Origin of the sequence: Tenacibaculum pacificus, from assembly GCF_027941775.1 — a bacterium.
GTDB classification, from domain to species: domain Bacteria; phylum Bacteroidota; class Bacteroidia; order Flavobacteriales; family Flavobacteriaceae; genus Polaribacter; species Polaribacter pacificus_A.
In genome coordinates, this window is sequence record NZ_CP115917.1 from 1,083,187 (window position 1) to 1,180,000 (window position 96,814).

The following is a 96,814-nucleotide window of genomic DNA, read 5'->3' on the forward strand; positions in this document are numbered from 1 at the left end:
CTTATTACATTGGGGCTTTCAATTAAATCGGTAGGATTGTCTTTTCTGTAATCTTCAAAAATTAAATAATCAAAAAAACTACGTAAGCCCGAAATTAAACGTGCTTTGCTTCTCGGATCTATTTCTTTACTGATTTCATATATAAATTGTTGAACGGTATCCGAAGTAATATTTATAGGAGTATCATTTTTTTTGAGTGTATCAATAAATAAAATTAGTTTTTTTACATCCCTTGTATAGCTGTCAATAGAGTTTTTAGCAAGACCTCTTTCTATTTTTAAGTAGCTTGTGTAGTCCGATATTCCTTGTTTCCAATTCATTATAATAAAAACTTTTATTTGTTTATTTATTTAGTAAAAATAGGGATAATAATGGTTGAAAAATAGGTTAAAAAAAACTTGTGTAAAATAAAAATAAGCCTAATTTCGCACTCTCAAACTAATGAAAAATAGATATTATGAAAAAAGTATTATTAACAATTGCTATAATTGCTGCGGGTTTTACTGCAAACGCACAAGATAAAAACGAAGCTAAAGGAGGTTTTGCTCAAGAAGATATTTATGTTTCTGGTACAGTAGGTTTTGCAACTTATAAACAAGGTGATTCTGATTCAAATGGATATAATTTTTCTCCATCTGTAGGGTATTTTATTGCTGAAAATATTGCATTAGAATTAGGTTTAGGTATTGGTGGAACTACTAATATTGATGATTCTAAAAGTAGTTCTTTTGGTGTTAATGCAGGGGCTAAGTACTTTTTTACACCTCAAAATGATTTTTCTTTCGTTGTTGGAGCAGGTTTAGATTACTCTGTTCAAGGTAATGAAAGTGCAGCAGGTGTTAAAGGAAATGATACAAATACTTTTGCTATTGCTGTAGCACCAGGAGTTAACTATTTTGTATCTGAATCTGTAGCTTTAAGAGCTTCTGTAGGTGCATTATCTTATGAAAGTAAAAAAGAAGATGCTGATCGGGCTGAAGCTAGAAATACATTTGGTTTAAATTTAAACTTATCTGCTATCCAATTCGGATTAACTTATAAGTTTTAATTAGCAAATTAAATATAAAGAAAAGGGAAGCAATTATGCTTCCCTTTTTTTATGCTTAAAAGTTAAAATAGTATTTTTACAAGAAAATATTAAAGATAAATATACGAGATGAAAAAAGTTATAATAATAAACGGACCAAACTTAAATTTATTAGGAAAACGTGAGCCAGAAATTTATGGTTCAAATTCTTTTGAAGATTTTTTTAACGAATTAAAAGAAACCTATAAAACAATTGAATTAAGTTATTTTCAATCAAATATTGAAGGTGAAATAATTAATAAATTACACGAAATAGGTTTTGAATATGATGGTGTTGTGTTAAATGCTGCTGCTTACACACATACATCTGTTGCTATTGCCGATGCTGTAAAAGGAATAGAAACGCCTGTTGTTGAGGTGCATATTTCAAATGTACATGCTCGTGAAGCGTTTCGTCATAAAAGTTACCTTGCAGCCAATGCAAAAGGTGTGATTTCTGGTTTTGGATTGAAAAGTTATAATTTAGCGATTCAAAGTTTTTTGTAAAAACCAATATCTTACTGCAAATAAAATCAACAAAGGAATTAACGTAATTGAAAGTAATTGCGTTTTTGTTATCCAAATAATAGCTAATATCACTAAAAAGGCTAGTAAAAGTATCATATATTTTGAAATCCATTTTGGTGATTTTTTTTGTGTCAAAAAGAAAGAAACAATTAAATTAGGAGCAAATGCCCATAAAAAGTTAAAGTTATTTGGTGCTGTTGAATGATTCGTGAAAAACCATAAATAGACAATTAAAACGCCTGTTATTCCTGATGTAAAAAATAATACAAAGTCTAACCATTTGCTTCTTTTAGAGTTTTTGTAATCTTTATGAGTGATAAATAAACCGAATAAAGAAAGTGTTAATATTACTGAAAAAGGGCTAATAGGATCTTTTTTTGATTCTTTTTCTTTAAAATCTAATAAAATGTTGGTTTTTGATATTAGATTATCTTCTTTTCCATCTTTTAAAATTTTAGAATAATTTAAAGCTTCAAAAACATAATCAGGTAAATATAAATATTCGCTTGCTGTTGCAATTTTATCTAATCGACTTCCTAAAGCGATATTAATTCCAAAACTACCCCAAGTATTTTGATGAATTTCTTTATTCATTAATTGACGTAAAGAGGTGTTTTTAGTTACAAAATCATCTTTAAAAATTAATTTATCACCTAAAACTTTTTTGATAATATCACGAGGTTTGGTAGCACAATTATCAAAATATGGGTCGTATAAATAACTAGCATTTTCGGGTGCTGAGTTTATTTCTAAAATATTGAAAAAGGTGTTTTTTTGAGTTTCTGTTAGGTTTAAAATTTGTTCTTTTACCCAGCGTTCATCTTGCTGAGCACTTTTTAATGATAAATAAAATGGATATTTTGCTAATTTATATTTCATGTATCCTTTAGTGAAATCAGTATAAAAACTAGGTCCACTAAAATCGAAAATTCCGTAATTATAAATTAAATCTAATTGTAAAACAGGGTCTTTTATGCGAATTGCTGTATGTCCGAATTTTTCATATAAAGCCTCTCCAGGACCAGAAGTAATGACACTTATTTTAGAATAATCAGATAATTTTAATGTATTGTTTACTTGTGATAAAAGTGTATTTAAACAACATAAAAACAAGAAAATAGTAGTGATTTTTTTTATCATAATTGAATTCTGAAAAGTGTGATTTTACAATACAAATATCTTAATTAAGATTAAAATAAGTGTATTTTTTACAATGTATTATTTTAAGAGTCTATTTAAATTTTAACTAAAGTTTTTTTCAATATTTAAACGTCACGCTGAATTTATTTCAGCATCGCATAAAGCGAAGAACTACGGCAAATCAGGATGCGAAACTGAAATAAAATCCCTTTGATGGATTCGATTTTTCAGCTATAAAACATTTTTAAATGAAATTTAAACAGGTTCTAAGCGTTAAATATTATTTTATCTTCAATAAAACAGATAATACTTTCTTCGAGCCATCTATTTTCAATAAGATTGAAAGATGTTATGAAGCCAACATGTCCGCCATATTTTGGCGTTAGTAAATAAAAATTATCCATATTTTTGGCTTCTTTATAAGGAAAACATTCTTCGGATAAAAAAGAATCATCAAGTGAGTTTATAAGTAAAGTAGGAGTTTTAATATTTTTGATATAAGGTTTTGAACTTGCTTTTATCCAATAATCTTGAGGACTTTCAAAATTAAATATAGGAACTGTATATTGTGCTTCTAAATGCGGAAATTTAGTTGCTTTTAGTAATAATTCTTTATCTAATTTGAAATCAGGAAACTTAGTCGATTTTGCTAGAATTTTTATTTTTAGCGTTCGTAAAAAATCATTTAAATACACTTTGTTTTTTAGTTTAGCTAATTCAGCTTGTGAACTTGTTAAATCGATAGGTACAGAAACAGTAATTGCGCCTTTTATTTTTGATGAAATATTTTCATATTCGCCCAAATATTTTAGAGTTAAATTTCCTCCTAAGCTAAAACCAACGATTATAATATTTTCATAATTATAGTTATTTGCAAGATGTTCGGCTATAAAATGAACATCATCTGTTTTTCCGCTATGATAGGTTTCTAAAAGTAAATTATCTTCACCGCTACAACTTCTTAAATTCACGCAAACAGTATCGTAACTAGCATTATTTAAGCTGTTAGCGGTTGTAATCATATAATTAGATTTTGAACTTCCTTCTAAACCATGAATTAAAAGTACTAATGTTTTAGTGCTATTTTTTGTTTTTGAAAAATCTAAATCGATAAAATCAGCATCCCAAGTTGTAATTCTTTTACGTTCATATTTAATAGTATCTTTCATAAATAAAGGGCGATACATTGTATTAAAATGTGCACTTTTAAAAGGAAGTGTAGGATTGAAATCTGAAGTAAGAATCGGCAATGTTTTGGGTTTATAGTAATAGTCGGCAAATATGATAAAAAACCAGTAAAATATAAGTAAAATGTTAAATTGATATAATGATTTATTATTTTCGCTACAAAAATATAGATAATGAATATAAAAAGACATATCCCAAATTTATTAACTTTAGGGAATTTATTATGTGGTACAATAGCGACCATTTTTGCAATTAAAGGTGATTTTATTGGAGTAGCTGTTTTGGTTGTTTTAGGAATTATTTTTGATTTTTTTGATGGATTTGTAGCCAGAATGTTAGGTGTTCAAGGAGAATTAGGAAAACAATTAGATAGTTTGGCTGATATGGTAACTAGTGGAGTAGTACCAGGTATGGTAATGTTACAACTTTTAGTAAATGCTTTAGATGTTGATGCTGCTGGTTATTTTGGTATTGATACTTACGGAGCAACAGGAAGTAGTTTGCCGTATATTGGTTTATTATTAACTTTAGGAGCTTGTTACAGATTAGCTAATTTTAATATTGATACTCGACAATCAGATTCATTTATTGGGCTTCCAACACCTGCAATGGCTTTATTTGTGATTTCTTTGCCTTTAATCGCAGAGTTTGGAAAACAACAATTTTTTATTGATTTAATTATGAATCAATATTTTTTATTCGCCGTTACTGCAGTTTTAACTTTTTTAATGAATGCTGAAATTCCGTTGTTTGCTTTAAAATTTAAAAGCTTCGGATTTAAAGAAAATGCTTTAAAATATATTTTCTTATTACTTTGTGTTTTGTTATTAATTGTATTAAAATTTGTAGCAATTCCTTTAATAATATTGATATATGTTGTTTTTTCAATAGTTAATAATTTGAAGAAAGCGTAAAATAATATTGTTTTAAAACAAGAAAAAGGAGCTTTTTAGCTCCTTTTTTGTATTCTGATATTTAAGTTTATTTTTTTTAAAATTTCTTTTTTTGTAGTATAAAATCTTTTCCTAAATAAACTCTACGTACGGTTTCATCATCGGCTAATTCTTCAGGAGTTCCTTCTTTTAAAATACCTCCGTTATACATTAGGTAAGTTCTATCAGTAATTGCAAGTGTTGCTTGAACATCATGATCGGTAATTAAAATACCAATATTTTTATCTTTTAGTTTAGCAACAATTCCTTGAATATCTTCTACGGCAATAGGGTCTACACCTGCAAAAGGTTCATCTAGTAAAATAAATTTAGGGTCAGAGGCAAGGCAACGCGCTATTTCTGTTCTTCGACGTTCACCTCCTGAAAGTAAATCACCACGATTTTTACGAACATGATCTAAACTAAATTCATCAATTAATTCTTCTAAACGTTTTTTTCTTTCAGATTTAGATCTGTTAGTAAATTCTAAAACTGACATAATATTATCTTCAACAGATAATTTTCTAAAAATAGAAGCTTCCTGTGCTAAATATCCAATTCCTTTTTGAGCACGTTTATACATGGCATCTTTGGTTATTTCTTCATCATCTAAAAAAATACTACCAAAATTTGGTTTTACCATACCAACAATCATATAAAAAGAGGTTGTTTTTCCTGCTCCGTTAGGTCCTAGTAATCCAATGATTTCTCCTTGTTCTACTTCTAACGAAATTCCTTTTACAACTTTCCTGCTACCGTAAAGTTTTTGTATATTATCTGCTCTTAATTTCATTGATACTTAGTTACTTCTTTTTAATATTATAGTCTATTAAAACTATGAATTTATAAGATTGTCTATTAATTATTTTCTTCTAATTCATCCCAAAACTCAACAGCACGACGCAAATGTGGAATTAATATAGTCCCACCAACTAAAGTAGCGATACCCATTGTTTCCATCATTTCTTCTTTGGTTACGCCATTTTTATGCGCTGTTTCTAAATGATAAGCGATACAATCATCGCAACGTAAAACAGCAGAAGCGACTAAACCCAATAATTCTTTTGTTTTTTCAGGTAAATGACCTTCTTTAAAAGCGTTGGTATCTAAATTAAAAATTCGTTTTATTATTTTATTATCGCCCGCTAAAATTTTATCATTCATTTTAGCTCGGTAGTCGTTAAACTCTTGGACTTTTTGAGACATTCTTTTGTTGTTTTTTTAATATAAATTGCGATACATAGATACTTACTTCATAAAGCATCATAATCGGTACTGAAACTATTATTTGACTAGCAATGTCTGGAGGTGTTATAATTGCTGATAAAACCAAAACAACTACTAGTGCGTGTTTACGATATTTTCGTAAAAATTGAGGTGTAATTAATCCTATTTTGGTTAGGAAAAATATAATAATAGGTAATTCAAAAAGTAGCGCAACACCTAGTAATGTGTTTGTAATTAATCCGATATACGCCTCTAGTTTAAAATTATTTTGAATTGAGTCAGAAATTTCATAATTATAAAAGAAATAAACAGACATAGGTAAAATAACATAATAACTAAAAAGTATTCCTAAAAAGAATAATAAAGAAGCTATAAAAATAAATCCTCTTGATTTTTTTCTTTCAGAACTATGTAATCCAGGAGCTACAAAACGCCAAATTTCCCATAATATATAAGGAAAAGAAACTAGAAACCCCAAAATTAAAGAAGACCAAATACTCGTCATTAATTGTTGAGTAGGATCTAATGCTTGTAATGTTTGTTCTAGGGTAACATTACAAAAACTACTATCAATTCCTATTGAGGTAAATACTTTACAGAAAAATTGATAGGTTGCAAAATCAGGCTTTAAATGCGCTAATAAAATTTCATCAAATACAAAATTAACATTTGCAAAAATAATAATTCCAACAATAAAAATTGCTGAAAAACTTCGAACCAAATGCCATCTCAATTCTTCAAGATGGTCTAAAAAAGACATTTCTTTTACAGCCATCTTAAAATATACCTTCTTTAATTAAATCATGTAAATGAACAACACCAACATAGTCGTTATTGTCATCTGTTACTAAAATTTGTGTGATGCTATTGTTTTCTAAAGCCTCTAAAGCTTCAACTGCCATAGCATTTACATTTATTGTTTTAGGATTTTTACTCATAATATCGTTGGCAGTTAGTACATCAATTTTAGTTGTTTTACTAAGCATTCGACGGATATCACCATCAGTAATAATTCCAGATATTTTATTTTTATCTTCAATAACAGCTGTTACACCGAGTCTTTTTTCTGATATTTCAACAATTACATTTGCTACTGTATCAGTGTTTGATACTTTAGGTAATTGATTATTTTTGATTAAATCAGAAACACGTAAATATAAACGTTTTCCTAAAGCTCCACCTGGATGATATTTAGCAAAATCGCTACTTGTAAAACCACGTAAATCTAATAAGCAAACAGCTAAAGCATCGCCTAAAACTAATTGAGCAGTGGTACTTGTAGTTGGTGCTAAATTATTAGGACAGGCTTCTTTTTGAACATAAGAGTTTAATAAGAAATCTGCATTTGTAGCTAAAAAAGATTCAGGGTTTCCTGTAATCGCAATAATTTTATTATTTGCGCTTTTTATCAAAGGAACTAAAACCTTAATTTCAGGCGTATTTCCACTTTTTGATAGACAAATAACAACATCGTCTTTTTGTACACTACCTAAATCGCCATGAATGGCATCAGCAGCATGCATAAAAGCGGCAGGAGTACCTGTAGAGTTAAAGGTAGCAACCATTTTGTTGGCAATGTTAGCGCTTTTACCGATTCCGGTAACAATAACACGACCTTTTGAATTGAATATAAAATTTACGGCATCAACAAACGAACTATCTAATAATTTTGCTAAATTAGCAATAGCATTACTTTCTAAAAGTATGGTTTCTTTTGCTGTTGAGAGAATTGCATTTGCGTCTTTCAAGTTAAAAAAGTTTTAAGTAATTTTTAAAATGTAAAAATAGGGATATTTAAGAAGAAAACTTTTTAATAAAAATAAAATTTACAATAGTTTGTATAATTTTTTTTTGTAAATTGGTTTATGTTTTTAATTTTTTGATATTAGAAGATGAATATAGAGGAGACGGAGTTATACGGATCATTAAAGAAAATATTTGGTTTTAACCAATTTAAAGGTTTACAAGAGGTCGTTGTAAAAAGTATTTTAAACAACGAAAATACATTTGTAATAATGCCAACTGGTGGAGGTAAATCTCTTTGTTATCAGTTACCTGCATTAATGAAAGAAGGTACAGCTATTGTTGTATCGCCATTAATAGCTTTGATGAAAAATCAAGTAGATGCTATTAGAGGTATTTCTGAGCAACATGGTATTGCACATGTATTAAATTCTTCTTTAAATAAAGCTGAAATTGCTCAAGTAAAATCAGATATTGAAGCAGGAATTACTAAGTTATTATATGTAGCTCCTGAATCATTAGTAAAAGAAGAATATGCCGAGTTTTTAAGAGGGCAAAATATTTCTTTTGTAGCTATTGATGAAGCGCATTGTATTTCTGAGTGGGGACATGATTTTAGACCTGAGTACAGAAATTTACGTAACATTATTAAGCAAATTGATAATGTACCTATTATTGGTTTAACAGCAACAGCAACAGAAAAAGTACAGGAAGATATTCTGAAAACTTTAGGAATGAGTGATGCTAATGTTTTTAAAGCATCATTTAATAGACCTAACTTGTTTTATGAAGTATGCCCTAAAACAAAAGATATAGAAAAAGATATCATTCGTTTTATAAAACAACGAATGGGAAAAACAGGTATTATATACTGTTTGAGCCGTAAAAAAGTAGAAGAAATTGCTCAAGTTTTACAAGTAAATGGTATTAATGCACTTCCGTATCATGCAGGGTTAGATGCTAAAAAACGAGCAAAACATCAAGATATGTTTTTGATGGAAGATTGTGATGTTATTGTTGCAACAATTGCTTTTGGTATGGGAATCGATAAACCAGATGTTCGTTATGTAATTCATCATGATATTCCTAAAAGTTTAGAAAGTTATTATCAAGAAACTGGTAGAGCTGGTCGTGATGGAGGAGAAGGTTATTGTTTAACTTTTTACTCATATAAAGATATCGAAAAACTTGAAAAGTTCATGGCTAATAAACCTGTTGCAGAACAGGAAGTAGGACATGCGCTTTTACAAGAAGTAGTAGGTTATGCAGAAACATCAATGAATAGACGTAAATATATTCTTCATTATTTTGGAGAAGAATTTGACGCTATAAATGGTGAAGGAGCTGAGTTGGATGACAACATGAAAAATCCTAAAAAGAAAAATGAAGCTCAAGAACAGGTGAAAATATTATTGTCGGTTATTAGAGATACCAACGAAATGTATAAGCCTAAAGAGATTGTTAATACTATTATTGGTGCAGAAAATGCATTATTAAAATCTCATAAAACAACAACACAACCTTTTTTCGGGATAGGAAAAGATAAAATAAATCATTATTGGATGGCGTTAATTCGTCAAATACTGGTTGTCGATCTTATCAAAAAAGAAATTGAACAATATGGTGTTTTAAAATTAACAGAAAAAGGAAAGCAGTTTCTAGAAAATCCGACATCATTTATGATGACAGAAAATCATGTATATGCAACAGATGATGCTGGAATAATAATTTCAACAACAAGTCCAGTAGCAGGTGCAGTAGATGTTAAATTGGTTAAAATGCTAAAAGATTTACGTAAAAGTGTAGGAAAGCGTTTAGGCGTACCTCCTTATGCAGTCTTTCAAGATCCTTCATTAGAAGATATGGCATTGAAATATCCAATGAATTTAGAAGAGTTATCTAAAGTTCATGGTGTAGGAGAAGGTAAATCTAGAAAATTTGGTAAAGATTTTGTTAAGATTATAACAAGCTATGTTGAAGAAAATAAAATTATGCGTCCTGACGATTTAATCGTTAAAAGTACTGGTGTAAATTCAGGATTAAAATTATTTATCATTCAAAATACTGATAGAAAATTACCTTTAGAAGATATTTCAAAATCGAAAGGTTTGGCAATGAACGAGCTGATTAAAGAAATGGAGGCGATTGTTTTTTCGGGAACAAAATTAAATATTGATTATGCTGTTGAAGATTTGTTAGATGAAGATCAACAAGAAGAAATACATGATTATTTTATGGAATCTGAATCAGATAAAATTCAAGAAGCTTTAGATGAATTTGATGGTGATTATGATGAAGATGAATTGCGATTAATGCGTATCAAATTTACGAGTGAAATAGCAAATTAAAAAAGAAATCATATGAAAACAAATAGTTACTTACATTTTAACGGAAATTGTAAAGAAGCAATGAGCTTTTATGCAGATATTTTAGGAGGAGATATTACAATGCTAATACAGTTTAATGAAGCTCCTGAGTCTAAAAATTTCCCTAAAGAAATATCAGATTTAACAATGCATTCTACTTTAGAAATTGGTGATATGGCAATTCAAGCATCTGATTTTTTTAGTACTACAGAAAGTTTTAATGCAGGTACTAATTTTGCAATTAGTTTAAATTTTGAAGATGAAGATGAGGTGGTAACTATTTTTAATGGATTATCTGAAGGTGGAGCGATAATAAAACCTTTAGAAGAATCTTTTTGGGGAGGTAAGTCAGGAGTACTACAAGATCAATTTGGTATTCGATGGATGTTATCTTTAGAAGAATAAAAATATTGATTTATTATTACAAATAAAAAGAACGCAAGATTTAAATCTTGCGTTCTTTTTATTTGTAAAATATCTTTATAAAAAACTAGTTTATTATAATTTTATCAATAGTAGTTGTCGATTTACATCTGGTAACATGTAAGTCAATATTCTTTAAACTGTCTTTACCGCTAATAAAATATTCAGGGCAAGGTTTTAAACGCGCTTTACTTTTTCCAAAATCAACATCGCCATTTTTTAAAATTGTAGCAATTGTAGTACTATCAATATTTGTAGTTGCTAAAACTTGTTTAGCATTCGTTGAAAATAAGCGTTCTCTAACTCTAATTGTTTTTAAGGTGCGAGCATCCATTCCATAATCAAAAGAAACATCTTTACCTTTCCAAATAAAAAATACGACTAAAGAACCGAAACCTAATCCTATTGCGTAATATCCAAAACGTTTTAATAATTGCATAGTAAATTTTTGTGATGGCAAAAGTACGTAAAATCAGCTTATAAAATTAATAAATTAATATCTCTATAAGGTATGTCAAACCAATCAGCTACCGTTCTGTTTGTTAAAATTCCATGATATAAATACATACCATTTCGTAAACTTTTATCAAAACGAGCAGCATTTTCAAATCCGCCTTCTTCAGCAATATTTAATAAATAAGGAGTAAAAATATTACTAATTGAAACTGAAGCAGTACGAGCATATCTTGATGGAATATTTGGTACACAGTAATGAATAACACCACGTTGTGTAAAAGTAGGTTTGCTGTGTGTTGTAATTTTTGAAGTTTCAAAACATCCACCACGGTCAATACTAACATCAACAATAACAGCACCATCTTTCATTTGCTCTATCATTTGTTCTGTAACTATTACAGGAGAACGATCTTTTCCTCTAAGTCCACTAATAACAACATCACACCTCATTAATGCTTTGAGTAATGTTTTGGGTTGAATAGTAGAGGTATAAATAGGTGATTGTACACTATGTTGTAGTTTTCTTAGCTTTGTAATTGAATTATCAAATACTTTAACACGGGCACCTAATCCGATTGCTGCTCTAGCAGCAAACTCTCCAACGCTACCTGCGCCTAAAATAACAACATCGGTAGGAGGCACGCCGCTAATATTACCAAATAAAAGTCCATTACCACCATTTGACGTAGTCATTAATTCAGCGGCAATATGTATTGAAGCAATTCCTGCAATTTCACTTAACGATTTTACAATAGGAAAAATACCGTGTTCATCTTCTATATAATCAAAAGCAACTGCGGTAATTCGTTTTTTAGCTAAGGCTTTAAAATATTTTTTATCGCGTGTTTTCAGTTGTAATGCTGATATTAAAATTGCTTGCTGATTTAACATGTTAATTTCATCTAAAGATGGCGGTGCTACTTTTAACACAATAGTACAAGCAAAAGCTTCTTTAATATTGTATGCTATTTTTGCACCTGCTTCAGAATATTCACTATCACTATAATTAGCACCTTCTCCTGCACCTGTTTCAACAACAACCCGATGACCATGAGCTACTAAAGCAGAAACAGCATCGGGAGATAAACTAATTCGTTTTTCTTCAAAATGAGTTTCTTTAGGTAAACCGATAAATAATTCCCCTTTTTGCCTTTTTATTTCAAGCATTTCAGGTTGTGGCATTAACTGTTCTTTGGTAAAGGGGGAGATATTACTCATTATAGTTTATTAGTTTTTAATTGAATATTACGTTGATCATTTTCTAATAGAATAATGTTTATAGCAACAGCATCTAAAGGTAATAAATTTTTAACATTTTCTGACCATTCAATTAAGCACCAATTATTACTATAAAAATACTCTTCAATTCCCATATCGTATGCTTCTTCTTCATCTTCGATTCGGTAGAAATCAAAATGATACACAATATCATTATTTTTTGTCTGATATTCGTTTACTAACGAAAAAGTAGGAGAGTGTGCAACGTCTTCAATACCTAATTTTTTACAGATTTCTTTTATTAAGGTAGTTTTACCAACGCCCATTTCTCCATTAAAAAGTAGCACTTTATGTTGTACATTTTTTATAATTTCTTCTGCTATTTGAGGCAATTCGTTTAAAGAATAATTTTTGTTCATATTGCAAAAATAAAAAACTGTTAAATAGTATTGTTATTAAGTTTTAAAATTTGTAGAAAAATAATTAGAAGCAATTTCCCGCTTTCCGCACTCGCTTTTTTTGTTTTTTCGAAAAGAAAAACAAAAAAGAGCTCAAACAAATGCTTCAATCGGGGCTAGGCATTTTTACTAAATTTCTGCAAACTTATTTTTTTAAATAAAATCAGTTTTAATAAATTATTTAGGACTGTAAATTGCACAGGGAATAATTACTTCTTCTAAAGAGATTCCACCACGTTGATAGGTGTTTTTAAAATACTTAACAAAATGATTATAATTATTAGGATAAGCAAAAAATAAATCTTCTTTTGCAAAAATAAACGGGCTATTTATGGCTACGCTTGGTAAAAAAATGTCTTTAGGATTTTCAACAGCAAACACATCTTTTTTCTCGTAGCTTAAACTTTTACCTGTTTTATATCGCAAATTAGAACTGATATTTTTATCACCAATAACTTTCGTAGGGTTTTTAGAATTAATAGTTCCGTGATCGGTAGTAATAATTAGTTTTTGTCCTATTTTTTGAGCCTTCTGAATAATTTCATATAAAGGAGAGTTTTTAAACCAACTAACTGTTAACGATCTATATGCTTTATCATCACCAGCAAGCTCTTTTATTACTTCCATTTCTGTTTTCGCACGCGACAACATATCTACAAAATTATAGACAACAACTGTTAAATCATTTCCTTTTGTACCGTTATAATTGTCAGCTAATTCTTTTCCGCTTTTAAGCGATACAATTTTATAATATTCGTGTTTAATATTTAAATTTAATCTTTTTATTTGAGCATCTAAAAAATCAGGTTCGTACAAATTTTTACCACCTTCATCAGTATCATTTTTCCATAAATTAGGATGTTTTTTTTCCATTTCTAAGGGCATTAATCCTGAGAAAATAGCATTTCGAGCATATTGTGTAGCAGTAGGTAAAATACTATAATAAGAATGTTCTTCTTCTTTTTTATAATAATTATTGATAAAAGGTTCTAAAACTCGATACTGGTCATATCTAAGGTTATCTAAAACAACAAGTAATACGCCTTTATCTTTTGAAAGTTCAGGAACTACAAAATCTTTAAATAAAGTATGAGAAAAAGTAGGCTTATCATAAGAAGTAAGCCAATCCTGATATTTTTTTGATAAATTTAAAAAAATGCGAATTTGCTTCTGATTTTTGAGATTCTAATATTTCTAACATTCCTGTGTCATTAATATTTTCTAACTCTAATTCCCAATGAACTAATTTTTTATATAAATTAACCCATTCTTCATGCGAATTTACCATGGCTAAATCCATAGAAATTTTTCTAAATTCTTGTTGATAACTAGAGGTTGTTTTTTCTGAAATTAATCGAGAATGATCTAAGTTCTTTTTTAAACTTAACAATATTTGATTCGGATTTACAGGTTTTATTAAATAATCGGCAATTTTAGATCCAATTGCTTCTTCCATAATATATTCTTCTTCGCTTTTGGTAATCATAACCACAGGAAGATTTGCATCTTTTTGTTTGATTAAAGCTAAGGTTTCTAATCCTGTTATTCCAGGCATATTTTCATCTAAAAAAACAATATCAAAATTGTGTTCTTCTACTAAATCAATAGCATCTGCACCATTTGTCGACTTAGTTACCGAGTAATTTTTTTTCTAAAAATAAAATATGCGGTTTTAATAAATCGATTTCATCATCTACCCAAAGTATCTCTATGTTTTTCATATAATTTTATATTTTACTTTAAAAATAACGTTTAAAAACGCATTTGTTGTATTTATAATAGCTAAAAATAAGTTAATAAAGCCTTTGTTTATTTGGTTTTGTTGATAAATAATGATTATTTTGTTAGAAATTGAACTATTTATAGATTTTGAAAAATAGAAAAACAAATAAATTAAAGATTATAAACGATCCTATTTACGGATTTATAACCATTCCAAATTCTTTAATATTTGATATAATTGAGCATCCTTATTTTCAAAGATTACGACGAGTTACTCAAATGGGATTATCTAATATGGTATATCCTGGAGCAAATCATACTCGTTTTCATCATGCAATTGGCTGTATGCATTTAATGCAAAAAGCGGTACAAGTATTAAGAAACAAGGATATTAATATTTCAGATGAAGAAGCAAATGCCTTATATGTTGCTATTTTATTACATGATATTGGTCATGGTGCTTTTTCACATGCTTTAGAACATAGTATTGTAAGTGGTGTTTCTCATGAGGAAATTTCATTGAAATTTATGCACGCTTTAAATAAAGAGTTTAATGGTCAATTAAGTTTAGCTATTGAAATATTTGAAGGAAAATATCATCGAAAATTTTTATATCAATTAATATCAAGCCAATTAGATATTGATCGTTTAGATTACTTGAAAAGAGATAGTTTTTATACAGGAGTTACTGAAGGAAATATTTCTTCGGATCGTTTAATAGCGATGATGAATGTTGTTAAAGATCAATTAGTAATTGAAGAAAAAGGAATTTATTCTGTTGAACAATTTATTATTGCTCGTCGTTTAATGTATTGGCAAGTATATTTACATAAAACTGGTTTGGTTGCCGAAAATACTTTAGTAAATGTTTTAAAAAGAGCAAAAGAACTAGCAATAAAAGGTGTTGAATTGCCAGCAGGAAAAGCATTAAAATATTTTTTATATAATCCTATTTCTGAAGATAACTTTACAGATACGATTTTAAAAATATTTGCTGAATTAGATGATTATGATGTGATGTCGGCAATAAAAGAATGGGTACATCATGACGATTTTGTGCTTTCATCTTTAGCAAAAATGATTATTCATCGAAATTTATTTAAAATTGAAATTCAGAACGAACCTTTTGAAGAAACTTATATCAATAAAATTTATAAAAAAGTTACAGAAAATAGCATCATAAAAACTGCTGATTTAAGTTATTTCGTTTTATCAAATAAAATTAAACATCAGGCATATAACACTAATGAACCGATTAAAATTTACACCAAAAAAGGAAAATTAAAAGACATCGCTAAGGCGTCAGATCAATTAAATTTAAGAGCTTTAACAAAGCCTGTCATTAAATATTACTTATGTTATCCTAAAAAAACACAATTAGTTTAATTGTTAAACAGGTCTGATAAGATGTAATTAAACAAAAATAATTACTTTTGCAAGCAATGAAATTTACAGCAAAACAAATAGCAGAAATTTTAGAAGGAGAAATTGTTGGTAATCCCGACGTTGAGGTTTCTAAATTATCTAAAATAGAAGAAGGAACAAAAGGGTCATTAACTTTTTTATCTAATCCGAAATATAATAATTATATATATTCAACAGCAGCTTCTGTAGCTATTGTGAATACTACTTTTCAATTAGAAAAAGAAACGGAAACAACTTTAATTAAAGTTGCAGATGCCTATGGTGCTTTTTCTAAATTATTAGAATTTTACAACGAAGTTAAAAATAATAAACAAGGACGTGAAAATCCGCACTTTATTGCTGAATCTGCTTCTATAGGAGAAAAAGAGTATATTGGTGCTTTCGCGTATATTGGAGAGAATGTTGTGTTGGGTAAAAATGTGAAAATTTATCCAAACTCATACATAGGTGATAATACGAAAATAGGCGATAATACAACTATTTTTGCAGGTGTTAAAATTTATTCAGAAACTGAGATAGGGATGAATTGTAAAATTCATTCAGGTTGTGTTATTGGTTCAGATGGTTTTGGATTTGCACCAACAGAAGATGGGGATTACAAAACGATACCTCAAATTGGAAATGTTATTATAGAAGATAATGTAGATATCGGTGCTAATTCAACTATTGATAGAGCGACTTTAGGGGCAACAATTATTAGAAAAGGAGTAAAGTTAGATAACCAAATTCAAGTTGCTCATAATGTAGAAATCGGTGAAAATACCGTAATTGCTTCTCAAACAGGTATTGCAGGTTCTGCAAAAATCGGTAAAAACTGTATGATTGGTGGTCAGGTTGGTATTGTGGGACATATTACTATTGGTAATAATGTAAGAATACAAGCAAAATCTGGTATTGGTAAGAGTTTAAAAGATAAAGATATTGTACAAGGAGCGCCAGCTTTTGGATATTCTGATTATAGTAAATCGTACGTTTACTTTAAGAATTTACCAAAGTTAGCATCTAAAATAGATAAAATAGAAAAAGAGTTAAATGCTCAAAAAATAAAAAATGAGTAAGCAACAAAGAACAATACAGAATGAAATTACATTAACTGGTGTAGGATTACATACAGGTAATGACGTAACAATGGTATTTAAACCAGCTCCGGCAAATCATGGGTTTGCTTTTACAAGAGTTGACTTAGAAGGAGCGCCAACAATTCAGGCCAAAGCAGAATATGTAACTAATACGCAAAGAGGTACAAACTTTGAGCATAAAGGTGTGCAAATTCAAACATCAGAGCACGTTTTAGCGGCAGCTGTTGGTCTAGATATTGATAATTTAATAATTGAAATAAATGCTTCTGAGCCTCCTATTATGGATGGTTCTTCAAAGTTTTTTATCAAAGCATTAGAAGAAGCTGGAATCGTAGAGCAAGACGCTGACATTGATGAGTATGTGGTAAAAGAAATTATATCATATAAAGATGAAGAGACAGGAAGTGAAATTATTTTAATGCCTTCTGATGAATATCAAATAACTACCATGGTAGATTTTGGTACTCAAGTTCTAGGTACTCAAAATGCTACTTTAAATACCATTTCTGATTTTAAAGAAGAAATTTCGGAAGCAAGAACTTTTAGTTTCTTACATGAAATTGAAATGTTATTAGATAACGATTTAATTAAAGGTGGAGATTTAAATAATGCTATTGTATATGTTGATAAAGAATTATCAGAAAGTACTACGGAAAAATTAAAGAAAGCTTTTAATAAAACTGATATAAAAATACAATCTAATGGGATTTTAGATAATCTAGAATTACATTGGGCTAATGAAGCTGCTCGTCATAAATTATTAGATGTAATTGGTGATTTAGCATTAGTTGGTACTCGTATAAGAGGTAAAATTATAGCTAATAAACCAGGGCATTCAATTAATACAGCTTTTGCTAAGAAATTAGCAAAAATGATAAAGTTAGAGAAGCGTAATTATGTTCCTCAGTATGACTTGAATAAGAAGCCATTAATGGATATTCATCAAATAATGGACATCTTACCTCATAGACCACCATTTTTATTGATAGATCGTATTTTAGAGCTATCGGATACGCATGTTGTAGGTATGAAAAATGTTACAATGAATGAACCTTTTTTTACAGGTCATTTTCCAGGAGCACCCGTAATGCCAGGAGTTTTACAAGTAGAAGCAATGGCACAATGTGGTGGTGTTTTAGTATTAAACACCGTACCAGATCCTGAAAATTATTTAACTTATTTCAATGAAAATGGATAATGTTAAATTTAAACAAAAAGTGCTTCCAGGAGATACTTTAACTTTTAAATGTGAATTAATAACTCCTATCAGAAGAGGTATTTGTCATATGAAAGCTTTTGGATATGCAAATAACAAAGTGGTTGTAGAGGCCGAATTAATGGCTCAAATAGCCAAAAAACAGTAAAATATGAATCAACCACTAGCATACGTACATCCGCAAGCAAAAATTGCTAGAAATGTAGTAATAGAACCATTTACAACTATACATTCAAATGTAGAAATTGGTTCAGGAACTTGGATAGGTTCTAATGTTACTATTATGGAAGGTGCACGTATAGGTAAAAATTGTAGAATTTTTCCAGGTTCAGTAATTTCAGCAATTCCTCAAGATTTAAAATTTAACGATGAAGAAACAACTGTTGTTATTGGAGATAATGTTACCATAAGAGAATGTGTTACCATAAACAGAGGTACTTCTGATAGAATGAAAACTGTTATTGGAGACAATTGTTTAATAATGGCATACTGTCACGTTGCTCATGACTGTTTAGTTGGAAAAAATTGTATTTTTTCTAATAATACTACTTTAGCAGGGCATGTTACTGTGGGTGATAATGTTGTATTAGCAGGTATGGTTGCTGTACATCAATTTGTATCAGTAGGTAATCATGCATTTGTAACAGGTGGTTCTTTAGTTCGTAAAGATGTGCCTCCTTATGTAAAAGCAGCACGTGAACCTTTATCATATGTAGGTATAAACTCTGTAGGTTTACGAAGAAGAGGATATACTATTGATAAAATAAGAGAAATTCAAGATATATTTAGAATTTTATTCCAACAAAACTATAATAATACTCAAGCAATAGATATTATTGAAGCCGAAATGGAAGCAACATCAGAACGAGATGAAATTATTCAGTTCATAAAAAACTCTAATAGAGGAATTATGAAAGGATATTTTAAATCAAATTAATAAATAACTATTTTAAACTGTTTATATTAAGTTATAAAAAGTATTAAAAATTAAATTTAAATAAATGGCAACTACATCAGATATTAAAAATGGATTATGCATGAAATATAACAACGATATATATAAAGTTGTTGAATTTTTACATGTAAAACCAGGAAAAGGACCAGCATTTGTAAGAACAAAATTAAAAAGTGTAACTAATGGTAAAGTAGTTGATAATACTTTTCCTTCAGGAAGAAAAATTGACGATGTTAGAGTAGAAACTCATAAGTTTCAATACCTATATAAAGAAGGAGAAACTTTTCATTTTATGAATCAAGAAGATTATTCTCAAATTACTTTAGAAAAAAGTGCTTTAGATGCACCTGAATTAATGAAGGAAGGAGAGGTAGTTACAATCATTATCAATTCTGAAGATGATATGCCTTTATCTGTAGACACGCCAGCAAGTGTAATTTTAGAAGTTACGCATACTGAACCAGGTATAAAAGGAAATACAGCTACAAACGCAACAAAACCAGCAACTGTTGAATCTGGAGCAATTGTAAATGTGCCATTATTTATCAATGAAGGTGATAAAATTAAGGTAGAAACTACCAAAGGAACGTATCAAGAACGTGTTAAAGAATAAATATATTCCCGCTTTGGCGGGAATTTCTTTTTATAATGAAATTTAAAAATACACAAACCTTAGTACAAATAGCTACCTTATTAGAGGTAGAATTTGTTGGTGATGAAAATTTTCCTGTAAAAGGAATTAATGAAATTCATGTAGTCGAAGATGGAGATATTGTTTTTGTTGACCATCCTAAATATTATGATAAAGCATTAAATTCTAAGGCAACAACAGTTTTAATCAATAAAAAAGTTGATTGTCCTGAAGGAAAAACATTATTGATTTCTGATGATCCATTTAGAGACTTTAATAAAGTCACTAAACATTTTAATCCATTTATAGCATCTAAAGAAAGTATTTCTGAAAGTGCTATTATAGGAGAAGGAACTGTTATTCAACCAAATGTTTTTATTGGTGATGATGTTCTTATCGGTAAAAATTGCTTGATTCATCCTAATGTTACTATTTATAGTAATACTATTATTGGTAATAATGTTACAATTCATGCAAATACTGTTTTAGGAGCTGATGCTTTTTATTATAAAAATAGAGTTGAAGGCTTTGATAAGTTATTATCAGGAGGAAAAGTTGTTTTAGAAGATAATGTCGATTTAGGAGCTTCTTGTACCATAGATAAAGGTGTTACAGGAAATACGACTATTGGAGCAGGAACAAAAATAGACAATCAAGTACATGTTGGGCATGATACTGTTATTGGTAAAAAATGTTTAATCGCATCTCAAACAGGTATTGCAGGTTGTGTTATTATTGAAGATGAGGTAACTATTTGGGGGCAAGTAGGTACAAACAGCGGAATTACAATAGGTAAAGGTGCTATAATACTTGGTCAAACAGGTGTTACGAAATCAGTAGAAGGCGGTAAATCGTATTTTGGAACACCTGTTTCAGAATCGAGAAGTAAGCTAAAAGAATTAGCAGAAATAAAACGCTTTTTAAAAGAACAAAAAAAGAAATAAAAGTTTCACAAATCAATTACAAAAAACTATTTTTGTAAAGCTTAATAAATAAAAATATACCAATGAGTGTTTTAGTAAATAAAGATTCAAAAATTATAGTTCAAGGTTTTACAGGAAGTGAAGGTACTTTTCACGCTGGTCAAATGATCGATTACGGAACAAACGTCGTAGGAGGTGTAACACCAGGTAAAGGAGGACAAGAGCACATAGGTAAACCAGTTTTTAATACAGTTGACGAAGCTGTACAAAAAGTAGGAGCAGATACTTCTATTATTTTTGTACCACCAGCATTTGCTGCTGATGCTATTATGGAATCTGCTGAAGCAGGAATTAAAGTAATCATTTGTATTACTGAAGGAATTCCTACAGCTGATATGGTAAAAGTAAAGTCTTATATCGATCAATTAGAAGGATGTACTTTAGTAGGTCCTAACTGTCCAGGAGTAATTACTCCAGATGAGGCTAAAGTTGGTATTATGCCAGGTTTTATCTTCAAAAAAGGAAAAATTGGAATCGTTTCTAAGTCAGGTACTTTAACTTATGAAGCTGCTGATCAGGTTGTAAAACAAGGATATGGTATAACTACTGCAATAGGTATTGGTGGAGATCCAATTATTGGAACGACAACAAAAGAAGCTGTTGAGTTATTAATGAACGATGATGAAACAGAAGCAATCGTTATGATTGGTGAAATCGGTGGTAACTTAGAAGCTGAAGCTGCTCGTTGGATTAAAGCAGATGGTAACCGTAAGCCAGTTATTGGTTTTATCGCAGGTCAAACTGCACCAGCTGGTAGAACAATGGGGCATGCAGGTGCAATTGTAGGTGGTGATGATGATACTGCACAAGCAAAAATGAAAATTTTAGCTGAAAATGGAGTACACGTTGTAGATTCTCCAGCTAAAATTGGTGAAATGGTTGCAAAAGTATTAAAAAATGTTTTAGCATAGTTTTTTAAAACTAAGTAAACAATATATCTAAAAAATCCGTTGAATTTTAAATTCAACGGATTTTTTTGTTTTTTAACAGCTTCTTTAATTTTTAAAGAAAGTATTTTTTAAAACAGATAAAGGTTAATAAACGTCATGCTGAGTTTATTTTAACATCGCATCAACAGGAGAACGACGTTAAATAAGGCTGAGAACTTGAACTAAATTCAGGTTGACGAATTATTGTTTTCTACTATTTTTAAAAACAATTTACTCTGTTATAGCATCTGATTTTTTATAAATTTCTTTTAATTCTTCTATCGTTTCTTCGGATGGATTTTCCCATAAACCTCTTTGAATTGCTTCCAACATACGTTCCGACATATCTTTTAAAGCCCAAGGATTATGTTCTTCGATAAAAGCTTTATTATCATCATCAAACAAATACTTTTCTGTAATTTGCTGATACATAAAATCTTCAATTAAGTTAGTTGTAGCATCATAAGCAAATAAATAATCCATAGTAGCAGCCATTTCAAAAGCGCCTTTATATCCGTGTTCTTGCACGCCTTGCATCCATTTCGGGTTTACAACTCGAGATCGAAATACTTTTAATAATTCTTCTTTTAAAGATTTTACCTTCGGATTATCAGGGCGAGAATGATCACCAAAATAAGTTTCAGGTTGTGCTCCTTTTATAGTATTTACAGCAGCCGTCATTCCTCCTTGAAATTGATAATAATCATCAGAATCTAAAATATCATGTTCTCTATTATCTTGATTTTGCATGACAACTTCAATATTCGCTAATCGTTTTTTAAAGGTTTCATGTGCCGATTTTCCGCTGTTATTTTTCCCATGATATGCGTAACCACTCCAATTAATATAAGCATTTGCTAAATCATCCGAAGTAGTCCAGTTTTTACCATCAATTAAACCTTGTAAACCTGCACCATAAGCTCCTGGTTTCGAACCAAAAACTCGATATAAAGCTCTTTCATTGGCTTGTTTTTCATCTAAACCTTCTTGTTTCCATTCTTGTTTTTCTTCATCAAAACGTTTTTTTATAGGATTTTGTTCCGCAGTTTCATCCAAAGAAGCTACTTTTTCGATAGCAGCATTAAACAGTGAAATTAAATCAGGAAAAGCATCTCTAAAAAAACCAGAAATACGCAACATTACATCAACTCGAGGTCTTTTAAGTTCTAAAGTAGAAAGCACTTTAAAATCTTTAACCCTTCTGTTGCTTCCTTGCCAAACGGGTTTTACGCCAATTAAAGCCAAGGCTTGCGCAATATCATCGCCACTAGTTCGTACGGTAGAAGTTCCCCAAACCGATAAACCGATAGAAGTAGGATATTCTCCATTTTCTTGTAAATAGCGATCAATAATATTTTGCGCACTTTTTTGCCCTATTTGATACGCAGTTTCAGACGGAACAGTTCGCACATCAACAGAATAAAAATTTCTTCCCGTAGGTAAAATATCGATGCGTCCTCTTGTTGGCGCACCAGAACCTCCCGCAGGAATATATTGTCCGTTTAAGCCTTTTATTAAATGTGTAATTTCATTACTTGTTTTGTGTAAAACAGGTAATGTATGTTGTTTTATATAGCTTATTATTTGTTGTGTATAATCACCAATATTTTCAATTTCTTTGTTGTTTAATAAATTATTGATGATATTTTTAGCTTTATTTTCTAATAATTCGACAGCTTGTCCGAAAGTTCGACAATAAATTCCAAAAATTTCTTTGTCAAAAACATCTGAATAAACAACATTTATAGGGTTAAAATTAAGTTGTAAATCTTCGGATAAACATTGTGTAATTCCTTTTAAATTTGCTTGTGGTAAACGATGTAAGGCAACAATTAAATCAACTAATTTTTCTTGTCTTGGTAATTTTCCTAAAATATGTAAACCACCTCTAATTTGAGATTCTTTTAATTCACATAAATAACCGTCAATAACTTCTAATAAAGCATCAATATCTTTTCCATCTTGATTTAAATCTGATTTAAGATGCGTTTCATTTACTAAGTTTTCAATTTTAGTTTTAATCAGCGAAGCACGTTTTCTATCTACTAAAGCCGATTCATAAAATTCATCAATTAAAAGTTCTAGTTTTAGTAAATCGCCATAATTTTCAGCCCGTGTCATTGGCGGAATTAAATGATCTAATATAATGGCTTGATTTCTTCTTTTGGCTTGAGTTCCTTCGCCAGGATCATTAATAATAAAAGGATAAAAATGAGGAATTGCTCCTAAAATTGCAGCAGGAAAACAAGTTTCTTTACTTAAAGCCACACTTTTACCAGGAAGCCATTCTAAATTTCCATGTTTACCAATATGCACTAAAGCATCAGCATTAAAGCTGTGTTGCAACCAAATATAATACGCCAAATAAGCAGGCGGTGGCGGTAAATCAGGAGAATGATAACTGGCTTGTAAATCTAAATTATAACCTCTACTTGGCTGAATACTAACAAATATATTATCAGAAAGAAACCCAGGAATTAAAAAATAACCGTTTTGATAATTGGGCGATTTTTCAGGATTCCCCCATTGTTTTTCTACTTTTTCACGAAGTTCTACAGATAATTGATTGTAGTATTTATAAAAAATAGTGGCATCTAACTTAATTGTTTGTCGTTCGTTTAAGCTGTTTATTGTTTCTAAATCGTTGGTTACAGAATTTGTTAATTTATCTATAAGTTGATTTGTTGTTGTTGGAAAATCATCCGATAAGCTGTAATTTTCTTCGGATAATTTTGCTAATATTTGCAAGGTACTTTGTGGCGTATCTAAACCAACACCATTTGCTAAACGACTATTTTTATTCGGATAATTAGGTAAAACTAAGGCGATTTTTTTATCAGAATTATTTTTTTTTTGAAGATTAATCCAATTTTTAGCCATTTTAGCAACAAATTCGCAACCTTCAATATTTGGAATATAAGAAACAACTTCCGAATCGGTTAAAGCATCTTTTTCAATGGATTCTTTAAATGAAATAACTTTTGATATAATTTTTCCATCAACTTCTGGCAAGGCAATATTCATAGCAATATCAGTAGGAGGTAAGCCAAAATTGCCTTCTAACCAGCTTTCTTTGTTGCAACTCCCATGATTGCTTGAATAACAGGAATGTTAAAAACATCAAACAAACTTTGTGTAGTATCATGAAATCCTTGCACACTAAAACCAGTTGTATTTATAATAACTTGCGGTTTTTCTATGTGATGTGATTTAAGTAAATCAAAAATTTGTTGTTGAATATCTTGCTCTCGATATCCTGCAGCCATTAAAGCGATAGCTGAAATTCCTTCAGCTTCTAAGGTATCAATAATACTATGTATAGGTGCTAAATTATTGGATAAATAATAACTTCGATAACCAAAAATGATGGCTTGTTTTTGAGTGCTTTTTGGTTTTAAAGAAATGTAAATTCCTTCTTTAGGATGATATAAAAATAAATCAGGAATCGTTTTGATAGCATTCGGAATTACTTTTGTATCGGTAATTCGATTGCTAATTAATTGCAATGCCGATTGACAATTTTCAATACCACCAGATTGAATGTATTTCCAAATAATGTCAACATCTTTTAAAGGAATATTAGACGATTGCATCAACTCTAAATCGGGTTTGTTATCACCAGGTAAAAACAGTAACTGAATATTATTTTCTTCACAACATTCAGTTACAGCTTCACATAGATAATTGTAATATGCTTTTCCTCCTAAAAGTTTAAGTACCACAATTTTTGCGGTAGCAATTACTTCATCAACATAGGTATCAATAGTTAATTCTTGCTTAAAATAACTAAGGTTGGCAAACCTGAAAGAAGGCGTTTTTTCTACAGAATTATGTATTAATTTGTAGGCGTTATTCATCATAAATAAATCAGAATCTGCGGAAGATAAAAAAACAATATCCCCTGGAGATTGGTCGATGTAAAACACTCCTTCATCATTAGGATTCCAGCCTCCTGGTATGGTAGATATTAAATGCACGCTTTATAATTGTTTATGAAACCTAATTGATATAGAATAGAAAATTAATTATTTGTTAATGAGCGTGAGAGTGGTCGTGACTATGTGAATGTGTAATCACTTCGTTATTTTTAGTAAGTTCAATATTTTTACCAATAACGACTAAACTTGTTTTTCTTTCTTCGTTTTCACCCCAAGGCCTTTCAAAATAATAATCGAAACGAGAACCAACACCTTGTAAAACCATACGCATTGGTTTGTTCGGAATATTTACAAATCCTTTGATTCTATAAATTTCGTGGTCTTCAACAAGTTTTTTCAAGTCTTTAACTAATGCTTTAATATCAGAAGTTTCAGAATATTCTAACAAAACAGTTTTAATATCATCATTATGGTGATGGTGATTTCCAGATTTATGGTGTTCTTCGTGAATTGAATGACGATTATCAACATCATCTTCTGCAGAAGCTTCAATTCCTAATAATAATGTATTATCTAATTCACCACTTTCAACAGGAATTATTTTGATGTTAGGTCTTGCTTTGGCTGATATTAATTTTTCAATTTCTTCAAATTTTTGGTCATCAACCAAATCTCTTTTACTAACTAAAACCAAATCGGCACAAGCTAATTGATCTAAAAATAATTCTTCAATAGGTGTTTCATGATCTAAAGAATCATCCGCTAAACGTTGTGCTTGTACACGTTCTCTATCGCAAATTTCACCTGTTGCAATTCCTACAGCATCAACTACAGTAATAACTGCATCAATAGTAATATGAGGTTTTAAATCTGGCCAGTTTACCGCTTTTACTAAAGGTTTCGGCATTGATAAACCTGATGTTTCAACAACAATATGATCAATTTCTTCTTTACGCTCTAGTAATTGTAACATCGATGGTAAAAATTCTTCTTGAACCGTACAGCAAATACATCCGTTTGGTAATTGCACTAAATTACAGCCTTCATCGCCACATTCAGAAGAGGCAATTAATTGACCATCAACATCAACTTCACCAAATTCATTAACCAAAACAGCGATGCGTTTTCCATTGGCATTTTTTAACATATTATGTACTAAGGTCGTTTTTCCTACGCCTAAAAATCCTGTTACTATGGTAATTGGTATCTTCTTATTCATTTTTTAAGTTTTGTTTGATGAGTTTTTTATTAGGTTGTATTTTGTCACTTCGAATGAAATTATTTGTAATAAAATGAAAAATAATTTTGTATCGAGAAGTATTGTATTGTTCTCGATACAATTTTTACTTCGTTCCATTTATTAAAAATTACTCGAACTGACAGTGTTAAATAATTTATCAGAAAAAATCAGCTTATTTAGTAACTGCTTTCTTCTTTCTTTTGTATAAAAATAAATTCCATTTCTCTTCGGCAACACCGTGTTTGTCCATTTCGGCTCTTGCCATGGTGAAAAATAAATCAGACATTCTGTTTACGTAGCTCATAATATAATCGTGTACACATTCAGGATCTTCTTGCATTAAGGTTACTAATTGTCGTTCACCTCTTCTCATTTGTGTTCTACAAACGTGGCAAAGTGCCGATATTTCATTTCCTCCAGGTAATAAAAAGTAATCAGAAGGAGAACTTATATTGTCTTCCATTTCATCCATCCAAACTTCACAGAAATCTGCGCCATCTTTAGGTTCAGGATTTGGATTTATTTTTTTAGTACCTGACGGACGTGCTAAATGCGACATCATATTCATCATATCTTTTTGAATACGGTGTAAATTTGGTTGCCATTCGTGATCGTTTCCTAATTTAGAACGCATCAATCCTATGGTAGAATTTACTTCGTCTAAAGTTCCGATACATTCAATTCTTGCTGAGTTTTTAAATTCTCTTTTTCCTCCAAAAACGCCAGTTGTACCTTTGTCTCCTTTTCTTGTGTAAATTTTCATATAGTATTATTTATTTCGTTAATCAATTGTAAAAGTATTTCTGATGTACCAAAATAATGATGTACATAAGAAGCCATTACCTTGTTTTTTTTATAAATTTTAGTGGTAGTATTACCTGCTCTGGCATTTGTAATTATTGCGTTAATAGATGTTTCGTTATCATTTATTAAGCTTGAATAATGAAATTCGTGTCCTTTAAAAATATGCTCGTTAATTTTAGAAGTTCGATATCCTAAATGTAATTTTTTATCAGCAATTGTAGCTTCAAAATCAAAAATACCCGCCATTTTAAAAGCGGTCTTATTTTCTGATATAATCGTTTTTCCTAAATACATCATTCCGCCACATTCAGCATAAATTTGCCCGTTATTTTCTGCAAATTTTTGAATACTCGTAAGCATTTTTGTATTACAAGATAATTCTTTTAAATACGATTCAGGATACCCTCCAGCAAAATATATAAAATCACAATCAGGAATTTTATCATCTTTTATAGGACTGAAAAATTCAACAGTTCCTAATGTTTCCATCGCTGAAATACTTTGAGGATACATAAAATTAAAAGCTTCATCTTTAGCTACTGCAAATTTTATTTTTTTAGGCTGAATTATTTTTTCTGATGAAACACTTATTGGTTTAATTTCTTTGGATGCTTCTAAAATAGCTTTCCAATCGATTGTTTTTTCTAGCTCATCAGCAATTTGATTGATAACAGTATCAAATTTTTCAATTTCTTGAATATTTAAACCTAAATGTCTTGAAGGAATTTCAATGTTTTTTAAGTTCGATAAATAACCAAAACAGTGTACGCTAATATCATCACAAGCTTCTTTTAACATTTTATAATGTCTTTCAGAACCAACACGATTAAAAACAACGCCCATTATTTGAACTTCTTTATCAAAGTTTACAAAACCCTGAATAAGCGGCGCAACAGAATACGCAACAGATTTGGCATCAATCACCATTAAAACGGGTGTTTTTAGCTTTTTAGCCATTTCGGCGGTACTTCCTTGGTCTTTTTTTGCGCCATCAAATAAACCCATAACACCTTCGATACAACTAATTTGAGCATCTTTACCATAAAAATGCAAACTATTATGTATCTGATTTTGTGTCATCATAAATAAATCGAGATTCACACCAACTTTGTTACAAGCTAATTGATGAAATTTTGGGTCGATATAATCTGGACCAACTTTAAAAGGTTGTACAGCGTATTTTTTTCGTTTGAATAAACGCAATAATCCTAAGGTAAGGGTTGTTTTACCTGCGTTGCTACTTGGTGCTGATATGATGAGTTGTTTGGTCAAAAAATAAAATTTATAGGTTTTCAGTAATTAAAATTTCATAATTGGCGTGAATACTGTTTGCAAGTTCTTTTGCTTCACCAATTTTTACGATTCCTTTTTCGGCATCAATAATTTGTGTTTTATCAATTCCTTTGCAATAAGTTTGAAAAGATAATACGGTATCTTCTAAATTATTTTCTGCGTTTAATTTACCATCAGTAATAATATGAAGATTGTGATTAAAATCTATATTAGCACAATTTCTTTTTATCAATTTAAAACCTGCACTTAAATTTGTTTTTCCGCCTGTTTTAAGATTTTTTAACGCTATTTCAACATCACCTAAAACAGCAGTTTGATTTAAAATTAATTGCGCATCTCCATCAAATAATGAAATAATAGAAAATTGTGTGTTTTGATTTTTAGAGTTTTCGGCTATTTTATGCACACTTCCTTTTGCATAAGCAATAATTTGATTTTTTAACATAGAACCGCTAGAATCTATTAAAAAAATATGATGCTGTTTTAAAAGTGTACTTTTTCGTTTGGTTTTTAAGTCAAATTTATCGGTAGCTAAATATTGTCCAACTGTTTTTTTTGTATCAGTAATTGTAATATTTCCTGCTGAATTTTTAATTGAATTAACACCATTTTCTTGGGTGTTTTTAGTGCTGTTTTTTTGCTTCTGAAATTTATTCTTCGGAATTAAAAATGCTATTTTTTCTTCTTTTGATGCGTTTGTTTCAGAAGGATTTTTAGGAGGTTTTTCGTCTTTATTTTCTGGAGCTTGGTTTTGCTGATTTTGATTCGGATTTAAACTTCGATGATTTAAAACAAAATCGGCAATAGTATCTACGTCTTTTTTTGTGATTTCAGTAGCATTTTTATAAGCAGAAAAAGCTCTTGCAGTTTTTACTAATAAAATATCGGCACGAAGTCCTTCTACTTGATGTAAAACGGCTATTTCGCTACAATATTCAATAATTTCATCAGTTATTTTTATCGATAATAAAACCTCTTTTGCCTTAATTATTTGTTTAGCGATAGTAGCATCTTTACTTTTATAAGCATCGATAAAAGGGATAGGCGCATCATCAAACAAAAAACGTTGCTTTATTATTTTTTGACGGATTTTTACATCCGTAGGAGTTGTAACGTTTACACTTAAACCAAAACGATCTTTTAGTTGTGGTCTTAAACTTCCTTCTTCAGGATTCATAGAACCGACTAAGCAAAATCTACTTTTAAAATAACGAGAAATTCCTTCTCTTTCTAAATAATAATTTCCAGAAGCGGCGGCATCTAATAAAATATCAGTAAGATAATCTTGTAATAAATTAACTTCATCAACATATAAAATACCTTGATGTGCTTGTGCCATTAATCCGAGGTTAACAACTTCTTTTTTAGTGTTTATCAATTGCTCTAAATCGATACTTCCAAGAAGTCTATCTTCAGAAACACCAATAGGTAAATTAACAAAAGGGTGTTTTTGTTGATTTTCCATTAGGCTAGTTAACGAACGTATTAAAGTGGTTTTTCCTGTTCCTTTATCGCCGATGGCTAATACGCCACCAATAAGCGGATCGACCAAATTTAAAATTAAGGCTAACTTAAAATTATCTTGTCCAACGATTGCCGAAAAAGGGAAGTGGTATTTTTTTTTATTTTCCATTATAAAGCCGAAATACTATTATACAACCATACAAATCCGATAATTGCCGATGCAACTCCCGCAACGCCGTTCATCCATTTAAAAATAGCTAAATTTCGCTCTAAAAAACGACTCATTACATAAATTAAAACATAACTATAAACACCCATTGCTACAATAATTCCTAAAGATTCTACAGCAAGAATAAGAATCGCTTCACTTACGGTATCACTACTTAAAACTAAGGCGGAAGTTAAAGCGCCACCTGTACCTGCTAAACCGTGTAGCATTCCAATCCAAAATGATTTATTCATCGGATTTACAGCAATTTCTTCGCCTTTAGTTCCGTGTAAATGTATCGGATTAGAAAGGTCGTGTTCGTGTGCTTCAATTTTTTTATGATCTTTTACCATTTCATTTATTTCATGATTTCTTTTGATAGCCACAATTCCTAGCCAAATCATAATAGGACCAACAGCAAGTTCAGCATAAAAAGATATATCATTGATAAATAAAGTAGCCATACTTTTAAAAAGGAGTGCTATTCCTCCGAAAAGTAATAAAGTTACAGAATGTCCAAATGCCCATTGTGATGCTTTAAAAACAGTTTTAAAACTCACTTTTTGTTTATTGATAGCATTTTCGGTAGCTAAAACTGAAACTGCGGTTACATGGTCAGGCTCAAAAGAATGTAAAATTCCTGCCATTAAAGGTCTAACTAATGATACTATTGTCATTTTTAATGTATTTAATAAGTGTTCCGTCTTTATGAATTAGGTAAATATTTAAGTCTACCTTTTTAATTTTTGTATGTGTATGTTTGTAACAGTGGGCTAATAATAGTTGAAAAAATGGCGAATTTTGTTCAAATTCAAACAGCTCAATTAATCGCCCAGCCATGTTTAATTCTTTAATTTTATCAGCATCGTAAAAACCAACTTCTTTCGCTAATTTTACTACAAAATCTTTATTCCAGCTAGACACACAACTATGTGTATCAGTAATTCCGCCAGCTAATTTTACTGCTTTTCCTAGCATAATTCCAATGCTAACTTTTTTTATAGCACATTGATTTACTTTCGTAAGTGTTTCTCCAATCCAGTTTCCATAATGAATAAAAGCATATTCGGGTAAATGACTAAATTTATCAGATAAAAACTTTTCACTTCTTGCGCCTGAATTAATTACTAATTCGGAAATGTTATTTGCAATAGCAACATCAATTCCTTGCTCAATACTTGCAATATATGATGATGATGAATATGGTTTTACAATTCCTGTTGTTCCTAAAATAGATAATCCATTCATAATTCCAACACGTTCATTAAGCGTACGCTTGGCTAATTTTTTTCCATCGACAACATAAACAGTAACCGAAACACCACATTCTAAATCGTAATCATGTAACAATTTTTGAATTGCACTGCTTATCATTTTTCTAGGAACAGGATTTATAGCAGGTTCGCCAATTGCTAATTCTAAACCTTTAAGCGTAACTGTTCCAACGCCATCACCTGCAAAAAACTGAATACCTTTTTGCTGCGTTAATTTTAAAACACAACCTATTTCAGCTCCGTTTGTAACATCAGGATCATCTCCTGCATCTTTAATAACTGAACATTTAGCGGTGTCTTGTGTAAATTCACAATGATGAATTGGAATTTCGATTATTTTATCAATAGGTAAATGAACTTTTACGGTAGCGTTTTTTTTCTGATGAATAATTGCCATCAATCCAGATTTTGCCGAAGCAGTAGCACAAGTTCCTGTAGTGAAACCATCCCGTAAAGGTCCTTTTGGAATTTTTCTTAAACTCATATTTTTGAGTTTTTTAGAGTTGATAATTCGCTAATTAGCTCATTTTCATTAAAAACCATCTTAAAATACTTCGAAATTTTGGGTTGTTTGATAATTATTATTTGTGTGTCAGTTTTTAAAGCTGCTTGAATTTTCGTATTTAAAAAACCGCTGTTTCCTGTTTCTTTAGTTAAAATGATATCAATATTTTTTTCTTTGATAATCGAAATTTCTTTATCTAAATCCGAAGAAGGAAATTCTAAAATTAATTGATTTTTTGGGAAATTACTTTCAGATGCAATCGCTAAAGATTCTGGTCTGTTTAATATTCTAAAATAAGTAATATTCTTTAACCACCAAGGTTTTAATATTTTAATAGATTGAACGCCTGTTAATGCCAATACTATTTTTTCTGATGATAATAAATTTAAAGCATCGGTATAATTATTTACATAAAATACTGATGAATTTATGGTTTTAGAAAGTAGTTCTCGTCCAAAACGTATTACAGGGATTTGTAAATTTTCGGCAACTTTCGCAATAGTTTTGTGTAAAATTTCTGCAAAAGGATGCGAGGCATTTATAATGATGTTAATATTATTTTCGATTAGATAATTTTCTAAATCTTTTTCAGTTAACGCACCATATCTGTAACTGGCAATTTGAGTTTCTTTAAAAGAGATACTTGTTTTTGTTGAATACACAAAAGGCATCAGTTTTTCTTGAAGCAAGGTTGCTACTTTTTTACCTTCTGTTGTTCCTCCAAATACAAGTATCATTTTATCTTTTATTATTTTATAGATGATTTATTACTCGGTAACTACAAATTTTTTGTTAGTTCTAAAAATATGTTTCCATTCAGGATTGTATAATTGCGATCTATTTTTACGTGCTCCAATAGCACTACCAACAACAATTAATACGGTTCTTGTTTTTTTACTCTTCTTTACAATTTCGGCAAGGTTTTCTAATTTTCCTTGATAAATTTCTTCATCTTTCCAAGTGATTCTGTATAGTACAGCTACTGGAGTATCGGCATCAAAATGTTCTAATAATTGCGCTTGTACTTTTGATGCAATTCCTGCACTTAAAAAAATACACATTGTTGAATTTGTTGCTGCAAATGCCGAAATACTTTCTTTTGATGGCATTGGCGTTTTTCCTTCACCACGAGTTAAAACAATAGATTGTACAACTTCAGGAATAGTAAATTCTGATTTTAAAACGGCAGCGGCTGCACTAAATGACGATATTCCTGGAACAATAAAATACTCCATTTCTAACTCATCAAAAATGGTCATTTGCTCTTGAATTGCACCATATAAAGAAGGATCACCACATTGTAAACGAACAATTGAATTCCCTTTTTTATAATGTTCTTGCATTAAAGAAACTTGTTCTTCCAAGGTCATCATTGCAGAATTTCTAACTACAGCAGAAGGTTTACACCAATTGGTCATTTCTTCAGGAATTAAACTTCCTGCATATAAAACACAATCAGCTTCTTCTAAATATATTTTTCCTTTTACGGTTATTAATTCCTCATCACCAGGACCTGCACCAATAATTGCAACAGCAGTTTTACGAACTGCTTTTGCATCTAAAGCAACCGAAAAAGTGAATTTTTCATTGTTTTCAATATGAATTTTTTGTTTTTCAACAAGTAATTCTTTATTTCCAGATAATAACATTGCACAAGATTCTGAAACTCCTGCAACACCAATTTTAGATTGTACCATTTCACTCGGATTTGGTATTGAAATAGTATTTATTTCATCCGAAGTAAATGTGCTAAAAGGAATATTATTTTTTGTGCTAAAATCTAAATATGCTTGTTGATTAGCTTTTATATCAATAGAACCAAAGTTTTTAATTGCTGAAAAATGCAATCCTTCGTTAGCTAATTTATTTTTGAATGTTTCTTGAAAAACATTGAAATCTAATTTTTTAGAACATCCAGAGCCAACTGATAATACTTTAGGAATAAAAAATAAACTAGGAATTTTTGCTTCGTATATTTTATAACTTACAGCAATAAATAAATCAAATTGTGTGTAATCAATATCTTTTTCATCATAAAATACAGTCACAAAACTAGGAACTATTTTTTCTAAATGCTGTGTTCCTTTATCTTTAATATCTAAAAGTAAAGCGGTTGGTTTATTATTCACAAACAACGCCATTGTTTTAGTTATTGATAATGAACTTTCTGTTTGCCAGTCAAATTGAGTACCAAGCGTATCTAAAGCCCAAATTTCTTGCACATCGCTAGATGTTGATATCACAGGGTTTGCTCCTAAAACAGCCGATACTTTTAAAGCGAAATTATTAGCACCTCCTTTGTGTCCGCTTAATACAGATTGTACATTTACTCCTAAATCATCCACAGAAATAACCGCAGGATCGGTGTTTTTATCTTGAATATATGGTGCAATTAATCGCACACAAATACCTAATGCTGTAACAAAACAAATACCATCTAATTTTGAAAAATTATCGGTTAAATAATCAGAAATAGAGGTAATAGTTGATACATTTCCGTTTGTAGATTCTAAGGTAGTTATTACCAATGATTTTGAAAATTCTTTCTGAATGATAAGGGCTTTTTCTAATCCTTTTTCAGTAACTGCTATAATGGCTATTTTTTTCATTTATATTTTTTCTGCTGAATGAATGCTAATTTTGTTATGCTCATTTACTTGAATCACACTCGTATTTATAGTATAATTTAATGTAGTAAGCTCTTTTATAAATATATTGGTACTGTTTTGTTTTACGGCATTGGTAACAATCCTAGCTTTCGGATTTAATTTATGAATTAGATAAATTAATTCATTTAATCTGCCACCGTGTCCGCCAATAAATACGACATCTGGAATTTGAAATTCTTCTAAATTGAGGTTAAAAAAATCATCAATAATAATAGCGATGCCAGGAGTAGAGAAGCGTTCTGTATTTTGCTGAATAATATTTCCGCATACAGTTCGTTTTTCAAAAGCGACTATTTTTAAATGTGGATACTGTTGTTTTGCTTCAATAGCAACCGAACCTGTGCAAGCTCCAATATCCCAAAAAACTGTTTTATTTTGTAATTGTAAAGCGTTTATCGTACTTAATCGGATAGGCATTTTGGTAATCATATTTGCCCGATTCGGTAAAGGAATAAAAGCATCATCAGCCATTCCAAAAGGTTTTTCTTTGGATGTTGTTTTCTTTAATAAAACACAATTTAAATGGTCATGTGATTTTTTTGTACAAGTTGCTAAATCAAGTGTTTCAATATGTTCATTATTTCCGTCTAAAGCTTCGCCAACGGTAATACTGTAATTATCAAAACCATATTTTAACAAACGTTTTGCAATTTCCGAAGGTGTTTTTTTAGCATCTGTTAATACGCCGATTAATTTATTTCTGTTGATTAAAGCTTCATCTAAAGCCGACCAATCTCTACCGTGAACAGATATCGATTTTAAAGCATTATAATTTGTTTGTGTTTTATGACATAATAATTGAATACTGTTAAAATAGGGGGTAGCTTTTAATTTTACGTTTGGTAATAAGCGTTGTAACGTGTTTCCGAATCCATAGAAAAAAGGATCTCCAGAAGCGAAAACTACAATTGTTGTATCAATTTTTTTATATTTATTGATAAGAAAATCCATTTTACCTGAAATTTCAATCCAAGTATGATTTTCTGGTAAGTATGATTTTACCAATTGATAATGACGTTTTCCGCCAGAAAAAACACTTGATTCTTGAATCAATTTCAAGACATCATTATTAAATTTTGGCGTTGGATGATTGCTAGTTCCAATCAAATGAAAATCGATATGTTTTTGAATTTTATTCATTTATTGATAACATTCTTTAATAACAACATCATTTATATTTTTACGTTTTTCCCATTTTAAACGCTCTAATTCGGGGTTTTCATAAAATTTATCTACATGACCTAAACATAAATAACCGATTAATTGTCTGTTATTAGGAGCATTTAAAATAGTTTTAACTTTGTTTTCATTTAAAATACTAACCCAACCTAAACCGACATTTAACGCTCTTGCCATTAACCACATATTTTGAATGGCACAAACCACCGAATAAACACCTGCTTCTTTCATCGAAGTTTGTCCTAAAATAGGATGTTGACTTGGTTTGTAAAAAACCGCGATATTTAATGCCGATTCTACAATTCCTTCTAATTTTAATTGTGTGTATGCGTCAGCTTTTTTTCCTTCGAAAAGAGTTTTAGCCTTTTCATTTTCTTCAAAAAAACTGTCTTTAATTTTATTTCTGATTTCTAAATCTTTAATGACAACAAATTCCCACGGTTGAGAAAACCCAACAGATGGTGCATTTACTCCAGCAAATAGAATTTTATCTAAATGTTCTTTAGATATAGGTGTATTTATAAACCGATTCCCTCTAACATCTCTACGTGCAAGTATTATTTGTTCGAGGGTTTCAATATTTTCTGGAGTAAATTTGTTCATCATTTAAGAATTAAAATAAATTGAAGCTTCAGGCAAAGTAAATGCAGCGTTCACAATAGCTGCGGCAACATTACTTCCGCCTCTGTTACCTTCTATAACTACCCAATTTGTGTTTTTTGTTTGTGATAATTGCTCTTTTGCTTCTAAAACATTGACAAAACCAACAGGCACACCAACAACTCCAACAGGTTTAAAAGTGTCGTTATCTTTTATTTGATCTACAATTTCGAATAAAGCAGTCGGAGCGTTTCCAACAACATATAAAGCGTTTGGATATTTTTCAATAGCTTTTCTAATTCCTGCTTGAGAACGTGTAATATTTTCTGAAGTGGCTAATAATTGCGCATCTTCATCATTTAATAAACAATGTATTTGATTTCCATATTCTTTTGTGAAAGCCTTTGTAATTCCTGCTTTAACCATAGTAACATCTGTTACAATTTCGCCACCATTTTTAAGATGTTCACGCCAGTTTTCAATCGCTTCTGGAGTTGCTGAATAATGATTAAAATCTTCTAAAATTCCTGTGGTATGAATTACTCTTGTTATTGCCCATTTATCAGCAATCGCAAAAGGTAAATCTTGAATATGTTCGGTAACAATTCTAAAACTTTCTTGTTGAATTTCTTTTCCTGTATGTGGTTTTCGATTTAAGTATCCTCTAGGAGTAACTAAATAATCTTTAAAACGATATGTTTGCGAATTTCCAATCATCACCAAACAAAACATATCTACATCTTCAGGATTAAATTCTCCTAAAGTGGTGATTTTACATTCTTCTTCAGGGCGAGTTACATGCCTAATAATTGCAACAGGAGTAGAAGGAGAGCGTTTTTCTAAAAATATTTTTTGTAATCTACCTAATTGCCAATGCCTTTTTTTACTTTTCGGATTGTATAAACTAGTTACAAAATCGCCCATTGCGGCAGCCTTAATTCTTTGTTCTATTTTGTTCCAAGGAGTCATTAAATCTGACAAAGAAATACAACAAAAATCGTGACCTAATGGCGCACCTAATTTACTTCCAGCAGCTAAAAAAGCAGAAACACCAGGTAAGGTTTCTAACTCAATATCATCATGATTTCCTTTAGATACAACTTCGTAAACAATAGCAGCCATTGCATAAATACTGGCATCACCAGAACCAATAACTACTACATATTTATCTTCGTTTGCTTTTTCAACAGCTTTGTGAGCTCTTGCTTCTTCTTTTCCTAAAGGCATCGAAATTAATTCGGCATCTTCTTTAAATAACGATTTTCCAAATTGAAAATAATAGTCGTACCCAATAACAACATCAGCTTTTTGTAAAGCATTTTTAACAACGGGTAACATATAATCTATATCTCCAGGACCTAATCCCGCAACGGTTATTTTCATTTTTTTATTTTTTTAATAATGATAAGAGAAAAATAAGGAGTTTCTCTTTTACTGGCTGTATTCCAGTTATTGGTTATAAATTGCTCGTCAGTTCCTAAGCGTTCGGCATAGGTGACGCTATGTTTTTGAGTGTCAATTACAGCGGTGATTATAGCAACAACCGATATAATTTTCATTAAAACTACGGTGTCAAAATTATCAATAGCTTCTTGTAATTCTTGTTTACTTTGGATACGAGGAATAACGGTTACTTTTTCATTTTGCAAACACAAAGGAATTTGACTTTCTGATGATAAATGTAAGTAAGACGTAATTCCTGGAATTAAATCTATTTTTAATTGATGTTTTTTAATTTTTTCTAATAGATAAGAAAATGAGCTATACGTACTAATATCGCCTTCGCTAACAATTGCTATTGATAAACCATTTTTATAATCGCTTAAAATTTGTTGAAAAGTAGTTTCGTAAACCTCTTTAGCCTGAACTCTTTCTAAATCCATTTTTAGATAAAATCCAACTAGTTTTTGAGTATCTAAATTATAGTTATTTAAAATAGTACGTGAATAACTCACTTTTCTACCATCTTTAAATAATGAACCAGGATAATATATTTTATCAGCTTGCTGTAAGGTTTTTAATCCTTTTAAGGTAATTAAATCAGCATCACCAGTTCCTAACGAAACACCATGTACTTTACCCGTTATCATATTCCTAATCCTTTTTTAATTTTAGTAAATACATTGCTTTTCTGCCCAACTTTTTCATCTTCTTCAAATAAAACACCTTTTACACCTAAATGATGTCCAACTTGTTCTTTTCCAATTTCATCTTCTAAGCCAACAATTTGTTTTCGGTATTTACATAATTGGCAATTCATATTTGCCGTACCATTAATGGTTTCATCTAAACGTTCATCAAAAGCTTTTAAGATTAATTCATCGCTTCCAAAAGCATCGGTATAAATATGTTCAAAAGGAGAAGTTTCATTAAAAGTGCGAATTTGATTATAAATACGTTCTAAAAGAATTCCTGTAAAAAAGAAAAATGGAATCGCAATAGTTCGTTTAAATTCCATTTTACTGGTTAATTCTAAACTTTTAGTAACCGTCGGATATGCCGTTCCGCTGTATGCAACCGTTGTAAAACCAAATCCCATTCCTTCGCCTAACATACAGGCTAATTTGTGTACATCAGAATTTGCATCGGTATCTGTAGTTCCTCTACCAACCACCATTAAACAAACATCTTTTCTATTGATAACAGGATGTTTATTTTCTTCTTCTAAAATTCTTTTTTGAGCCAATTCTAATAAAAACGAATTTACACCAAGATGTTTTCCCATTTTGATGGTCAAATCGCTATAATAACTCTGTATGGTATTCATTTCATACGGAATATCATTTTTAGCGTGAGAACCTGCAAAAAGAATAATCGGCAAAGCATAAATTTCACGAATTCCTTTTTGATACATGCGTTCAATAGAAGCTTCATAAACAGGATGATTGAATTCTAAAAACCCGTAATCAACTTCATAATCGGTATAACGAGCCTGTAAAGCTTCAACTAATTGTTTAAAAGCATCAGTTCCTGTTTTGGTTCTGCTACCGTGTCCGCAAAGTAAAATTCCTTTTTTCATTGATTTAATTGATTGGTTTTACACCTATTAAAAAGACTACAGGCATTTGTAGTGGTTGTTTTTTGATATCGTTTTCTATGTCGCCTAATGTTGATGAAAGTACCACTTCATTTTCTCTTGAAACATTAGAAACGGCATTAATAGGGATTTCGGAGTTGCCACAAACAGCTATTAATTTCGGAATTAATTTATCTAAGCTTTTTAAGCCCATATAAAGTGCCAATGTATTTCCTGCTTTTAGCATTTCGGCAATTCCTTTCAATTGTGCGGTTGAATAATCTGCCGTATGTGCGGTGCAAATTAAAATAGCGTTTGATTTTCTTCTTTCGGTAATCGGAATATTTGCGGTACTCGCAGCGGCTAAAGCGGCTGAAATTCCTGGAACAACGCAAAAAGGAAGTTTATGTTTCTTTAAAAAACGAACTTCTTCGGCAGCTCTTCCATAAATATAAGGATCACCAGATTTTATGCGAACTACTTTATCACCTTGTTCACAATGTTTTTTCATCAATAAATTGATGTTATCTTGACGTGTTTCTTGATCTTCTTTATCACCAAATTTTCTACCAACGTAAATACGTTCCGCTTGTGTATTGATGTTTAATATTTCTTCAGAAATTAAATTATCATGTAAAATAATTTCCGCAGTTTCAATCGCTTCAAAAGCTTTTAAAGTTAGTAGGTTTTTATTTCCAGGACCTGCGCCAACAATCGAAATTTTAGGTAAATATTCTCTGGTGAAAATCCATTCAGGATTAGCAAATTGATACGTAAAATTCAATAAATATTTTGATTTTGAATTATCAATTATTTTAAAACGTTCTTCTGATGCTGTTTCAAAAATAGGAGCAGGCATATTTAATTTGCTGGCTGCATTCTCATAAAATTCTTTTCGCTTCGGATGTATATCTGCACAACCGTTAATAATTTCGCCAAAACAATTTTGTTCTAAAATAGTTTCGATTAAACCAATAACATCTTTCTGATGAATTAAATTAACAGGTACATTCGGGTTTTTTAATTGCTTTTTATTAGCAAGAAATCTCCCAGGATGACGTTTAGCACCAATTAATCCTGCTAAACGTAAAATAGTTAAATTATCACCAAAATGTTGTTGTAATAATTCTTCGGCTTTAATTAATGCGTGTCCAGATGCTTTTTCAGGAACACATTTTTCAGTCTCATTTATAAGACTATTATTGTTTTGATAAACTGAAGTAGAACTCACAAAAATAACTTTTGTCGTTTTTGGAGTTCGTTGTATAATCTGTGCTATTTGCTTCGGATGAATTGTTTCAATATTATCAATTCTCTTTGGCGGGAAATTGATAATAAGGACATTTGTATCAGTAATAAAAGATTCCCAATCACCAGTAATAGTATCAGCTTCAAGTTTTATTCTGCAAGTATGAAACGAATATTTGGCTAATGTTTTTAATTTTTCTAACGAAGAAGTAGTTCCGTTAACGGAATAGCCACTTTTTTGTAATTTCAACGCAAGCGGTAAACCTAACCAGCCTAATCCTAATATGGAAATATGTTGTTTGTTCATAATTATGTTAAATCTAAGCAGGTGTTTTGTAACTGAATTTTAGTACAATATAACCAAGCTTTATTTTCGATGGAATCGAATGTTATTTTTCCTAAAATTTCACCAAATTTATTTTTGAAACGAATACCTGTTAGCGCTGTTTCTTTTTGATGAAAATATTCTGTGCTAGAAATTTTTGATTGTTGCAATTCTTTATTTTCTTTAGGAACTGCGGCAATCGTTAATTTTATAATATTTGTTTCAGTTTTTAATTCAAGCGTATGTGTATCTGAATAATTTACCGCATTTATTTTTTCAAATGAAATAAGTTTTTTATCAGCCATAGCAAGGGTTATCCCTTTTGGGTTTTCCAACAAATATAAGAAAAGAGGATATAAATATTGATCAGAACTAAAACCTTTGGTAATAAAACATTCGCCTAATTCAGCATCATTTTTTAATTCAAAAGGTTTCGGTTTTATAGGCGCTCTTTCGTTATTTGATATTTGCTCTTTCCATCCTTTTTTATATAACAAATTTGTTTCATCAATAGCTTCATTATTAATATGCGCTTTTACAATTGGAGTAATTTTTTCAGGAGTTAATTCTTTATACCAAAATTCACCTGGTTGCACAATACAAGTCGGAGCATCTTCACATCTACCATTACATCTTGTTTTAATCGTATGGGTTTTATCCCAAAGATTATTGTTACGTAAGTAAGCTCTGGCGGCTCTTGTTACTTGTTCACTTCCTGCTTTTTGACAAGAACCTCCGTCGCAAAAGAAAAAAGTATGTGTTGTATTGGCGATATTTTTGCCCATAATTTAAAATAAATATTTAAAAGAAATAAGTGAAATTCAATTTTGCTAAAAATGGTGTTCCTGGTGTAAAATGGATATCATCTACAGGTTGTAATTCTCCTTGTAATTGTGAAGAATCATAAAATACAGCTTCTCTCCATGCGGTATCAAAAATATTTTCTACGGATAAACCTATTTGATATTTTGGTTTTGTATAGTTGATAACAAAATCGGCAATAAAATAACTTTTAGCAATTACAGAGTCATCTTCAATCAAAGGACGTTCTCCTAAAAAACGATAACGTAACGATGTGTTAATTCCATTTTTTAAACGGAAAGTAGCGCCACCAGTTGAGGTAAAACGAGGCGCACTTGGAATTTTGTTTTCATCTTTTGGAGCGTCTAATAAAGTTCCGAAGCTATAATTTAAATCGGTATCTAACCAAAAATAATATAGTGGTTGATATCTAAAAGAAGCTTCACTACCAATTCGTTTAGATCTTCCTTTGTTTTCAAACTCAAAACCATCACTACCAAAAACAAATTCAGCATCACTTTGTAAGTAAAAAGTAGCAATATTAGCAACAAAGTTTTTTCCTATTTTAAATTCTGTACCAATATCGTATCCGACAGCTTTAGGTAACGGGTTAATTTCTTTGTTTTTTACAGCTGCGTTTGCGTAGTTTGAATGAAAACCAGAACTTGCTTTCGCATATAATTGTAAGTTTTTAGTTGCATCATAAAACAAACTAAATTTCGGACTTATTCTAATAGAATTTGTCTTTCCTTTTTGAGGTACTGGTACTATTTCAGTTACGTTAAAATCGAAATAATCAGCTCTAATACCTGCTAAAGCCGTTAATTTAGGAGCTACTTGAATTCTTTCTTTTAAAAATAAAGCAACATTTGTTTCTTTAATATCAAACTCATTTATAGGATTTGATAACGTACGTCCAATAGCATTATTTAAACCAATATTGTTATTATTTCGTTTAGCTTCCCAGCCAAAAGTTGTTGTGCTATTTGGTATTTGAAGTATATTTTTTATTGAAATATTTCCTTTATAAGCATACATTTTACGATTTTCTTGTTGATGAATCATATCACCATCAATAGGATTATTTTGATAAAAAGTAAAGTTAGAAAATAAATTATAGATATTAGAAACGTAGTATAATTGATTTGTAAGTTGTGTTTTTTCTGAGATGTTAGAGTTCAATTGTATATTAAAATGTACTCTTTCAGTATCACCACCTTCTTTATCATCAATAGCTCCAAATCTATCGATTAATCCACTTTTAACGGCTCTTAAAGGCACTTGTCCTGAAGCATTCCAGTTACTATGAAATGTAGAAATAGATGTTCTTAATTTATGAATATCAGAAAGTGCAACTGTATATTTTGTAAATGTATTTAATCTTTTAAGTCTTTGTTCGCTTTCAAAAAAACTGTCATTATAAGTTCCTTCAATAGCAATATAAGCACTTTCTTCGTTTTTAGTTAAAAAGTTATTTTTATCGATAAGCGATACCATTGCTAAAGCTCTTGCAAAATCGTATTGACCATATTCTAACTTCACAAAATTACGATGTACTTTATCTTTCGATGTAAATTTTGCTGCTCCAGAAACGGCAAAATTACCTAAAGAAGTTTCATGAGGTCCTTTATAATAATCGGCATTTTGAACAGTTTCAGGAATTAAAAAGTGTAAATCGGCATAACCTTGCCCGTGTGCATGAGAACTTAAATTGATACCTATATCATCAACTAAAACAGCAAAATCAGTTCCGTGGTCATTATCAAAACCTCTTAAAAATATTTGTTCGGCTTTTCCTCCACCAGCATGTTGCGCAATAAATAAACCAGGCACTGTTTTTAAAAAATCGTGAGCGCTGTTTATTGGTCTTAACTTTAATGCTATTTTAGAAACCTTATGAGTTCCTAATTTTTTTTCGTGTTTAGCATTAATAATTACTTCAGAAAGTTGTGTTTCTGTTTCGTTTGTACTAGTACTTTTTTGTGAGAATATGGCATGTACAAAAAACATGAACCATACACTGCATAAAATCAATTTTTTCATTTAAAAAAGAGTTTAAGCAGGCAAGGAAAGAAAATATGAAAAAACATAATTTTCTAACTCTTTACCCGAGAGTTATTAATATAAATTATTGTTTTAGTGGCAGGTCTCCTGACTTAACTCTATTTTATTTACCTTCCCATAGTTATAACTACAGTGGTTTTTGATAATAAAATATTGATATGAGTTTTACAGTTGCGGGAACAGTTTCGGATTTACACCAAATTCCCTTTTAATTTTTACAATAATGTAAAAAACCATTTAACAGCCGCGAAGATACTTCTTTTATTTAAACAAATATTATTTATTGTGCTACTTTGGTTTGTGTTGTTTTTTTATCAGTTTTTTTAAAAATTCCACTCTTTTGTTTACTGATTTCTTTGGTAAAATATAAATAGAAAAACCTAAGTTAGTATAAGTTTCTAAAAGTAACTCTTGTAATTTTTTAGCTTCTTCAAAAGATTGTAATCGTTGTGGATCTTCTTTATAAATAGCTTTCCAAAGTGGAAGTACAAAAACGGTTGTATGATATTTTTTTTTATAATCGAAATTAAAAAAATGTTTACTAATAGGTAGTTTATGTAATTTTAAATAAGCAATGTTATCTGCTAATCCACGATCAACAAAAGTAGTTTTATCACTTAAAATATTTAAATCGGCTATTGTTTTTTGATAAACTAAATTGGTAAAACCAACAACATCTTGCCAAGGAGTTTTATTTCCGTTGTTTTTTTGTTCAGCAATAATAATTTTACGAGAAACTTCCTCTAAACAATAAAAATTATTGGTACGCAAAGCATTGATTAAAGTAGTTTTTCCTGTTCCAGGCGCACCCGTAATTATATATCGTTTCATTTAAAATAAAAAGTAGGTTATCAAACCAATTAAAAGTACAAAGGTAAGGGTAACAGAATGATTGATAAAAGCAACTTTTTTAAATTCGATTTCTTTTATAATACGGTTGTTATTTCCGATAAAAGGTTTGTGTACTAACTTACCATGATAATAATTAGGACCTCCAAATCTGCAATTTAAAATAGTAGCCAAAGCAGCTTCGGGATATCCTGCATTAGGGCTTGAATGGTTTTTACCTTGTTGCCATACAAAACCAATTTTATCTAAAGAAAAAGTAACGAGTAGCATTAATATTGCTGTTAAACGTGAAGGAATGTAATTTAAAACATCGTCTAATTTAGCTGCAAATTTTCCAAAATTTATATAACGTTCATTTTTGTAGCCAATCATAGAATCGAATGTATTGACCATTTTATAAAGCATTGCTCCAGGTACGCCTAAAATAGCAAAGTAAAAAAGTGGAGCAATAACTCCGTCGCTTAAATTTTCTGAAAGTGTTTCAAAAACAGCTTTTATAATTTCTTGCTTATTAAGCTTAGAAGTATCACGACCAACAATCCAAGCAACACGATTTCTTCCTTGAGTAATTCCTTTTTTAAGCGCTGTAAAAACAGCTTTTCCTTCTTCAATTAAACTTTTATTAGCTAAAGCATAAAATAAAAAAATGGCATCAAAAATTATTCTAATAATATTATTGGTTATAAATTTTCTACAGATAAAAAAAAATAAAAAAGTACCAATGCTAAGTAATAATGTTAAGAATGCACCTTTTAAAAATCGATTTTTATTTTTGTTTAATTTTTTTCGCCAAAAGAAATTAAATTTCCAAATAAACGTATAGGATGTGGTAACCATCTAGGATCACCTAAAATTAAATCTAAAATATAAGCCAAAAATAATGGTGCTATGTAAATTAAGAAATCCATTTTTTTAAAGCTTTAATTAAAGTATTATTTGCTGATTTATTTTGGGTAGCAAGTCGAATATATTCACCATTTAATTCTTTAAAATTAGTTGCATCTCTAATTAAAATTTGATGTTTTTCAATTAAATATTCTTTTAAATCACTTGCTTTTTTATTATTTAGTAATTCTACTAAGAAGTACGATGTATTACTTTTACAAACTTTTATTCCTTTTAAATTAGATAACTCTTTTTGAAATTGTATTGTTTCGGCAATTAATTCTGTAGCGCTAAATTGAAGCGTTTTATAATTATCAAAAATAAACTCACCCGCTTTTACAGCTAATAAATTAACACTCCAAGGCATTTTTAATTTTAAAAGCGATGTTATCAATTTATCATTAGAAATAATATATCCTAAACGTAAACCAGGAATGGTAAATGTTTTTGTTAATGAGCGAACGATTATTAAATTATTAAACTCTTTTATTAATGAAACAATGGATGTTCCGCTATTGGTAAACTCAATATAAGCTTCATCAATAACAAAAATAGTATTTGGTTTTTGTTTAAAAAAGGCTGTTAATTCTTCGGATGAAAAAATAGCTCCAGTAGGATTATTTGGATTACAAATAAAAATAATGTCGGCATTTGTTACGCTTATTTTATCCCTAGAAATTAATTGATAATCTAATTTAAAAATTTTGCAAGAATCCTCATATTCCGAAAAAGTAGGAGCAACAATAGCTGTTTTTTTATCAGAAAATAATTGAGCAATCAAATAAAAAGCTTCTGTAGCGCCATTGGTAAATAAAAAATTTTCGTTTTTTAAGTCGAATTTTTTAGCAGCTAATATATTTAATTCGCTAGCAGTAGGCGAGGGGTAACTCTGAATTAAAGGAACATTTTTTGAAATATGAGAAAGTAACATTTCAGGGCATCCTTTATAATAAACATTTGAGCTAAAATTGTGCTTAATTTCTCCTTTAATTAAATGAAGGTCATCTCCATGTCCGTTTAACATTCTTTTGTGCTGTTTTTTATGATGGCTTTCACTGTCTAAATTTTCATCAATCCAATTGGCTAATTTATCAAATTGAATTGCTTTAAAATCTTTGTAATTGATAGCCTTTGTATTAGGATATTTTAAATGTAATAATTCGGTTACTATTTCTTGATTATCAAAAATACCGTGTAAATATGTTCCCCAACTTTTATTTCCGTCAAAATAACCTTCTTCTTTTCCGTTTATATAATTTAGATGCTTATTTTTAGGAACAATAGTTTCTCCCATATGAATTTCATAACCTTCACAAAGTTCTTTTTTATCTTTGAAATAAAAATTACGCTGTATTGTTTGTTTAGTTTTAGAAAGTGTCGTTTCAATATCAAATAAACCTAAACCTTTTTCTGATTTAATGTTACTTTCTACAGAAAAAGGGTCGTTAATTGTTTTACCTAACATTTGATATCCGCCACAAATTCCAAGAACAGGAACGTGTTTATATTGCTCTTTAATAACAGTATCTAAATTATCTTTTTTTAAAGCGATTAAATCTTCAATAGTATTTTTTGTACCTGGAATAATAAGTACATCGGCTTTTTTTAGTTCTTCGGAATCCCTTGTAAAATATAAATTAATAAGTGGTTCTTGTTCTAATGCTTGAAAATCGGTATAATTAGACATGTAACGAAGTTTTACTACCGCAATATTTAATTTATTATCGATAGCTGTTGTAGCTCTTTTATTCAAAGCAACAGAATCTTCTTCTTCGATAATAATATCTGTAGCATACGGTAAAATTCCTAATACAGGAACATTTGTAAGTTCTTCTAACTTCTTTTTTCCTTCGATAAATAAATCAGGATCTCCTCTAAACTTATTAATTATAATACCTTTTATAAGTTTTCGCTCCCAAGGTTCAAGTAATTCAATCGTTCCATAAACGCTACCAAAAACGCCACCTTTATCAATGTCAGCGATTAAATAAACACAAGCATTTGCAGCTGCTCCCATTGGCATATTTACAATGTCTCGATGTTTTAAATTTAATTCACTGATGCTTCCTGCACCTTCCATAACAACAGGATTGTGTTTTGATGCTAATTTTTTAAACGATTTTTTAGCTTCTTCAAACAGTTGTTTTTTATTATCGCCTAAAAAATATTCTTTTGCTGTTTGATCACCAATTGGTTTTCCGTGTAAAACAATTTGCGATTTATTTAAAGAAGATGGCTTTAATAAAATAGGATTCATTTCTACAGTTGCCGAAATACCACAGGCTTCAGCTTGTACCGCTTGCGCCCTTCCAATTTCAAGATTATCAGGAGTAGAAAAACTATTTAACGACATATTTTGCGCTTTAAAAGGCGCAGGATTATATCCTTTTTGTTTTAGCCACCTACAAATTCCTGTAGTTATCCAGCTTTTACCAACATCAGAGCCTGTACCGACTAACATTATAGGGTGTAGGTTTTTCATTTTATTTTTTGAAGCACAAAAATATTGAATAAAATATAGATTTTGTTTAAATAGTAGTAGTATTATTATAGTGATTTTAGGATATTTGATAGCACAAGCGTTACGCTTACGCTAGCGGGGGTTATTCCAAAGAGGTTAAAAAACAATAATAAATAGAGTTTTTTAATAAGATGAAAAGTAATCCGCCAACGAAAAAAAGGATTCAATTACTTCGAAACTTAGATGATCTCATTGAGTATTCTTCTAGAACAGAAAAACTTCTATTAAATACTTTAACTGCCTTTTATGTTGTTAGAGAAGGTATTGAGTTCGAAACAACTAAAATGTCTAGTATAAGAGCAAAAACAGATATTAATTTCCCAATAGATATGAGTGTAAATATAAAGAGCCTGTTTAAATTTTAAATAAAGTGTGTTTTTTTTAGATATAAACATCATGCTGAATTTATTTCAGCATCACATAAAACTAAGAACTACGGCAAATTAAGGATGCGAAACTGAAATAAATTCAGTTTGACGGATTCGATTTTTTAGCGATAAAAGGTTTTTAAATGAAATTTAAACAGGCTCAAAGAATCAATTTGTAGCTTTAGGATTATTTAAATATAAGGATTTAAGTGATGATGAGTTATTGCGATATAATGAATATTTAAAATCAGTAACAAATAAGAATTATTTAAATATTCTGAATAAAGGCTATAATTTCATTTTTACAAAAATGTTTTTAGATTATAAACTTATAAAAAACTAACCGTATTTTTTAGATAAGCTATCTTTGGATTTGTTTTATTAACAATAATTCTGTATTTATTATTTATTTTATATTCAGAAGAATTGTTAATATAAACAAATCTTTTATATCTTTTATCAAGGTAAATATAGTTGAATTCAATTTTAGTAAGTGTAAAAGTCTCAGAACTTTTAACTTCTGCGGTGACTTCAATGTAATCGTTTCTATCCTTGACTACTGGCTTAGTAAGAAATATTTTGCAAATATCAGGATTAACTTTAGAGTATTTAATCTTAAAATATTCACCTTTACAAAACTCTAGACTATTATTATTAGGGTACTTATAACTTTTATTGTTAACAAAATATTCAAATTCATTTCCGTTTATTTTACTGTTATTGAATCCTACAACCTCGCATATAGTTATTTCATAATTAGAACTTAAAAGTTGTTTTTTTTCTTTTTCTAAAGAGGTTTTGTAATAGGTAAAGGCAAGAATTACAGCTATAAGAAGGAAAATTTTAATAATAGATTTCTTTTTTTCTTTTGCTGATAAGTTATCTGGCTTTATAAATTTTTTCATTTTTTTTGAAATATAAAATTTTGAAAATAGTTTTAAGACTTTGTGTAAAAGTAGTTTTTTAAAATGGTATTCCCTTGCTAGCGCGAGCATCCTGCTCGTGACGGTATGAGTAAGCGGTAATGATTATATATAAAAGGATTAGTAGTTGTGATAAAAGTATATAGATAACGAGCGAGACGCTCGCACTAGCAAAAAAGAAGTTAAAAAAAAGTGAGTAATGAGTAGAAAATATAAATTTCATAACGAATCAGGAGCATACTTTATAAGTTTTGCTACGGTATATTGGTTAGATATTTTTACTCGACAAGTTTATTTTTCTGTGTTAGAAGAAAGTATAGATTATTGCAGAAAAGAAAAAGAAATGGAAGTATTTACGTATTGTTTTATGCTGAGTCATGTTCATTTAATTTTTAGAGCAAAATAGGCTCTAAGAATCTAAAAAAATATTTAGTTTAATTTAATATTTTGTTAAAGCGGAAATTTCTAAGGAAATTTCCGCTTTTTATTTTTTACTATGAATTATAGTAAGCGATACTATCAATAATTAATTGACTATCAACTGTGCAATTAATTTTAAAATCACTGTAATCATTTAAAAGTACAAAATTGATTTCTCCACCAATATTTTTCTTATCATGTTTCATTAATTCCATAATATGAGGAATATCATCATCTAAAATAGCAACTTTACCATAAATAGCAATAATAGCTTTTTTAGCTTCTTTAAGTTTATCCGAAGGGAAATTTAAAACTTTAGAAGAAAGATATGCTTCACAAATTATACCGATTGCAATCGCTTCTCCGTGTGTTAAGTTTTCTTTATGTGCACTTTCTAAAAAGTAAGATTCTATTCCATGTCCAATAGTGTGTCCCCAGTTTAATGCCTTACGAACGCCATGTTCTTTCGGATCTTCTAAAACAACTTCGTTTTTTATTTCGATAGAACGATGAATTAAATCAACAATATTTAACTTTGGATTGTCTTTAATTTCTTTAAACAAATGAGAATCATGTGTCATTCCGTATTTGATAATCTCAGCTGTTCCTGATCTTATTTCTCTAGGAGAAAGCGTTTGTAAATATTCAGGATCTAAAACAATCAATTCAGGATTAGCAAATAATCCAATTTGATTTTTTAAAACACCTAAATCAACGCCTGTTTTACCTCCAACAGAAGCATCTACCATACTTAATAATGTTGTTGGGATATTTACAAAATCAATTCCACGTTTAAAAGTCGAGGCTACAAAACCACCTAAATCGGTAATAACACCACCACCTAAGGTAATTAATAAACTTTTTCTGTCTGCGCCTAACTCGGTCATTGCATTCCAAACACCTACGCAGGTTTCAATGTTTTTATGAACTTCACCTGCTTCAATTTGAATAACTTCAATTTTTTTGTCTGTTTCTAATAATTCTATAAATCGAGGATAACAATCAGTAAATGTATTATCATCAACTAATATAAAAAGAGAAGAGTAGTTATTAGTACGAATTAAACTTGCTAATTCTGTATAGCCTTTCTCATTAAAATGAATAAGGTATGTTGCTGCTTGAATAGAGGTCATTTTAATATTAAATTTAAAGCAAAAATAAATAGAAAAAACTAAAATATATCATTGAGTACATTTATATTTGTGTTTGAAATAAAAATAACACGACTTCCATTAATGACAATTTTTAACAACACCGAAACTGCTTTTAAATTAAAATCTGACTCAGAGTTAGAACGCGCATATTTTTTATTTAAAATGATTCAAAATCAGCCAATGGTTCGCATTGGTACAGCAGTCACTAATTTTGCTTTAAAAGCGCACTTACCTGTTGAAGGTTTAATTCGTTCAACTGTTTTTGACCATTTTTGTGGTGGAGTAACCGAAGATGACTGTTTACCTAATATTGATAAAATGTACACTAAAGGTAATGTGTATAGTGTATTAGATTATTCAGTAGAAGGTAAAGAAGCTGAAGAAAGCTTTGATGATGCTCTTAATAAAATTGTAAGAATTATTCAATTTTCAGATGAAAAAGAATCAATTCCGTATGCAGTTTTTAAACCAACAGGATTTGGACGTTTTGCTTTATATCAAAAATTAAGCGAAAAAAAGGAATTATCTGATGATGAAAAATCAGAATGGGCTAGAGTTTTAAATCGTTTTCATACTGTTTGTAAATTAGCTGTAGAAAAAGATGTTCCTTTATTAATTGATGCAGAAGAAAGTTGGATGCAAGATGCAGCTGATGATTTGATTGAAGAATTAATGGAATTGTATAATAAAGACAAAGCTATTGTTTTTAATACATTACAAATGTATCGTCATGATCGTATGGATTATTTACGTGCTTTATATCAAAGAGCTCATCAAAAAGGGTATCATATTGGTATGAAAGTAGTACGTGGTGCTTACATGGAAAAAGAACGTGAAAGAGCTGAAGAAAAAGGGTATGCTTCTCCTATCTGTAAAGACAAAGAAGCTACTGATGAAAACTATAACGAGGCTGTTCATTTTATGATGGAACATAAAAATATGGCTATTTTTGCAGGTACTCATAATGAAGAAAGTTCTTATTTATTAATGAACTTAGCTAAAGAGTATAGTATAAAACCAACTGATAAACGTATGTGGTTTGGTCAGTTATATGGTATGAGTGATCATATTAGTTTTAATTTAGCCAAAGAAGGTTATAATGTAGCGAAGTACGTTCCTTTTGGTCCTGTACGTGATGTGATGCCTTATTTAATTCGTAGAGCTGAAGAAAATACCTCTGTAGCAGGGCAAACTTCAAGAGAACTTAATTTAATAAAAATAGAAAGAAAACGTAGAAAACTGTAATGAATACAGTAGGTAAAATAAATTATTTACCTAGTAGTGTTTTATTTATATATAAAACACTAGTTTTGCAACTTTAAAAAACGACCAAGAATGCAACCAATTAGAAATATTGCTATTATAGCCCACGTTGACCACGGTAAGACAACCTTAGTTGATAAAATTATAGATCAAGCAAAAATATTAGACGATCGTAAAGAACGTACTGATTTATTGTTAGATAATAATGATTTAGAGCGTGAAAGAGGAATTACAATTCTTTCTAAAAACGTATCAGTAAACTATAAGAACACAAAAATCAACGTAATAGATACACCTGGTCACGCCGATTTCGGAGGTGAAGTAGAGCGTGTATTAAAAATGGCTGATGGTGTTTTATTATTAGTTGATGCATTTGAAGGACCTATGCCACAAACTCGTTTTGTATTAGGTAAGGCCTTAGAATTAGGTTTAACTCCTATTGTTGTAGTTAACAAAGTAGATAAAGAAAACTGTACTCCTGACATCGTTCACGAAAAAGTTTTTGACTTAATGTTTGCTTTAGAAGCTACTGAAGAGCAGTTAGATTTTACTACTGTTTACGGTTCTGCTAAGAACAACTGGATGAGTACTGACTGGAAAAATGAAACTGATAATATCGTACCTTTATTAGATGCTGTATTAGAATCTATTCCTGCTACTAAGTATAACGAAGGAACTCCTCAAATGCAAATTACTTCTTTAGATTTTTCTTCTTTTACAGGAAGAATTGCTATTGGACGTATTTTCCGTGGAGATTTAGAAGCTGGTAAAGATTACATGTTATGTAAAGCTGACGGTACTAATAAAAAAGTAAGAATTAAAGAATTACACGTATTCGAAGGAATGGGTAAAGTTCAAGTTGATAAAGTTCCTTGTGGAGATATCTGTGCTATTACAGGTATTGAAGGATTCGAAATTGGTGATACTATCGCTGATTTAGAAAACCCAGAAGCATTACCAAGAACAGAAATTGACCAGCCTACTATGAGTATGTTGTTTACAATTAACAACTCTCCTTTCTTCGGAAAAGAAGGTAAATTTGTAACTTCTCGTCATATTCGTGACCGTCTGTTTAAAGAATTAGAAAAGAATTTAGCTTTAAAAGTTGAAACTACTGATTCTGAAGATAAATTTAACGTTTTTGGACGTGGAGTATTACATTTATCTGTATTGATTGAAACAATGCGTCGTGAAGGATATGAATTACAAGTGGGAAGACCACAAGTAATTATTAAAATGGTAGATGGTAAGAAACATGAGCCAATGGAAACATTGTCTATTGATGTACCAGAAGATGTTGCTTCTAAAGCGATTAACTTAGTATCTCTTAGAAAAGGAGATATGTTAGTTATGGAGCCTAAAGGAGATTTACAACATTTAGAATTTTCTATCCCTTCTCGTGGATTAATTGGTTTAAGAAACAAGATTTTAACAGCAACTGGAGGTGCAGCAATTATTAACCACAGATTTAGTGAATATGGTCCTTATAAAGGAGACTTTACTGAAGAAGTAAAAGGAGCTATCGTTTCTGCAGCAACTGGTAAAGCTACTGCTTATGCGTTAAACCGTTTACAAGATAGAGGTAAGTTTTTTATTGATGTAAATCAAGAAATTTATGTTGGACAGGTAATTGGTGAAAACAGCAAATCTGATGAGATGGCTGTAAACTTAATTAAAGGAAAGCAATTAACAAACATGCGTAAATCTGGAACAGATGATGCTATGAAAATTGCTCCAAAAATTGATTTTTCTTTAGAGGAAAACATGGAATACATTAAAGCTGATGAGTACTTAGAAGTTACTCCATTAAGTTTACGTATGCGTAAAATTAACTTTAAAGCATAATTTTAACAAATTATATTTTAAAATTTTATATAAAAAACCACCTATTTATAGGTGGTTTTTGTTGTTTTAATAGTAACATGATTACTTTTTCTTGGAAATAACTCTTTTTCTCTTTCATTAATTGTAGTATAATCAATAGATGTCATTAAAGGGAAATTAACAGATTGTTGTAAAGAAATTACTTTTTTTCTTAAAGAAGCTTCTGAATCAAATATTCTAGCAAGGTTTGCGTGTAATTCAAATGAATTGTCTTCTTTTTCTTTTTCACTATCTAAATCAGAACGTTTTAATAATTCAATATTTTGACAAGAATTATTATCTAAAATGGTTTTTAAAATAGTTTTATCTGTTCCTCCTAATGAATGACCGATTACTAAAACATCATATCCATCTTTAAAAGCAGCTAATTGATTAAGAACTTTTCTGTAATTTTTGCTTTTTAAATAATCAAAAGTTTTAAAATATTTTAAAAAATCATTATTTTTACTAGCTTTCATTTGTTGATACATTTCGTCTGTATCATCTCCATAACCAAAAATAATATCTTCGGATAAACTATTGTGAATATGTATGTTGGAATTAATATTCGCCAAATCACGATAACAGTTTATAGTATTTGTATAATTAAAATTAATGAAAGAGATATTTTCTCTATCGATAAAATGATTTTCAAAAGAATTATTTACAGAACCACTCCATGTTGGTTTTATTTTATCGTTTAAATATTTTTTTAAGGCTTCTTTTATTTCTTGTAAATTTTTATTAAGTATGTCTAATTCTTCATTATGATTTTCTTTTGGTGAATTATAAATACCTTTTAATTCTTCATAATATGCTTGTTCTATGTCAAACCAGTTTTCAAAGGAATTTGAATATAGTTTCCCCAGTAATTTGTTAGATATTAAAAGTTTAATATAGTCATTGTTAGAATTTAAACATTGTAAAACTTCATTTATATTCTGATTAGATATATGATTTAAAAGGTTTTTAAGCCAGTCTAATTCTAATTCATTATAGCTAAATGCCACAGTAGTACCTTTATATTTAATTATATTTTTGTTTTGAACAAACTTGTTATTTAAAAAGTGCTTTTTAGAACTGTTACTATCTAAGTTTAATAACTCATCAACAATAATTTCTTCTAAATAATAATTAGCAAAATCGTTATAACTTGTTTTTAATCCGTGGGCTAAATCAAAGCCATTACCGATAATTACAATTAAATTTTTACTTTTTTTCTGTCATGAGTTTTTAAAGTAAATATATTAACTTTTTAAATTAATTTGTTTAATTTTTATTTTTCCTTGTGAGATATCAAAAAAAAACAAATATTTGCAGTAAGAATAAAGAACATGAATTTTAATCAAGTACATCATCATCATTCTCATATTTGCACTCAGGCGAACTAAAGATGTATTGACTAAAAACAACATATATTTTAAACCCGTTTGAGCAAATCAAGCGGGTTTTTTATTTTTAAAAAATAAAGTAAACTACACGTTAAAAATTTGCTCAAATTAAATTGATAAATAAAAATTAAGATGAGTAAATTAAGAATTGCAATTCAGAAATCAGGAAGATTAAACGAAGATTCATTAAGTCTTTTAAAAAATTGTGGTATTTCTATCGATAATGGAAAAGACCAATTAAAAGCCGTAGCAAGTAATTTTCCTTTAGAAGTTTTTTATCTTCGAAATGGCGATATTCCTCAATATTTAAAAGATGGTGTTGTCGATATTGCTATTATTGGTGAAAATTTATTAATTGAAAAAGGAGGAGATATTGAGTTCATTGAAAAATTAGGTTTTTCTAAGTGTAAAGTATCTTTAGCAATTCCTAAAGGTGATGAATACACAGGATTATCTTATTTTCAAGATAAGAGAATAGCAACATCATACCCGAATACAGTTCAAAATTTTCTGAAATCAAAAAATATTACTTCTCAATTACACATCATTAACGGTTCTGTTGAAATTGCTCCAAATATTGGATTGGCAGACGGTATTTGTGATATTGTATCAAGCGGATCAACTTTATTTAAAAATAATTTAAAAGAAGTAGAAGTTATTTTAAGATCGGAAGCTGTTTTAGCGGTTTCTCCGAAATTAGAAGCATCTCAAAAAGAATTATTAGATAAACTTCAATTTAGAATTCAATCAGTTTTAAAAGGAAGACGTTCGAAATATATTTTATTAAACGCGCCGAATGATAAATTAGAAAAAATCATCAATATTTTACCAGGAATGAGAAGTCCTACGGTATTACCATTGTCTGAAAAAGGATGGAGTTCTGTACACTCTGTTTTAGATAAAAATGAAGTTTGGGAAATTATAGACGAGCTTAAAAAGAATGGAGCAGAAGGTATTTTAGTATGCCCGATTGAAAAAATGGTTGTTTAAAAAGCAAAGATAACAAAATGAAGATTATACAGTATCCTCAAAGAAAAGATTGGAAACCTCTTTGTAAAAGAGCAACTTTTAACGAAAATAGTTTACAAGAAACAGTACAAGCTGTACTAAAAGATGTAAAACTTAATAAAAACGAAGCATTAACAAAATATGCAGCATTATTTGATAAAGTAGCAATTTCTTCTTTTGAAGTAACAGCTACAGAAATCGAAGAAGCTGATAAATTAGTTAGTTCGGAGTTAAAAGAAGCAATTCAATTAGCAAAAAGTAACATTGAAGTTTTTCATAATTCTCAAAAAGAGGAAGAGAAAAAAGTAGTTACTACTGCAGGTGTTACTTGTTGGCGTAAAAGTGTTGCTATCGAAAAAGTTGGTTTGTATATTCCAGGAGGATCTGCACCTTTATTTTCAACTATTTTAATGCTAGCAACTCCTGCAAAAATAGCAGGTTGTAAAGAAATCGTATTGTGTACGCCTCCAAATAAAGAAGGAAAAGTTCACCCTGCAATTTTATATACGGCGGCATTAGTTGGCGTTACCAAAATTTTTAAAGTTGGTGGAGCTCAGGCTATTGCAGCAATGGCGTACGGTACAGAAACTATTCCTAGTGTGTATAAAATATTAGGTCCAGGAAATCAGTATGTAACAAAAGCGAAAGAATTAGTTCAGCAAGAAGGGCTTTCTATTGATATGCCAGCAGGACCAAGTGAAGTTTTGGTTATTGCAGATGAAACTTCAAATGCGGCATTTGTAGCTGCTGATTTATTATCACAAGCAGAACACGGAGCAGATAGTCAAGCAGTTTTAGTAACAACTTCATTAGAAGTTTCAGAAAATGTACTTGCCGAAGTAGCGAAGCAAGTAAAAGTATTACCTAGAAGAGAAACTGCCGAAAAAGCATTAGAAAACAGTTTTGTAGTTGTTTTAAATTCTTCGGATGAAATGATTGATTTTAGTAATGTATATGCACCAGAACATTTAATTATTGCTTCTGAAAATGCATCAATATATATTGATAAAATAATTAATGCAGGTTCAGTATTTTTAGGAAATTATAGTTGTGAAAGTGCAGGTGATTACGCAAGTGGTACAAATCACACTTTACCAACAAACGGGTATGCAAAAAATTATAGTGGTGTTTCTTTAGATAGTTTTATCAAAAAAATTACTTTTCAGGAAGTAACAAAACAAGGAATAGCTACTATCGGAAAAGCAATAGAATTAATGGCAGAAGCCGAAGGTTTACAAGCACACAAAAATGCTGTTACTTTAAGATTAAAAGATATTGAAAATGTTTAATTTAGATAAAATAGTTCGCCCAAATATTCAGAAATTAAAGGCGTATTCATCAGCAAGAGATGAATTTAAAGGAACTGCAGAAGTATATTTAGATGCAAATGAAAATCCTTTTGGAGTTTTAAATAGATATCCTGATCCTAGACAAATAAAAATTAAAGAACGATTATCAGTAATTAAAAAAGTTGCTGAAAATCAAATTTTTATAGGAAATGGTAGTGATGAAGTAATTGATTTAGCATTCAGAATTTTCTGTGAACCAGGAAAAGATAAAGCCTTAACATTTTCGCCTACTTATGGTATGTACGATGTTTCTGCAGGTATTAACGATGTTGAGTTGATTAAACAACCTTTGGTAAATGATTTTCAAATAAGTTTGAACCAATTAGAACCATATTTAGATATGGAAGAGGTGAAAATTATATTTATTTGTTCGCCAAATAATCCAACAGGTAATTGTTTCGATGATGAAACGATTGAATATATATTGGAAAATTTTAATGGAGTAGTAATTATTGATGAAGCTTATATTGATTTTAGTTCAAGAGCTTCTTATAGTACTAAATTAGAGAAATATCCAAATTTAATTGTAAGCCAAACTTTTAGTAAAGCTTGGGGATTGGCAGGAGTAAGAGTTGGTGCAGCATACGCAAATTCGGAAGTTATCGATTTGTATAATAAAGTAAAACCACCTTATAATGTTAGTACTTTAAATCAAGAAGCTGTAGTAGCATCTTTAGATAATTTAGCTCAGTTTGAAATCAATAAAAACATTATTATCAACGAAAAAGAAACGTTGATAAAAGAGTTAAGCGATATTAAATTAGTTAAAAAAATATATCCTACCGAAGCTAATTTTATTCTGATAGAAGTAACGGATGCAAATGTAATTTACAATAAATTAGTAGCCGATAAAATAATTACCAGAAACAGAAATACGTTAGTAGATAACTGTTTACGAATTACGGTAGGAAGTATAGACGAAAATAAACGATTAATCACAGCATTAAAATCAATTTAATAATTATCACTTCAAAAATAAATTAACGGAGTATTTTTATTGAAAATCAGCACACGTGAAAAAAGTATTATTTATAGATAGAGACGGAACTTTAATTAAAGAACCAGCAGACGAACAAACAGATTCATTCGAAAAATTAGAGTTTTATCCGAAGGTATTTCAAGGATTAAGCAAAATAGCTAAAGAATTAGATTTCGAATTGGTTTTAGTTACAAATCAAGATGGATTAGGAACAGAAGTGTATCCAGAAGATACTTTTTGGCCTGTGCATAAATTTGTAATGCGTACATTGGCTGAAGAAGGAATTGTTTTTTCAGAAGAAATTATTGATATTACTTTTGCTAAAGATAATCAGCCTACAAGAAAACCAAATACAGGTTTGTTAACAAAGTTTTTTTCGGAAGAATATGATTTAGCAAACTCATTTGTTATTGGAGATCGTTTAACAGATGTTGAATTAGCAAAAAATTTAGGAGCAAAAGGGATTTATATAAATGATGAAACTTTTTTAGGTACTGATGAAATTACCGTTAAAAGAAGTGCATTAGATGATTTTATCGCCTTAGAAAGTAGCGATTGGAATGCTATTTATGAGTTTTTAAAGTTAGAAGAAAGAACATCTGAAATTGTTAGAAATACCAATGAAACTAAGATTGATATTAAATTAAATCTTGATGGAACTGGTAAAAGTAATATTAGTACAGGAATTTCTTTTTTCGATCATATGTTAGATCAAATTGCACGTCATGGGCAAATGGATTTAGATATTCAAGTTAAAGGAGATTTAGAAGTTGATGAACATCACACAATTGAAGACACCGCTATTGCTTTAGGTGAAGTTTTTAACAAAGCTTTAGGTAATAAATTAGGAATAGAACGTTACGGTTTTTGTTTGCCAATGGATGATTGTTTAGCGCAAGTAGCTATCGATTTTGGAGGTAGAAATTGGTTAGTTTGGGAAGCAGATTTTAAAAGAGAAATGGTAGGTAAAATGCCAACAGAAATGTTTTTTCACTTTTTTAAATCGTTTACAGATGGAGCTAGATGTAATTTAAATATTAAAGCCGAAGGTGATAATGAACATCATAAAATTGAAGCTATCTTTAAAGCATTTGCAAAAGCAATAAAAGTTTCTGTAAAAAGAGATAGTAGTAAAATGATTTTACCATCAACTAAAGGAACGCTATAATTAATATGATTGCAATTATAAAATACAATGCAGGTAATATACGCTCTGTTCAAAATGCTATTACTCGTTTAGGGTACGATAGTATTATAACAGATAACCCTGCTGAAATACAACAAGCCGATAAAGTAATTTTTCCTGGTGTTGGCGAAGCTAGTTCGGCAATGGCATATTTAAAAGAACGTAAATTAGACGAACTTTTAGTATCGCTAACCCAACCCGTATTAGGTATCTGTTTAGGATTACAACTTATGGGAATGTCTTCAGAAGAAGGAGATACAAAATGTTTAGGTATTTTTAATACGGTTACAAAAAAGTTTCCGCCTTTAGAAAAAGTACCACACATGGGATGGAATAGTTTTGCTGAAATTAAATCATCAAAAATCATCAAAAATTTAAATAGTAATGATGATGTATATTACGTACATGGATATTATGCAGAAGTTTGTGAGCAAACAATAGCAACCTGTAATTATATACAGCCATTTAGTTCAATTATGCAAAAGGATAATTTTTATGCGATGCAATTTCACCCTGAAAAATCAGCAAGTATTGGTGAAAATTTATTGAAAAACTTTTTAGAATTATAAAATAAGAAAATGAGAATTATACCTGCCATAGATATTATTGATGGAAAATGTGTACGCTTAACAAAAGGTGATTACGCAACCAAAAAAATATATAACGAAAATCCTGTTGAAGTAGCCAAAGAATTTGAAGACAACGGAATTGAGTATTTACATTTAGTAGATTTAGATGGTGCTAAATCGCAACATATTGTAAATTATAAAATATTAGAACAAATTGCAGCTAAAACTAATTTAAAAATTGATTTTGGTGGTGGATTAAAATCTGATGAAGATTTACGTATTGCTTTTGAAAACGGAGCTAGTCAAATAACTGGAGGTAGTATTGCAGTTAAAAACCCTGATGTTTTTACAGGATGGATAAACAAGTATGGTAGCGATAAAATTATTTTAGGTGCTGATTGTATCAACAGAAAAATAGCAACTCATGGTTGGTTAGAAACATCAGAAGTTGATGTTGTTGACTTTATCAAACAATATGAACAAATAGGCGTGAAAAATACTATTTGTACAGATGTTGCTAAAGATGGAATGTTACAAGGTGCTTCTGTAGATTTATATAAAGAAATTTTAAGTAAAAGCGATGTAAATTTAATTGCTAGTGGAGGTGTTGCTAGTATTGACGATTTAATAGAGTTGAAAGAAATAGGTTGTGAAGGCGCTATTTTAGGAAAAGCTATTTACGAAGGTTATATCAGCTTAAAAGAATTACAAAAGCTATGTTAAAAAAAAGAATAATACCTTGTTTAGATATTAAAAACGGAAGAACTGTAAAAGGTGTTAATTTTGTTGATATTAAAGATGCTGGTGATCCGATAGAATTAGCAAAACAATATGTAAAAGATGGCGCTGACGAATTAGTGTTTTTAGATATTACAGCTACTCTAGAAAACAGAAAAACATTAGTTGATTTAGTTGAAAAAATAGCACAAGAAATAAACATTCCTTTTACTGTTGGAGGTGGAATTAGTACTGTTGATGATGCATTAGCTTTAATAAAAGCAGGTGCAGACAAAGTGAGTATTAATTCATCGGCAGTAAAAAATCCGCAGTTAATTACCGATTTAAAAAATAGATTTGGAAGTCAGTTTGTAGTGGTTGCTATTGATACTAAACATATCGATAATCAATGGAAAGTATTTACAAAAGGAGGTACTAACGAAACTGAATTAGAAACAGTTGCTTGGGCTAAAGAAGCAGAAAAATTAGGAGCTGGTGAAATTTTACTAACTTCTATGAATAGTGATGGAACTAAGGCTGGTTTTTCAATTGATATAACGAACTCAGTGAGTAGCGCAATTAATATTCCAGTTATAGCATCAGGAGGTGCAGGTAAAGAAGTACATTTTAAAGATGTATTTACAAAAACTCAAGCTAGTGCAGGTTTAGCAGCAAGTATTTTTCATTTTGCTGAAATACCAGTACCACAACTTAAACAATATTTAAAAGAACAAAATATACCAGTACGATGAATATAGATTTTACAAAAGGAGACGGGTTAGTTCCTGTAATAATTCAGAATGATACCACATTACAAGTTTTAATGTTAGGGTATATGAATGAAGAAGCGTTCTTAAAAACAAAAGATACAAATAAAGTTACTTTTTTAGCAGAAGTAAAAGTAGGTTGTGGACAAAAGGAGAGGAGTCTGGTAACTTTTTAGCAGTAAAAGATATTCAAATCGATTGCGATAACGATACTATTTTAATAAAAGTAATACCAGCAGGACCAACGTGTCATAAAGGAACTACATCGTGTTTTGCTGATGAAACTCCAAAAGGTTTTTTATATGAATTAGAGCGTATTGTTTCTGATAGAATTGATACTGATCATCCAACTTCATATACAAATAAATTGTATAAAAGAGGAATTAATAAAGTTGCTCAAAAAGTTGGAGAAGAAGCTGTAGAGCTTGTTATTGAAGCAAAAGATAATGATGCCGATTTATTTAAAAATGAAGCTGCCGATTTATTTTATCATATTGTGATTCTTTTAAAAGCAAAAGGTTTTACGTTAAGTGAAATAGAAGCAGTTTTAAAAGAAAGAAATTAATAGTAATTATTATAATAAATAAGAAAAAGATAGCAAGTTTAAACTTGCTATCTTTTTTTTAAAACTTTATTTATTACTGAAAATGAAATCATTCAAAACTATTTTTGATTAATTAGTTCAGCTAAATTTTATTACTTATTACTAATAAACCAAAGCATATTAACTATTTTTGCAAAATGAATGAATTCCAACAATTAAAAGACACCTTAAACGAAAGCGTTTTAGATAATAATTTTGTAAAACTAACATTAAGTAAACCTATCAAAAAAAGTGATGGATTGCCAAATGTATATGTTCGTTTGGTAAAGATAAAAGGAACAGAAATGTTTCAATTTACGTATCATTATAATACAAATGATAAGGTTAAAAACTATACAGTTTCAGAAGCTATTACTGAAATAGAAATTTTATTGATGGATAACTTTAGAGCAGCAACGTTGTTTACATTATCTAAAGATTTATTGATATTTATATCTAAAAGAAAACTAGTTTCTTACCGAGTAAATGCCGCTAGTTTTAAGCATAAATTACCTGAAACACACGACAAACCAAAAGAGCGTTTAGCCGAAGCAGGAAGTTATTTACATCACTTAGGAATTACCGACAAAGAAGGAAAGGTTATTCATAAAATGGCAGATAAATATCGTCAAATTAATAAATATTTAGAAATTATTGAAGGTTTATTAAAATCTACAAAATTACCAAAACATATTAATATTGTTGATATGGGATCGGGTAAAGGCTATTTAACATTTGCTTTGTACGATTATTTAGTAAATCAAAAAAAATACAGCGCAACCGTTACAGGTATTGAGTTACGTAAAGAATTAGTAGATTATTGTAATGATGTTGCAGAGAAATCAGTATTTACTAATTTATCATTTGTAGCACAGCCAATTCAAGAATACGATAACAATAAAATTGATATTTTAATAGCATTGCACGCTTGTGATACCGCTACTGATGATGCTATTTATAAAGGTTTATCAGCAAAAGCAGAATTGATTATTTGTGCACCTTGTTGTCATAAACAAATTCGTCAGCAAGTAAAAGGAAAAGAGCAAGAAAGTCCGTTATTAAAATATGGAATTTTTAAAGAACGTCAGTTTGAAATGGTTACAGATACTATTCGTGCGTTAATTTTAGAAAAAAGTAATTATAATACAAAAGTTTTTGAATTTATAAGTAACGAACATACTCGTAAAAACGTAATGTTAGTAGCAAGTAAATCAATAAAAAAGAACGATATATCTAAAATTGATGCTAAAATAGCAGGTTTAAAAGAAGCTTATGCTATCGAAAATCATTACTTAGAAACACTTGTGTAAAATATTTATTTTGATGTTTTTATATAAAAAGCCACCAAATTGGTGGTTTTTTTAGTTTATCTATCTATGTGAAATTACATTTTTTTTAGTGATTATTATTAATATATTTTTTTATTGAATTTCTTTTTATTTTAATAAAATTGAAATTATATTTTTAGTATTGTTTTGTTGATTTTATTAGTATAATCGAAGGGTGTTTTATCTTTTTTTAAGATTAAACACTTATTTGTTAAGATATTTTTAACTATATTTAAAGAAAAATAACTAAAACCCCCGTTTTCTTTATGAAAAAATTGTCTGATGAAATTTTATGGAAATCATTAAAAGAAGGAAATTTAACTGCTTTTGAAGCACTTTTTAAAAATTATTATACTAGTTTATTTAATTATGGTTTAAAAATTTCAGGAAATAAAACAATAACAGAAGATTCTCTTCAAGATTTTTTTATGTACGTATATGAACATCGAGAAAATTTAAGTGATTTAAATAGTATTGCGCCTTATTTATTTACTTCTTATAGGCGATTTTTGATTAAAATACTTCAGAAAAATCAAAAAAATAAGTTCATCAGAAATATTAATGAAAACATTGTTGATATTCATTTTACACCTGAAGAGTTACTAACAAGTCAAGAATCTACTTCTTTTAGAAATAAAAATCTTAGTGTATCGTTAAATAAACTTCCTAAAAAACAACGAGAAGTATTATACTTAAAATATAACTGTGAACTTAAAACTCAAGAAATAGCTGATGTTATGGGGATTAACTACCAAAGTGTTGTTAATTATATTCATAAAGCTATAAAACGATTAAGAGAGGATATTCAGATTTTACAATTATTTAATTCTTAAATTTGCACTCTCAAAAAGAGTATATATTATAATTTAATTACTTATTGTAATATAAGCATGTATTTTCTATATTTAAATGATAAATAAACTATACAATAATATTGATGATTTCTTAAAAGATACCTCTTTTAAAAACTGGGCTTTAAACTCTAAATTAAGTGATGTTTCTTTTTGGCAGTATTGGTTAATTAATAATCCTGATAAAAAAGAAATTGCAGAAGAAGCAAAAGCAATTATTATAGGAATTCAATTTAAAGAAAACCTTATCTCTAAAGAAAAAGTTAATTTTGCTTGGAATGATTTTGAAGCAAAAATTTTAGAAAGAGAGCAAAAAATTAAAAAGAATACTTTTAATAAAAATAGGTGGTTAGCTATTGCTGTAAGTGTTATCCTATTTATTTCAATAGGTATTTATACATTTGTACAAAATAATATTACAAGTTATACTAGTGGATTTGGAGAAATTCTACATATAAAGCTTCAAGATGGTAGCTTGGTTACATTAAACTCTAATTCTACTATTTCTTATTCAAAAGAAACTCCCAGAGAAGTTACATTAAATGGAGAGGCTTATTTTGAAGTAGCTAAAAAGGAAACAACAAATGCGAAATTTTGGGTGTTTACTAATGATTTAAAAGTTGAAGTATATGGTACTAAGTTTAATGTGAAATCTAATACTGATAAAACGCAAGTTTTTTTAGAAGAAGGTAACATTTGGTTAGCTTTAAAAAATGGTACTGCTAAAAAAATGATTCCAGGTGATTTAGTTTCTTTTTCTGTAAATGAAGATAAAATTTTAGAAAATCGCTCAAAAGTATTAGCGACTGAAAATACTTCATGGAAAACAGGTATACTAACTTTTAATAATGCAACTCTATCTAAAGTATTTAAAAAAGTTTCTGAAGCCTATGGTTATGAAGTTGTTTTTAAGAATACTGATCTTAAAAATATATTAATCTCAGGAGCAATACCAACAAGTAATTTAGAAATTTGTTTAAAAGCGATAGAAAAATCGGTAAATGTTATAATTACAAAAGAAAACACTAAATTAGTTGTTTCAAAAAAGTAATTTTATATTCTATCAAACAATTAAGTTATTTTAAAAATCGTTTATTAGTAAACATAATCCTTTTTGGGTTTTTATGTTTTTCCTTGACACTCTTAAGTCAAAATAAAAAAAATACCCAAAAAAATAATATTTCGTTATCTTACCTACTAGCAGACTTAAGTGAAAAATATGCGCTACATTTTACATATAATCCAACAATTATAAAGGGTATTACTATTGATAAATCAAAATTTAAAAACCTTTCTTTAAAAAAAACCTTTCGTCTTTTAAAAAAAATAACATATTTAAATATTGATGCACTAGGTAATAATTATTACGTTATTTACAGTAATACATCCAGAAAAACACCTAAAAAAAAACCTGATTTAATATCAACAAAAAAGAAAATAGAACATACATTTATTAGTGGAGTTGTCTTCAATGAACATTACAGTCCTTTAAAAGGTGCTAGTATTATAGAAAGTCAAACAAATAACGGTACAAGTTCTTCTTCTAATGGTTCTTTTAAATTAAGATTGAAAAAGAATCAACCTATAATAATAGCTCATATTGGCTATAAACCACAAACGGTTATACCTTCAGATAAAAAAACAATTATCATATTAGAATGTTTACATCTTGATGAGGTTTTGATAATTGGTTCTCGTAATAATTTAAGAGCAAAAAAAGATGCTGTAACTGCAATTGATATTATCCATTTAAATAAAATAGCATTAAAGAGTAGTTTGTTAGAGGTTAATCAATTTTTACAATATAACATGCCATCTTTTAATGCGACTAAACAATCTGGAGCTGATGGTGCTGATCATATTGTTCCTGTAACTTATAGAGGTTTAGGTCCTGATCAAACATTGGTGTTAGTCAATGGAAAAAGAAGACATCAGGCTTCGCTTGTTAATTTACAAGGAACAAGAGGTAGAGGAAATTCAGGTACAGATTTGAATACGATACCAATATCAGCCATTAAAAGAATTGAAATTTTAAAAGATGGAGCTTCGGCTCAATATGGTTCTGATGCTATTGCAGGTGTTATAAATATAATTTTAAAAAATAATAAAAATTCATTAAAAGTAAATACAACACTTGGTTTTAATAATGCTACGATTAATACAAGTTCTAAAAATAATAGTGTTGATGGCTTTACTTATAAAGTAGATGTTAATTATGGTACTAAAATATTTAAAAAAGGATTTTTAAATGTTTCAACAGATTTTTTATCTAAAGATCATACTTGTAGATTAGGTACTGATGTTAGAGAGCAGTATGGAGATGTAAAAACAAAAAATATAAGTACTTTTTTTAATTCAGAAATTCCTATTTCTAAAAAAACAACATTATATGCTAATGGTGGATATAATTTTAAAGACACACAAGCTTATGCATTTTCAAGAAAAAAAATAGCGAAAGAAATGTAATAGCGATTTATCCTGAGGGGTTTAATCCTATAATAACTTCTCATATTTCTGATGTATCTTTTTCAGCAGGATTAAAATCAACCTATAAAAAATGGGATATCGATTTTAATAATACCTTTGGAATTAATAATTTTCATTATTTTATTAAAAATAGCTTAAACGCTACGTTGTTAGAAAAATCTCCAACAACGTTTGATGCAGGTGGGCATTTATTAAGTCAGAATACTACTAGTATTGATTTTTCTAAAAATTTTACTGATTTTTTTAAAGGAGTAAATATTGCTTTAGGAGCAGAATATAGATTAGAAAATTACGAAATATTCTCAGGCGAAGAAGCCTCGTATGCATCATATAATATAAAAGGTGATGTTGTAAATAATTTTACACGAGCTAATTTAGTAACTTTAGATGGTAAAATAAGACCTGGAGCTTCACAAGGTTTTCCAGGATATTCTCCCAAAAATGAACTTAAAAAAAAACGTACTAATTTAAGCTTTTATATAGATACCGAATTTGATTTCACAAAAAAATGGATGCTTGCTACAGCTTTAAGGTATGAAAATTATAGTGATTTTGGGTGTAGAATAAACTATAAACTAGCAACAAGATTAAAATTGCTTCCTATACTTAATTTAAGAACTTCTTTTAGTACAGGTTTTAGGGCTCCTTCGTTAGCTCAGGCTTATTATAATTTTAGTTTTACAAATTATGTTGGAAATCAATTGGTTGAATCTTTGCTTATTGCAAATAACAATCCTATTACAGGTAAATTTGGTATTGGTAAATTAAAAGAAGAAATTACTAAAAATATTAGTATCGGAATTACTTATAACCCTAAACATAATTTTGCAATTAATCTTGATACTTACTTTATTTCAATAAAAGATAGAATTATATTGAGCGGTAATTTTAATACTGATGATTTAAATTTACGTGCCGAAAATGTACAATTCTTTGCTAATGGAGTAAATACTACTACATGTGGTTTGGATATTAAAGTAAAATGGTTTAAGAAATTTAATAAGTCTAAGTTTTCAATAGATTTATTTGGAAATGTAAATTCGATGAAAATAGATGAAATAAAACATAAAAATCTTGATGAAGAAACTTTTTTTGGTATTCGAGAACGTCATTTTTTATTAGCATCTGCGCCTAAGAATAAATTTAGTTTGAATTTTAATTATCAAAAAGAAAAATTTAATGCAAATGTAAATGTTACTCGATTTAGTGGTGTTGAATTAATTGACTGGGAAATGAATAAAGATATTTATCATCCAAAATATACCGTTGATGTACAGTTGGGATATCATATTTTTAAAAATATAATTTTTCAAATAGGCGCTACAAACCTTTTTAACGCTTACCCAACTATGCAAGATAAATATACTGATAGTGGAGGTGTATGGGATTCAACACAAATGGGAACTAATGGTGCTTTTTATTATTCTAAACTTCAATTTTCTTTTTAAAAAATAGTATAGTTTTAGAACTATAAAAAGAATTAGAAGCAATTTCCCGCTTTCCGCACTCGCTTTTTTTGTTTTTGAAAAGAAAAACAAAAAAGAGCTCAAACAATTGCTTCAATCGGGGCTAGGCATTCTTACTTTTTTAAAAAAAACAGTTATATAGTTTTTTATTTTTATCTTCTAAAGAAACAAGAAGAAGCTTTAAAAAACAGCTTAATTTTAAATAAAATATATCAAAATTAAAATTTATCGAACAAACGCTTCTAAAAAATCATAGTCCTAACAACTAAATTATTATATTTGTAGCTCTAAAAATGAAGCCGATCATGTTTAATAATTTAAGTGAAAAGTTAGATAAAGCGTTACATACGCTTAAAGGACACGGGAAAATTACAGAAGTTAATGTTGCTGAAACACTAAAAGAAGTTCGTAGAGCTTTATTAGATGCCGATGTTAACTTTAAAATTGCGAAAGACTTTACTAAAAGAGTACAACAAAAAGCCATAGGACAAGACGTATTAACAACGTTAAACCCAGGGCAATTAATGGTTAAATTAGTTAAAGATGAATTGACTGATTTAATGGGTGGTGACACTGTTGGTATTAATTTAGGTGGTTCAATGAGTGTTATCCTAATGTCTGGTTTACAGGGGTCTGGTAAAACTACTTTTTCAGGAAAATTAGCGAACTTCTTAAAAACTAAAAAATCGAAAGAAGTATTATTAGTTGGTTGTGATGTTTATCGTCCTGCGGCTATTAATCAGTTACAAGTTGTTGGAGAACAAATTGGTGTTGAAGTGTATGCGGAAGTAGACAATAAAAACCCAATTGAAATTTCTGAAAATGCAATTAAGCGTACAAAGGCAACGGGTAAAAATGTAGTTATTATTGATACTGCTGGTCGTTTAGCTGTTGATCAGGAAATGATGGATGAAATTTCAAACATTCATAAAGCTATAAATCCTCAAGAAACATTATTTGTTGTAGATTCTATGACAGGTCAAGATGCTGTAAATACGGCAAAGGCTTTTAATGATATTTTAAATTTTGACGGTGTTGTACTTACCAAATTAGATGGTGATACACGTGGTGGAGCTGCGTTATCTATTAAATCAGTTGTTAATAAACCTATTAAGTTTATTGGTACTGGTGAAAAGATGGATGCAATTGATATTTTTCACCCAGATCGTATGGCAGATCGTATTTTAGGAATGGGAGATGTTATCTCATTAGTAGAACGTGCCCAAGAACAATACGATGAAGACGAAGCTAGAAAACTTCAGAAAAAAATTGCAAAAGATCAATTTGGTTTTGATGACTTTTTAAGTCAAATTCAACAAATCAAAAAGATGGGTAGCATGAAAGATTTAGTAGGAATGATTCCTGGTGCTGGTAAAGCCTTAAAAGATGTTGAAATTGATGAAGGTGCTTTTACAGGTATTGAAGCAATTATACAATCGATGACTCCGTTTGAAAGAAGTAATCCTGCTTCTATTGATGCAAATCGTAAAAAACGAATTGCAAAAGGTTCTGGTACATCAATACAAGAAATTAATCAGTTGATGAAGCAATTCAATCAAATGAGTAAAATGATGAAGATGATGCAAGGCGGTGGCGGAAAAAAAATGATGCAAATGATGCAAAACATGAAATAGCAACAAAGAGAAGCTTTTGCTTCTCTTTTTCTTTACATATAATTATTAACAACAACACAGTACAAAATGATTTTACTAGACGGTAAAAAAACATCAGCAGATATTAAAGAAGAAATTGCTATTGATGTATTAGATTTAAAAAATCAGGATAAAAAAACACCTCATTTAGCAGCTGTTATAGTTGGTAATGATGGTGCAAGTTTAACCTACGTTAATGCAAAAGTAAAAGCTTGTGATAGAGTAGGTTTTGAATCATCTTTAATTAGATTGCCTGAAAGTACCACTGAAAAAGAATTATTAAATGAAATAGCTATATTAAACATTGATAATGATATTGATGGTTTTATAGTACAATTACCTTTACCTAGTCATATTAATGAACAAAAGGTTTTAATGGCAATAAACCCAGACAAAGATGTTGATGGTTTTCATCCAATGAATGTTGGTAAAATGGCTTTAAATTTACCTACTTTTATTTCGGCAACACCTTACGGAATTTTAGAATTATTAGATCGTTACAAAGTAGAAACTTCTGGTAAACACGTAGTTGTTATTGGTCGTAGCCATATTGTAGGTAGCCCAATGAGTATTTTATTAGGACAAAAAAGAAAAGTAGGTAATGCTACGGTAACTTTAACACATAGTAGAACTAAAAATTTAAAAGAAATTACCTTACAGGCTGATATTATTATCGCTGCAATAGGAATTCCTGAATTTTTAAAAGCAGATATGGTTAAAGAAGATGTAACTGTTATTGATGTAGGTATTACTCGTATTGCCGATTCATCTAAGAAAAATGGTTTCCGTTTAGTTGGTGATGTTGATTTTAATGAAGTTGCTCCAAAATCAGCTTTTATAACACCTGTTCCGGGAGGAGTTGGTCCAATGACAATAGCAATGTTATTAAAAAATACATTATTAGCTTCTAAAAGAAATAATCAATAATATTTTTTTAAAATATTACATATAGTAAAAATCACTTTACAAAAAATGTAAAGTGATTTTTTATAAATAAAATACTTTTTTTAATAAAATGTAAACAGTACAAAATAAACATTTAAAATTTAAAGCAAAAAAAGTATATTTGTACGCAAATTTTCAATAAATAGATAGAATGAAAGCAGGAATTGTAGGGTTACCAAATGTTGGAAAATCAACGTTATTTAATTGTTTATCAAATGCAAAAGCACAAAGTGCAAACTTTCCTTTTTGTACTATTGAGCCAAATGTTGGTGTTGTAAATGTACCAGATAAAAGAATTCAGGTTCTAGAAGGTATGGTAAACCCTGAGAGAGTAATGCCTGCAACAGTTGAGATTGTTGATATTGCTGGTTTAGTTAAAGGGGCGAGTAAAGGTGAAGGATTAGGTAATCAGTTTTTAGCAAATATTAGAGAAACAGACGCTATTATTCACGTATTACGTTGTTTTGACAATGATAATATTATTCATGTTGATGCTTCTGTAGATCCTATTAGAGATAAAGAAACTATCGATATTGAGTTACAATTAAAAGATTTAGAAACTGTTCAAAAACGTTTAGAGCGTGTAAAAAGAACGGCTAAAACTGGTAATAAAGAAGCTCAAATAGAATTAGAAATTTTATTAAAAGTTGAAGAAACTTTATTACAAGGTGTTTCAGTAAGAGCAATTGATTTTTCAGAAAAAGATCAAGAAATTGTTGATACATTACAATTTATTACATCAAAACCTGTATTATATGTTTGTAATGTTGACGAAGGTGCGGCTGTAAACGGTAATGATTATGTTACTAAAGTAAGAGAAGCGGTAAAAGATGAAAATGCAGAAGTGATTGTATTGGCGGTAGGTACTGAAGCTGATATTACTGAATTAGACGATTACGAAGAACGTGAAATGTTTTTAGCCGATATAGGTTTAACAGAAGCTGGTTCAGCTGTTTTAATTAGAGCTGCTTATAAATTATTAAACTTACAAACTTATTTTACCGTAGGTGTAAAAGAAGTAAGAGCTTGGACTATTAATATTGGAGATACTGCACCACAAGCTGCTGGGGTTATTCATACCGATTTTGAAAAAGGATTTATTCGTGCTGAGGTAACAAAGTATGAAGATTATACTACCTTAGGAGGTGAACAAAAAGTAAAAGAAGCAGGTAAATTAGGCGTAGAAGGAAAAGAATATATCGTACAAGATGGTGATATTATGAATTTCAGATTTAACGTTTAATATATTTATTAGGGCGTTCGGGCGGGCTTTCACTACTCGCTTTTTTTATTTTTTAAGAAAAATAAAAAAGAGCTCAAACAAGCCGTTCAATCCCTAACGCAAAATAAAAAACAAAGCAAACGTTGTAGATTTTTCTACAGCGTTTTTTTGTACCTTTCAATTAATTATCAAACTAAATTATCAAGAATAAAAAATACTGATGCAAGTAGAAAAATCAACACTTCAATTTTTAAAAGCCTTAAAAGAAAATAATAATCGTGAGTGGTTTACTGAGCAAAAAACAACTTTTGTTGAGGTTCAAAATAAAGCCAAAGATTTTTATGGACATATAAGAGCCGATTTAGAATTAGATGATAGTATTGATAAATTTAAGTTGTTTCGTATTTATAGAGATGTTCGTTTTTCGAAAGATAAAACGCCATATCAACCACATTTTGCGGGTTCATTTTCTCGAAAAGGAAATCATTTAAGAGGCGGTTATTATTTAAGAATTCGTCCAGGAGGCGAAAGTTTTTTAGCAGGTGGTTTTTGGGAACCAAATAAAGAAGATTTACTTCGTATTAGAAAAGAAATTGAAATGGATGCTTCTGAATTTAGAGCTATTTTAAATAATCCTGAGTTTGTTAAAAATTTTGGAAATAAATTTGAAGGTGCTGAATTAAAATCTGCACCAAGAGGATTTGATAAAAATCATCCTGATATAGATTTATTACGAAAAAAAGGATTTATAGCTGTTCGTAATTTTACAGATAAAGAAGTATTATCTAAAGATTTTTTATCAGAAATAAATACATCTTATAAAGCTTTACGACCTTTTTTTGATTTTATGAGTGAGATTTTAACCACCAATTTAAATGGCGAAAGTTTAATTTAAACTACGCTTAATTTCTCTGTTTAAGTATAAAAAAGTAACTAAGGTTGCTAAAAAATCGGCAATAGGAAAAGACATCCAAACACCATCTATTCCATAAAATTTAGGTAAAATATAAACTAACGGAATTAATAAAAAACCTTGTTTTAAAAGTGTTAGTAGTAATGCTGGCAATGCTTTTCCAGCTGCTTGAAAATAAGCCGAACCAATTAATTGTGTGGTAATTACAGGAGTTGCTAAAAAAGCGATTATTAAAGCATCCGAAGTAAGATTTATAAGTTTTTTATCATTAGTAAAAAGTCCTATTAACTCCGAAGGAAATACCATAATTATAATAAAAATAAATGTAGCGATTACTGTACCAAATAAAATTGCTGTTTTTATAGATTCTTTGACTCTTTTTGAATCATTTGCTCCGTAATTATAACCTGCAATGGGTAAAAATCCCTGAGTAACTCCAAGTACAGGAAATAAGGCAAATAACATTATTCTATTTATAATTCCATAAACGGCAATAGATATTTCTCCACCATATTTAAATAATGTATAGTTTAATATGATAATTAAAATACTGATAGTTCCTTGTCTAATAATTGTAATTCCTCCGAGTGAAATAATTTCTTTTAAAATAGATAAATCAATTTGAAAATATTTCGGAATAATTTTTAAGTCGGTATTTTTTGATAAAAAGAACCATAAAATAAAAAGTCCACTTACTCCGTATGAAATAGAAGTTGCTAATCCTGCTCCAAACATTCCTAAATTTAGAAATTTTATAAAAATAACATCTAATAAAATATTAGCTATTGCAGGTAATATCATTGTAAACATTGCGTAATTTGGTTTTCCAACAGCTCTAATAACAGGGTTTCCCATCATGGCAAAAGCTAAGAAAGGAACTCCCCAGATAATAACTCGAAAATATTCTGTAGCAGGAATTACAATACTTCCTTTTGCACCAAATAATTGTAAAATAGGAAAACAAAAAAAAGTTCCCATCCCAACAAATAATACAGACAAACCAACTGTTAAAGTAATTTGATTTCCAAGGACTTTAAAAGCTTTTGAAGTATTTCCTTTTCCTAATGATCTAGAAATGATAGAACTTCCTCCAATACCAATTCCCATTCCTATAGATGAAATTAAAAAAGCAATCGGTAAAACGACAGTAATAGCCGCAATAGCCATTACACTAATCCAACGACCAACAAAAATAGTATCAACAATCATATTTAATGACATCACCAAAATTCCTATAGAAGCAGGTATTGCTTGTTTTAGTAATAGTTTACTTATTTTTTCGGCACCAAAATTGCTTGTTGTTTTATTCATAGATTATTTTAAAGATCCGAATATCCGTAATATTATGTTATTGTAATAAAATCAGCGGTATATTTAAGTAATAATTAACATCATTCGTGTAATTTTGTGGCATGAATTTTTACGAAAAAAAATATATCGTTACACGTAGCGAAATTGACGAATACCAACATGTAAATAATGTGGTATATGTGCAATGGATGCAAGAAGTATCTACAGCACATTGGTTATTATTAATAAAAGATGTTCCTAAACCAGATTATGTTTGGTTTGTAATTCGACATGAAATAGATTATAAAAAACAAGGAGTTTTAGGTGATGAAATAACAGTGAAAACATGGGTTGGTGAAACAGAAGGAATACGCTCTATTCGTCATTTTGAAATGCATAAAGGTTCGGATTTATTAGTGAAATCACAAACATCTTTCTGCTTGTTAGATGCAGCGACACAAAAACCAAAAAGAATAACTAAAGAAGTAACAAACTTACTTTTAGGAAAAAAATAAGCAATATATTTGCACATTATATATAGAAATAATGACAACATTTACAGGGTTAGGAGTACAAAAAGAATATGTTCAAGGACTTAAGGAATTAGGAATTACAAAACCTACCGAAGTACAAGAAACAGCAATACCTTATTTATTGCAAAATAATGCTGATTTTATTGGATTAGCACAAACAGGTACTGGTAAAACTGCTGCATATGGATTGCCTGTTTTACATAAAATAGATGCATCAAAAGATACTGTTCAAGCATTAATTTTATCGCCAACAAGAGAATTGGTTCAGCAAATAAAAAAACAACTTTTTAAGTTTACCAAATATGTAGATGATAAAATTTTTATAGAAGCTGTTTACGGTGGAGAAAAAATTGATCGTCAAATAAATAATTTAAAAAGAACAACGCACGTAATTGTTGCTACTCCAGGGCGTTTAATCGATTTAATAGAAAGAGGTGAAGTAAATTTAAAAGATATTCAAACTTTAGTACTTGATGAAGCAGATGAAATGCTAAGTATGGGGTTCAAATTAGATTTAAATCGTATTTTAAAATATACTTCAGGAACTAGAAAAACTTGGTTGTTTTCTGCAACAATGCCAGAAGAAATAAGAAATATTGTCAAAAAATATATGGATCCATCAGCAAAACAAGTTGAGGTGAATAAAAATACTTTGGTAAATGCAAATATTACACATCAGTTTATACAAACTACTATTCCTGAAAAAGTAGATGTAATTGTAAAGTTTTTAGAAAAAAGAGATGCTGAAAGAGGAATTATTTTTGCAAGAACTAAAGCAGGAGCTCAAAAAATAACCAGAGAATTAAAAGAAGAAGGTTTTTCTGTAGAAGCTTTAGAAGGAGACATGCAACAAAGAGATCGTGAGAAAGTAATGCGTGCTTTTAAAAATGAAAGTCTTCAAATTTTAGTTTCTACCGATGTTGCAGCAAGAGGTATTGATGTAAAAGGTTTAGGATTTGTAGTACATCATCAATTACCAGAGCAATTAGAATATTATACACACAGAAGTGGAAGAACTGCAAGAGCAGGTAAAAAAGGCGTTTCATTAGTATTAATTTTAAATAACGAAAAAAATAATATTAAAGACGTTGAAAGAACATTACAAATAAAATTTTCAGAAATAAATATCTAAGTGAATATTATCTACGCCCTTGATATTGCAGGAACATTTGCATTTGCCATTAGTGGTGCATTAGTTGCAATTAAAAAAAAATTTGATGTATTTGGAGTTATTATTATTGCCTTTGTTACTGCCGTAGGTGGTGGTATGATACGAGATGTTTTAATTAATGCACATCCTATAAATTGGATTAGTGATCTTAATTATATTTGGACAATTTTAACTGCTGTTGGTTTTACTTTTTTGTTCAGAAGTAAAATAGCACCATTTCGTAAAACAATGTTTTTGTTTGATACAATTGGTATTAGTGTATTTACTTTGTTAGGCTTAGAAAAAGGCTTAGCTTATGATTTACATCCTTTTGTAGCGTTAATTATGGGAATGGTTTCGGCTGTTTTTGGTGGTGTACTTAGAGATGTACTTACTCGAAAAGTTCCTTTAATATTTAAAAAAGAAATTTATGCTTTGGCTTGTTTAGCAGGTGGAGTAGTGTATCTTATTTTAGCAGAATTTAATATAAATAAAGACCTTCAATTTGTAGTACCTACATTTGTTGTTTTTTTAATAAGGTCAATTGTTGTTAAATACAAGTTAGAATTACCAAAGATAAAAATTGATGCACTAGGTGAACGTAGTTAAATAAATATGAAAATAACGGAAATTGTAGCTTTAAAAAAATAAAAAAATGAAAAAGGAAATTACTGTAGCACTTTTATTATCAATAGGATTATATAGTTTTTCACAAGATAAAAAATTACCAGCTGGTTGGGATATTGTTTCTTTAGATGATAAACCAGCTTATATGAACTTAATTACAGGAACTATTTCTAGAACATACCCTAGAAAACCTGCTCTAATAAAGCCTCTAGAAAAACAAAAATTTGATTCAACAATTACTCACACAGTAAAAAAAGGAGAAACATTAAGTGTGATTTCAAGAAAGTATGATTTGAAATTATCAAGATTATATAGGTTAAATAGCATGACTAATTTTGATACATTAAAAATTGGTCAAGAAATTGTAATTGGATATGGGCAAAGTGAAGCAGAAAAAATTGCTTTTTTTAATAAGAAAACAAAAATTAATACTAAAAAACCTCAAACTCAAACCAAAGCTGTTTTAAATAAGCAATACGAAAAACGTTTTGCATTGATTGTTGAAAAAGATACTGATATTAAAAGTGAAAATAAAGTAACTAATAAATATCATATTGTAACAGAGAGTGAAACTTTATATGGTATTTCTGTACACTATAAATTATCTATAGATAAATTGAAAATACTAAATAAGTTAAAGGATAATACTATATTTTTAGGGCAAAAATTAATAGTTAAATAAGTGTCAAACAAAAAAAAACGTTAAACTCATTTTATTTTGTAACGATTAATAGTCAAAACCGTCATATATCATAGAATCATAATGTTTAGTGATTTTTTAGTTTTTAATAGTTGATAAAAAAAGCTCGGAATTTTTAAATTCCGAGCTTTTTAATTTCATTTAATAGTTATTATTTTTTGACTAATTGAGCCATATAAAAACCATCGAACCCAAATTCAGCGAGCCAATACTTTATAATCTTTAACTAAGGTAAAATCTTTACCATCTTCAGATGCTAAAAATATTTCAACTTGTTCTTGATTTTCAGAAGGTAAAACAGAACATGTAGCGTATACTAATTTACCACCTGGTTTAACCATCCTTGAGTATCTTTGTAAAACATCTTGCTGAATTTCTTTAATATTATCGATGAATTCAGGCTGTAACTTCCATTTACTATCAGGATTTCTACGTAAAACACCTAAACCAGAACAAGGAGCATCAATTAAAACTCTATCAGCTTTACCGTATAATTTTTTAATTACTTTGGTAGAATCTATAACTTTTAAATCGATATTACTAATACCATTTCTACGTGCTCTAACTTTTAATTTACGTAATTTACTTTCGTAAATATCCGTAGCTACAATTTGCCCTTTATTTTTCATTAAAGCAGCTAAATGTAATGTTTTACCACCTGCACCAGCACAAGTATCAATTACTTTCATACCAGGAGCAACATCTAAATAAGCTGCTACTAATTGAGAAGAAGCATCTTGTACTTCAAAAAATCCTTTATGAAATGCTTCTGTTTTAAAAACATTAGCACGTTCTACTAAACGTAGAGCATCGTCACAACCGTTTACAAATTCGGTTTCAATACCTTCTTGTTGTAAATCTTTTTGTAAATGTTCTTTTGTTACATTTAATGTATTTGTACGTAAAATAACATCAGCTCTTTTGTTTAAGGCTGCCATTTCTTTAGTCCAAACAGTTTCACCTAACTCTTTAACACCTAATTCATCAATCCAATCAGGAATAGATTCTCTGTATTTTCTAATTTGAGAAAGTTCATCAAATTTTCCTTTAATTCTTCTAGTTGGTGTTTCTTCAATCTGATTCCAATCAGGTAATTTAATTCCTTTTAACACACACCATACTACTAATAAACGCCATAAATCGGGTCTTGAATATGGAGTTTTTACATCCGCAATTTCAGCGTATAAACGTTTCCAGCGTACGATGTCATAGATAGTTTCAGCAACAAATTTTCTGTCACGTGCTCCCCATCTTTTATCTCTTTTTAATGCCTTTTCAACAGCTTTATCTGCATATACGTCATCATTAAAAACGTCACGTAAACTATCAATAACTGCGTAAACTAAATTTCTATGTAATCTCATTTGGTGAATTTATGGGTACAAAGATAGTGGATTTTAATGTCTTTTTGTATTTTCGTATTTAATGAATTTAAATCATCCGATAACATATATAAAAGGCGTTAGTGTAGCCAGAGCAGAATTGTTGTTTACCGAGTTAGGTATTAAAAGTTGTAATGATATTCTACATTTTTTTCCGTTTCGTTATATTGATAAAACTCAGTTTTATACAATTAATGAATTAACTCAAAATACGGCTGAAGTTCAGGTGGTTGGTAAGATAAAAGCAGTTAAAGAAATAACTCAACAAAGAGGAAGTAGGCTAGTAGCTACCTTTTATGATGGAACAGGTACTTTAGATTTAGTATGGTTTAAAGGTGCTAAATGGATAAAAAATAGTTTAAAAACAGATGTTCCGTATGTGATTTATGGAAAATTAAATTGGTATAATGGTGTTGCAAATATGCCACATCCAGAAATGGAAACTGTAAAAGAATATAAAAGTAAGCCTCAAACGGCAATGCAACCTGTATATCCAGCTACAGAAAAATTAGCTAATAAAGGAATTACAAATAAAATACTTCGAGGATTTATTCAGAATTTATTTGAACAATTTTTTGATATCATAGAAGAAACACTTCCTGATTATCTTTTAAAAGAACATCAATTATTAGATAAAAAAGAATCATTATTTAATATTCATTTTCCTAAAAGTCAAGAATTATTAGCAAAAGCACAATATCGATTAAAATTTGAAGAATTATTTTTTATTCAAATTCAATTATTACAGAAAAAACTCATCAGAAAATCAAAAATAAAAGGCTATGTTTTTGAAAAAGTAGGCGAATATTTTACCGATTTTTATACGAATCATTTACCTTTCGAATTAACCAACGCACAGAAAAGAGTTTTAAAAGAAATCAGAAAAGATATTGGTTCTACTGCACATATGAATCGTTTATTACAAGGCGATGTAGGTTCTGGTAAAACAATTGTGGCATTATTAAGTATGTTAATTGCTATTGGTAACGGGTATCAGGCAACTATTATGGCACCAACCGAAATTTTAGCAATTCAGCATTATAACGGAATTGTTGAGTTATTAGAAGGAACAACTATCAAAGTTGAATTATTAACAGGTTCAACTCGAATTAAAAAAAGACGTGAAATTCATACAGGTTTAGAAGACGCATCGGTACATATTTTAGTAGGAACACATGCTGTTTTAGAAGATAAAGTCCGTTTTAGAAACTTAGGATTAGCTATTATTGATGAGCAACATCGTTTTGGAGTTGCACAACGTTCTAAATTATGGCAGAAAAATCAAGCGCCAGCATCTCTTGATAAAAAAGGAGTAATTCTTCTTGAAAAATATAAAACTGAACATCCGAAGATATATAAGTTACATAAAGAAATAGCTTTAAAACGTAAAAATAAAACATCTAAAGAAGAAAGAGTTTTATGGGATGTTTTAAGTACGATATCAACTACATCTAAATTTATAAGATATTATATTATTGATGAGTTTCTTATTGATTTTATCTGTCTAGAAAAAAAACTGATTATAGAAGTTAATGGAAAATATCATACAACCGAAGTACAGCAAGAAGCAATTAATTTGCGTACTGAAGTTTTAACAGCATTTGGTTATAAAGTTGTTCGTTTAAATGAAAATCAAATAATAAATACATTAGAAAAAACAATTGCAAGAATTATTGCCACTTTAAAAATTCTTCCTACTATTATTGTTCAAAAGTCTGTTCCGCCACACGTTTTGGTAATGACTGCAACGCCAATTCCACGAACTTTAGCAATGTCGGTTTATGGTGATTTAGATATTTCTGTTATTGATGAATTACCTCCAGGACGTAAGGAAATTAAAACTGTACATCGTTATGATAGCAATCGTTTATCTGTTTTTAAGTTTTTAAAAGATGAAATAGATAAAGGTCGTCAGGCATATGTAGTGTATCCGTTAATTGAAGAATCTGAAGCGATGGATTATAAAGATTTAATGGATGGTTACGAGAGTATTTCGAGAGATTTTCCATCGCCAAAATATCAAATAAGTATTGTACGTGGAAAAATGAAACCTGCGGATAAAGAATTTGAAATGAATCGTTTTATAAAAGGTGAAACCCAAATAATGGTAGCAACTACGGTAATTGAAGTTGGTGTAAATGTACCAAATGCATCAGTAATGGTTATTGAAAGTGCCGAGCGTTTTGGTTTGAGTCAATTACATCAATTACGAGGTAGAGTTGGACGTGGAGCATCACAAAGTTATTGTATTTTATTATCGAGCTTTAAATTGTCATCCGATAGTAAAACAAGATTACAAACCATGGTTGATACTACTGATGGTTTTAAAATTGCTGAGGTAGATTTAAAACTTCGTGGTCCTGGAAATATTATGGGAACGCAACAAAGTGGTGTACTAAATCTTAAAATTGCCGACGTAGTAAAAGATACTGCTATTTTACAAAAAGCCCGCCAAACGGCAATTAATGTGTTAGAAGAAGATGCTAGTTTTTCTAATCCTAAAAATGCTAGTCTATTAAAAGTGTATTCTCAAATACAAAAAACAAGCGGGCTTTGGAGTAATATTAGTTAGAATTTGATAGCGTAATTTTAATTTATTGTCTATTTTTTAATCATTTTGTAGTTTGATATAAATTAAATATAAGCAAGAAAAAAGGAATAACCCAAATACTAATTTTATCTTTTTCCTTAATGAAAAAAAATACTAAAAATAGTACTAACAAAACCATATTTGCTATTATAAAAAAGAATGTTTCTACAGATATCATAGTATGAGCGTGTGCAGGAGTATCAAAAATATAATATAAAACTTAATAATTGAATAATAGAAAAGGCTATTGGAATTTTGTTTTTATTTAAAATCATTAATTATATCTTGTAAAATAGTTATTTTACTTTTTTTGTTATAAATTATGTTCAATAGATAAAATTAATAGGTTTTTAATAAAGTAAACAATAATTTTACCTAATGATTATATATCAATAAAAGGTACACAATTTAAGTATAAATAATTACATAACTAGAAGTAAAAATAAAAGAACCCCCTTAATTTAAATGAAAATGAAATTAACAAAACTTAATTTAAAAATGTATACTTGCTTTTTTTTAATAGCAATGTTATTTAGTAATTGTAGCTCTAAAGATGATGAAACCCCAGATTTAGTTGACATACCAGGAGGGGAACCTCCTATAGTTTTAGTACCAATAGATGATATTCCTGGTACTGGTAATGTAGGTGTAACTTCTCTTGAGGATGGTGCAGCAATATATTTAGATGGTGTTTATACAGGTAAAAATACACCATCGAGAATAGAAGTTTCTGCTGGAGACCATTTAATTGGTGTTGGTTTAAATACTGCTATTAAATATTTAAGAACTCCGATTGTTGTAACTGAAGAAGAGGAAATGGTTGTTTCTCTTAATGAAACTCATCATAAAAAAGCAAAAAAATGGAAGGTTTTATTTTTAGGAATAAAGAAAGCTGTAATGCCAAATGGTTCTTGTTCATCAGAATATACAGAAGCAGAGCTTGACGTAGGGTTTGATTTTTTAAAATGGCAATTTCAAAACTTTGTAGAACCAGATTCTTATAATACTATTAGTTGGGATTTTGATAAAAGATATATATCTAATCTTACTTTGTCAGGAGGTAATTCTGGTCCTCTTGCAACTCCAGATGTTATTAGTCCGCATATAACAGATGTAAACCCTGGAGACTATGATTTAATTCTAAGTTTTTTTAATAGAAAAGATGCTGATTGTAATTTAGGTGAATATAAAGGAATCGGTTGGTATGCTCCTCAATTAGGAGATCTTAAAGTTTCTTATGTAACTATTAGATATAATGGAAACATAGAAGAAAGTATAAAAGATCAAAAAGAGAATGATCCAGGGGTATTTATACGCGAATGGTTACATACCGTGATAGAACAAAGAAGTTATTTTACCGATTTAGGTACAAATGTACCTAGTGGTGGGGTACATTCTGCAGAAAATCATGAAGGTGATTATAGTTATCCTTGGATGAACTGGTATCAAAATATTTTAGCAGGTAAAGTTATAGAAGGAGATACTTATGTTGGTATCGGTCCTGATGCTTTTTTAGAATGTACTGTTAAATATAAAGCACTTAATAACTGTTTGTAAAAACAAAACTTATTTAATATCTATTATAAAAAAAGCAATCAAAAATAATTTTGATTGCTTTTTTTAGTTTTATCTATCTTGTAATTCATTTAATCTTTCCATCATTAATTCTTCATTACCTATAGCATCCCATCCAATTAATGAAAATACATATATGATACAAATTAAATATAAAATATTAAGTACAATACCAATAATACCTAGTATTTTAGCTGTATTTGCATTTTTAACACCTTCATACTCATCAGGGTTTTCATTATCTATTTTTACTGCTTTATTTCCCATAATATAGGCTGCAATACCTAGTGGTAATCCGATAACTCCGTAACAACAACGTGTTACAATCGAGCAAATCCCTAAGACTAATGCTACTGTAGCATTTGGTAAATTTTGTTTTTCCATAGTTTTTATTTTTTTAGAATAGTTTATTCATTTTCATAACGTAACTTACTACAATAATAAGTACATTAATTACAGCTAAAATACGTATTGCTTTTCGAGCGTATTTAAGTTTAAAAAAGAAGTTTAAAATTACAATTATTGCTAATAATAACAATGTGTAAATAGCTGGATACATTTTAAAAGCACCTATAAAATTCCCTTGAAGTAATAAACTTAAAGCTCGCTGAATTCCGCAACCTAAACAATCAACTCCGAAGAATTTTTTATTTAGGCACGGTAACATATAATTATCTAGTTGTAAAAGCATTTTTATTTAAACATATCCATTCCAGGAATGTTTGGCATTCCGTCTTGAGCAGCAACGGCTAATTCGTGTTCGTTAATTGCACCTGCTTTTTTTAAGGCTTTGTTTAAAGTTAAAATTAAATAATCTTCTAATTCTTCTTTATCTTCTAATAAAGACTCATGAATTGAAATTGACTTAATTTCGTTATTTGCGGTAACTGTAATCTTTAAGCTTCCATTTGCAGTCGCTTCATCAACTAAAACAGTATTTAATCTTTTTTTAGTTTCTTCTACTTTTTTTTGAGCATCTTTTATTTTACTCATCATTCCTGAAATATCTCCAAACATTTGTTTTCTATTTATAATTTATAGTGAAGCAAAAATAGTATTTTCACAAGGAATTTAATCAAGTTTAATACATCTAAAAGAAAATGAAAAAAATTATGATCCTTGCTATAGCTTTTAGCCTTATTTTTGTTAGTTGCAAAACTAAAGAAATGAAGAAAGATATAAAAGCTCCAATTGCTGATAAGCAATCTAAAACATTAGAGAAACACGGAGATATACGTACAGATGATTATTTTTGGATGCGTTTAACAGATGCTCAGAAAAATGCTGAGGTTAAAGATGAACAAACTCAAAAAGTTTATGATTATTTAACAGAGGAAAATTCTTATTACGAAGCACGTACTGAAAATACAAAAGAATTTCAGACACAGTTATTTGAAGAAATGAAAGGGCGTATTAAAGAAGATGATGAATCTGTGCCTTATAAAAGTAATGGTTATTTTTATATTACACGCTATGAAAAAGGACAGCAATATCCTATTCACAGTCGTAAAAAAGAAACTTTAGAGGCTAGTGAAGAGATTTTATTTAATGTCAATGATGAAGCTAAAGGACATGATTATTTTCAATTAGGTGGTTTAAGTATTTCTCCTGATAATAAATTAACCACTTTTGCGACGGATACCGTAAGTCGTCGTCAATATATTATCAGAATAAAAAATTTAGAAACAGGTGAAATTTATCCTGATAAAATAGAAAACACAACTGGTGGTACTGTTTGGGCAAATGATAATAAAACAATCTTTTATACTAAAAAAGATCCTGAAACATTACGTAGCTCACAGATTTACAAACATGTTTTAGGAACTGATGTTGCTTCTGATGTGTTAGTTTTTGAAGAAAAAGATGAAACTTTTGGTGCTTTTATAACCAAAACAAAATCTAAAAAATACTTAGTAATGGGGTCGTATAGTACGGTTTCTAACGAATATCAAATTTTAGAAGCTGATAATCCTAATGGTGACTTTAGAATGATTCAACCACGTGAGCGTGATTTAGAATACGATATCGCACATTACGAAGATCATTTTTATATCAAAACAAATAAAGACGGAGCAACCAACTTTAAGTTGATGAAAACTCCAGAAGATAAAACAACCAAAGAAAACTGGGTTGATGTAATACCACATAGAGAAGATACTTTATTTGAAGATTTTTCTATTTTTAAAGAGTATTTAGTTTTAGAAGAAAGAACTAACGGTTTAAATAAAATAAGAATTAAACGTTGGGATAATACAGAAGATTATTATTTACCATTTACTGAAGAAACTTATTCGGCAGGTGTACACGGAAATCCAGATTTTGATACTGATATAATTCGTTATTCATATAACTCAATGACAACGCCTAGTTCTGTTATTGATTTCAATATGAAAAATCAATCTAAAGAAATTAAAAAAGAACAAGAAGTTTTAGGCGGAAAGTTTAATAAAGAGAACTATATCAGTAAACGTATTTGGGTTACTGCACGTGATGGTAAAAAGGTAGCTTTGTCAATAGTACATCATAAAGATACAAAACTATCAAAAGATACTCCTATTTTACAATATGCTTATGGTTCTTATGGTCATACAATTTCTGATGGATTTTCAACAACTCGTTTAAGTTTATTAGATAGAGGTTTTGTATATGCATTGGCACATATTAGAGGAAGCGAGTATTTAGGTCGTGAGTGGTATGAAGATGGTAAAATGTTAAACAAGAAAAATACTTTTAATGATTTTGTAGATTGTTCTAAGTATTTAATCGATAATAATTATACTTCTTCAAAACATTTATATGCTATGGGAGGTTCTGCTGGAGGTTTATTAATGGGAGCAATTATTAATATGAATCCTGAATTATATAACGGAATTATAGCTGCTGTACCTTTTGTTGATGTAATTTCGACCATGTTAGATGATACTATCCCGTTAACAACAGGTGAATATGACGAATGGGGAAACCCGAATGATAAAGAATATTATGAGTATATGAAATCATATTCTCCTTATGACCAAGTAGCTCCGAAGGCATATCCAAACATGTTAATTACTACAGGTTTACATGATAGTCAGGTACAATATTGGGAACCAGCAAAATGGATTGCCAAACTTAGAGATGTAAAAACAAATGACAACGTGTTATTTTTACATACAAACATGGAAGCAGGGCATGGAGGTGCTTCTGGTAGGTTTGACGCATTAAAAGAAACAGCAGAAGAATATAGCTTCTTTTTAATGTTAGAGGATAAGTTAGAAAAATAATTATACTTTTGCTCTTTATTGAATAAGCATCATTGTAAAAAGAATGAAGTAATCTTATCAAGATAAATTCGTGTTTTTTACAATGACGCTTTCTTATTTTAGAATAAAGATGAATAGACATAAAGGAATTACCAATTCAATTTTAGATTTAATAGGGCAAACCCCTATGATAAAGTTAAATAAAATAACAAAAGGTCTTTTAGGTACATATTACGCAAAAATAGAAGCTTTTAATCCTGGGCATTCAGCAAAAGATAGAATAGCTTTACACATTATTGAAAGTGCTGAGAAAAAAGGTATCTTAAAAAAAGGAGATCTTATTGTTGAAACAACTTCTGGAAATACAGGTTTTTCAATAGCAATGATTAGTGTTATTAAAGGATATAAATGTCTTTTGGCTGTTAGTGATAAATCATCACAAGATAAAATTGATATGTTAAAATCAATGGGAGCTGAGGTACATGTTTGCCCTGCGAATGTTCCTGCGGATGATCCTCGGTCATATTATGAAGTAGCAAAAAGATTACATAGAGAAAACCCTGGTTCTATTTATATCAATCAATATTTTAATGAATTAAACATAGAAGCTCATTATAAAAGTACAGGTCCTGAAGTTTGGAAGCAAACAAAAGGTAAAGTAACACATGTTGTTATTGCTAGTGGGACAGGAGGAACAATTTCTGGTACAGGTAAATATTTAAAAGAGAAAAATCCGAAGATAAAAATTTTAGGAGTAGATGCGATAGGTTCTGTTTTGAAAAAATATCATGAAACAGGTGAGTTTGATGAAAAAGAAATATCGCCTTATAAAATTGAAGGTTTAGGAAAGAATTTAATTCCAACGGCAACCGATTTTGATGTTATTGATTTTTATGAAAAAGTATCAGATAAAGCAGCAGCACTTAAATCAAGAGAATTAGTAAAAGTAGAAGGTTTATTTTGTGGATATACTTCAGGAGCCGTTTTACAAGCAACGAAACAATATGCCGATAAAGGTTTTTTTGATAAAGATAGTGTTGTAGTTGTTGTTTTGCCAGATCATGGGTCTCGTTATATGAATAAAATTTATTCTGATACTTGGATGAAAGAACAAGGCTTTTTAGAATAAATTACTTAAAAAAATAAAATTATAAATTAATAAAAATAAAATATTATGAATATTACATTAGCGCAAGCAGAAAATATTATAGCAGCAGCAAAATCAAAATCAATAGAAATTGATACAAAAATGAATATTGCAGTTGTTGATGCAGGTGCAAACTTAGTTGCTTTTGCTCGTATGGACGGTGCATGGTTAGGTTCTTTAGATATTTCAATTAAAAAAGCAAAAACTGCTCGTTTTTTTGATATGAATACAGGAATTATAGGTGAATTATCTCAACCAGGACAACCTTTATATAACATAGAACATTCTAATAACGGATTAATTACATTTCCTGGAGGTGTACCTGTAAAAGATGCAAATGGTACTATTATAGGTGCAGTAGGTGTAAGTGGTAGTTCTGTAGAGAATGATCATACAGTAGCAGAAGCAGGAGCAAATGCTATTTAATACCAAAGAATAAAACAGTAAAATAAAAAGGATAACGAAAGTTATCCTTTTTTTATGATAAAAAAATTTGTAATTATAAAGTTATCAGAATATAAAATGTTGAGGTACTGTTGATTTAATAGAAATAATTTATCTTTATTATGGTATTTGTTACGTATTATTATGGTTTTATAAAATATAAAAAGATAAGAATATAATTTTTTAATTAATAAAACGTTATTATTTAATTATAATAAAATATATTTAGCAAAATTTAAAACTTTAATATTTATGAAGAAATTATTTTTTTTGGCAACGTTATTTTTTTCTGTTGCATCGTATTCTCAAATTGAATTTGTTGAAAAAACAAAAATAGATGTTGTTGGACAAGTAGAGTTTGTTTACCTAGAAAAAGTAGGTAATGAATCTTATAATTTATTTTACAAGAATATTAATAACACTGTAAATGAATATATTTCTTTTTCATTTAAAAATGTAGATAATGATGCCGCTAAATTACATCAAATTATTGCCAGAGGTTTTGAAGAGTCTACAGGTAGTAGATACCAAATTAAAGCAAACGGAGATGCAATTTACTTCAAGTATGTAAGAGAACAAGGTGAAGTTAAAATGAAGATTCAACAATACGTAAGTAGAGAACCAGATGTTTTAACAGAGTCTAAATTATTAACATTAGATGAAGTTAATAAATTATTTAATTAAGATTTTTTAATCTTTTTTGATTATAAAAAAATAATACCATTATTCAAACCTAAACAATAGAATTGTTTAGGTTTTTATTTTTTTGAAAAGTTTTTGTTTTAGTGCAGAAATTCTAGCCCCGATTGAAGCATTTGTTTGAGCTCTTTTTTGTTTTTTTTCTTTTAAAAAACAAAAAAAGCGAGTGCGGAAAGCGGGAAATTGCTTCTAATTATTTTTATTTCAATTTTAATAAAATCGCTTTTTTTATGCGATAGAATTAATATACGTAATAGTTTTTGAGTTAAAAACAGTAGGATTTTCAACATTTACAACGTGTCCACATTTTTTGATGACAACTAAAGATGCAGAAACATGCTTTGTTACGATGGTTTTTATAGAAGGTAAAAATAAATGGTCTTCCTCGCCCATAATATATAAAGTTGGTATTTTAATATCATTCATTCTGAATAAACGTAATAATGGATTTATTTCAGAAGTTAATTTAAACCAACGTAAAAACTCTTTTTGATATAATTTTTTAGCTTCATTAACAAAAAGTGAACGTGATTTTTTATGATTTTTCTTCGGCATAATTATAAAAGCAAAAAGCTTGTATAATAGCATATAAGGAACAATTGATTTACATAAGTTTCCTGTGAAAATTAAAAAACGAGAACGTAAATTTAATTTGATAATAGCGCCACCCATAATCATACTTTTGACTAAGTCTGGTTTTTTTTCGGCAAGATTTCTAATTAAAATAGTCCCTAAAGATATACCTACAAAATGCGATTCTTTAATTTGTAAATAATCTAGAACTTCTACAATATCTTCTGTAATAGCATCAAAAGTATATTTTTTATTAAACGGTGTTTTTATAATAGTTTTACTATCGCCATGACCACGTAAATCTAAAATTAAAACATTAAAGTGTTTTTTAAAATCTCGGAGTTGTTTGTGCCAAATAGAACTACTTCCACCAGCACCATGTACAAATGTAACCCATTGTGTAGAATCAGTATGTTTGTAAGAATAGTAATTTAACAAATTAATAAAATTTAAAATTCAGGCTAAAATAATTTAATTTAATAACTTTAATAGCTAAAATTTTTATTGAATTTGTTTAAATAGATAAAAATAGTCATGTTTTTATATTAATAGTAACTAATAACGAGTGTTTTTAAGGTAAATAAAGATACACTGCCTATCTTTGCATTTTATAAAAAACTTCATAGATATTCAAATATTATGGCAATGACAGTAAAAACACAGGAAGATATTTTAGCAAAATTAAATATCTATGAGTTAAACGAAATGCAGAAAAAAGCCATTTCAGTAGTAGAAACAAATGCAAATACGGTTATATTATCGCCAACAGGAACTGGTAAAACTTTAGGTTTTTTATTACCAGCCTTGAAGTTAATTGACCCAGAAAATAAAGATATTCAAGTATTAATTTTAGTTCCATCAAGAGAATTAGCTATTCAAATAGAACAAGTTATTCGTGAAATGGGAACAGGGTTTAAAGTAAATGCTGTTTACGGTGGGCGTGCAATGGCAAAAGATAAAATTGAATTAAAACATATACCAAGTATTTTAATTGGTACACCTGGTAGAATTTTAGATCACTTTGCAAACGAGCGTTTTTCTAAAGAGAGTATCAAAACTTTGATTTTAGATGAATTCGATAAATCATTAGAGGTTGGTTTTGAATCTGAAATGAGAGGAATTATCAATCAATTACCAAATCTTAAAAAACGTATTTTAACTTCTGCAACGCAAGAAACAGAAATTCCACAATTTGTAGGTTTAAATAAACCAACAGTATTAAATTATTTAACAGGAAAGAAATCAAGACAACTAACTTTAAAAACAGTTATTTCTCCTGTTAAAAACAAAAATAAAACGTTACATGAATTATTACAACGTGTAGGAAATCAGCAAGGAATTATTTTTTGTAATTTAAAAGATAGCATTAATCACGTAAGCGAATTTTTAGAAAAAAATAAAATTGCACACAGTTGTTTTTCTGGAGGAATGGAACAAAGAGATCGTGAGCGTTCATTAATAAAATTCAGAAATGGAACAAGTCAAGTATTAATTGCAACTGATTTAGCTGCAAGAGGTATTGATATTCCTGAAATGAAATATATTATTCATTACGAATTACCAGAAAGAATTGAAGAGTTTACTCATAGAAACGGTAGAACTGCAAGAGTAAATGCAAAAGGAACAGCATATATTTTAAAATGGCAAAAAGAAAATTTACCAGATTTTCTTAAAAATATTCCTAATGAAGATATTTCTCATAAACAAAAAATAAAAGCTCATTATTGGGAAACTTTATTTATTTCAGGAGGAAGAAAAGATAAAATATCAAAAGGAGATATTGCAGGATTATTCTTTAAAAAAGGAAACTTAACCAAAGAACAATTAGGAGTTATTGAATTAAAGCAAGATTGTGCTTTTATCGCAGTTCCTGTAAGTGAAGCGAAAAAATTAATTGAAGAATTAAATAATACTCGTTTAAAAAATAAAAAAGTACGTATTACTTTGGCTTAATAATTAGTCAAAAATAATAAAAAAGGCTATTTCTTAAAATTTAAGAAATAGCCTTTTTTTATAAATTAATTAGAGAATAACTATTAAAGACGTTTTTCATTACTTAAAATTTCTTTTACAGCTATTTGATATTTTTTCTGATTCCCAGCTTTTTTAATCTGTTTGTAGGTTTTCTGCGGATTATCAAATGACTTTGAAAAATATTCCCAAAAACCTAACATTTTCATTTTGATAGGTGTTGGTCCTGATAAAGCTTCATCATATTGTTGATAAATTTCATTATGAAAAGCTTCAAATCTTTGCCATCTATCTTCAGGATATTCGGTTGTATTGTCTTTAATCATTTGTGGTAAAAACGGATCAGCAATTAAACCACGACCAATCATAAAATGACTAATACTAGGGAAGCGTTCTTGCATCGCTTTAAAACCAGCAACATTAGTAATGTCTCCGTTATAATATAATTGATGTTTAGCAACATCAATACATTTTTGAAAAGCATCTAAATCAACACCACCTTTGTATAATTGTTTTCCTATACGTGCGTGAATTGCTACATTTTTTAAAGGGTATTTATCTAAAATAGGGAAGGAGTTTAAAATTTCTTCACTATTTTCATAACCCATTCGCATTTTCATCGAAACTAAAATATCCGATTCGTTGTGTGCTTTGTGTAAAACTTCATCAATTTTTGCGGGATTACAAATTAATCCAGAACCCATTCCTGATTTTGTAACCATCGGATACGGGCAACCTAAATTCCAGTTTAATTCTTTATAGCCTAAGCTTTGTACATATTTTGCAACAAATAAAAATTCATCAGGATCGTTTGTTATTACCTGTGGAATTACGGTTAAAGTATCGTTGTTTTCAGGTAACAAATCACGCTTATAACTTGATTTTATAATCATTTTTCCATTCAATCGAATGTATGGTGCGTAATAAGTATCAATACCTCCGAAATATTTATGCTGTGCATTTCTAAATCTAAAATCGGTAAAGCCTTGTAATGGTGATGAAAGTAAAGTAAAACTCATAATTTTTAATAAGCTACAAATATAACTTACTTATCCTTGATATTTTAAAGTAAAACTTTATACTTTTGAAATAGATTCAACTTACATGAAAAGAGTTTTTAACTTCTTAAAACAGTACAAATTAAAAATAATTATTACCAGTATATTAATTGTTATTTATTATTCAATGTTTGCCGAAACAATTATTTTTAGCACCAACATCAACAGTCGTAACTGCAAAAAACAATGAATTATTAGGTGCTGTTATCGCAAAAGATGGGCAATGGCGATTTCCTGAATTAGATTCTATTCCTAAAAAATTTGAAATCTGTATTTTACAATTTGAAGATGCTCATTTTTATCAGCATTTTGGTTTCAACCCAATATCAATAGGAAAAGCTTTTATTGAAAACATCAAAGCAAAACGAGTAATTAGAGGCGGAAGTACGCTTACACAACAAGTAATTCGATTATCAAGAAAAAATAAAAGTAGGTCTTATATCGAGAAAATAAAAGAACTCGTTCTAGCAACTCGATTAGAATTTAGATATTCAAAAGAAAATATTATAAAATTATATGCCTCTCATGCTCCTTTCGGAGGAAATGTCGTTGGCTTAGAAATGGCTTCTTGGCGATATTTTGGATTACAACCGCATCAATTATCATGGGCAGAAACAGCAACTTTAGCGGTATTGCCAAATGCTCCTTCGTTAATTTATCCAGGGAAAAATCAACAAAGATTAAAAGAAAAAAGAAATAGATTGCTTAAAAAATTATATCAACAAAAAATTATCGATGCGATTACTTATGAATTATCTTTAGAAGAAACTTTGCCTCAAAAACCTTACGGATTACCAAACTTAGCACCTCATTTTGTACAAGAAGTTGCTAAAAATCATCAAGAAAAATATATACAAAGTTCTTTAGATATTCATTTACAAAAGCAAGTGAATACTTTAGTTAAGCAACATTATGAGCGTCAAAAACAAAATGAAGTATATAATATGTCTGTATTAGTTTTAGATGTTACTACAAGAAAAGTATTAAGTTATGTAGGAAACTCGCCAACAGATAAAGCACATCAAAAAGATGTAAACAATGTTATTTCGGCACGAAGTACGGGAAGTACTTTAAAACCGTTTTTATATGCACAAATGTTACAGTCGGGTGCTATATTACCGACACAATTAGTTGCAGATGTTCCTACGGAAATTGCAGGTTACACTCCAAAAAATTACGATTTAACTTTTGACGGAGCAGTTCCTGCTAATGAAGCATTAACTCGTTCTTTAAATATTCCTGCGGTTCGCATGTTGCAAACGTACGGATTAGAAAAATTCAGAGCAGACTTAAAAGCATATAATATTAATGACATTGATAAATCGGCAGATTATTATGGATTATCATTAATTTTAGGAGGAGCGGAAGCTAGCCTATGGGATTTGTGTAAAACATTTGCAAGCTATGCGAGTATTGTAAATCATTTTGAAATTACAAAACATAATTATTATTCAAATGAATTTATTGAGCCTAGTTATTTAAATTCTGATAAAGTCAGTTTCGGAAATATTCAAGAAGATTATACATATATTGATGCAGGCGCTATTTTCACAACGTTAAATACTTTGACAGAAGTAAACAGACCTTTTACAGATCAGGCTTGGAAATATTTTGATTCTTCTCAGAAAATAGCTTGGAAAACAGGAACTAGTTTCGGAAATAAAGATGCGTGGGCAATTGGAGTAACTCCAAAATATGTTGTCGGAGTTTGGGTTGGAAATTCTGACGGAGAAGGAAGACCCGATTTAACAGGTGTAGGAAGTGCAGGTCCATTATTATTTAATGTTTTTGATGTGTTACCAAAATCAGATTGGTTTTTAGAACCTTTTGAAGCATTAATTGAAGAAGATATTTGCGAAAAAAGCGGATATTTAGCGTTACCAATTTGTAAATCGGTTATAAAACGGATTCCTAAAAATGGAGTAAGAGCAAAGCCGTACCCGTATCACAAACAAATAACTGTTGATGTTTCTGAAAAATTCCAAGTAAATTCTAATTGTGAGTCAATCACAAACATAAAAACTAAAACATGGTTTATTTTGCCTCCGTTAATGGCACATTATTATCAGCAAAAAAATGCAGAATACAGCGTGCTACCTAATTATAGAAGCGATTGCAATAAATTAGAAAATAACACGATGGATTTTGTATTTCCTACCAAATACCGTTCTAAAATATCCTTAACAAAAGGAGTCAATAACAAAATCAATCCTTTAATTTTAAAAGTAACGCACACAAATTCAGATGCCATTTTGTATTGGTATTTAAATGATGTTTTCATTGGAAATACGACTCAATATCACGAACAGGCAATTATTCCTAAAAAAGGAACTCACAAAATTACGGTGATAGATAATCTAGGAAACGAAGAAATACGATTTATAGAAATATTATAAAGTCCTTAATTAGCTCTTTTTTTAACATTGATATTTTTTTTGAAGCAATTTCCCGCTTTCCGCACTCGCTTTTTTTGTTTTTTCGAAAAGAAAAACAAAAAAGAGCTCAAACAAATGCTTCAATCCGGGCTAGGCATTTTAACTAATTTTTGAATTTTAGACATATAATTAAACAACCTTTTTAAAGAGAAAATAAACAATCAATTGATAATCAGCTATTATATAACTTAATTGAAAAATAATGAATAAAAAAGCTTAAAAACACAGAAAAGAGTCTTATATTTGTAGTCCATACTAGATAGCTTATTTAGTATGATTAGTTCATTTAAATATCATTTTTTAAATTATTTAAAAATAAGTTAAATTTAGCTTGTTTAAAACAAATTAAAAAATGTATATTTGCAACCGCTTTCAGAAAGCGATTAAGGAAGTTTGGAAATGACAATAGTAAGTCAGTTAGTTCGATTCTAACGTTTCTACAAAAAATGATAAATGTAAAAACTTATCTGTAACTAACAAGTTACGTTCATTGAAAATATTGAAATTGACAGCGTAAATAAGAGTAGAATAACCACAACTTCTAACGAAGTTAAATTCTTTTGAAACTTATTCATTAATATTATTTAAAATATACAATGAAGAGTTTGATCCTGGCTCAGGATGAACGCTAGCGGCAGGCTTAACACATGCAAGTCGAGGGGTAACAGGTAGCTTGCTATGCTGACGACCGGCGAACGGGTGCGTAACGCGTATAGAATCTGCCTTGTACAGGAGAATAGCCTTTAGAAATGAAGATTAACACTCCATAATGTGTAGAAGAGGCATCTCTTTTGCATTAAACATTTATGGGTACAAGATGACTATGCGTCCTATTAGCTAGATGGTAAGGTAATGGCTTACCGTGGCAACGATAGGTAGGGGGTCTGAGAGGATTATCCCCCACACTGGTACTGAGACACGGACCAGACTCCTACGGGAGGCAGCAGTGAGGAATATTGGTCAATGGAGGCAACTCTGAACCAGCCGTACCGCGTGCAGGATGACTGCCCTATGGGTTGTAAACTGCTTTTATACAGGAAGAAACCGATCTACGTGTAGATCCTTGACGGTACTGTAAGAATAAGGACCGGCTAACTCCGTGCCAGCAGCCGCGGTAATACGGAGGGTCCGAGCGTTATCCGGAATCATTGGGTTTAAAGGGTCCGCAGGCGGTCAATTAAGTCAGAGGTGAAATCCCATCGCTCAACGATGGAACTGCCTTTGATACTGATTGACTTGAGTTATATGGAAGTAGATAGAATAAGTAGTGTAGCGGTGAAATGCATAGATATTACTTAGAATACCGATTGCGAAGGCAGTCTACTACGTATATACTGACGCTGAGGGACGAAAGCGTGGGGAGCGAACAGGATTAGATACCCTGGTAGTCCACGCCGTAAACGATGGATACTAGTTGTTGGACTTCGGTTCAGTGACTAAGCGAAAGTGATAAGTATCCCACCTGGGGAGTACGGTCGCAAGACTG

At 29.5% G+C, this 96,814-nt stretch carries 81 protein-coding genes, 1 rRNA gene, 6 pseudogenes and 1 riboswitch (2 of these 89 running past the window's edge); of the genes and pseudogenes, 46 read left to right on the forward strand and 42 right to left on the reverse strand.

All coding sequences use genetic code 11. From position 1 onward, the window contains the following. Positions 1–320 carry the 5' portion of a tyrosine recombinase gene (locus tag PG913_RS04975; RefSeq protein ID WP_271231890.1) on the reverse strand. The gene continues 598 nt to the left of window position 1, outside the view, so the window shows 320 of its 918 coding nt (coding positions 1–320); its start codon is at positions 318–320; its stop codon lies beyond the left edge, outside the window. A 137-nt stretch (positions 321–457) separates the two neighbouring features. On the opposite strand from PG913_RS04975, the gene PG913_RS04980 reads away from it, so the two are divergent. After that, positions 458–1,048, forward strand: coding sequence for an outer membrane beta-barrel protein (locus PG913_RS04980; RefSeq protein WP_271231891.1), 591 nt, complete (start codon positions 458–460; stop codon positions 1,046–1,048). Between the two features lie 108 nt (positions 1,049–1,156). Beyond that, complete coding sequence (gene aroQ / locus PG913_RS04985) at positions 1,157–1,573, forward strand: type II 3-dehydroquinate dehydratase (RefSeq protein WP_271231892.1); 417 nt, start codon at positions 1,157–1,159, stop codon at positions 1,571–1,573. Here the strand turns inward: aroQ and PG913_RS04990 are convergent. Then, positions 1,550–2,734 (reverse strand): lipoprotein N-acyltransferase Lnb domain-containing protein, encoded by a 1,185-nt coding sequence (locus tag PG913_RS04990; RefSeq protein WP_271231893.1) that lies wholly within the window; start codon positions 2,732–2,734, stop codon positions 1,550–1,552. The two genes, aroQ and PG913_RS04990, sit on opposite strands and share 24 nt — an antisense overlap. A 266-nt stretch (positions 2,735–3,000) precedes the next feature. Beyond that, positions 3,001–3,984: a YheT family hydrolase gene (locus PG913_RS04995; RefSeq protein ID WP_271231894.1), complete on the reverse strand. Its 984-nt coding sequence runs from the start codon at positions 3,982–3,984 to the stop codon at positions 3,001–3,003. A 111-nt stretch (positions 3,985–4,095) separates the two neighbouring features. On the opposite strand from PG913_RS04995, the gene PG913_RS05000 reads away from it, so the two are divergent. Then, the gene (locus PG913_RS05000) at positions 4,096–4,836 is read left to right on the forward strand and encodes a CDP-alcohol phosphatidyltransferase family protein (RefSeq protein WP_271231895.1); all 741 of its coding nucleotides are present in this window, start codon (positions 4,096–4,098) and stop codon (positions 4,834–4,836) included. A 76-nt stretch (positions 4,837–4,912) separates the two neighbouring features. On the opposite strand, the gene lptB is transcribed toward PG913_RS05000, so the two are convergent. From lptB to PG913_RS05020, 4 genes are all read right to left on the reverse strand, one after another. After that, on the reverse strand, positions 4,913–5,647 hold the full coding sequence (gene lptB, locus PG913_RS05005) for an LPS export ABC transporter ATP-binding protein (RefSeq protein WP_271231896.1): 735 nt from the start codon (positions 5,645–5,647) through the stop codon (positions 4,913–4,915). A gap of 65 nt (positions 5,648–5,712) precedes the next feature. Further along, the gene (locus tag PG913_RS05010; RefSeq protein WP_271231897.1) at positions 5,713–6,060 is read right to left on the reverse strand and encodes a carboxymuconolactone decarboxylase family protein; all 348 of its coding nucleotides are present in this window, start codon (positions 6,058–6,060) and stop codon (positions 5,713–5,715) included. Beyond that, a complete protein-coding gene (gene tatC, locus PG913_RS05015) occupies positions 6,035–6,856 on the reverse strand; it encodes a twin-arginine translocase subunit TatC (protein WP_271231898.1) in 822 nt (273 codons plus the stop codon). The genes PG913_RS05010 and tatC overlap by 26 nt, the downstream gene beginning before the upstream one ends. Position 6,857: 1 nt before the next feature. Next, positions 6,858–7,829 (reverse strand): KpsF/GutQ family sugar-phosphate isomerase, encoded by a 972-nt coding sequence (locus PG913_RS05020; protein ID WP_271231899.1) that lies wholly within the window; start codon positions 7,827–7,829, stop codon positions 6,858–6,860. 144 nt (positions 7,830–7,973) lie between these two features. On the opposite strand from PG913_RS05020, the gene PG913_RS05025 reads away from it, so the two are divergent. Both PG913_RS05025 and PG913_RS05030 read left to right on the forward strand, forming a co-directional pair. Next, on the forward strand, positions 7,974–10,172 hold the full coding sequence (locus tag PG913_RS05025) for an ATP-dependent DNA helicase RecQ (RefSeq protein WP_271231900.1): 2,199 nt from the start codon (positions 7,974–7,976) through the stop codon (positions 10,170–10,172). 12 nt (positions 10,173–10,184) lie between these two features. Continuing rightward, positions 10,185–10,595: a VOC family protein gene (locus tag PG913_RS05030; RefSeq protein WP_271231901.1), complete on the forward strand. Its 411-nt coding sequence runs from the start codon at positions 10,185–10,187 to the stop codon at positions 10,593–10,595. Positions 10,596–10,680: 85 nt separating this feature from the next. Here the strand turns inward: PG913_RS05030 and PG913_RS05035 are convergent, their stop codons facing one another. The 4 genes and pseudogenes from PG913_RS05035 to porX all read right to left on the reverse strand — a co-directional run bounded on the left by PG913_RS05035 (position 10,681) and on the right by porX (position 14,466). Continuing rightward, positions 10,681–11,052, reverse strand: a complete 372-nt coding sequence (locus PG913_RS05035; RefSeq protein WP_271231902.1) for a DUF4258 domain-containing protein — start codon at positions 11,050–11,052, stop codon at positions 10,681–10,683. 38 nt (positions 11,053–11,090) lie between these two features. Further along, entirely contained in the window at positions 11,091–12,287 is a 1,197-nt protein-coding gene (locus PG913_RS05040; protein WP_271231903.1) for an alanine dehydrogenase, read from the reverse strand. Next, the gene (gene tsaE, locus PG913_RS05045; protein WP_271231904.1) at positions 12,287–12,706 is read right to left on the reverse strand and encodes a tRNA (adenosine(37)-N6)-threonylcarbamoyltransferase complex ATPase subunit type 1 TsaE; all 420 of its coding nucleotides are present in this window, start codon (positions 12,704–12,706) and stop codon (positions 12,287–12,289) included. Before tsaE ends, PG913_RS05040 begins: the two co-directional genes overlap by 1 nt. A gap of 216 nt (positions 12,707–12,922) precedes the next feature. After that, positions 12,923–14,466, reverse strand: a pseudogene (gene porX, locus PG913_RS05050) (T9SS response regulator signal transducer PorX). 148 nt (positions 14,467–14,614) lie between these two features. On the opposite strand from porX, the gene PG913_RS05055 reads away from it, so the two are divergent. The 7 genes and pseudogenes from PG913_RS05055 to sucD all read left to right on the forward strand — a co-directional run bounded on the left by PG913_RS05055 (position 14,615) and on the right by sucD (position 21,667). Next, the gene (locus PG913_RS05055) at positions 14,615–15,853 is read left to right on the forward strand and encodes an HD domain-containing protein (RefSeq protein WP_271231905.1); all 1,239 of its coding nucleotides are present in this window, start codon (positions 14,615–14,617) and stop codon (positions 15,851–15,853) included. 56 nt (positions 15,854–15,909) lie between these two features. After that, positions 15,910–16,950, forward strand: a complete 1,041-nt coding sequence (gene lpxD, locus PG913_RS05060; RefSeq protein ID WP_271231906.1) for a UDP-3-O-(3-hydroxymyristoyl)glucosamine N-acyltransferase — start codon at positions 15,910–15,912, stop codon at positions 16,948–16,950. Further along, positions 16,943–18,335, forward strand: a pseudogene (locus PG913_RS05065) (bifunctional UDP-3-O-[3-hydroxymyristoyl] N-acetylglucosamine deacetylase/3-hydroxyacyl-ACP dehydratase). The gene lpxD (PG913_RS05060) and the pseudogene PG913_RS05065 overlap by 8 nt, the downstream one beginning before the upstream one ends. Before the next feature lie 3 nt (positions 18,336–18,338). After that, entirely contained in the window at positions 18,339–19,124 is a 786-nt protein-coding gene (gene lpxA, locus PG913_RS05070) for an acyl-ACP--UDP-N-acetylglucosamine O-acyltransferase (RefSeq protein ID WP_271231907.1), read from the forward strand. Positions 19,125–19,188: 64 nt separating this feature from the next. Beyond that, positions 19,189–19,755 carry an elongation factor P gene (gene efp / locus PG913_RS05075; protein WP_271231908.1) on the forward strand — a complete coding sequence of 189 codons (567 nt, stop codon included), beginning with the start codon at positions 19,189–19,191 and terminating at the stop codon, positions 19,753–19,755. 35 nt (positions 19,756–19,790) lie between these two features. Continuing rightward, the gene (gene lpxD / locus PG913_RS05080; RefSeq protein ID WP_271231909.1) at positions 19,791–20,717 is read left to right on the forward strand and encodes a UDP-3-O-(3-hydroxymyristoyl)glucosamine N-acyltransferase; all 927 of its coding nucleotides are present in this window, start codon (positions 19,791–19,793) and stop codon (positions 20,715–20,717) included. 62 nt (positions 20,718–20,779) lie between these two features. Further along, positions 20,780–21,667, forward strand: coding sequence for a succinate--CoA ligase subunit alpha (gene sucD / locus PG913_RS05085; protein ID WP_271231910.1), 888 nt, complete (start codon positions 20,780–20,782; stop codon positions 21,665–21,667). 249 nt (positions 21,668–21,916) lie between these two features. Here the strand turns inward: sucD and cobN are convergent, their stop codons facing one another. From cobN to PG913_RS05185, 21 genes and pseudogenes are all read right to left on the reverse strand, one after another. After that, positions 21,917–24,709, reverse strand: a complete 2,793-nt coding sequence (cobN, locus tag PG913_RS05090; RefSeq protein ID WP_333780798.1) for a cobaltochelatase subunit CobN — start codon at positions 24,707–24,709, stop codon at positions 21,917–21,919. Between the two features lie 35 nt (positions 24,710–24,744). Continuing rightward, entirely contained in the window at positions 24,745–25,662 is a 918-nt protein-coding gene (locus PG913_RS12905) for a cobaltochelatase subunit CobN (RefSeq protein ID WP_333780799.1), read from the reverse strand. A 55-nt stretch (positions 25,663–25,717) separates the two neighbouring features. Next, positions 25,718–26,782 carry a cobalamin biosynthesis protein CobW gene (cobW, locus tag PG913_RS05095; RefSeq protein ID WP_271231911.1) on the reverse strand — a complete coding sequence of 355 codons (1,065 nt, stop codon included), beginning with the start codon at positions 26,780–26,782 and terminating at the stop codon, positions 25,718–25,720. A 193-nt stretch (positions 26,783–26,975) separates the two neighbouring features. Then, positions 26,976–27,566 carry a cob(I)yrinic acid a,c-diamide adenosyltransferase gene (locus tag PG913_RS05100; protein ID WP_232120699.1) on the reverse strand — a complete coding sequence of 197 codons (591 nt, stop codon included), beginning with the start codon at positions 27,564–27,566 and terminating at the stop codon, positions 26,976–26,978. Then, entirely contained in the window at positions 27,563–28,879 is a 1,317-nt protein-coding gene (locus tag PG913_RS05105; protein ID WP_271231912.1) for a cobyrinate a,c-diamide synthase, read from the reverse strand. Before PG913_RS05105 ends, PG913_RS05100 begins: the two co-directional genes overlap by 4 nt. Before the next feature lie 10 nt (positions 28,880–28,889). Continuing rightward, positions 28,890–30,533: an AAA family ATPase gene (locus tag PG913_RS05110; RefSeq protein WP_271231913.1), complete on the reverse strand. Its 1,644-nt coding sequence runs from the start codon at positions 30,531–30,533 to the stop codon at positions 28,890–28,892. Further along, positions 30,533–31,249 carry a hypothetical protein gene (locus tag PG913_RS05115; protein WP_271231914.1) on the reverse strand — a complete coding sequence of 239 codons (717 nt, stop codon included), beginning with the start codon at positions 31,247–31,249 and terminating at the stop codon, positions 30,533–30,535. Before PG913_RS05115 ends, PG913_RS05110 begins: the two co-directional genes overlap by 1 nt. Beyond that, complete coding sequence (cbiD, locus tag PG913_RS05120; protein ID WP_271231915.1) at positions 31,227–32,330, reverse strand: cobalt-precorrin-5B (C(1))-methyltransferase CbiD; 1,104 nt, start codon at positions 32,328–32,330, stop codon at positions 31,227–31,229. The genes PG913_RS05115 and cbiD overlap by 23 nt, the downstream gene beginning before the upstream one ends. Beyond that, positions 32,327–33,088, reverse strand: a complete 762-nt coding sequence (locus PG913_RS05125) for a precorrin-6A/cobalt-precorrin-6A reductase (RefSeq protein WP_271231916.1) — start codon at positions 33,086–33,088, stop codon at positions 32,327–32,329. The genes cbiD and PG913_RS05125 overlap by 4 nt, the downstream gene beginning before the upstream one ends. A gap of 30 nt (positions 33,089–33,118) precedes the next feature. Next, complete coding sequence (gene cobM / locus PG913_RS05130; RefSeq protein WP_271231917.1) at positions 33,119–34,960, reverse strand: precorrin-4 C(11)-methyltransferase; 1,842 nt, start codon at positions 34,958–34,960, stop codon at positions 33,119–33,121. After that, positions 34,961–36,160 (reverse strand): precorrin-6y C5,15-methyltransferase (decarboxylating) subunit CbiE, encoded by a 1,200-nt coding sequence (gene cbiE, locus PG913_RS05135; RefSeq protein ID WP_271231918.1) that lies wholly within the window; start codon positions 36,158–36,160, stop codon positions 34,961–34,963. Next, the gene (bluB, locus tag PG913_RS05140) at positions 36,161–36,802 is read right to left on the reverse strand and encodes a 5,6-dimethylbenzimidazole synthase (RefSeq protein ID WP_271231919.1); all 642 of its coding nucleotides are present in this window, start codon (positions 36,800–36,802) and stop codon (positions 36,161–36,163) included. Positions 36,803–36,805: 3 nt separating this feature from the next. Further along, positions 36,806–38,182, reverse strand: a complete 1,377-nt coding sequence (cobJ, locus tag PG913_RS05145; RefSeq protein WP_271231920.1) for a precorrin-3B C(17)-methyltransferase — start codon at positions 38,180–38,182, stop codon at positions 36,806–36,808. Further along, positions 38,179–38,889, reverse strand: coding sequence for a precorrin-2 C(20)-methyltransferase (gene cobI / locus PG913_RS05150; protein WP_271231921.1), 711 nt, complete (start codon positions 38,887–38,889; stop codon positions 38,179–38,181). Before cobI ends, cobJ begins: the two co-directional genes overlap by 4 nt. Further along, a complete protein-coding gene (locus tag PG913_RS05155) occupies positions 38,886–39,818 on the reverse strand; it encodes a sirohydrochlorin chelatase (RefSeq protein ID WP_271231922.1) in 933 nt (310 codons plus the stop codon). The genes cobI and PG913_RS05155 overlap by 4 nt, the downstream gene beginning before the upstream one ends. Positions 39,819–39,822: 4 nt before the next feature. Beyond that, positions 39,823–41,370, reverse strand: a complete 1,548-nt coding sequence (gene cobA / locus PG913_RS05160; protein ID WP_271231923.1) for a uroporphyrinogen-III C-methyltransferase — start codon at positions 41,368–41,370, stop codon at positions 39,823–39,825. Positions 41,371–41,372: 2 nt separating this feature from the next. Next, complete coding sequence (locus tag PG913_RS05165; protein ID WP_271231924.1) at positions 41,373–42,173, reverse strand: (2Fe-2S) ferredoxin domain-containing protein; 801 nt, start codon at positions 42,171–42,173, stop codon at positions 41,373–41,375. Between the two features lie 16 nt (positions 42,174–42,189). Beyond that, positions 42,190–44,232 carry a TonB-dependent receptor gene (locus PG913_RS05170; RefSeq protein ID WP_271231925.1) on the reverse strand — a complete coding sequence of 681 codons (2,043 nt, stop codon included), beginning with the start codon at positions 44,230–44,232 and terminating at the stop codon, positions 42,190–42,192. 81 nt (positions 44,233–44,313) lie between these two features. Continuing rightward, positions 44,314–44,506, reverse strand: a riboswitch (cobalamin riboswitch). A 35-nt stretch (positions 44,507–44,541) separates the two neighbouring features. Further along, complete coding sequence (locus PG913_RS05175; protein WP_271231926.1) at positions 44,542–45,084, reverse strand: AAA family ATPase; 543 nt, start codon at positions 45,082–45,084, stop codon at positions 44,542–44,544. After that, positions 45,085–46,010, reverse strand: a pseudogene (gene cbiB / locus PG913_RS05180) (adenosylcobinamide-phosphate synthase CbiB). It lies immediately after the preceding gene. Then, positions 45,998–48,469: a cobyric acid synthase gene (locus PG913_RS05185; protein ID WP_271231928.1), complete on the reverse strand. Its 2,472-nt coding sequence runs from the start codon at positions 48,467–48,469 to the stop codon at positions 45,998–46,000. Before PG913_RS05185 ends, cbiB begins: the two are co-directional and overlap by 13 nt. Before the next feature lie 170 nt (positions 48,470–48,639). On the opposite strand from PG913_RS05185, the gene PG913_RS05190 reads away from it, so the two are divergent. Next, entirely contained in the window at positions 48,640–48,873 is a 234-nt protein-coding gene (locus tag PG913_RS05190; protein ID WP_271231929.1) for a hypothetical protein, read from the forward strand. A gap of 332 nt (positions 48,874–49,205) precedes the next feature. On the opposite strand, the gene PG913_RS05195 is transcribed toward PG913_RS05190, so the two are convergent. Then, positions 49,206–49,781 (reverse strand): hypothetical protein, encoded by a 576-nt coding sequence (locus tag PG913_RS05195; protein WP_271231930.1) that lies wholly within the window; start codon positions 49,779–49,781, stop codon positions 49,206–49,208. A 217-nt stretch (positions 49,782–49,998) separates the two neighbouring features. On the opposite strand from PG913_RS05195, the pseudogene PG913_RS05200 reads away from it, so the two are divergent. After that, positions 49,999–50,199: pseudogene (locus PG913_RS05200) on the forward strand (transposase); the annotation flags it as partial. 94 nt (positions 50,200–50,293) lie between these two features. Here PG913_RS05200 and aroB read toward each other — a convergent pair. Further along, positions 50,294–51,352, reverse strand: a complete 1,059-nt coding sequence (gene aroB, locus PG913_RS05205) for a 3-dehydroquinate synthase (RefSeq protein ID WP_271231931.1) — start codon at positions 51,350–51,352, stop codon at positions 50,294–50,296. Between the two features lie 102 nt (positions 51,353–51,454). Here aroB and PG913_RS05210 point away from each other — a divergent pair, with 102 nt between their 5' ends. Beyond that, positions 51,455–52,618, forward strand: coding sequence for a proline dehydrogenase family protein (locus tag PG913_RS05210; protein WP_271232134.1), 1,164 nt, complete (start codon positions 51,455–51,457; stop codon positions 52,616–52,618). A gap of 90 nt (positions 52,619–52,708) precedes the next feature. Next, the gene (gene typA, locus PG913_RS05215) at positions 52,709–54,481 is read left to right on the forward strand and encodes a translational GTPase TypA (RefSeq protein WP_271231932.1); all 1,773 of its coding nucleotides are present in this window, start codon (positions 52,709–52,711) and stop codon (positions 54,479–54,481) included. Between the two features lie 41 nt (positions 54,482–54,522). Here typA and PG913_RS05220 read toward each other — a convergent pair whose 3' ends face one another. Further along, positions 54,523–55,701, reverse strand: coding sequence for an AbiH family protein (locus tag PG913_RS05220; protein WP_333780813.1), 1,179 nt, complete (start codon positions 55,699–55,701; stop codon positions 54,523–54,525). Positions 55,702–56,022: 321 nt separating this feature from the next. Here PG913_RS05220 and hisG point away from each other — a divergent pair, with 321 nt between their 5' ends. From hisG to PG913_RS05305, 17 genes and pseudogenes are all read left to right on the forward strand, one after another. Beyond that, a complete protein-coding gene (gene hisG, locus PG913_RS05225; protein ID WP_271231933.1) occupies positions 56,023–56,880 on the forward strand; it encodes an ATP phosphoribosyltransferase in 858 nt (285 codons plus the stop codon). Between the two features lie 17 nt (positions 56,881–56,897). After that, positions 56,898–58,187, forward strand: a complete 1,290-nt coding sequence (gene hisD, locus PG913_RS05230) for a histidinol dehydrogenase (RefSeq protein WP_271231934.1) — start codon at positions 56,898–56,900, stop codon at positions 58,185–58,187. Continuing rightward, positions 58,180–59,205: a histidinol-phosphate transaminase gene (hisC, locus tag PG913_RS05235; protein WP_215044112.1), complete on the forward strand. Its 1,026-nt coding sequence runs from the start codon at positions 58,180–58,182 to the stop codon at positions 59,203–59,205. The genes hisD and hisC overlap by 8 nt, the downstream gene beginning before the upstream one ends. A 55-nt stretch (positions 59,206–59,260) precedes the next feature. Then, entirely contained in the window at positions 59,261–60,394 is a 1,134-nt protein-coding gene (hisB, locus tag PG913_RS05240) for a bifunctional histidinol-phosphatase/imidazoleglycerol-phosphate dehydratase HisB (RefSeq protein WP_271231935.1), read from the forward strand. Between the two features lie 5 nt (positions 60,395–60,399). Then, on the forward strand, positions 60,400–60,981 hold the full coding sequence (gene hisH / locus PG913_RS05245; RefSeq protein ID WP_271231936.1) for an imidazole glycerol phosphate synthase subunit HisH: 582 nt from the start codon (positions 60,400–60,402) through the stop codon (positions 60,979–60,981). A 9-nt stretch (positions 60,982–60,990) separates the two neighbouring features. Beyond that, on the forward strand, positions 60,991–61,704 hold the full coding sequence (gene hisA, locus PG913_RS05250) for a 1-(5-phosphoribosyl)-5-[(5-phosphoribosylamino)methylideneamino]imidazole-4-carboxamide isomerase (RefSeq protein ID WP_271231937.1): 714 nt from the start codon (positions 60,991–60,993) through the stop codon (positions 61,702–61,704). Then, on the forward strand, positions 61,698–62,450 hold the full coding sequence (gene hisF, locus PG913_RS05255) for an imidazole glycerol phosphate synthase subunit HisF (RefSeq protein ID WP_233884866.1): 753 nt from the start codon (positions 61,698–61,700) through the stop codon (positions 62,448–62,450). Before hisA ends, hisF begins: the two co-directional genes overlap by 7 nt. Next, positions 62,447–63,030, forward strand: a pseudogene (gene hisIE, locus PG913_RS05260) (bifunctional phosphoribosyl-AMP cyclohydrolase/phosphoribosyl-ATP diphosphatase HisIE). The gene hisF and the pseudogene hisIE overlap by 4 nt, the downstream one beginning before the upstream one ends. Before the next feature lie 176 nt (positions 63,031–63,206). Next, entirely contained in the window at positions 63,207–64,358 is a 1,152-nt protein-coding gene (locus PG913_RS05265) for a class I SAM-dependent methyltransferase (RefSeq protein WP_271231938.1), read from the forward strand. 284 nt (positions 64,359–64,642) lie between these two features. Next, complete coding sequence (locus PG913_RS05270) at positions 64,643–65,209, forward strand: RNA polymerase sigma factor (protein ID WP_271231939.1); 567 nt, start codon at positions 64,643–64,645, stop codon at positions 65,207–65,209. Between the two features lie 76 nt (positions 65,210–65,285). Next, entirely contained in the window at positions 65,286–66,278 is a 993-nt protein-coding gene (locus tag PG913_RS05275; protein ID WP_271231940.1) for a FecR family protein, read from the forward strand. A gap of 83 nt (positions 66,279–66,361) precedes the next feature. Continuing rightward, positions 66,362–67,693, forward strand: coding sequence for a TonB-dependent receptor plug domain-containing protein (locus PG913_RS05280; RefSeq protein WP_271231941.1), 1,332 nt, complete (start codon positions 66,362–66,364; stop codon positions 67,691–67,693). Between the two features lie 122 nt (positions 67,694–67,815). Further along, positions 67,816–69,162 carry a TonB-dependent receptor plug domain-containing protein gene (locus tag PG913_RS05285; RefSeq protein ID WP_333780814.1) on the forward strand — a complete coding sequence of 449 codons (1,347 nt, stop codon included), beginning with the start codon at positions 67,816–67,818 and terminating at the stop codon, positions 69,160–69,162. 323 nt (positions 69,163–69,485) lie between these two features. Further along, entirely contained in the window at positions 69,486–70,814 is a 1,329-nt protein-coding gene (gene ffh / locus PG913_RS05290; RefSeq protein WP_271232137.1) for a signal recognition particle protein, read from the forward strand. A 66-nt stretch (positions 70,815–70,880) separates the two neighbouring features. Continuing rightward, on the forward strand, positions 70,881–71,759 hold the full coding sequence (folD, locus tag PG913_RS05295) for a bifunctional methylenetetrahydrofolate dehydrogenase/methenyltetrahydrofolate cyclohydrolase FolD (protein WP_271231942.1): 879 nt from the start codon (positions 70,881–70,883) through the stop codon (positions 71,757–71,759). A 169-nt stretch (positions 71,760–71,928) separates the two neighbouring features. After that, positions 71,929–73,020, forward strand: a complete 1,092-nt coding sequence (gene ychF, locus PG913_RS05300; RefSeq protein WP_271231943.1) for a redox-regulated ATPase YchF — start codon at positions 71,929–71,931, stop codon at positions 73,018–73,020. Positions 73,021–73,219: 199 nt separating this feature from the next. Then, positions 73,220–73,894, forward strand: coding sequence for a DUF2461 domain-containing protein (locus PG913_RS05305; RefSeq protein ID WP_271231944.1), 675 nt, complete (start codon positions 73,220–73,222; stop codon positions 73,892–73,894). Here PG913_RS05305 and PG913_RS05310 read toward each other — a convergent pair. Next, positions 73,886–75,223 carry an MATE family efflux transporter gene (locus tag PG913_RS05310; protein WP_271231945.1) on the reverse strand — a complete coding sequence of 446 codons (1,338 nt, stop codon included), beginning with the start codon at positions 75,221–75,223 and terminating at the stop codon, positions 73,886–73,888. The genes PG913_RS05305 and PG913_RS05310 overlap by 9 nt on opposite strands. A 101-nt stretch (positions 75,224–75,324) precedes the next feature. Between PG913_RS05310 and PG913_RS05315 the strand changes: the two genes are divergently transcribed. From PG913_RS05315 to PG913_RS05330, 4 genes are read left to right on the forward strand one after another with little or no spacing between them, the layout of a single operon-like run. Next, on the forward strand, positions 75,325–75,717 hold the full coding sequence (locus PG913_RS05315; protein ID WP_271231946.1) for an acyl-CoA thioesterase: 393 nt from the start codon (positions 75,325–75,327) through the stop codon (positions 75,715–75,717). A 31-nt stretch (positions 75,718–75,748) separates the two neighbouring features. Continuing rightward, positions 75,749–76,867, forward strand: a complete 1,119-nt coding sequence (locus PG913_RS05320; protein ID WP_271231947.1) for a DEAD/DEAH box helicase — start codon at positions 75,749–75,751, stop codon at positions 76,865–76,867. Further along, a complete protein-coding gene (locus PG913_RS05325) occupies positions 76,868–77,494 on the forward strand; it encodes a trimeric intracellular cation channel family protein (RefSeq protein WP_271231948.1) in 627 nt (208 codons plus the stop codon). It abuts the gene before it with no gap. Between the two features lie 46 nt (positions 77,495–77,540). Continuing rightward, positions 77,541–78,194: a muramidase family protein gene (locus tag PG913_RS05330; protein WP_271231949.1), complete on the forward strand. Its 654-nt coding sequence runs from the start codon at positions 77,541–77,543 to the stop codon at positions 78,192–78,194. Between the two features lie 169 nt (positions 78,195–78,363). Here the strand turns inward: PG913_RS05330 and PG913_RS05335 are convergent. Further along, a pseudogene (locus tag PG913_RS05335) lies at positions 78,364–79,576 on the reverse strand (RsmB/NOP family class I SAM-dependent RNA methyltransferase). 61 nt (positions 79,577–79,637) lie between these two features. On the opposite strand from PG913_RS05335, the gene PG913_RS05340 reads away from it, so the two are divergent. Both PG913_RS05340 and PG913_RS05345 read left to right on the forward strand, forming a co-directional pair. After that, positions 79,638–82,166 carry a DEAD/DEAH box helicase gene (locus PG913_RS05340; RefSeq protein ID WP_271231950.1) on the forward strand — a complete coding sequence of 843 codons (2,529 nt, stop codon included), beginning with the start codon at positions 79,638–79,640 and terminating at the stop codon, positions 82,164–82,166. Between the two features lie 489 nt (positions 82,167–82,655). After that, entirely contained in the window at positions 82,656–83,741 is a 1,086-nt protein-coding gene (locus PG913_RS05345) for a PEGA domain-containing protein (protein WP_271231951.1), read from the forward strand. Positions 83,742–83,810: 69 nt separating this feature from the next. Here PG913_RS05345 and PG913_RS05350 read toward each other — a convergent pair whose 3' ends face one another. From PG913_RS05350 to PG913_RS05360, 3 genes are read right to left on the reverse strand one after another with little or no spacing between them, the layout of a single operon-like run. Next, a complete protein-coding gene (locus PG913_RS05350) occupies positions 83,811–84,143 on the reverse strand; it encodes a CCC motif membrane protein (protein ID WP_271231952.1) in 333 nt (110 codons plus the stop codon). 13 nt (positions 84,144–84,156) lie between these two features. Next, on the reverse strand, positions 84,157–84,450 hold the full coding sequence (locus PG913_RS05355; RefSeq protein ID WP_271231953.1) for a DUF2752 domain-containing protein: 294 nt from the start codon (positions 84,448–84,450) through the stop codon (positions 84,157–84,159). Between the two features lie 2 nt (positions 84,451–84,452). Then, the gene (locus tag PG913_RS05360; RefSeq protein WP_271231954.1) at positions 84,453–84,776 is read right to left on the reverse strand and encodes a YbaB/EbfC family nucleoid-associated protein; all 324 of its coding nucleotides are present in this window, start codon (positions 84,774–84,776) and stop codon (positions 84,453–84,455) included. Positions 84,777–84,925: 149 nt separating this feature from the next. On the opposite strand from PG913_RS05360, the gene PG913_RS05365 reads away from it, so the two are divergent. The 4 genes from PG913_RS05365 to PG913_RS05380 all read left to right on the forward strand — a co-directional run bounded on the left by PG913_RS05365 (position 84,926) and on the right by PG913_RS05380 (position 89,276). Continuing rightward, positions 84,926–87,022: a S9 family peptidase gene (locus PG913_RS05365; protein ID WP_271231955.1), complete on the forward strand. Its 2,097-nt coding sequence runs from the start codon at positions 84,926–84,928 to the stop codon at positions 87,020–87,022. Between the two features lie 109 nt (positions 87,023–87,131). Further along, positions 87,132–88,130: a PLP-dependent cysteine synthase family protein gene (locus PG913_RS05370; protein ID WP_271231956.1), complete on the forward strand. Its 999-nt coding sequence runs from the start codon at positions 87,132–87,134 to the stop codon at positions 88,128–88,130. A 45-nt stretch (positions 88,131–88,175) separates the two neighbouring features. Then, on the forward strand, positions 88,176–88,574 hold the full coding sequence (locus PG913_RS05375; protein WP_271231957.1) for a GlcG/HbpS family heme-binding protein: 399 nt from the start codon (positions 88,176–88,178) through the stop codon (positions 88,572–88,574). Positions 88,575–88,844: 270 nt separating this feature from the next. Beyond that, positions 88,845–89,276, forward strand: a complete 432-nt coding sequence (locus PG913_RS05380; RefSeq protein WP_271231958.1) for a hypothetical protein — start codon at positions 88,845–88,847, stop codon at positions 89,274–89,276. A 243-nt stretch (positions 89,277–89,519) separates the two neighbouring features. Here the strand turns inward: PG913_RS05380 and PG913_RS05385 are convergent, their stop codons facing one another. Further along, a complete protein-coding gene (locus PG913_RS05385) occupies positions 89,520–90,302 on the reverse strand; it encodes an alpha/beta fold hydrolase (protein ID WP_271231959.1) in 783 nt (260 codons plus the stop codon). Positions 90,303–90,503: 201 nt separating this feature from the next. Here PG913_RS05385 and PG913_RS05390 point away from each other — a divergent pair, with 201 nt between their 5' ends. Further along, the gene (locus PG913_RS05390) at positions 90,504–91,817 is read left to right on the forward strand and encodes a DEAD/DEAH box helicase (RefSeq protein WP_271231960.1); all 1,314 of its coding nucleotides are present in this window, start codon (positions 90,504–90,506) and stop codon (positions 91,815–91,817) included. An 83-nt stretch (positions 91,818–91,900) separates the two neighbouring features. Here the strand turns inward: PG913_RS05390 and PG913_RS05395 are convergent, their stop codons facing one another. After that, entirely contained in the window at positions 91,901–92,854 is a 954-nt protein-coding gene (locus PG913_RS05395; protein WP_271231961.1) for a tRNA dihydrouridine synthase, read from the reverse strand. A 170-nt stretch (positions 92,855–93,024) separates the two neighbouring features. Between PG913_RS05395 and pbpC the strand changes: the two genes are divergently transcribed. Together pbpC and PG913_RS05405 are read left to right on the forward strand one after the other, a co-directional pair. After that, on the forward strand, positions 93,025–95,289 hold the full coding sequence (pbpC, locus tag PG913_RS05400) for a penicillin-binding protein 1C (RefSeq protein ID WP_333780800.1): 2,265 nt from the start codon (positions 93,025–93,027) through the stop codon (positions 95,287–95,289). A 632-nt stretch (positions 95,290–95,921) separates the two neighbouring features. Beyond that, positions 95,922–96,814, forward strand: a 16S ribosomal RNA gene (locus PG913_RS05405) (it continues 623 nt past the right edge of the window).

What these genes read in the sequence shown, in the direction of transcription:
- PG913_RS04980 (WP_271231891.1), top strand. Translation starts at nt 458, where the DNA reads ATGAAAAAAGTATTATTAACAATTGCTATAATTGCTGCGGGTTTTACT.
- aroQ (WP_271231892.1), top strand. Translation starts at nt 1,157, where the DNA reads ATGAAAAAAGTTATAATAATAAACGGACCAAACTTAAATTTATTAGGA.
- PG913_RS04990 (WP_271231893.1), bottom strand. Translation starts at nt 2,734, where the DNA reads ATGATAAAAAAAATCACTACTATTTTCTTGTTTTTATGTTGTTTAAAT.
- PG913_RS05000 (WP_271231895.1), top strand. Translation starts at nt 4,096, where the DNA reads ATGAATATAAAAAGACATATCCCAAATTTATTAACTTTAGGGAATTTA.
- lptB (WP_271231896.1), bottom strand. Translation starts at nt 5,647, where the DNA reads ATGAAATTAAGAGCAGATAATATACAAAAACTTTACGGTAGCAGGAAA.
- PG913_RS05010 (WP_271231897.1), bottom strand. Translation starts at nt 6,060, where the DNA reads ATGTCTCAAAAAGTCCAAGAGTTTAACGACTACCGAGCTAAAATGAAT.
- tatC (WP_271231898.1), bottom strand. Translation starts at nt 6,856, where the DNA reads ATGGCTGTAAAAGAAATGTCTTTTTTAGACCATCTTGAAGAATTGAGA.
- PG913_RS05025 (WP_271231900.1), top strand. Translation starts at nt 7,974, where the DNA reads ATGAATATAGAGGAGACGGAGTTATACGGATCATTAAAGAAAATATTT.
- PG913_RS05030 (WP_271231901.1), top strand. Translation starts at nt 10,185, where the DNA reads ATGAAAACAAATAGTTACTTACATTTTAACGGAAATTGTAAAGAAGCA.
- PG913_RS05035 (WP_271231902.1), bottom strand. Translation starts at nt 11,052, where the DNA reads ATGCAATTATTAAAACGTTTTGGATATTACGCAATAGGATTAGGTTTC.
- PG913_RS05040 (WP_271231903.1), bottom strand. Translation starts at nt 12,287, where the DNA reads ATGAGTAATATCTCCCCCTTTACCAAAGAACAGTTAATGCCACAACCT.
- tsaE (WP_271231904.1), bottom strand. Translation starts at nt 12,706, where the DNA reads ATGAACAAAAATTATTCTTTAAACGAATTGCCTCAAATAGCAGAAGAA.
- lpxD (WP_271231906.1), top strand. Translation starts at nt 15,910, where the DNA reads ATGAAATTTACAGCAAAACAAATAGCAGAAATTTTAGAAGGAGAAATT.
- lpxA (WP_271231907.1), top strand. Translation starts at nt 18,339, where the DNA reads ATGAATCAACCACTAGCATACGTACATCCGCAAGCAAAAATTGCTAGA.
- efp (WP_271231908.1), top strand. Translation starts at nt 19,189, where the DNA reads ATGGCAACTACATCAGATATTAAAAATGGATTATGCATGAAATATAAC.
- lpxD (WP_271231909.1), top strand. Translation starts at nt 19,791, where the DNA reads ATGAAATTTAAAAATACACAAACCTTAGTACAAATAGCTACCTTATTA.
- sucD (WP_271231910.1), top strand. Translation starts at nt 20,780, where the DNA reads ATGAGTGTTTTAGTAAATAAAGATTCAAAAATTATAGTTCAAGGTTTT.
- cobN (WP_333780798.1), bottom strand. Translation starts at nt 24,709, where the DNA reads ATGAATATTGCCTTGCCAGAAGTTGATGGAAAAATTATATCAAAAGTT.
- cobW (WP_271231911.1), bottom strand. Translation starts at nt 26,782, where the DNA reads ATGAATAAGAAGATACCAATTACCATAGTAACAGGATTTTTAGGCGTA.
- PG913_RS05100 (WP_232120699.1), bottom strand. Translation starts at nt 27,566, where the DNA reads ATGAAAATTTACACAAGAAAAGGAGACAAAGGTACAACTGGCGTTTTT.
- PG913_RS05110 (WP_271231913.1), bottom strand. Translation starts at nt 30,533, where the DNA reads ATGGAAAATAAAAAAAAATACCACTTCCCTTTTTCGGCAATCGTTGGA.
- PG913_RS05115 (WP_271231914.1), bottom strand. Translation starts at nt 31,249, where the DNA reads ATGACAATAGTATCATTAGTTAGACCTTTAATGGCAGGAATTTTACAT.
- cbiD (WP_271231915.1), bottom strand. Translation starts at nt 32,330, where the DNA reads ATGAGTTTAAGAAAAATTCCAAAAGGACCTTTACGGGATGGTTTCACT.
- PG913_RS05125 (WP_271231916.1), bottom strand. Translation starts at nt 33,088, where the DNA reads ATGATACTTGTATTTGGAGGAACAACAGAAGGTAAAAAAGTAGCAACC.
- cobM (WP_271231917.1), bottom strand. Translation starts at nt 34,960, where the DNA reads ATGAAAAAAATAGCCATTATAGCAGTTACTGAAAAAGGATTAGAAAAA.
- cbiE (WP_271231918.1), bottom strand. Translation starts at nt 36,160, where the DNA reads ATGAATAAAATTCAAAAACATATCGATTTTCATTTGATTGGAACTAGC.
- bluB (WP_271231919.1), bottom strand. Translation starts at nt 36,802, where the DNA reads ATGAACAAATTTACTCCAGAAAATATTGAAACCCTCGAACAAATAATA.
- cobJ (WP_271231920.1), bottom strand. Translation starts at nt 38,182, where the DNA reads ATGAAAATAACCGTTGCGGGATTAGGTCCTGGAGATATAGATTATATG.
- cobI (WP_271231921.1), bottom strand. Translation starts at nt 38,889, where the DNA reads ATGATAACGGGTAAAGTACATGGTGTTTCGTTAGGAACTGGTGATGCT.
- PG913_RS05155 (WP_271231922.1), bottom strand. Translation starts at nt 39,818, where the DNA reads ATGAAAAAAGGAATTTTACTTTGCGGACACGGTAGCAGAACCAAAACA.
- cobA (WP_271231923.1), bottom strand. Translation starts at nt 41,370, where the DNA reads ATGAACAAACAACATATTTCCATATTAGGATTAGGCTGGTTAGGTTTA.
- PG913_RS05165 (WP_271231924.1), bottom strand. Translation starts at nt 42,173, where the DNA reads ATGGGCAAAAATATCGCCAATACAACACATACTTTTTTCTTTTGCGAC.
- PG913_RS05170 (WP_271231925.1), bottom strand. Translation starts at nt 44,232, where the DNA reads ATGAAAAAATTGATTTTATGCAGTGTATGGTTCATGTTTTTTGTACAT.
- PG913_RS05175 (WP_271231926.1), bottom strand. Translation starts at nt 45,084, where the DNA reads ATGAAACGATATATAATTACGGGTGCGCCTGGAACAGGAAAAACTACT.
- PG913_RS05185 (WP_271231928.1), bottom strand. Translation starts at nt 48,469, where the DNA reads ATGAAAAACCTACACCCTATAATGTTAGTCGGTACAGGCTCTGATGTT.
- PG913_RS05190 (WP_271231929.1), top strand. Translation starts at nt 48,640, where the DNA reads ATGAAAAGTAATCCGCCAACGAAAAAAAGGATTCAATTACTTCGAAAC.
- PG913_RS05195 (WP_271231930.1), bottom strand. Translation starts at nt 49,781, where the DNA reads ATGAAAAAATTTATAAAGCCAGATAACTTATCAGCAAAAGAAAAAAAG.
- aroB (WP_271231931.1), bottom strand. Translation starts at nt 51,352, where the DNA reads ATGACCTCTATTCAAGCAGCAACATACCTTATTCATTTTAATGAGAAA.
- PG913_RS05210 (WP_271232134.1), top strand. Translation starts at nt 51,455, where the DNA reads ATGACAATTTTTAACAACACCGAAACTGCTTTTAAATTAAAATCTGAC.
- typA (WP_271231932.1), top strand. Translation starts at nt 52,709, where the DNA reads ATGCAACCAATTAGAAATATTGCTATTATAGCCCACGTTGACCACGGT.
- hisG (WP_271231933.1), top strand. Translation starts at nt 56,023, where the DNA reads ATGAGTAAATTAAGAATTGCAATTCAGAAATCAGGAAGATTAAACGAA.
- hisD (WP_271231934.1), top strand. Translation starts at nt 56,898, where the DNA reads ATGAAGATTATACAGTATCCTCAAAGAAAAGATTGGAAACCTCTTTGT.
- hisC (WP_215044112.1), top strand. Translation starts at nt 58,180, where the DNA reads ATGTTTAATTTAGATAAAATAGTTCGCCCAAATATTCAGAAATTAAAG.
- hisH (WP_271231936.1), top strand. Translation starts at nt 60,400, where the DNA reads ATGATTGCAATTATAAAATACAATGCAGGTAATATACGCTCTGTTCAA.
- hisA (WP_271231937.1), top strand. Translation starts at nt 60,991, where the DNA reads ATGAGAATTATACCTGCCATAGATATTATTGATGGAAAATGTGTACGC.
- hisF (WP_233884866.1), top strand. Translation starts at nt 61,698, where the DNA reads ATGTTAAAAAAAAGAATAATACCTTGTTTAGATATTAAAAACGGAAGA.
- PG913_RS05265 (WP_271231938.1), top strand. Translation starts at nt 63,207, where the DNA reads ATGAATGAATTCCAACAATTAAAAGACACCTTAAACGAAAGCGTTTTA.
- PG913_RS05270 (WP_271231939.1), top strand. Translation starts at nt 64,643, where the DNA reads ATGAAAAAATTGTCTGATGAAATTTTATGGAAATCATTAAAAGAAGGA.
- PG913_RS05275 (WP_271231940.1), top strand. Translation starts at nt 65,286, where the DNA reads ATGATAAATAAACTATACAATAATATTGATGATTTCTTAAAAGATACC.
- ffh (WP_271232137.1), top strand. Translation starts at nt 69,486, where the DNA reads ATGTTTAATAATTTAAGTGAAAAGTTAGATAAAGCGTTACATACGCTT.
- folD (WP_271231942.1), top strand. Translation starts at nt 70,881, where the DNA reads ATGATTTTACTAGACGGTAAAAAAACATCAGCAGATATTAAAGAAGAA.
- ychF (WP_271231943.1), top strand. Translation starts at nt 71,929, where the DNA reads ATGAAAGCAGGAATTGTAGGGTTACCAAATGTTGGAAAATCAACGTTA.
- PG913_RS05305 (WP_271231944.1), top strand. Translation starts at nt 73,220, where the DNA reads ATGCAAGTAGAAAAATCAACACTTCAATTTTTAAAAGCCTTAAAAGAA.
- PG913_RS05310 (WP_271231945.1), bottom strand. Translation starts at nt 75,223, where the DNA reads ATGAATAAAACAACAAGCAATTTTGGTGCCGAAAAAATAAGTAAACTA.
- PG913_RS05315 (WP_271231946.1), top strand. Translation starts at nt 75,325, where the DNA reads ATGAATTTTTACGAAAAAAAATATATCGTTACACGTAGCGAAATTGAC.
- PG913_RS05320 (WP_271231947.1), top strand. Translation starts at nt 75,749, where the DNA reads ATGACAACATTTACAGGGTTAGGAGTACAAAAAGAATATGTTCAAGGA.
- PG913_RS05330 (WP_271231949.1), top strand. Translation starts at nt 77,541, where the DNA reads ATGAAAAAGGAAATTACTGTAGCACTTTTATTATCAATAGGATTATAT.
- PG913_RS05340 (WP_271231950.1), top strand. Translation starts at nt 79,638, where the DNA reads ATGAATTTAAATCATCCGATAACATATATAAAAGGCGTTAGTGTAGCC.
- PG913_RS05345 (WP_271231951.1), top strand. Translation starts at nt 82,656, where the DNA reads ATGAAATTAACAAAACTTAATTTAAAAATGTATACTTGCTTTTTTTTA.
- PG913_RS05350 (WP_271231952.1), bottom strand. Translation starts at nt 84,143, where the DNA reads ATGGAAAAACAAAATTTACCAAATGCTACAGTAGCATTAGTCTTAGGG.
- PG913_RS05355 (WP_271231953.1), bottom strand. Translation starts at nt 84,450, where the DNA reads ATGCTTTTACAACTAGATAATTATATGTTACCGTGCCTAAATAAAAAA.
- PG913_RS05360 (WP_271231954.1), bottom strand. Translation starts at nt 84,776, where the DNA reads ATGTTTGGAGATATTTCAGGAATGATGAGTAAAATAAAAGATGCTCAA.
- PG913_RS05365 (WP_271231955.1), top strand. Translation starts at nt 84,926, where the DNA reads ATGAAGAAAGATATAAAAGCTCCAATTGCTGATAAGCAATCTAAAACA.
- PG913_RS05370 (WP_271231956.1), top strand. Translation starts at nt 87,132, where the DNA reads ATGAATAGACATAAAGGAATTACCAATTCAATTTTAGATTTAATAGGG.
- PG913_RS05375 (WP_271231957.1), top strand. Translation starts at nt 88,176, where the DNA reads ATGAATATTACATTAGCGCAAGCAGAAAATATTATAGCAGCAGCAAAA.
- PG913_RS05380 (WP_271231958.1), top strand. Translation starts at nt 88,845, where the DNA reads ATGAAGAAATTATTTTTTTTGGCAACGTTATTTTTTTCTGTTGCATCG.
- PG913_RS05390 (WP_271231960.1), top strand. Translation starts at nt 90,504, where the DNA reads ATGGCAATGACAGTAAAAACACAGGAAGATATTTTAGCAAAATTAAAT.
- PG913_RS05395 (WP_271231961.1), bottom strand. Translation starts at nt 92,854, where the DNA reads ATGAGTTTTACTTTACTTTCATCACCATTACAAGGCTTTACCGATTTT.